This is a genomic window from Promicromonospora soli, assembly GCF_014653785.1.
GTDB classification, from domain to species: domain Bacteria; phylum Actinomycetota; class Actinomycetes; order Actinomycetales; family Cellulomonadaceae; genus Promicromonospora; species Promicromonospora soli.
On the sequence record NZ_BNAS01000002.1, the window covers coordinates 58756 to 174098 of the forward strand.

General features: G+C 70.9%; 97 protein-coding genes (1 of these 97 running past the window's edge). 36 read left to right on the forward strand and 61 right to left on the reverse strand.

Features of this window, described 5'->3' with window-relative positions; all coding sequences use genetic code 11:
- Positions 1 to 29 precede the first annotated feature (29 nt).
- The 4 genes from mmsB to IE250_RS06130 all read right to left on the reverse strand — a co-directional run bounded on the left by mmsB (position 30) and on the right by IE250_RS06130 (position 5950).
- Positions 30 to 1211 carry a multiple monosaccharide ABC transporter permease gene (mmsB, locus tag IE250_RS06115; RefSeq protein ID WP_189668428.1) on the reverse strand — a complete coding sequence of 394 codons (1182 nt, stop codon included), beginning with the start codon at positions 1209 to 1211 and terminating at the stop codon, positions 30 to 32.
- Positions 1208 to 2767, reverse strand: coding sequence for a multiple monosaccharide ABC transporter ATP-binding protein (gene mmsA / locus IE250_RS06120; RefSeq protein ID WP_189668429.1), 1560 nt, complete (start codon positions 2765 to 2767; stop codon positions 1208 to 1210). Before mmsA ends, mmsB begins: the two co-directional genes overlap by 4 nt.
- A gap of 162 nt (positions 2768 to 2929) precedes the next feature.
- Complete coding sequence (gene chvE, locus IE250_RS06125; protein ID WP_189668430.1) at positions 2930 to 4087, reverse strand: multiple monosaccharide ABC transporter substrate-binding protein; 1158 nt, start codon at positions 4085 to 4087, stop codon at positions 2930 to 2932.
- Positions 4088 to 4834: 747 nt separating this feature from the next.
- On the reverse strand, positions 4835 to 5950 hold the full coding sequence (locus IE250_RS06130; RefSeq protein WP_189668431.1) for a LacI family DNA-binding transcriptional regulator: 1116 nt from the start codon (positions 5948 to 5950) through the stop codon (positions 4835 to 4837).
- Positions 5951 to 6062: 112 nt separating this feature from the next.
- Between IE250_RS06130 and arfA (IE250_RS06135) the strand changes: the two genes are divergently transcribed.
- On the forward strand, positions 6063 to 7598 hold the full coding sequence (gene arfA / locus IE250_RS06135; protein WP_189668432.1) for an arabinosylfuranosidase ArfA: 1536 nt from the start codon (positions 6063 to 6065) through the stop codon (positions 7596 to 7598).
- Positions 7599 to 7773: 175 nt separating this feature from the next.
- On the opposite strand, the gene IE250_RS06140 is transcribed toward arfA (IE250_RS06135), so the two are convergent.
- From IE250_RS06140 to arfA (IE250_RS06180), 9 genes are all read right to left on the reverse strand, one after another.
- Positions 7774 to 8553, reverse strand: coding sequence for a GTP pyrophosphokinase (locus IE250_RS06140; RefSeq protein WP_229872197.1), 780 nt, complete (start codon positions 8551 to 8553; stop codon positions 7774 to 7776).
- Positions 8554 to 8684: 131 nt separating this feature from the next.
- Positions 8685 to 12302, reverse strand: a complete 3618-nt coding sequence (locus IE250_RS06145) for an alpha-L-arabinofuranosidase family protein (protein ID WP_229872198.1) — start codon at positions 12300 to 12302, stop codon at positions 8685 to 8687.
- 127 nt (positions 12303 to 12429) lie between these two features.
- The gene (locus IE250_RS06150) at positions 12430 to 13935 is read right to left on the reverse strand and encodes an RICIN domain-containing protein (protein WP_229872199.1); all 1506 of its coding nucleotides are present in this window, start codon (positions 13933 to 13935) and stop codon (positions 12430 to 12432) included.
- A gap of 164 nt (positions 13936 to 14099) precedes the next feature.
- Positions 14100 to 15098: a galactofuranose ABC transporter, permease protein YjfF gene (gene yjfF / locus IE250_RS06155; protein ID WP_189668434.1), complete on the reverse strand. Its 999-nt coding sequence runs from the start codon at positions 15096 to 15098 to the stop codon at positions 14100 to 14102.
- On the reverse strand, positions 15095 to 16159 hold the full coding sequence (locus IE250_RS06160; RefSeq protein ID WP_229872200.1) for an ABC transporter permease: 1065 nt from the start codon (positions 16157 to 16159) through the stop codon (positions 15095 to 15097). The genes yjfF and IE250_RS06160 overlap by 4 nt, the downstream gene beginning before the upstream one ends.
- Positions 16156 to 17682 (reverse strand): sugar ABC transporter ATP-binding protein, encoded by a 1527-nt coding sequence (locus IE250_RS06165; protein WP_189668435.1) that lies wholly within the window; start codon positions 17680 to 17682, stop codon positions 16156 to 16158. Before IE250_RS06165 ends, IE250_RS06160 begins: the two co-directional genes overlap by 4 nt.
- 78 nt (positions 17683 to 17760) lie before the next feature.
- The gene (locus IE250_RS06170) at positions 17761 to 18768 is read right to left on the reverse strand and encodes an ABC transporter substrate-binding protein (RefSeq protein WP_189668436.1); all 1008 of its coding nucleotides are present in this window, start codon (positions 18766 to 18768) and stop codon (positions 17761 to 17763) included.
- Positions 18769 to 18942: 174 nt separating this feature from the next.
- Positions 18943 to 19962, reverse strand: coding sequence for an arabinan endo-1,5-alpha-L-arabinosidase (locus tag IE250_RS06175; protein ID WP_229872201.1), 1020 nt, complete (start codon positions 19960 to 19962; stop codon positions 18943 to 18945).
- 20 nt (positions 19963 to 19982) lie between these two features.
- Entirely contained in the window at positions 19983 to 21494 is a 1512-nt protein-coding gene (gene arfA, locus IE250_RS06180) for an arabinosylfuranosidase ArfA (protein ID WP_189668438.1), read from the reverse strand.
- A gap of 198 nt (positions 21495 to 21692) precedes the next feature.
- Here arfA (IE250_RS06180) and IE250_RS06185 point away from each other — a divergent pair, with 198 nt between their 5' ends.
- The 5 genes from IE250_RS06185 to IE250_RS06205 all read left to right on the forward strand — a co-directional run bounded on the left by IE250_RS06185 (position 21693) and on the right by IE250_RS06205 (position 27047).
- Positions 21693 to 23039 (forward strand): ABC transporter substrate-binding protein, encoded by a 1347-nt coding sequence (locus IE250_RS06185; RefSeq protein ID WP_189668439.1) that lies wholly within the window; start codon positions 21693 to 21695, stop codon positions 23037 to 23039.
- Between the two features lie 95 nt (positions 23040 to 23134).
- The gene (locus tag IE250_RS06190; protein WP_189668440.1) at positions 23135 to 24028 is read left to right on the forward strand and encodes a carbohydrate ABC transporter permease; all 894 of its coding nucleotides are present in this window, start codon (positions 23135 to 23137) and stop codon (positions 24026 to 24028) included.
- An 18-nt stretch (positions 24029 to 24046) separates the two neighbouring features.
- On the forward strand, positions 24047 to 24982 hold the full coding sequence (locus IE250_RS06195) for a carbohydrate ABC transporter permease (RefSeq protein WP_229872202.1): 936 nt from the start codon (positions 24047 to 24049) through the stop codon (positions 24980 to 24982).
- Positions 24979 to 26361, forward strand: a complete 1383-nt coding sequence (locus IE250_RS06200; protein WP_189668441.1) for an arabinan endo-1,5-alpha-L-arabinosidase — start codon at positions 24979 to 24981, stop codon at positions 26359 to 26361. The genes IE250_RS06195 and IE250_RS06200 overlap by 4 nt, the downstream gene beginning before the upstream one ends.
- Positions 26358 to 27047: a YesL family protein gene (locus tag IE250_RS06205; RefSeq protein ID WP_189668442.1), complete on the forward strand. Its 690-nt coding sequence runs from the start codon at positions 26358 to 26360 to the stop codon at positions 27045 to 27047. The genes IE250_RS06200 and IE250_RS06205 overlap by 4 nt, the downstream gene beginning before the upstream one ends.
- Here IE250_RS06205 and IE250_RS06210 read toward each other — a convergent pair.
- On the reverse strand, positions 27025 to 28110 hold the full coding sequence (locus IE250_RS06210; RefSeq protein ID WP_189668443.1) for a LacI family DNA-binding transcriptional regulator: 1086 nt from the start codon (positions 28108 to 28110) through the stop codon (positions 27025 to 27027). The two genes, IE250_RS06205 and IE250_RS06210, sit on opposite strands and share 23 nt — an antisense overlap.
- A gap of 115 nt (positions 28111 to 28225) precedes the next feature.
- Between IE250_RS06210 and IE250_RS06215 the strand changes: the two genes are divergently transcribed.
- Positions 28226 to 29602 (forward strand): glycoside hydrolase family 43 protein, encoded by a 1377-nt coding sequence (locus IE250_RS06215; protein ID WP_189668444.1) that lies wholly within the window; start codon positions 28226 to 28228, stop codon positions 29600 to 29602.
- Positions 29603 to 29673: 71 nt separating this feature from the next.
- Here the strand turns inward: IE250_RS06215 and IE250_RS06220 are convergent, their stop codons facing one another.
- Positions 29674 to 29949 carry an acylphosphatase gene (locus tag IE250_RS06220; protein ID WP_189668445.1) on the reverse strand — a complete coding sequence of 92 codons (276 nt, stop codon included), beginning with the start codon at positions 29947 to 29949 and terminating at the stop codon, positions 29674 to 29676.
- 140 nt (positions 29950 to 30089) lie between these two features.
- Here IE250_RS06220 and IE250_RS06225 point away from each other — a divergent pair, with 140 nt between their 5' ends.
- Positions 30090 to 30776, forward strand: a complete 687-nt coding sequence (locus tag IE250_RS06225) for a GOLPH3/VPS74 family protein (protein WP_189668446.1) — start codon at positions 30090 to 30092, stop codon at positions 30774 to 30776.
- A gap of 172 nt (positions 30777 to 30948) precedes the next feature.
- Here IE250_RS06225 and araA read toward each other — a convergent pair whose 3' ends face one another.
- From araA to IE250_RS06275, 10 genes are all read right to left on the reverse strand, one after another.
- The gene (araA, locus tag IE250_RS06230) at positions 30949 to 32463 is read right to left on the reverse strand and encodes an L-arabinose isomerase (protein ID WP_189668447.1); all 1515 of its coding nucleotides are present in this window, start codon (positions 32461 to 32463) and stop codon (positions 30949 to 30951) included.
- Complete coding sequence (locus IE250_RS06235) at positions 32460 to 33236, reverse strand: L-ribulose-5-phosphate 4-epimerase (RefSeq protein ID WP_229872203.1); 777 nt, start codon at positions 33234 to 33236, stop codon at positions 32460 to 32462. The genes araA and IE250_RS06235 overlap by 4 nt, the downstream gene beginning before the upstream one ends.
- Positions 33233 to 34900 carry a xylulokinase gene (locus IE250_RS06240; RefSeq protein ID WP_189668448.1) on the reverse strand — a complete coding sequence of 556 codons (1668 nt, stop codon included), beginning with the start codon at positions 34898 to 34900 and terminating at the stop codon, positions 33233 to 33235. The genes IE250_RS06235 and IE250_RS06240 overlap by 4 nt, the downstream gene beginning before the upstream one ends.
- A gap of 283 nt (positions 34901 to 35183) precedes the next feature.
- Entirely contained in the window at positions 35184 to 36590 is a 1407-nt protein-coding gene (locus IE250_RS06245; protein ID WP_189668449.1) for an RICIN domain-containing protein, read from the reverse strand.
- 142 nt (positions 36591 to 36732) lie between these two features.
- A complete protein-coding gene (locus IE250_RS06250) occupies positions 36733 to 38079 on the reverse strand; it encodes an ABC transporter substrate-binding protein (RefSeq protein WP_189668450.1) in 1347 nt (448 codons plus the stop codon).
- Between the two features lie 50 nt (positions 38080 to 38129).
- Positions 38130 to 38993: a carbohydrate ABC transporter permease gene (locus tag IE250_RS06255; RefSeq protein WP_189668451.1), complete on the reverse strand. Its 864-nt coding sequence runs from the start codon at positions 38991 to 38993 to the stop codon at positions 38130 to 38132.
- The gene (locus IE250_RS06260; RefSeq protein ID WP_373301605.1) at positions 38993 to 39826 is read right to left on the reverse strand and encodes a carbohydrate ABC transporter permease; all 834 of its coding nucleotides are present in this window, start codon (positions 39824 to 39826) and stop codon (positions 38993 to 38995) included. Before IE250_RS06260 ends, IE250_RS06255 begins: the two co-directional genes overlap by 1 nt.
- Positions 39827 to 40107: 281 nt before the next feature.
- Positions 40108 to 41109, reverse strand: coding sequence for a LacI family DNA-binding transcriptional regulator (locus tag IE250_RS06265; protein ID WP_189669109.1), 1002 nt, complete (start codon positions 41107 to 41109; stop codon positions 40108 to 40110).
- Positions 41110 to 41155: 46 nt separating this feature from the next.
- Positions 41156 to 41959, reverse strand: coding sequence for a pyrroline-5-carboxylate reductase (gene proC / locus IE250_RS06270; RefSeq protein WP_189668453.1), 804 nt, complete (start codon positions 41957 to 41959; stop codon positions 41156 to 41158).
- Between the two features lie 22 nt (positions 41960 to 41981).
- Positions 41982 to 42644: a hypothetical protein gene (locus IE250_RS06275; RefSeq protein WP_189668454.1), complete on the reverse strand. Its 663-nt coding sequence runs from the start codon at positions 42642 to 42644 to the stop codon at positions 41982 to 41984.
- A gap of 211 nt (positions 42645 to 42855) precedes the next feature.
- Between IE250_RS06275 and radA the strand changes: the two genes are divergently transcribed.
- Positions 42856 to 44289, forward strand: a complete 1434-nt coding sequence (gene radA / locus IE250_RS06280; RefSeq protein ID WP_189668455.1) for a DNA repair protein RadA — start codon at positions 42856 to 42858, stop codon at positions 44287 to 44289.
- Positions 44290 to 44342: 53 nt separating this feature from the next.
- Positions 44343 to 45425 (forward strand): DNA integrity scanning diadenylate cyclase DisA, encoded by a 1083-nt coding sequence (gene disA / locus IE250_RS06285; protein ID WP_189668456.1) that lies wholly within the window; start codon positions 44343 to 44345, stop codon positions 45423 to 45425.
- 21 nt (positions 45426 to 45446) lie between these two features.
- Here the strand turns inward: disA and IE250_RS06290 are convergent, their stop codons facing one another.
- A complete protein-coding gene (locus IE250_RS06290; protein WP_189668457.1) occupies positions 45447 to 46304 on the reverse strand; it encodes a hypothetical protein in 858 nt (285 codons plus the stop codon).
- Positions 46305 to 46507: 203 nt separating this feature from the next.
- Here IE250_RS06290 and IE250_RS06295 point away from each other — a divergent pair, with 203 nt between their 5' ends.
- Positions 46508 to 47404: an iron-sulfur binding domain-containing protein gene (locus tag IE250_RS06295; RefSeq protein ID WP_308434111.1), complete on the forward strand. Its 897-nt coding sequence runs from the start codon at positions 46508 to 46510 to the stop codon at positions 47402 to 47404.
- Positions 47405 to 47407: 3 nt separating this feature from the next.
- Here the strand turns inward: IE250_RS06295 and IE250_RS06300 are convergent, their stop codons facing one another.
- Positions 47408 to 47950 carry an amino-acid N-acetyltransferase gene (locus IE250_RS06300; RefSeq protein WP_229872204.1) on the reverse strand — a complete coding sequence of 181 codons (543 nt, stop codon included), beginning with the start codon at positions 47948 to 47950 and terminating at the stop codon, positions 47408 to 47410.
- Positions 47951 to 48147: 197 nt separating this feature from the next.
- Here IE250_RS06300 and IE250_RS06305 point away from each other — a divergent pair, with 197 nt between their 5' ends.
- The 3 genes from IE250_RS06305 (at position 48148) to glpK (ending at position 52310) form a co-directional block, all read left to right on the forward strand.
- On the forward strand, positions 48148 to 49893 hold the full coding sequence (locus IE250_RS06305; RefSeq protein WP_189668458.1) for a glycerol-3-phosphate dehydrogenase/oxidase: 1746 nt from the start codon (positions 48148 to 48150) through the stop codon (positions 49891 to 49893).
- A 131-nt stretch (positions 49894 to 50024) separates the two neighbouring features.
- A complete protein-coding gene (locus tag IE250_RS06310) occupies positions 50025 to 50753 on the forward strand; it encodes an MIP/aquaporin family protein (protein ID WP_189668459.1) in 729 nt (242 codons plus the stop codon).
- A gap of 42 nt (positions 50754 to 50795) precedes the next feature.
- The gene (glpK, locus tag IE250_RS06315; protein WP_189668460.1) at positions 50796 to 52310 is read left to right on the forward strand and encodes a glycerol kinase GlpK; all 1515 of its coding nucleotides are present in this window, start codon (positions 50796 to 50798) and stop codon (positions 52308 to 52310) included.
- Positions 52311 to 52389: 79 nt separating this feature from the next.
- On the opposite strand, the gene IE250_RS06320 is transcribed toward glpK, so the two are convergent.
- Genes IE250_RS06320 through IE250_RS06335 form a run of 4 tightly spaced genes read right to left on the reverse strand, consistent with a single transcriptional unit; the run spans position 52390 to position 53760 of the window.
- Complete coding sequence (locus IE250_RS06320) at positions 52390 to 52629, reverse strand: TetR/AcrR family transcriptional regulator (protein WP_229872205.1); 240 nt, start codon at positions 52627 to 52629, stop codon at positions 52390 to 52392.
- Positions 52613 to 52885 carry a CysS/YqeB C-terminal domain-containing protein gene (locus IE250_RS06325; RefSeq protein WP_189668461.1) on the reverse strand — a complete coding sequence of 91 codons (273 nt, stop codon included), beginning with the start codon at positions 52883 to 52885 and terminating at the stop codon, positions 52613 to 52615. Before IE250_RS06325 ends, IE250_RS06320 begins: the two co-directional genes overlap by 17 nt.
- 45 nt (positions 52886 to 52930) lie before the next feature.
- A complete protein-coding gene (locus tag IE250_RS06330; protein ID WP_189668462.1) occupies positions 52931 to 53308 on the reverse strand; it encodes a HepT-like ribonuclease domain-containing protein in 378 nt (125 codons plus the stop codon).
- The gene (locus IE250_RS06335) at positions 53305 to 53760 is read right to left on the reverse strand and encodes a helix-turn-helix domain-containing protein (protein ID WP_189668463.1); all 456 of its coding nucleotides are present in this window, start codon (positions 53758 to 53760) and stop codon (positions 53305 to 53307) included. The genes IE250_RS06330 and IE250_RS06335 overlap by 4 nt, the downstream gene beginning before the upstream one ends.
- Before the next feature lie 94 nt (positions 53761 to 53854).
- Between IE250_RS06335 and IE250_RS06340 the strand changes: the two genes are divergently transcribed.
- Positions 53855 to 55150, forward strand: a complete 1296-nt coding sequence (locus tag IE250_RS06340) for an alpha/beta fold hydrolase (protein WP_189668464.1) — start codon at positions 53855 to 53857, stop codon at positions 55148 to 55150.
- Between the two features lie 6 nt (positions 55151 to 55156).
- On the opposite strand, the gene IE250_RS06345 is transcribed toward IE250_RS06340, so the two are convergent.
- The 3 genes from IE250_RS06345 to IE250_RS06355 form a co-directional block, all read right to left on the reverse strand.
- Positions 55157 to 55918 (reverse strand): DUF2306 domain-containing protein, encoded by a 762-nt coding sequence (locus IE250_RS06345; RefSeq protein ID WP_189668465.1) that lies wholly within the window; start codon positions 55916 to 55918, stop codon positions 55157 to 55159.
- Between the two features lie 121 nt (positions 55919 to 56039).
- The gene (locus IE250_RS06350) at positions 56040 to 56717 is read right to left on the reverse strand and encodes a hypothetical protein (RefSeq protein ID WP_189668466.1); all 678 of its coding nucleotides are present in this window, start codon (positions 56715 to 56717) and stop codon (positions 56040 to 56042) included.
- Between the two features lie 46 nt (positions 56718 to 56763).
- On the reverse strand, positions 56764 to 58248 hold the full coding sequence (locus tag IE250_RS06355; protein WP_189668467.1) for an XRE family transcriptional regulator: 1485 nt from the start codon (positions 58246 to 58248) through the stop codon (positions 56764 to 56766).
- A 194-nt stretch (positions 58249 to 58442) separates the two neighbouring features.
- On the opposite strand from IE250_RS06355, the gene IE250_RS06360 reads away from it, so the two are divergent.
- Entirely contained in the window at positions 58443 to 60362 is a 1920-nt protein-coding gene (locus IE250_RS06360) for a phosphoenolpyruvate carboxykinase (GTP) (protein WP_189668468.1), read from the forward strand.
- A 126-nt stretch (positions 60363 to 60488) separates the two neighbouring features.
- On the opposite strand, the gene IE250_RS06365 is transcribed toward IE250_RS06360, so the two are convergent.
- Positions 60489 to 60995 (reverse strand): hypothetical protein, encoded by a 507-nt coding sequence (locus IE250_RS06365; protein ID WP_189668469.1) that lies wholly within the window; start codon positions 60993 to 60995, stop codon positions 60489 to 60491.
- 115 nt (positions 60996 to 61110) lie between these two features.
- Positions 61111 to 62244 carry a tryptophan--tRNA ligase gene (gene trpS, locus IE250_RS06370; RefSeq protein WP_189668470.1) on the reverse strand — a complete coding sequence of 378 codons (1134 nt, stop codon included), beginning with the start codon at positions 62242 to 62244 and terminating at the stop codon, positions 61111 to 61113.
- A 321-nt stretch (positions 62245 to 62565) separates the two neighbouring features.
- Between trpS and IE250_RS06375 the strand changes: the two genes are divergently transcribed.
- On the forward strand, positions 62566 to 63045 hold the full coding sequence (locus IE250_RS06375; RefSeq protein ID WP_189669112.1) for a tRNA (cytidine(34)-2'-O)-methyltransferase: 480 nt from the start codon (positions 62566 to 62568) through the stop codon (positions 63043 to 63045).
- A gap of 67 nt (positions 63046 to 63112) precedes the next feature.
- Here the strand turns inward: IE250_RS06375 and IE250_RS06380 are convergent, their stop codons facing one another.
- The 3 genes from IE250_RS06380 to IE250_RS06390 are packed head-to-tail and all read right to left on the reverse strand — an operon-like array spanning position 63113 to position 65293.
- Positions 63113 to 63781 (reverse strand): ThuA domain-containing protein, encoded by a 669-nt coding sequence (locus tag IE250_RS06380; RefSeq protein ID WP_189668471.1) that lies wholly within the window; start codon positions 63779 to 63781, stop codon positions 63113 to 63115.
- 49 nt (positions 63782 to 63830) lie between these two features.
- Positions 63831 to 64802 carry an NAD(P)-dependent alcohol dehydrogenase gene (locus IE250_RS06385; protein WP_189668472.1) on the reverse strand — a complete coding sequence of 324 codons (972 nt, stop codon included), beginning with the start codon at positions 64800 to 64802 and terminating at the stop codon, positions 63831 to 63833.
- Positions 64799 to 65293, reverse strand: coding sequence for a nitroreductase family deazaflavin-dependent oxidoreductase (locus IE250_RS06390; RefSeq protein WP_189668473.1), 495 nt, complete (start codon positions 65291 to 65293; stop codon positions 64799 to 64801). Before IE250_RS06390 ends, IE250_RS06385 begins: the two co-directional genes overlap by 4 nt.
- Before the next feature lie 105 nt (positions 65294 to 65398).
- Between IE250_RS06390 and IE250_RS06395 the strand changes: the two genes are divergently transcribed.
- Positions 65399 to 66151, forward strand: a complete 753-nt coding sequence (locus tag IE250_RS06395) for a TetR/AcrR family transcriptional regulator (RefSeq protein WP_189668474.1) — start codon at positions 65399 to 65401, stop codon at positions 66149 to 66151.
- Between the two features lie 92 nt (positions 66152 to 66243).
- Here the strand turns inward: IE250_RS06395 and IE250_RS06400 are convergent, their stop codons facing one another.
- The 5 genes from IE250_RS06400 to IE250_RS06420 form a co-directional block, all read right to left on the reverse strand.
- Positions 66244 to 67299: an aldo/keto reductase gene (locus IE250_RS06400; protein WP_189668475.1), complete on the reverse strand. Its 1056-nt coding sequence runs from the start codon at positions 67297 to 67299 to the stop codon at positions 66244 to 66246.
- 100 nt (positions 67300 to 67399) lie between these two features.
- Entirely contained in the window at positions 67400 to 68998 is a 1599-nt protein-coding gene (locus IE250_RS06405) for a UxaA family hydrolase (RefSeq protein ID WP_373301606.1), read from the reverse strand.
- 139 nt (positions 68999 to 69137) lie between these two features.
- A complete protein-coding gene (locus IE250_RS06410; RefSeq protein ID WP_189668477.1) occupies positions 69138 to 70484 on the reverse strand; it encodes an ABC transporter substrate-binding protein in 1347 nt (448 codons plus the stop codon).
- 49 nt (positions 70485 to 70533) lie between these two features.
- The gene (locus IE250_RS06415) at positions 70534 to 71487 is read right to left on the reverse strand and encodes a carbohydrate ABC transporter permease (protein ID WP_373301607.1); all 954 of its coding nucleotides are present in this window, start codon (positions 71485 to 71487) and stop codon (positions 70534 to 70536) included.
- Positions 71480 to 72403 (reverse strand): carbohydrate ABC transporter permease, encoded by a 924-nt coding sequence (locus IE250_RS06420; RefSeq protein WP_189668478.1) that lies wholly within the window; start codon positions 72401 to 72403, stop codon positions 71480 to 71482. Before IE250_RS06420 ends, IE250_RS06415 begins: the two co-directional genes overlap by 8 nt.
- A 376-nt stretch (positions 72404 to 72779) precedes the next feature.
- Between IE250_RS06420 and IE250_RS06425 the strand changes: the two genes are divergently transcribed.
- The 4 genes from IE250_RS06425 to IE250_RS06440 all read left to right on the forward strand — a co-directional run bounded on the left by IE250_RS06425 (position 72780) and on the right by IE250_RS06440 (position 78698).
- Positions 72780 to 74723 carry a DUF6807 family protein gene (locus IE250_RS06425; protein ID WP_229872207.1) on the forward strand — a complete coding sequence of 648 codons (1944 nt, stop codon included), beginning with the start codon at positions 72780 to 72782 and terminating at the stop codon, positions 74721 to 74723.
- Positions 74720 to 75904: a Gfo/Idh/MocA family protein gene (locus IE250_RS06430; RefSeq protein ID WP_189668480.1), complete on the forward strand. Its 1185-nt coding sequence runs from the start codon at positions 74720 to 74722 to the stop codon at positions 75902 to 75904. The genes IE250_RS06425 and IE250_RS06430 overlap by 4 nt, the downstream gene beginning before the upstream one ends.
- 27 nt (positions 75905 to 75931) lie before the next feature.
- Positions 75932 to 77023, forward strand: a complete 1092-nt coding sequence (locus IE250_RS06435; protein WP_189668481.1) for an AEC family transporter — start codon at positions 75932 to 75934, stop codon at positions 77021 to 77023.
- A gap of 112 nt (positions 77024 to 77135) precedes the next feature.
- Positions 77136 to 78698, forward strand: a complete 1563-nt coding sequence (locus IE250_RS06440) for a pectate lyase family protein (RefSeq protein WP_189668482.1) — start codon at positions 77136 to 77138, stop codon at positions 78696 to 78698.
- A gap of 74 nt (positions 78699 to 78772) precedes the next feature.
- Here the strand turns inward: IE250_RS06440 and IE250_RS06445 are convergent, their stop codons facing one another.
- From IE250_RS06445 to IE250_RS06460, 4 genes are all read right to left on the reverse strand, one after another.
- Positions 78773 to 80185 carry a Gfo/Idh/MocA family protein gene (locus tag IE250_RS06445; RefSeq protein ID WP_189668483.1) on the reverse strand — a complete coding sequence of 471 codons (1413 nt, stop codon included), beginning with the start codon at positions 80183 to 80185 and terminating at the stop codon, positions 78773 to 78775.
- Between the two features lie 96 nt (positions 80186 to 80281).
- Positions 80282 to 81322: a 3-oxoacyl-[acyl-carrier-protein] synthase III C-terminal domain-containing protein gene (locus IE250_RS06450; protein ID WP_189668484.1), complete on the reverse strand. Its 1041-nt coding sequence runs from the start codon at positions 81320 to 81322 to the stop codon at positions 80282 to 80284.
- A 4-nt stretch (positions 81323 to 81326) separates the two neighbouring features.
- On the reverse strand, positions 81327 to 81941 hold the full coding sequence (locus IE250_RS06455; protein ID WP_189668485.1) for a SprT-like domain-containing protein: 615 nt from the start codon (positions 81939 to 81941) through the stop codon (positions 81327 to 81329).
- Positions 81942 to 82067: 126 nt separating this feature from the next.
- Positions 82068 to 84377 (reverse strand): LLM class flavin-dependent oxidoreductase, encoded by a 2310-nt coding sequence (locus IE250_RS06460; RefSeq protein WP_189668486.1) that lies wholly within the window; start codon positions 84375 to 84377, stop codon positions 82068 to 82070.
- Between the two features lie 118 nt (positions 84378 to 84495).
- Between IE250_RS06460 and IE250_RS06465 the strand changes: the two genes are divergently transcribed.
- Positions 84496 to 84990: a MarR family winged helix-turn-helix transcriptional regulator gene (locus IE250_RS06465; RefSeq protein ID WP_189668487.1), complete on the forward strand. Its 495-nt coding sequence runs from the start codon at positions 84496 to 84498 to the stop codon at positions 84988 to 84990.
- 43 nt (positions 84991 to 85033) lie between these two features.
- Here IE250_RS06465 and IE250_RS06470 read toward each other — a convergent pair whose 3' ends face one another.
- Positions 85034 to 85732 carry a FadR/GntR family transcriptional regulator gene (locus IE250_RS06470; RefSeq protein WP_189668488.1) on the reverse strand — a complete coding sequence of 233 codons (699 nt, stop codon included), beginning with the start codon at positions 85730 to 85732 and terminating at the stop codon, positions 85034 to 85036.
- Between the two features lie 71 nt (positions 85733 to 85803).
- On the opposite strand from IE250_RS06470, the gene IE250_RS06475 reads away from it, so the two are divergent.
- Genes IE250_RS06475 through IE250_RS06485 form a run of 3 tightly spaced genes read left to right on the forward strand, consistent with a single transcriptional unit; the run spans position 85804 to position 88798 of the window.
- Complete coding sequence (locus tag IE250_RS06475; RefSeq protein ID WP_189668489.1) at positions 85804 to 86598, forward strand: (Fe-S)-binding protein; 795 nt, start codon at positions 85804 to 85806, stop codon at positions 86596 to 86598.
- Positions 86595 to 88112, forward strand: coding sequence for a LutB/LldF family L-lactate oxidation iron-sulfur protein (locus IE250_RS06480; protein ID WP_189668490.1), 1518 nt, complete (start codon positions 86595 to 86597; stop codon positions 88110 to 88112). Before IE250_RS06475 ends, IE250_RS06480 begins: the two co-directional genes overlap by 4 nt.
- On the forward strand, positions 88109 to 88798 hold the full coding sequence (locus IE250_RS06485) for a LutC/YkgG family protein (protein ID WP_189668491.1): 690 nt from the start codon (positions 88109 to 88111) through the stop codon (positions 88796 to 88798). Before IE250_RS06480 ends, IE250_RS06485 begins: the two co-directional genes overlap by 4 nt.
- A gap of 36 nt (positions 88799 to 88834) precedes the next feature.
- Here IE250_RS06485 and IE250_RS06490 read toward each other — a convergent pair whose 3' ends face one another.
- Positions 88835 to 89248, reverse strand: coding sequence for a DUF2000 domain-containing protein (locus tag IE250_RS06490; RefSeq protein WP_189668492.1), 414 nt, complete (start codon positions 89246 to 89248; stop codon positions 88835 to 88837).
- 50 nt (positions 89249 to 89298) lie between these two features.
- Between IE250_RS06490 and IE250_RS06495 the strand changes: the two genes are divergently transcribed.
- From IE250_RS06495 to IE250_RS06530, 8 genes are all read left to right on the forward strand, one after another.
- Positions 89299 to 90093 (forward strand): AraC family transcriptional regulator, encoded by a 795-nt coding sequence (locus tag IE250_RS06495; RefSeq protein WP_189668493.1) that lies wholly within the window; start codon positions 89299 to 89301, stop codon positions 90091 to 90093.
- A gap of 118 nt (positions 90094 to 90211) precedes the next feature.
- A complete protein-coding gene (locus tag IE250_RS06500) occupies positions 90212 to 90868 on the forward strand; it encodes a uridine kinase family protein (RefSeq protein ID WP_189668494.1) in 657 nt (218 codons plus the stop codon).
- Between the two features lie 70 nt (positions 90869 to 90938).
- On the forward strand, positions 90939 to 92144 hold the full coding sequence (locus tag IE250_RS06505; protein ID WP_229872208.1) for a glycosyltransferase: 1206 nt from the start codon (positions 90939 to 90941) through the stop codon (positions 92142 to 92144).
- Between the two features lie 40 nt (positions 92145 to 92184).
- Positions 92185 to 93336, forward strand: a complete 1152-nt coding sequence (locus IE250_RS06510; protein WP_189668495.1) for a LacI family DNA-binding transcriptional regulator — start codon at positions 92185 to 92187, stop codon at positions 93334 to 93336.
- A gap of 79 nt (positions 93337 to 93415) precedes the next feature.
- Complete coding sequence (locus tag IE250_RS06515; RefSeq protein ID WP_189668496.1) at positions 93416 to 93853, forward strand: nitroreductase/quinone reductase family protein; 438 nt, start codon at positions 93416 to 93418, stop codon at positions 93851 to 93853.
- Positions 93854 to 93989: 136 nt separating this feature from the next.
- Positions 93990 to 95120 (forward strand): Gfo/Idh/MocA family protein, encoded by a 1131-nt coding sequence (locus IE250_RS06520; RefSeq protein WP_189669115.1) that lies wholly within the window; start codon positions 93990 to 93992, stop codon positions 95118 to 95120.
- Positions 95121 to 95206: 86 nt separating this feature from the next.
- Positions 95207 to 96436, forward strand: coding sequence for a dihydrodipicolinate synthase family protein (locus IE250_RS06525; RefSeq protein WP_189668497.1), 1230 nt, complete (start codon positions 95207 to 95209; stop codon positions 96434 to 96436).
- Complete coding sequence (locus IE250_RS06530; protein WP_189668498.1) at positions 96433 to 97296, forward strand: sugar phosphate isomerase/epimerase family protein; 864 nt, start codon at positions 96433 to 96435, stop codon at positions 97294 to 97296. The genes IE250_RS06525 and IE250_RS06530 overlap by 4 nt, the downstream gene beginning before the upstream one ends.
- A 74-nt stretch (positions 97297 to 97370) precedes the next feature.
- Here IE250_RS06530 and IE250_RS06535 read toward each other — a convergent pair whose 3' ends face one another.
- The 7 genes from IE250_RS06535 to IE250_RS06565 all read right to left on the reverse strand — a co-directional run bounded on the left by IE250_RS06535 (position 97371) and on the right by IE250_RS06565 (position 106767).
- Positions 97371 to 99824, reverse strand: coding sequence for an RICIN domain-containing protein (locus tag IE250_RS06535; RefSeq protein ID WP_189668499.1), 2454 nt, complete (start codon positions 99822 to 99824; stop codon positions 97371 to 97373).
- Between the two features lie 87 nt (positions 99825 to 99911).
- The gene (locus IE250_RS06540; RefSeq protein ID WP_189668500.1) at positions 99912 to 100601 is read right to left on the reverse strand and encodes a DUF624 domain-containing protein; all 690 of its coding nucleotides are present in this window, start codon (positions 100599 to 100601) and stop codon (positions 99912 to 99914) included.
- A 5-nt stretch (positions 100602 to 100606) separates the two neighbouring features.
- Complete coding sequence (locus tag IE250_RS06545; protein ID WP_189668501.1) at positions 100607 to 101446, reverse strand: carbohydrate ABC transporter permease; 840 nt, start codon at positions 101444 to 101446, stop codon at positions 100607 to 100609.
- Positions 101446 to 102399, reverse strand: coding sequence for a carbohydrate ABC transporter permease (locus tag IE250_RS06550; RefSeq protein WP_189668502.1), 954 nt, complete (start codon positions 102397 to 102399; stop codon positions 101446 to 101448). Before IE250_RS06550 ends, IE250_RS06545 begins: the two co-directional genes overlap by 1 nt.
- A gap of 108 nt (positions 102400 to 102507) precedes the next feature.
- A complete protein-coding gene (locus IE250_RS06555; RefSeq protein WP_189668503.1) occupies positions 102508 to 103803 on the reverse strand; it encodes an ABC transporter substrate-binding protein in 1296 nt (431 codons plus the stop codon).
- A gap of 61 nt (positions 103804 to 103864) precedes the next feature.
- Positions 103865 to 105748: a DUF2264 domain-containing protein gene (locus IE250_RS06560; RefSeq protein WP_229872209.1), complete on the reverse strand. Its 1884-nt coding sequence runs from the start codon at positions 105746 to 105748 to the stop codon at positions 103865 to 103867.
- On the reverse strand, positions 105745 to 106767 hold the full coding sequence (locus tag IE250_RS06565) for a hydroxyacid dehydrogenase (RefSeq protein ID WP_308434114.1): 1023 nt from the start codon (positions 106765 to 106767) through the stop codon (positions 105745 to 105747). Before IE250_RS06565 ends, IE250_RS06560 begins: the two co-directional genes overlap by 4 nt.
- A gap of 172 nt (positions 106768 to 106939) precedes the next feature.
- Here IE250_RS06565 and IE250_RS06570 point away from each other — a divergent pair, with 172 nt between their 5' ends.
- A complete protein-coding gene (locus IE250_RS06570) occupies positions 106940 to 108835 on the forward strand; it encodes a heparinase II/III domain-containing protein (RefSeq protein ID WP_189668504.1) in 1896 nt (631 codons plus the stop codon).
- The gene (locus IE250_RS06575) at positions 108832 to 110013 is read left to right on the forward strand and encodes a substrate-binding domain-containing protein (RefSeq protein WP_189668505.1); all 1182 of its coding nucleotides are present in this window, start codon (positions 108832 to 108834) and stop codon (positions 110011 to 110013) included. Before IE250_RS06570 ends, IE250_RS06575 begins: the two co-directional genes overlap by 4 nt.
- Positions 110014 to 110177: 164 nt before the next feature.
- On the opposite strand, the gene IE250_RS06580 is transcribed toward IE250_RS06575, so the two are convergent.
- The 4 genes from IE250_RS06580 to rhaI form a co-directional block, all read right to left on the reverse strand.
- The gene (locus tag IE250_RS06580; protein WP_189668506.1) at positions 110178 to 111704 is read right to left on the reverse strand and encodes a rhamnulokinase; all 1527 of its coding nucleotides are present in this window, start codon (positions 111702 to 111704) and stop codon (positions 110178 to 110180) included.
- Between the two features lie 94 nt (positions 111705 to 111798).
- Positions 111799 to 113886: a bifunctional aldolase/short-chain dehydrogenase gene (locus IE250_RS06585; protein WP_189668507.1), complete on the reverse strand. Its 2088-nt coding sequence runs from the start codon at positions 113884 to 113886 to the stop codon at positions 111799 to 111801.
- Positions 113883 to 114860 (reverse strand): alpha/beta hydrolase fold domain-containing protein, encoded by a 978-nt coding sequence (locus IE250_RS06590; protein WP_189668508.1) that lies wholly within the window; start codon positions 114858 to 114860, stop codon positions 113883 to 113885. Before IE250_RS06590 ends, IE250_RS06585 begins: the two co-directional genes overlap by 4 nt.
- On the reverse strand, positions 114857 to 115343 hold the end of the coding sequence (gene rhaI, locus IE250_RS06595) for an L-rhamnose isomerase (RefSeq protein ID WP_189668509.1). Its footprint extends 689 nt past the window's final position; 487 of the gene's 1176 nt are visible here — the last part of the coding sequence; the start codon falls outside the window, past its right edge; the stop codon is at positions 114857 to 114859. Before rhaI ends, IE250_RS06590 begins: the two co-directional genes overlap by 4 nt.

Below are 115343 nucleotides of genomic sequence, written 5' to 3' on the forward strand. Positions count from 1 at the left end.
TCGATCAACGGGTTCGGCGGACTACTGGATCAGCGGGTGGCGGACGCCCGCTTCTTGTTCCAGACGTCGAACGCGACAGCCAGGAGCAGCACGATGCCCTTGACGACCTGCTGCACGGACTGGTCGATGCCCATGAGCGACATGCCGTTCGACATGACGGCCATGATCAGGCCACCGACCATCGCGCCCGTCACGGTGCCGATGCCACCGGTCACCGCAGCGCCACCGATGAAGCAGGCTGCGATGGCGTCGAGCTCGAGAGCGTTGCCGGCGCCCGGCTGGGCCGCGCTCGACCGGGCCGAGAACACGATGCCCGCGACCGCAGAGAGGAAGCCCATGTTCACGAACATCCAGAAGTTCACGCGCTTCACGCGGACGCCGGAGAGCTGCGCCGCGGCGAGGTTGCCGCCGATGGCGTAGACGTGCCGGCCGAACACGCTGTGCTTGGTGACCATGGTGTACGCCAGCACGAGCACACCGAGGATGATGAGCACCAGCGGCAGGCCGCGCGAGGTGGCGAGCTGCCACGCGAACCACATGACGACGGCGGCGATCACCACGAGCCGGAGCACGAAGAACGGAGCGGCCTCGACAGCCTGGTTGTACGAGATGCGCGCGCGGCGGTTACGCCACGAGTTGTAGGCGAAGCCGAGGATGCCGATACCGAAGATGACCAGCGTGAACACGTCGTAGCCGGCTCCGCCGAGCAGGCCGTTGAAGAAGCCCGAGGCGATCCGCGAGTACTCCGACGGGAACGGCGACAGCGAGATGTTGTTCAGCACCTGCAGCGTCAGCCCGCGGAACAGGAGCATGCCGGCCAGGGTCACGATGAACGCCGGGATGCCTACGTAGGCCACCCAGAAGCCCTGCCAGGCGCCGACCAGCAGGCCGGTGCCGACCGCCGCGAGCACGCCGACCCACCAGGGCATGCCTTCCCGGATGACGACCACCGCCGCGACCGCGCCCGTCAGTGCGACCACCGACCCCACGGACAGGTCGATGTGGCCGCCGATGATGATGATGACCATGCCGATCGCGAGGATCAGGATGTACGAATACTGCAGCACCAGGTTGGTGATATTTGTGGGGCCGAGCAAGGTCCCGCCCGTCAGCACCGTGAACAGCACGATGATTGCGACGAAGGCAATGTAGATGCCGCTCTGGCGCAGGTTCCTCGTGAAGAGGTCCTTGAGGCTTGCGATACCGGTCATGACTGGTTCTCCTGCGTCATGAGTGCCATGAGTCCTTCCTGAGTGGCGGAGTCAACGGAGACCTCGCCAGTGATGCGGCCGAAGGCCAGCGTGTAGATGCGGTCACAGATGCCGAGGAGCTCGGGGAGCTCCGAGGAGATGACCAGCACGGCCTTCCCTTCGGCAACCAGCTTGTTGATGATGGTGTAGATCTCGTACTTCGCACCGACGTCGATGCCGCGGGTCGGCTCGTCGAGGATGAGCACCTCAGGCTTGGTGTTCAGCCACTTCGACAGCACCACCTTCTGCTGGTTGCCGCCGGACAGCTTGTTGACCTCCACCAGCACGCTAGGGGTGCGGATGTTCATCGACTCGCGGTACTCGCCCGCGACCTTGAGCTCCTCGTGCTCGTTGACCCAGCCGTTCTTGGCCAGCTTGCCGAGGCTGGCCGCAGAGATGTTGCGGCGGACGTCCTCGATGAGGTTGAGGCCGTAGTGCTTGCGGTCCTCGGAGACGTACGCGATGCCGGACCGGATCGCGTCCGGCACCGACTTCGGGTCGATCTCCTTGCCGTGCACGTACGCCTTGCCGGAGATGTCGCGGCCGTACGAGCGGCCGAAGAGGGACATCGCGAGCTCGGTGCGCCCGGCGCCCATGAGACCGGCGATGCCGACGACCTCGCCCGCGCGCACGGTCAGGTTCGCCTTGTCGACGATGACCCGCCCCTGCTGGGTCGGGTGGTACACGGTCCAGTCCTCCACGCGGAGCACCTCCTCGCCCGGGTGCGAATCGCGCTCGGGGTAGCGGTGCTCCAGGTCGCGGCCGACCATGCCGCGGATGATCCGGTCCTGCAGGTCCCCCTCCGGGGCCCCGGGGCCGTTCATCTCGATCGTCTCGATGGACTGCCCGTCGCGGATGATCGTGGTGCGGTCCGCGATCTCGGCGATCTCGCCCAGCTTGTGGGAGATCATGATCGAGGTGATCCCCTGCGCCTGGAACTGCCGGAGCAGGTCGAGCAGGTGCTCGGAGTCGTTGTCGTTGAGGGCCGCGGTCGGCTCGTCGAGGATGAGCAGGCTCACATCCTTCGAGATCGCCTTGGCGATCTCGATGAGCTGCTGCTTGCCGACGCCGAGCACGGAGACCGGTACGGTCGGCTCCTCCTTCAGGCCGACGCGCTCCAGCAGCTGGGCCGCCTCCTGGTTGGTGCGGTTCCAGTCGATGGCGCCGCCGCCCCGCCGACGCTCGTTGCCGAGAAAGATGTTCTCGGCGATCGAAAGGTACGGGACCAGCGCGAGCTCCTGGTGGATGATCACCACCCCGCGCGCCTCGGAGTCGTTGATCGACCCGAACTCGGCGTTCTCGCCGTCGAGCACGATGTCGCCCTCGTAGGTGCCGTGCGGGTACACACCCGAGAGCACCTTCATGAGGGTGGACTTACCCGCCCCGTTCTCGCCGCAGATCGCGTGGATCTCGCCGCGGCGGACGGTGAGGTTGACGTCCTGGAGCGCCTTGACCCCAGGGAAGGTCTTGGTAATGCCCCGCATCTCGAGGATGTCGGTCGGCGCCGTTTCGGCCATGCCAGTCCTTGTCGCGTATTGGTCGCGCACGGAGGTTCGCGCTTACTTGAAGATGATGCCCGACGCCGGAGCGTGGGGCCCGGGCGAGCGCCCCACCCCGGCCTGTGGCTGGGGTGGGGCGCCCGTACGGGCTCGGCGTCGGACCGGGCGTGCTAGGGAGGATCAGCCCGCGTCCTGGCCGGAAGCGACCTCTTCCTCGGTCCAGTAGCCGGTCTCCACAAGGGCTTCGTTGATGTTCTCCTTGTAGACGATCACCGAGTCCAGGAGGTACGACGGGACGATGATCTCGCCGTTGTCGTACGACTCGGTGTCGTTCGCCTCGGGCTCCTCACCGTTCAGGTAAGCCTGGGTGGCGATGACGGCCTGCTCGGCGAGCAGACGCGTGTCCTTGAAGATCGTGGCGTACTGCACGCCGTCGGCGATCATCTTGACCGACGCGATCTCGGCGTCCTGGCCGCTGACGACCGGCAGCGGCTTGTCGCCCTCGCCGTACCCGGCGTTCTGCAGGGCGGTGATGATGCCGCGCGACAGGCCGTCGTACGGGGACAGCACGCCGTCCAGGACCTCACCCTGGTTGTACGTCTCGGTCAGCAGGTCCTCCATGCGCTTCTGGGCGGTCTCCTGCTGCCACCGCAGCGTCGCGGCCTGCTCGATGTCCGTCTGTCCGGACGGGACGACGATCGTGCCGTCGTCGAAGTACGGCTGGAGCACATCCATCGCGCCGTCCCAGAAGAAGTGCGCGTTGTTGTCGTCCAGCGAGCCGGCGAACAGCTCGACGTTGAACGGGCCCTTGGGCGCGTCCGCGACCTCTTCGCCCTCCGGGCCGACGAGCCCCAGGCCCGCGAGGACCGACGTGGCCTGCTGCTGCCCGACCTTGAAGTTGTCGAACGACACGTAGAAGTCCACCGTGTCCGAGTCCCGGATCAGGCGGTCGTACGAGATCACCGGGATGTCGGCTGCCTGGGCGGCGTCGAGCTGCGTGCCCAGCGCCGTGCCGTCGATGGCCGCGATGATCAGGGCGTCCGCGCCGCCGGTGATCATGTTGTCAACCTGCTGCTGCTGCGTCGGGATGTCGTCGCCCGCGAACTGCAGGTCGACGTCGTACCCGGCTTCCTTGAGGCCCTTCTCGACGGCGTCGCCGTCGGCGATCCAGCGCTCCGAGGTCTGCGTAGGCATGGCGACGCCCACCATCGGGGTCTCACCCTCGTCGTTGCCTCCGCCGCCACCGGCACCGCCACCACCGCACGCGGCAAGCGACACGGCCATCGCGCCCGTTGCCAGCGCGGCCAGACCGCGTGTGGCCCACAGCTTCCTTGCCATGACTTCTCCTCTTCGAGTTTCTCCGGGCACTTCTCTGCGACCCGGCCGACTACCGATTGTTAACGCTCACACGAGCGTTGGTCAAAATCGTGTCGGGTGAACTCCGCCACGATTGATCGGTGACGCTATCACCGTAGTCGCGGTTGAGGAAAAGTAACGACAGGATCTCGGATGGTTACGGCATCGATACCGTCCGGGTCGTGTCAAGGAAGCCTTGATCCTGGATCCCCCCGGCACACGCCTCCCCGCAGGCCTCCCCGGCGACAGCCCGCCCTGCGAGCACCGCTCGAGGGCAGCAACGCCCCGACCAGCGGAACTACACAGAGGTAAGGTGCGGTGCCCGATCCGCGCACCGGACCTTGCTCGGCTCCGCGCCGTGGTGGAAAGGGCTTACCAACGCGGCTGCTCAGCCCGTTACCGGCGACTCTCCAGAGCCCGCAGCACGGCCAGGATCAGGGAAAAGTGTTTCACGTGGCGAGACGTGACACGCGGCACAGTCACGATCTCGGACCGCAAAAGCGGCAGAACCACCTGAGAAGAACCGGCGGATCTCACCCGCCCCAGCCATGGCGGACGGGGCCGTCGCGTCAACGCCCTAGCGAGATCGTGTCGCTCCGCGGGTTCGCGCGGATTCTCTTCACCGTTGTAAAAGGCCGGATGGCTTTTGTTGCGAGTACTCGTCGACCTGACAAAAGGGTTCAACGTCGATGATGGGTAATACGATAGGCAATCCGTTTTAGATGCCAATTACGTAACATTCTGCCGATCACGCGCGGGCGGCCACGCGGACGCCACCACCTCGGTCCCGCCCTCCTGGACAGCGACCACCCGCTCACGCTCGCCCGGGGCGACGTCGCCCGTCGACTCCCGGCCGATGATCCGCGAGTCGGGCACCACCCTCCGGAACGGCGCCTGGTCGTCGCCGGCCGCGCCGATGCGCTCCACCATCAGGTCCACGGCGGTGCGCGCGATCTGGTCCCGGCCCGGGTCCACGGAGGACAGGGCGGGGACCGAGTACTTAGCGTCGTCGACGTCGTCGAACCCGATGAGAGCGACCTCCCGCGGGACGTCGATCCGGTGCGCGTGCAGGGCGTGGAGCGCACCCAGCGCCAGCGCGTCGTTGAGCGCGAAGACGGCGTCGACCTCCACCCCGTCGTCGAGCATGCGGCTCATCGCCTCGGCGCCCGTGGACCGGTGCCAGAGGCCCGCCTCGCCGATCAGGGCGGGGTCGTGAGGCAGCCCGGCCTCCGCCAGACCCTCCAGGTAGCCGGTCGTGCGGAGCGCCGCCGACCCGACCTGCTCGCCCGCGTGCGCCCCGATCAGGGCGATCCGACGGCGGCCGAGCGAAGCCAGGTGCAGCGTCGCCGCCTTGGCCGCGGCCACGTTGTTCATCGTCACGTGGTCGGCGGGCGCCCCGAACACGCGCTCGCCGAGGATCACCAGCGGGTACTCCACGGTGAACAGGCCGAGGTCGTCGGGCCCAAGGGCCAGCGGCGAGAAGATCAGCCCATCGGTGAGGTGCCGGCGCCGGCCGGAGAGCACCTCGGTCTCCCGCTCGCGGCTGGCGCTGGTCTGCTCGATGAGCACGGTCCACCCGGCGTCGTCGGCGGCGGAGATGACGGCGTCGGCCAGCTCCGCGAAGTACGGGAGCGAGAGCTCCGGCACCGCGAGCGTGATCAGGCCGGTGCGGCGCGTGCGGAGGTTCCGGGCGGACATGTTGACGCGATAGCCCAGGTCGTCGATCGCCGACTCGACCCGCTGCCGGGTCTCCGCTCGGATGTACGGGTAGCCGTTCACCACGTTCGACACGGTCTTGATGGACACACCAGCGCGCTGCGCCACATCGTGCATCGTCACGGCCACGCTGCCAGCCTCCGGTTCCGAGTTTTCCCACAGAGTAGAGGACGGCGTCGCTCCCGCGTCGTCGATCGGATAGTGTGCAACGTTGTAGAGCCCGACCCATCAGCGAGGAACAATGCAGACCTCCCCCGCCCGCGTCCTGTTGCACCCCGACTTCACCGTCGGCACCGTCGACCGCCGCCTGTTCGGCTCCTTCGTGGAGCACCTGGGCCGCGCGGTCTACACGGGCATCCACGAACCCGGCCATCCGACGGCGGACGGCCACGGCTTTCGCCGCGACGTCGCCGACCTGACCCGCGAGCTCGGCGTCACGACGGTCCGGTACCCGGGCGGCAACTTCGTGTCGAACTACCGGTGGGAGGACGCCGTCGGGCCCGTGGAGCAGCGCAAGCCGTTCCTCGATCTCGCCTGGCGCACCGTTGAGCCCAACGTCGTGGGGACCGACGAGTTCCTGCAGTGGGCCGAGCGCGAGGGCATCCAGCCGATGATGGCGGTCAACCTCGGCACCCGCGGCGTCGAGGAGGCCGTGGCCCTGCTCGAGTACTGCAACGGCGAGGCCGGCACCCGCTGGGCCGACCTGCGCATCGCGAACGGCCGCGAGAAGCCGTACGACGTCAAGCTCTGGTGCCTGGGCAACGAGATGGACGGCCCGTGGCAGGTCGGCCGCAAGGACGCGCACGAGTACGGCAAGCTCGCCCGCAACGCCGGGCGCGCGATGAAGCAGGTGGACCCGTCGATCGAGCTGGTGGCGTGCGGATCGTCGTCCATGGAGATGCCGACGTTCGGCGAGTGGGAGCGCACCGTCCTGGAGTACACGTACGACCTCGTGGACCACATCTCGATGCACGCCTACTACCACGAGGTGGACGGCGACCGCGCGTCGTTCCTCGGGTCGGGCACGGCGATGGACCGGTTCATCGAACGGGTGGCGGCGTCGGCCGACGCCGTGGGCGCGCAGAGCCGCTCCGACAAGCGCATCACCATCTCGTTCGACGAGTGGAACGTCTGGTACCAGAGCCGCTTCCCGGGCGAGGACAACCTGCCGATCCAGAAGGACGCGCCGCGCATCATCGAGGACGTCTACTCGGGGCTCGACGCCGTGGTGGTTGGCGACCTCCTGGTCACCCTGCTGAACCACGCCGACCGCGTGCCGGTCGCCTGCCTCGCCCAGCTCGTCAACGTGATCGCGCCGATCATGACCGAGCCCGGCGGCGAGGCCTGGCGCCAGCCCACGTTCCACCCCTTCGCGACGACGGCACGGCTCGCCCAGGGCGACGCGCTCGACCTGCGCGTGTCCGCGCCGACCATCACGACCAAGGCCCACGGCGAGGTGCCTGCAGTGACGGCGGCGGCCACGCTGGCGGACGGCGCCGTGGCCCTGTTCCTGACGAACCGCTCCGCGGAGCCGGTCGAGGTCGAGGTGGCGCACCTGGGTGCGGCGCTCGAGATCGCCGAGGGCTGGTCCATGACCGCTGACCACGAGCCCGCCGTCGTCGGGCCCGAGCACGCCGAGAAGGTGACCGCCGAGCACTGGGGCGAGTTCGACGTCGCCGGGCGCGTGGCCGGCGACGCTGGTGCGTCGAGCACGACGGTGACGCTGCCGCCGGAGTCCTGGACCGCCCTGTCGGGAACCCTCACCTCGCCGAAGTAAAACTCTGGCGAGATAGAACTGTGGCGAGATAGAAGCCCAGCTGGGCTGGGGTATCTATCTCGCCACAGTTCTACTTCGCTGCAGTTCTATCTCGCTGCAGTTCTATCTCGCTGCAGTTCTATCTCGCTGCAGTTCTATCTCGCTGCAGTTCTAATCCGCCCTACTTCGGCACGGGTCAGGTCTTGCTGTCGAAACCGAAGCCGCCGTCCGCCTCGGCGGCGCGCCAGAAGTCGCGCAGCATCTCCTCCGGGGTGTGGAGATTGTGCCGGCTCGCCACCGGCTCCGCGTCGCCCGAGATGGCCTTGACCTCGTCGTGGATGCGTTCCATCGAGGTGTCGAGCGACCAGGCGACGTCCGCCGCGAGCTTGAGCGAGTCCGTGAGGTGCCGGGGCACGTCGCCGTCGTACTTGTAGTAGATCTTGTGCTCGAGGCTGGCCCAGAAGTCCATGGCGATCGTGCGCAGCTGGATCTCGACGATGACGTTCTCGACCCGGTCGGACAGGAACACCGGGATCTGCACGATGAGGTGCAGCGACTTGTACCCGGTCCCCTTCGGGTGCTTGATGTAGTCCCGCTCCTCCAGGAGCGTCATGTCCGACTGCTTCAGGATCATGTCGCGGACCAGGTAGATGTCGTTGACGAAGCTGCAGGTGATCCGCACCCCGGCGATGTCGAACATCTGCGCCCGGACGCCCTCCGGCGTCAGCGGGATGCCCTTGCGCCGGCACTTGGCGACTATCGACTCGAACGACTTGAGCCGCGACCCCACGTGCTCCACGGGGTTGTAGTTCTGCATGTGCCGGAACTCGTCCCGCAGGATCGAGACCTTGGTCATGACCTCGTCGATCCCGAACTTGTAGGTCAGCACCAGCCGGCGCAGCTCGACCACCAGTGTTCGGAGCTCGGCAGGATCGGGTATCGGGTGTTCCCGGACGTCCTCGGGGAGCTTGCTCACAGGACCACCGTACGGGTACGCGGCGGTGCTGGGGGCTGAAAAGGCCCCGCTGGTCGAGCTTGTCGGGACCTGGGTCTCGACAAGCTCGACCAGCGGGGGACAAGCCCGACAGCGGGGCCCGCCACTGGCCATCAGCCTGCGTCTGCCTCCGACAGCCGGAGGAACGTGATCGAGTGGGCCGGGAAGTCGTAGCTGAACCCGGAACCGCCGTCGGACGGCGACACGTCGAGCGTCGTCGGCCCCTCGGCGGGCACCACCCGTTCGGGCTGGGTCTTGGTGTTCATCGCCGACGGCGCCCCGCTCATCTCGATGACCTCAGCCTCAGGAGCGACCGAGTACCCGTCGACCGAGACCGCCGTACGTGCCACGGAGTCGTACGGGTTGACGACCTTGAGCACCAGCTCACCCGTCTCCGCGTCCCGGGTGACCACCTGGTACAGCGACTCGGTGGTCGGCTCGGTGTACGTCATCTGCAGCGCACCGTCGAGGTAGAGCTTTATGGTCCGCCCGGAGACCACGACCTTCACGTGGTAGTCCCGGCCCGTCTCCATACGGTGCCCCTCGACGGCCGCGACCTCGTTGGCGGAGCTGTTGTCAGCCCGCTGCAGCGCCTGCCGGCTGTTGTTCCACCCACCGAGGTTCCACCAGTAGAAGTCGTCCCGGCCGCCGGCGGCGAAGCCGACGAGGAACGCCTCGCTACCGCCCAGCTTCCGGGCGTCGAGCTCCAGGGTGTAGTTGTCCCAGTCCTTGGTGTAGGCGTCCGTGATGATCGAGCGGGCGTCGGTGACGTTCCCGGCCGACTGCACGTACTCGCCGTTCTGGACACCCCACGTCCCGGCCTGCGGCTGCCACTGGCCCGCGTCCCCGAACGAGTCGGAGAAGAGCACCTCGCCGGACTCGTTGTCGGTGACCACCACGTCGTCGTACGCGGCCTGGGTGTTCCAGGTCGAGAGGAAGACGCCACCCGAGATGTTCTCGGGCGCCTCCTCCGGGCCGTCGTGCGTGGACGGGACCACCTGGTCGCCGGTGTTCGTCATGAACATCTTCTGCGTGTAGTACGACGTCGAGCCCCACGACTGGTCGTTGTCGAACCACATCAGGTCTGGGGACCACTGGACGTAGTCCTCGTTGGCGAACATCGGCGCGTAGGAGGCGAGCTCCACCACGTCGGCGTTGCGCTCGATACCGGTCATGTACGCGGCCTCGGACAGCGAGTTGGACCAGGCGTTGCCGCGCGAGGCGTACTCGCCGAGGAACACGTGCGGGCCCTCGCGGTCGTAGGAGTCGTAGCGCTCCGTGTTGCTGAGGAACCACGAGGGGTCGTTGTAGTAGTGCTCGTCGACCATCTCGACGCCCTGCTCGCGGTTGTACTTCCACAGCTCGTCGAACCGGGCGCCGGCGTCGTCGGGGCCGGTGTTGGAGATCACCGTGACCTCCGGGTGCGCCTCCTCGACGGCGTCGCGGAACCGCGGGAAGTTGGCCTCGAACGTGCGGGTGTTCTCCTCGTTGCCCAGGCCGATGTACTTCAGGTCGAACGGCTCCGGGTGCCCCAGCGCTGCGCGCTTCGCGCCCCACTCGGTGTCCACGGACCCGTTGGCGAACTCGATGAGGTCGACGGTGTCCTGCACCCAGCGGTCGATGCGGACGTCGTCCGTCATCTCGGGGATCCTGCTGCCACAGCCGTTGGCACCCACCGACAGCACGGGCAGCGGCGTCGCCCCCAGGTCCTCGGCGAACTCGAAGTACTCGAGGTAGCCCAGGCCGTAGGTCTGGTTGTAGCCCCAGAAGTTCCAGTTGGTCGGGCGCTCCTCGACCGGCCCGATGGTCTCCTTCCACTGGTACGTCCGACGGCGGTCCGCGCCGTCCGACTCCAGGTACGTGTCGAACGTGCCGACGTTGGTGACGCACCCGCCTGGGAACCGCAGGAAGGACGGGTCCAGCTCAGCGACCTTCTCCGCGAGGTCCTTGCGCAGGTCCGACCGCCCGTTGACCGGGCCGACCCACGTGTCGCGCGGGAACAGGGAGACCATGTCGAGGCGCAGCGTGCCGGCCGCGCCGCCCGTCACCACGAGCCGGGCGTCGTTCGCCGTCCCGCGGGCCGTGAGCTTCGCCGTGTGCTTCTTCCACAGGTCCTCGCCGTTCACCCACACCGTGGTGGACGCGTAGGTGGTGCCGCCGTCCGGGGACTCGAGGCTCACCCGGAGCTGCTGTCCCCGGTCGCTGCGCGCGAAGACCGAGAAGTCGTACTTCTCGCCCTCCTCGATCGCGAAGCCCTCGTTGTAGCTCGCGTTGCGCACGCCGACGCCGCGGCCGTCGGCCTGGACGGTCAGGTAGGCCCGGTTGGCGTCGTTGAGCCACTCGCCGCGCTCGGACTGCACCTGGGCGGTGCCCGCGCCTCCGCGCTGCACCACTTCCCAACCCGTCATGCCGGTGAAGTTCCGGTTGTCCGTGGCCGCGAACTCGAAGGACCGGTTGCGGACCAGCTCGGCGTACAGGCCGCCGTCGGCCGCGTAGTTGATGTCCTCGTAGAAGACGCCGTACAGGTCGTCGCTCATCTCCGTGCCGGCGGCCGCCGCATCGACGTCGAGCGTGTGCTCCTGGATCGGGGTCTCGGCCGGCGGGTACGCCGCCAGCAGCGCGGCCTTCTCCTCGGCGGTGATCGGCAGGACCGTCCCGTGCCGGGGGCTGGCCGGCAGGATCGCGTCGAGGTTGGCCGTCCACTTGCCGCTGCTCAGGTCGTCGGACTCGAAGAGCATGTAGCCCTGGCCGCCGTGGTAGCTCGGCTGGTCCTGCAGCAGGAACCAGCGGTCGTCGGTGAGCGACGGGAACAGCGTTGGCCCCTCGCCGCCGGTGAACGTGCCGCCCCAGGGGTTGGGCTGCCCGAATCCGACACGCTCGGCGATGAGGTCCCAGCCGTCGCCCTCGGTCACGCCCTGCGTGCGGCGCAGGTCGGTGGACGACTCCTGCCGCATGCCCATGTACGACTCGTCCTTGGTGAGACGGTAGTAGACGCCGTCCTCCTCCTGGACCGTGGAGTCGATCATGCCGAGCCCGTTGCCCTGCGGCTCGTCGATCCACGGCTGCGGCTCCGAGAACGTCTCGAAGTCCGTGGTGGTCGCGTACAGCATGCGCTGGTACGACGTCCGGATGTCACGCTCCGCGGGCGGGACGTCGGCCGGGTACAGGGCGGAGGCCCAGTACACGACGAACTCGCCGGCCGCCTCGTCCCAGTACGCCTCGGGCGCCCACAGGTTGCCGGCGTTCTCGGGGGCCAGCTCGATCTCGCGCTGTTCGCCCCAGTTCACCAGGTCTGTCGACTCCCAGACCATGAGCGACCGGCTGCCCGTCTCCTGGGCGTCGCCGAAGTTGCCGCCGCCGTAGATCTGCAGGTCCGTCGCGAGCAGGTAGTACGTGCCGTCGCCGCCGCGGATCAGGAACGGGTCGCGCAGGCCCTTCGTGCCAAGGTCGGAGCTGAGCACCGGCTTGCCGCCGTTCAGCGTGGTCCACTCCAGCGGGTCCGGTCCGTCCGAGACCGCGAACGAGATGGTCTCGCCGTCGGCGGTGGACTCGCCCGTGAAGTAGGGGAAGAAGTAGGCGGCGTAGTCGCCGTCCGCAGCGGCGGCCGACGTCGCCCCCACCGCACTGTCGGACGCCGCGACGGAGACCGCCGCGGTCGGGGCCACGAGCCCCAACGTGAGGGCGCCGGCGAGCAACAGCCGCCGTGATCGCCCTGGTGGGTGCATGTACATCGATGTACTCCTTTGTCATCGGAACGCCCGGCGACATTCGCCGGGCTCGGGCTTCGGAGAGCGGTAGTACCCCGCGCCGACCGGTCATCACTGACCGGTCGGCGCGGGGCCTCGTCACGCAGGACGGTTACGACGCCGCGTGCAGGATCCACTTCTGGACGGCGTTACCGTTGTCCGTGTACTGGGAGATGCGCGCGCCGGGTTCCGTGGCGTGGTCGTACAGGTCCAGCGCCTTGCCCGATCTACGGTTCAGGAAAGTCACCGTCCCGTCACTGTTGGTGCGCACCTGGAACTGTTGGTTGGTTCCTCCGGTACGGGTCCATTGAATGACGTCGGCCCCGTTGGCCGTACTCGCACCCGACACGTCCAGCACGAGCCCCGAGTGCCGTGCCTCGATCGTGTAGTAGCCGCCACCCGCGTCGGCGAAGCGGAACTGCTGATTGGTGCCGCCCCAGGAGCCCCACTGGGTCAGCCGCGCGCCCGCCGCGGTGGACCGCCCGGCGATGTCCCACACGAGGCCCGAGTGCGCGGACTCGACCGAGTACCAGGTCCCCGTCTGCAGGGTGTCCGAGCCACCCCACTTCGCGAGCAGCCGGTCGTACTCGGCCTGGGTGACCGGCAGGACGGTGCCATGCCGCGGGTTGGTGGGCATGTCGTAGTCGGACACCGGGGTCCAGACCCCGGAGGCCAGGTTCGTCGTCTGGAACGGCACGTACCCCCGGCCGCCGAACTCGTCGATGAACAGGTACCAGCGATCCTCGGTGTTGGACTTGAAGATCGTGGGACCCTCGCCCGCGCTGACCTGACCCTTTCCGATGCAGTCGGCGATGAAGTCCCAGCTCGTGTCGCGCAGGTCGGTCGCCCGCTCGGCGGTGATGAACTTGCCGCACGGGGAGCTGCCGGAGTTGGAACGCTCGTCCTTGGTGAGGCGGTAGTACGAGCCGTTGTGCTGCGTCACCGTCGAGTCGATCACCGAGTACCCCGGGTCGACCCAGACCTGAGCCTGGCTGAACGTGTTGAAGTCACTGGTGGTCGCGTACATCATGCGGTTGTGCGTCGAGCCGGTGTGGTTCGGGTCGCTCTCCGCGTACAGCTTGGAGGCCCAGAACACGACGAACTCGCCGCGGGCCTCGTCCCAGTACGCCTCGGGCGCCCAGGTGTTACCGGCCGTGGGCGGCGACACCAGCTCCAGCCGCGGCTGCGACCAGGTCACCAGGTCGCTCGACTCCCACACCACGATGTTCCGCGAGCCGTGCCGCTGGGCGCCGTCCCAGTCCCCGTTGCCGTGAATCTTCAGGTCGGTGGCGATCTGGTAGAACCGGCCGGTCTCCGGGTTCCGGATGATGAACGGGTCCCGCACACCGCCGGTCCCGACGTTCGAGGTGAGCACCGGCCGGTTGCCGTTGAGGTCGATGTAGTGCAGCGGGTCGTTGCCGCGGCTCAGGCCGAAGTAGATCTGCTCGCTGTCAGCCGAGCTCTCCCCGGTGAAGTAGGAGAACAGGTAGCCGACGTACGGCTCGTCGGCCGCCGAGGCCGCCGGCGCGGTAGCGGTCGCGGCCCCTGTGGCCGCCGCTCCTACGAGCGCCAGCCCCGCGGCTATCGCCGCCCACCACCGTGTACGTGGCTTTCTCATGGTCATTCCTCCGTCACGTCGTTGTGCCAGCAATTCGGCCCGTCGGGAGCCAACAGGATCGTTCATCGTTGTACTGCGATTCACGTCTTTGTGGAATGGTCGCGGGCGGTATCACGGCCCTGACTCGGCGCACCGAAAACACCGAGTCAGGGCCGTGGGTCCGGTCAGGTCTTGCGGAGGCTCAGCGCGCGCTGGAGCAGCACGAAGATCAGCAGCAGGACGCCGATCACGATCCTGGTCCACCAGGAGCTGAGCGTGCCCTCGAACGTGATGATGGTCTGGATCAGACCGAGCACCAGCACGCCGAGCACGGAGCCGAGCACAAACCCGGTGCCGCCGGTCAGCAGCGTGCCGCCGATGACGACCGCCGCGATGGCGTCGAGCTCCATGCCGACGCCGGTCAGCGAGTAGCCGGACCGCGAGTACATCGCGAACAGCAGGCCGCCGAGCCCGGCGCACGTGCCGCTCACCACGTAGGCGAGCACCTTGGTGCGGGCCACGGGCAGACCCATGAGCAGCGCGGACTGCTCGCCGCCGCCGATCGCGTACACCGTGCGGCCGAACCGCGTGAAGTGCAGGGCCAGGAAGGCGATGCCCACCACGACGAGCGCGATCAGCACGCCGGAGGACATGCGCCACCCCGCGAAGATCTGGACCCAGCCGGCGAGCTCGACGAACGACGCGTTGTCGATGGCTATCGACTCCGGCGCGATGACGAAGCAGAGCCCGCGCGCGAAGAACATCCCCGCGAGCGTTGCCACGAACGGCTGCACCTGGAAGTAGTGGACCATCACGCCGTGCGCCAGGCCGATCACCGTCCCGGCGCCCACGGCGACCGGGAGCACCACGGCCACCGGCAGGCCGGCCTGGAGCAGGGCCGCGGTGATCACCGTGGACAGCGCCAGGACCGACCCGACCGACAGATCGATCCCGCCGGTGAGGATGACGAACGTCAGACCCACCGCGAGCACGATGAGGTGCGCGTTGTTGATGAACAGGTTGGACACCACGGCGGGCGTGAGGAAGTTCTCGTACCGGGTGCCGCCCACGATGAGCATGAGCGCGAGCACCACGAACGTGCCCAATACCGGTAGGTACCGGCGGTCCAGCCGAGTGGGGATCTTCAGCGCGCGGCGCGCGCGGGCGGGGGCCGTCGTCGTCATCGGGCCTTCACCTCCGTGGAGTCGGGGCGCGCAGCGGGCTGCGGCTCGGGCGGTGTCACGGCCTGGCGGCGGGTCGCCGCCGTGAGCCGCTCCCGCATCCTGGGTGACTGCAGCAGCGTCACCACGATGACGACCAGGGCCATGAACAGGGGCGTGACCAGCGGCGAGATGCCGAGGACGGTGACGGTCCGCTCGAGCGTCGCGATGACGAGCGCTCCGACCAGGGTGCCCGACAGGTTGAACTTGCCGCCCGAGAGCGCCGTCCCGCCGATGACTACCGCCAGGATCGCGTCGAGCTCGATGAACACGCCGGCGTTGTTGGCGTCGGCGGCCATGGTGTCGGCGCTGATGAGCAGACCCGCCAGGCCGGCGAACAGGCCCGAAGCCGTGTACACGGTCCAGGTCAGCGTCTTGGACCGCACGCCGGAGAGCCGGCTCGCGGCCGGGTTGATACCCGTCGCCTCCAGGAGCATGCCGAGCGCGGTGCGCCGCACCACGAACGCGACCACTGCGAACACGCCGAACGCGATGACCGCGGCGACGGGCAGGCCGAGCCAGAACCCCGAGCCGAGCACCTTGAACGGCGCGCTGTTGATGGTGGTGATCATGCCGCCCGTGATGAGCATGGCGACGCCGCGGCCCGCCGTCATCAGGATGAGCGTGGCGATGATCGGCTGGATCCCGAGGACCGAGACCAGGAACCCGTTCCAGACGCCCAGCACGAGGCACAGCGCCAGGGCCATGGCGATCGCGGTGAGCACGGTGACCGGTGACTCGGGGTTCGGCGACGACGCGATGTGCGACAGCGCCACCGCCCCAGAGACCGCGACCACAGCGCCGACCGACAGGTCGATGCCGCGCGTCGCGATGACCAGCGTCATGCCGAGGGCGACCAGCAGCAGCGGCGCCGTCGCCCGCAGGATGTCGACCGGGGCGCCGAACAGGTGGCCGTCCCGGATCGTGATCGAGAGGAAGCTGGGCCGGGCCACCGTGTTGGCGACCAGCAGGGCGACCAGGGCGGCCACCGGCCAGAACAGGTGATGGCGAAGTACGTTGTTCACTTTGCCCCACCTCCGGCGATGAGGTCGACCACCTGGTCCATCGTGGCTCCTCCTCCATCGATCTCCGCCACCTTGCGGCGGTCCCGCATCACGGCGATGCGGTGCGATATGCGCAGCACTTCTTCAAGCTCAGCGGAGATGAAGACGACGGACATGCCGTCGGCGGCCAGGTCGGCCACGAGCTTCTGGATCTCCGCCTTGGCGCCCACGTCGATGCCGCGGGTGGGCTCGTCCAGGACGAGCAGCTGGGGTGCGGTGGAGAGCCACCGCGCGAGCAGCACCTTCTGCTGGTTGCCGCCGGACAGGTTGCGCAGCAGCGCCTCCGGGTTCGCGGGCCGGATACCGAGCTGTTCGATGTACTTCGCGACCAGCTCGTCCACCTGCTTGCGGGGCAGGGGGCGCATCCAGCCGCGCTCAGCCTGGAGCGCGAGCACTATGTTCTCCCGCACGGTGAGGCCGTCCACGACACCCTCGCCCTTGCGGTCCTCGGACGTGAACGCGATGCGATGGCGCATCGCCGCGCGCGGTGTGCGCAGGCGAGTCGGCTGCCCGGCCACGCGGGTCTGTCCGACGTCGGCCCGGTCGGCGCCCGTGAGCAGGCGCGCCAGCTCCGAACGACCCGAGCCGAGCAGACCGGCGAGGCCCACGACCTCGCCCTCGTAGAGGTCGAGGTCGAACGGCTGCACCGAACCCTTGCGGCCCAGGCCGACGACCTGCAGCAGCGGCGTCGCGCCGGCGGGCCGCTCGACGTGCTCGACCACCTCCTCGGCGGCCTCCAGCACCTCCATGGAGCGGCCGATCATGTGCTGCACCAGCTCGGCGGCCGGCAGGTCCGCGGTGGCGAACTCCCCCACGAGGCCGCCGTTGCGCAGCACGGTCATGCGGTCGGACACCTCGTACACCTGGTCGAGGAAGTGGCTCACGAACAGGATCGCCACGCCTTCGTCGCGCAGGGCGCGCATGACCTTGAACAGGTGCGCCACCTCGTCGGTGTCCAGGCTGGAGGTGGGCTCGTCGAGGATGAGCACCTTGCAGTCGCCCACCGTGGCGCGGCAGATCGCGACGAGCTGCTGCACCGCCAGGGAGTGGGACCCCAGCGACGACGCCGGGTCGATGCTCAGCCCCATGCGCTTCAGGTGGGTCGCCGCCTGGCTGCGCATCGCTTGCCAGTGCAGGCCGCCCAGCAGGCGCGGCTCCGCGCCGAGCATGATGTTCTCCGCGACCGTGAGGTTCTCGCAGAGATTGACCTCCTGGTACACGGTGCTGACGCCGTGTGCCCGGGCGTCCGCGGGGCCGGTGAACCGGCGCTCGACGCCGTCGACCAGGATCGTGCCCGCCGTAGGCGAGTGGATCCCGGTGAGGGCCTTGATCAGGGTGGACTTACCCGCGCCGTTCTCGCCCATGAGGGCGTGGATCTCGCCGGGGCGAAGGCTGAAATCTACCCCGTCGAGGGCCTTCACCGGAGGAAACTCGACACTGATGCCGGTCATCTCGACGACGGGTGGTGCTGTCTGCTGGGTCATCCTCGACCTTCTGTCTGGCGTGCTGCGGCACCGAGGTGGAGCACCGGCTGGCCGGCGCTCCACCTCAGCGACGATCGGTCAGTACTCGCGCGTGGGCAGCGCTTCCTTGGCCGCGGCCTGGTCGAACGCCTCGTCCTTGACGACGATGCGCTTCTCGACCTCTTCACCGGCGATGACGGCCTTGGCGATCTCCGCCAGGTCCGGCCCGAGGAGCGGGTTGCACTCGACGATGTAGTTGATCTTGCCGTCGGCGAGCGCCTGCATGCCGTCCTTGACGGCGTCGATCGTGACGATCTGGATGTCCTTGCCCGGCACCAGGCCGGCCGCCTCGATGGCCTCGATCGCGCCGAGACCCATGTCGTCGTTGTGGGCGAACACGAGGTCGATGTCGTCGTGCTTGTTGAGGAAGCCCTCCATGACGGTCTTGCCCTCGGCACGCGTGAAGTTACCGGTCTGGCTGTCGATGATCTCGACGTCCGAGCCCTCGATGGCGGACTCGAAGCCTTCCTTGCGGTCGATCGCCGGGGCCGAGCCCGTGGTGCCCTGGAGCTCGACGACCTTGAGGCCCTCGCCGTCGAAGTTCTCGGCGACCCACTGACCGGCCGTCTCGCCCTCCTTGACGAAGTCGGAGCCGATGAACGACTCGTAGAGGGTCTCGTCCTCAGCGTCGACGGCGCGGTCCGTGAGGATCACGGGGATGCCTGCAGCCTTGGCCTCCTGGAGCACGGCGTCCCAGCCGGTCTCGACCACCGGGGAGAACGCGATGACGTCCACGCCCTGCGTGATGTAGGAGCGGATGGCCTGGATCTGGTTCTCCTGCTTCTGCTGGGCGTCGGAGAACTTGAGGTCGAAGCCGTTCTCCGCGGTGAGCGTGTCCTGGATGGACTTGGTGTTCGCTGCTCGCCACCCCGACTCGGCGCCCACCTGGGAGAAGCCGAGCGTGATGACGCCGTCGTCGGCGCCGGCGGCCGGCTCGCCGCCGGCTGCGGGCTCGTTACCTGCGTCCGAGCTGCAGGCGCCGAGTGCAAACAGCGAAGTTGCCGCCACCGCCGCGAGGACGGTGCGGGTGAGGGTAGTGCGTGCCATGTCTCCTCCTTGAGAGCCCGCGCGACGTCGTGCGGGTTACGTGCGGCGAAATTGCCCGCCTCGAATGTTAGCGCTCACATGGCCGAGTCCATAGCCACCCAAGTCACATTCTAGTAACGAGTCAGGCGCGATTCCTCTAATAGAGGAACATTCGGATTTGTGTGACGAAGTGACCTAATTCCTCACCGCCAGGGCGAGCGGCCACCCGTCGTCCGACCACGCCAGCTCCTCGACCGCCAGCCGGAAGTCCCCGCCCGACGTGCCGTCGTAGTAGTGAAAGGCGAGGTGCCCGCGGGAGACCGACTGCCCGCCCGGCCCGACCATGGTCCCCTCTGTGCCGAGCACCGGGGTGCCGCCGCCCAGGACGAGATCCTTCCCGTCCGCGTCCACGTACGGACCCGTGACCTCCCGGGAGCGCCCGACGGCGATGTTGTAGGTCGAGTCGGTGCCACGGCAGCAGAGGTCGCGGGAGAAGAACAGGTAGTACCAGCCGTCCCGCTCGACGACGTACGGCGCCTCGATCGGGTTGTCGGGCACGCCTACCCGGCTCGCGACCGTGACGGGCTCGGCCCCTGCCGGCGGCTTCCCGCTGGGCCACTCCAGCGGGAGCAGCTGGAGGCCGCCCCAGAACGACCCGAAGAACAGCCACGGGTTCCCGTCAGCGTCCTCGACGATCCCGGGGTCGATCGCGTTGAAGTTGTCCTCGCCAGGCACAGACTCGACGACCATGCCCTGGTCGGTCCAGCCGTAGGCGGGGTCGTCCGGGTCGGGCGTGGCGCCCGTCCGCAGGCCGATCGCCGAGCGGTTCGACCCGAACGTCGACGCCGAGTAGTAGAGGTACCAGGTGTCGTCGTGCTCATAGAGCTCGGGCGCCCAGAAGTTCTCGACGCCGTCGATGCTTGCTCGCACCCACTCCGGGTCGGTGTCGGCGTCCCAGGCGGTGCCGGCGTCCGCCCAGGTGGCCCCTCCGTCGTCGGAGCGGCGCACCTGCGGCGCGCCGAACCCGACGTTGACGTCGCCGGTCGAGTACACGAACCACGGCTCGCCCTCGGCCCCGGCGACGAGGGCCGGGTCGTGCACCCGCAGGTCGCCGGCCAGGTCCAGCACCCGGGGCCGCGGCTCCCAGGGCCTGGTCACCGCCAGAGCCGAGACCGTCGCGGCGACCCCGACGGCCACCGCGACGGACGCCGACACGCCTACCGTCCGCCGGCGGCTCACTCCTTCTCCAGGCGCAGCATCGACCAGGAGACCGGAGGCAGCTCGGCCCGGACCCGGTCGTCGGCCACCTTCGCCGACGTGTTCGGCTGCGGCAGCACGCTCGTGTCGTCGTCCGCGGTGGCGTGCCAGGTGTGATCGGGGTTGGACAGCGTCAGGGCCTGGGCCACGCGCATGCCCGGGAACCCACGCAGGTCGACGTCGAGCACCACCTGCTCGGTCAGCGACCGGTTCACGGCGAACAGCACGACGTCGCCGGACTCGGCGTCGTACGTGGCCACGGCGTCGAGCACGGCGACCTCGCCGAACTTGGCGGTCTCGTGCACGGGCGAGTCGACAGCGAGCCGGAGCACCTCGCCGGCGGCGTGCCGGGCGGTGAGCGCGAACGGGTGGAAGATCGTCTGCTTCCAGATGCGCCCGCCGGGTTCGGTCATGATCGGTGCGATGACGTTGACGAGCTGCGCGAGGGACGCCGCGTGCACGCGGTCGGTGTTGCGCAGCAGCGAGATGAGCATGTTGCCCACCAGCACGGCGTCGGCCACGTTGTACCGGTCCTCCAGGAGCACGGGCGCCACGGGCCAGTCGTCGCCCGACGGCGGCCGCGACTCCGCGCGCTTCTGGTACCAGACGTTCCACTCGTCGAACGAGATGTGGATCCGCTTGGTGTGCTTGCCCGCCGCGCGGACGGCGTCAGCCGTAGCGGCCACCGACTCCACGAAGTGGTCCATGTCCACCACGGAGGCCAGGAACGACGCCAGGTCGCCGTCCTCCTCCCAGTAGTAGGCGTGCGCGGAGATGTGGTCGACGTGCTCGTACGCCTCCGTGAGCACCGTGTGCTCCCACTCGCCGAACGTCGGCATGGCCGAGCTCGAGGAGCCGCACACCACGAGCTCGAGACCCTGGTCGATCATGCGCATCGCGCGGGCAGTCTCCGCCGCGAGCCGCCCGTACTCCTGGGCGGTCTTGTGTCCGATCTGCCACGGGCCGTCCATCTCGTTGCCCAGGCACCACATCTTGATCTTGTACGGGTCCTCGGCTCCGTTGGCCCGGCGCTGGTCGGCCCAGTAGGAGCCGGCCGGCACGTTGCAGTACTCGAGCAGGTCGAGCGCCTCCTGCACACCACGCGTGCCCAGGTTGACGGCCATCATGGGCTCGACGCCGGCCTTGGCGGTCCAGCGCATGAACTCGTCGACGCCCACGAGGTTGGGCTCCATCGTGTGCCAGGCCAGGTCCAGGCGCCGGGGACGCTGCTCGACCGGTCCGACCGCGTCCTCCCACCGGTATCCGGAGACGAAGTTGCCGCCCGGGTAGCGCACCGTCGATACGCCGAGCTCGCGCGTGAGCTCGATGACGTCGCCGCGGAAGCCGTCGGCATCGGCGGTGGGATGCCCCGGGTCGTGGATGCCCGTGTAGACGCAGCGCCCGAGGTGTTCGACGAACGAGCCGAAGGTGCGGCGGCGCACGGGCCCGACGACGAAGGCGGGGTCGAGCGAGACGGTGGCGGAGTGCATGGAGTTCCTCATTCCCTGTCGCAGCCGCAGCGGCCGCTGTACATCGTTGTAGACCAGATGCTAGCGTGTGCCGCATCGATTCTCCATCGATGTAACTTCAGAGCCGAAGAGACAACCCGGTACGCTCCGCGACACGCTGCGCCGCCATATCTGGCGGCTCGGCCCGCACCAGCAGCCCGGCTCAAGAGAGGAACCGTGATGAGGAAGTCACGCCTGACCACCGGCATCGTCGCCACCCTGGTCCTGGCCTCCACCGCCGCCTGCGGCAGTGGTTCGGGAACGGACGACGACGGCAAGCTCACCTTCATGTTCCGCGGTGGCGAGGACGAGAAGGCCGCATATCAGGAGGCCATCGACAGGTTCTCCGAGGAGACCGGCGTGGAGGTCGAGGTCATCGTCACCGACGCCGACCAGTACGCCACCAAGCTCCAGGCAGCGATCTCGGGCAACAACGTGCCCGACGTGTTCTACATCGAGCAGGCCAACCTGCAGTCCTACGTCACCTCCGGCGTGCTTCTCGACATCACGGACCACGTCGAGGCCGCTGGCGTCGACCTGGACAACCTGTGGGAGTACGGCGTCAACTCCTACCGCTACGACGGCACGCTCCAGGGCACGCCCGACGGCGCGCTCTACGGCCTGCCGAAGGACGTCGGCCCGTTCGCCATGGGCTACAACAAGACGATGCTCGAGGCCGAGGGCATCGAGCTGCCGAGCCCCGACGAGCCCTACACCTGGGACGAGTGGCTCGACGTGCTGAAGAAGGTCACCAAGGACACGGACGGCAACAACGAGGTCGACCAGTGGGGCACCGGCCTCAACGTCCAGTGGAACATGCAGGGCTTCGCCTGGAGCAACGGCGCCGACTGGACCAACGAGGACCGCACCGAGGTCACCGTGGACACCCCCGAGATGGCCGAGGCGCTGCAGTACATCGCCGACCTGACCACGGTGGACGAGGTCACCCCGAACGCCGAGCAGGCGGCCACGCTGGACACCTACCAGCGTTGGATGGAGGGAGAGCTCGCCTTCTTCCCCGTGGGTCCCTGGGACGTGAGCGTGTACAACGAGCTCGACTTCGACTACGACCTCATCCCGTTCCCCGCGGGCTCCACGGGTGAGCCCGCCACGTGGGTCGGCTCGCTCGGCATCGGCGTCTCGGCCACGACCGCCATGCCGGAGGAGGCGGCCGAGCTGGTCACCTACCTGTCCGCCGACGAGACCGCACAGCAGACCCTGGTCGACGCCGGCATCCAGGTGCCGAACCTCAAGGACATGGCCGCCGAATGGGCGGCCGAGGAGGGCACGAGCCCGGCCAACCGCCAGGAGTTCCTCGACATCGTGGAGGACTACGGCCGCCCGATGCCGGCCGCGATGACCTATGGCGCCGCCTGGTACGACGAGATGTGGACCAACATCCAGCCCGTCCTTGACGGCCAGCAGACGGCCGAGGAGTACCTGGCCGAGGTGGAGCCGCGGATGCAGGCTCTGCTCGACGAGTCCAACGACCAGGCCGAGCAGGCCGCAGCCGCCTCCGCCAACTAGTCCTCTTGGGTTGTGGGCGTGATCGTTGCGCCTAAAGCGGTCATGGGGTCGCAACGATCACGCCCACAACCCAGGCCACTGCAGAGAGGGATCTCATGGCTGGCACGGCTTCGCGCCTCCATCGGTCCGAGAACCGCTGGGCCCTCGCCTTCGTCGCGGCCCCGGTGATCGGCTACCTGCTGTTCACGCTGTATCCGGTGTGCTTCGCCGTGTACGCGTCGCTGACGAACTGGAACGGCCTCGGGGTCATGCGGTTCGTCGGCCTCGACAACTACGTGAAGCTCCTCAGCGACGCGAACTTCCTCGAGTCGTTGTACAACACCTTCTTCTACATGATCGGCATCCCGATCGGCCTGGGTATGTCACTCGCCCTCGCCGTCGCGATGAACCGCAAGATCGTCGGCCTGACCGCCTTCCGCACCATCTACTACGTGCCGGTCATCTCGTCTCTCGCGGCGATCGCGATCCTGTGGCAGTGGGCGTACAACGGCGACTTCGGCCTGGTGAACCAGGCCCTTGCCCTCGTCGGCATCGACGGCCCCAACTGGCTGGCCAGCACGGTCTGGGCCAAGCCGGCGATCATCCTGATGGCCATCTGGAAGGGCCTGGGGTACTCGATGATCCTGTACCTGGCCGCCATCCAGTCGGTGCCGCGCTCGCTCTACGAGGCCGCGCAGCTCGACGGCGCCAACGGCTGGCAGCGGTTTCGCACCATCACCCTGCCCATGGTCCGTCCGGTGACGTTCTTCCTGGTGGTGACCAACGTGATCGGCGGGGCGCAGATCTTCACCGAGATCAACATCATGACGCCCTCAGGCGGACCGGAGTACAGCACCGCGTCAGCGGTCTGGCACATCTGGCGACAGGCGTTCCGGTACCAGCAGATGGGGTACGCGACGGCCATGGCGATCGTGCTCGGCCTGCTGATCCTCATCATCACCCTGATCCAGTTCAGCCTGAACCGGCGCAACAGCTTCGCCATCGACTGAGGCGGAGGCGGAGGAATCATGAGTCTCACCACGGCCCAGAGCCGCGACCCCCTGAACACCAAGACCCGCGGCCTCGCGTCTCCCGGCCGCAAGGCCCCGGGCCGCACCCCGATGAGCCGGACCACGAGCACCCGTATCGGTGACTGGCTGGTCTTCACCCTGCTCTCCGCCGGCGCGATCGTGATGGTCGCACCGCTGGTCTGGATGGTCTCCACGTCGCTGAAGACCAAGACGGAGGTCTTCGCCCTGCCACCCGTGTGGATCCCCGAGGTGCCACAGTGGGACACCTACGTCCGGATGTGGCAGGACTCCAGCATCCTCACCGGGTTCCAGAACAGCTTCATCGTGGCCGCCACCGTCACCGTGCTCGGCACGATCACCTGCTCGATGGCGGCGTTCGCCATCGCGAAGATGCGGCTACCGTTCAGCAACCTCATCTTCGTCGGCCTGCTGACCGGGATCATGATCCCGTACCCCACCCTGATGATCCCGCAGTTCGTGATGTTCTCCCGGATCGGTTGGGTGGACACGCTCCTGCCGCTGATCGTCCCGGCGATCTTCGGCAACATCCTCGTGATCTTCTTCCTGCGGCAGTACCTGGAGAACGTGCCGAACTCGATCATCGAGGCGGCCAAGATCGACGGCGCGAGCTTCTGGCAGATCTTCTGGCGGCTGATCTTCCCGATCATCCGGCCGGCGGTGGCCGCCCAGTTCATCCTCTGGTTCATGGCCATCTGGAACGACTACCTGGCGCCGATCCTGTACCTGAACACACCGGGGCGGCAGACCCTCCAGGTGGTCATCGCCAACATGAACGTGCAGTACGCGACCCAGCGGGACTACCCGCTGATCATGGGCGCGTCCTTCATCGCTCTGCTGCCCATCCTCGCGATCTTCCTGATCTTCCAGCGGCAGATCATCGAGTCGGTCGCCCTCTCCGGCACGAAGGGATGACCACAGCCGCGTGGGGTGGCCGGCACGTCCACGACCCCACCGTCGTCCGCGACGACGACGGCACCTACTGGATGTTCTCCACCGACGCCCGCTCGGACGGGCCCGTACGCGCCGGTGTCCAGGTGCGCACCTCGCGCGACCTGGTGGGCTGGACGTTCCACGGCTGGGCGCTCGACGGCGTCCCCGGCCCGGCGTGCGACTGGTCCACGGCAGCCGGCCTGTGGGCCCCCGACGTCGTCCGCGTGGGCGATCCGGGCTCCGGAAGGGCCGAGTGGCGCATGTACTACTCCGCGTCGACGTTCGGGTCGCGGCGGTCGGCGATCGGCCTCGCGACCGCGCCGCACCCATCCGGGCCCTGGAGCGACCGCGGCATCGTGATCGCGAGCGACCACGTGGACGGGCCGGCCGGGCTCGGGCACCCCAACGCGATCGACGCGAACCTGGTCACCGAAGCCGGTGGGCGGCAGTGGCTCGTCTACGGCTCGTTCTTCGGCGGCATCTACGCGCTGCCGGTCGACCCGGCAACGGGGTTCGTGGTCGACGCGCACCCACCCGAGGCGCTGCGCAGGTTTCCGGGCAAGCTGCTGGCGCGCCGCTCGCGTCTCGCCGATGGCGCGGTCGAGGGCGCGTTCGTCCTCCCCCGGCCCGGCGGCGGCTGGGCCCTCCTGGTCTCGTACGACTCCTTGGCCGGGACGTACCACCTGCGTGCCGCCGTCGGGGACGACGTCGGCGGTCCGTTCCAGGACCGCGCCGGGCGGCTGATGACCGACGGCGCGCCAGGCGCCCCGGGCGGCGCGTCCGGCGTCGACCCCTGGCAGGTCGGCGTGCCGGTCCTGGCGAGCCACCGCCTGGCCCGCGGCCCCGGCATCCTCGCGCCGGGTCACGCGTCGGTCCTCACCGAACCAGGGCGACAGCTCGTGGTGCACCACGTGCGCGACGCCGACGCTCCGACCGAGCACCGCGTCCAGGTACGGCGGCTGGTGTGGACGCACGACGGCTGGCCCCTGGTCTCGCCGCAGCCCTGGGCCGGTCCGGACCGCGAGAACGACGACTCCGCCACCTGGCCCACCGGCCCGGACGTGCTCGACGGGACGTGGGAGGTGCTCGACGTCGGCGCCGCGCCCGCCAAGGTGGTCGACGGCCAGGCCGGAGCGCTCGGCGACGTGCTCGACGGCGCGCTCACCGGCGTCGGCCGAGCGCGCCCGCTCGGCGAAGGGCGGTTCGTCTGGGAGGGCGCTGCCGGCGACGGGACGTCCCGGACGTGGGCCGCCGTCGTCCATCCCGGCTGGGACGCTGTCCGCGACCGTGCCACGCTGTGCCTGGCAGCGGTGGACGACGCCGGTCGCGTGGTGACCGGCACGAAGGTGAGCGACGAGTGACCGAACCCGGGCCGGACAAGGCGGTGCGCGACACCTCGGCCGAGGACGAGATCGGCTGGAGCGGCGGCATCATGCGGGTGCTCCGGCATGTCACGCGGCTGGTCGAGGTCAACATCCTGTTCCTGCTCGGGACGCTCGCCGGCGGCGTGATGCTGGGTGTGTGGCCGGCGTTCCGCGCCGCCAGCGCCGTGCTGCTCGACGGCGATCCCGCCGAGTCCCCGTGGCGCCCGTTCTGGCGGGCCTGGCGGGACGGCTGGCGACGCGCCAACCTGCTCGGCATCCCGTTGTGGGTAGTGGGCGCGGCGCTGCTGTTCGACTCCCTCGTGCTCGCGCAGATGGATGGTCCGGCGCGGGCCGCCCTGCAGCTGGGGCTCGTCCTGGTGGGTGCCTGGATCGCCGTCGTGCTGGCCTATTGGCCTCGGGTGGTGCTGCGCTACGACCGGCCCCCGCTCGACACCTGGCGCTTCCTGCTCCTGAGCCCCGCACTCGGCCCCGGTGTCGCCCTCGGTGCCTTGGTGGTGCTCGCGGTGTGCGGCCTGGTGTCGTACGTGATCCCGCTGCTCGGGCTGCTCGCCGGGGTCGCGGTGCCGCTGTGGCTCAGCGGGCGGATGGTCGACGAGCGCCTGCACCGCATCGACGAGGCCAGCGGTCCGGCCGACGAGGTCAGCCGGCCTCCAGAGGGCTGACCTCGATGCCCTCCACCCGGCCGGGCAGCACGGCCACGGCCTTCTCGCCGTCCCCCGGTGCGCCGCCGGTCGACTCCCGGCCGACGATCCGCGTGCCGGGCACGATGCGGCGGAACGGCTTCTCCGTGCCGCCGATCCGCTCGACCAGCAGCTCGACGGCGGTGCGGGCGATGTCGTCGCGGCCCGGGTCCACCGACGAGATGGTCGGCACGGAGTAGCGGACGTCGTCGACGTCGTCGAACCCGATGAGGGCGACGTCGCCGGGCACGTCGATGCGCCGCGCATGCAGTGCGTGCAGGGCGCCGAGCGCCATGGCGTCGTTCAGGGCGAAGACCGCGTCGATCTCGACCCCGGAGTCGAGCATGCGGCCCATCGTCTCCGCGCCTGTCGAGCGGTGCCAGAGGCCCGCCTCGCCCACGAGCGCGGGGTCGAGCGGGATACCGGCGTCGGCCAGCGCCCGCTCGTAGCCGGTCAGCCGCAGCGCCGCCGAGCCGATGACCTCGCCCGCGTGCGCGCCGACGACCGCGATGCGCCGTCGGCCCGTAGCGATGAGGTGCGCCGTCGCGGCCCGGGCCGCCTCCACGTTGTTCATGGTCACGTGGTCGGCCCGCGCCCCGAAGACACGCTCGCCGAGGACGACGAGCGGGAAGTCGACGTCGAAGCGGCCCAGGTCGTCGGGGCCCAGGGCGAGGGGTGAGAAGAGCACGCCGTCGGTAAGGTGCCGACGGCCGCCCGCGAGCACCTCGAGCTCACGCGCGCGCTCGGCCCCGGTCTGCTCGATGAGCACAGTCCAGCCGCGCTCGTCGGCGGCGCGGATGACGGAGTCGGCGAGCTCCGCGAAGTACGGCAGCGAGAGCTCGGGCACGTTGAGGGTGATCATCCCGGTGCGGCGGATGCGCAGGTTCCGCGCCGAGACGTTCAGCCGGTAGCCGAGGTGGTCGATCGCCTCCTCGACACGCTGCCGGGTCTCGGCGCGGATGTGCGGGTACCGGTTCACGACGTTCGAGACGGTCTTGACCGAGACTCCGGCGCGCTGCGCGACGTCGTGCATCGTCACCGGCATGGGTGCACGTCCTTCCGAGGGGGTCGTGGTCAGGGCATCCGGACGCATATACTCTACATCGTTGTAGAACCACTCGGCGCAGCCGCCGACGATCCGACCACTACGGAGGACAACGATGTCACCACGCAAGCCACTCGCGGCGCTCGGGGCGTTCGCGATCAGTGCCGCCCTGGCCGTCGCGGCGCCGGCGTCCGGGGCGGTTGCCGGACCGCCCGGCGGGACGACGGCCGGTGCGCCGGGCGGGATCAGCGTCGTCGGCGACACCTCGCCGGTCCACGACCCCGCCCTCACCATCGACGACGACGGCACCTGGTGGGTCTACTCGACCGGCCTCCTGAACCGCGAGAACGGCGGGACCGTCCAGATGTGGTCGTCCCACGACGACGGCACCACCTGGGCCTACGAGGGCACGGTCTGGGACGAGATCCCCGCCTGGATCGACGAGCACTTCTCGGACGGCGCGCTGCCGGACAACCTCTGGGCTCCCGAGATCTACGAGCACGACGGCACCTACTACCTGTACTACTCGGCGTCCCGCTTCGGTACCAACAACTCCCTGACGGCGCTCGCCACGAACACCACCCTCGACCCGGACGACCCCGACTACGAGTGGGTCGACCAGGGACCGGTCATCACGTCCCCCGCCCCGATCGAGGACGGCAAGACCTTCAACGCGATCGACGCCGGCATCGTCACCGGTGACGACGGCACGCCGTACATGGCGATCGGCTCGCACTGGTACGGCATCTTCCTGGTGGAGATCTCCTGGCCCAGCGGCAAGCCCGTCGAGGGCGCGCTCGAGAACGCCGTCCACCTGGTCGACCGGTTCGCCCCCGGCAACCGTGTCGAGGCCCCGTACATCTACGAGCGCGGCGGCTGGTACTACCTGTTCGCCTCGTTCGACGCCTGCTGCGCCGGAGCGGACAGCACCTACAAGGTCGTCGTCGGACGGTCCCGCTCGGTCACCGGCCCGTACCTCGACAAGGAGGGCCGCAACATGGTCGGCGGCGGGGGCACGGTGCTCCTGGAGTCGAACGGCCCGGTGGCCGGCCCGGGCGGCCAGTCCGTGCACGACGGCGTCCTGGCCTTCCACTACTACGACGGCGCCAACGAGGAGATCCCGTACTTCCCGACCCTTGGCCTGCACCGGATGGCGTGGGAGGACGGCTGGCCCGTGGTGGACCAGACCCTGGCCGTGCCCTCGATCAGCGCGGAGCCCGATGACGTCGAGGTGGCAGCCGGCGGCCGCGCGGTCTTCCGCACCCAGGCAGCGGGCACGCCCCGCCCGGTGATCACCTGGGAGGTGTCGGACGACGGCGGTGCCACCTGGCGCGCGCCATCCGGCGGGCAGCCGGCCACGCGAGGCGACGGCAGCTCGGTGCTGACGCTGCGGGGGGTCACACCGGACCTCGACGGCCTGCGGGTGCGTGCCACGGCGCAGAACGCCGCCGGCCGCACAACCACCGAGGAGGCGACCCTGACGGTCCGCTGACCTGTGTTGTGGGCGCGATCGTTGCGCCTAAAGCGGGCAGGAGGTAGCAACGATCGCGCCCACAACAGGCCTCACCGGATCATGAAGCCGGTGAGGCCTCGCGGCGCCACCTCGGTCACGTCGACCGAGACGACGACGGCGCCGCGGGGGCCGCGCCGCATCCACCCGAGAACGTCTTCGACCCCCGAGGGCGGCCCTTCGAGGACCGCCTCGACCGTGCCCTCGGCGGTGTTGCGGGTCCAGCCGGCCACACCGGCGACCGTGGCCTCCCGCTCGAGGAGGTATCGGAAGCCGACGCCCTGCACCCGTCCGCTCACCACGACGTGCCGTGCAACCAACGTGACCATGACGCCATCCTCACCCGACGATCCCGGCGTCGCCTCCGTCGTGCGGGGGGTGGCCCGTCATCCCTGCGGCGGATCACGCGGCGAGGCCCGCCGTGATGTGCTGGACCTGACAGGCCAGCCGACGTTCCAAGGAGACCGCGATGGACCTCAGCCTCGCCGAGGAGTACCTGCTCCTCGCGCTCGACGACACGTCGGGCAAGCCGCTGCTCAGCTCGCAGTACCTGCAGTTCGCCCTGGCCGGAGCGTCGGTCGCCGACCTCACCCTGCACGGTGCGCTCGAGGTGTCCGACGGCGCCGACGGCGGACGGAAGGGCCGGTTCCACGTGACCGGCCGCGCGACGCCGTCGGACCCGCTGCAGCGCGAGGTGCTCGACCTGATGCACGACCGCAAGCCCAAGGACGCGATCCGGAAGGTGGGGCAGGGCAGCTTTGCCAGGAGGCTTCGCGACTCGCTGCAACAGGGCCTGGCCGCCCGGGGTGTGCTGCGCGAGGAGCAGGTCAAGATCCTGGGGCTCTTCCCCAGCACCACATGGACGGCGCACGACCCGGCGCCGGAGGCCGCCGTCCGCAAGCGCGTGCTGGCCGCCCTGACCGGGCGCGCGGACGCGGACGAGCGGACGGCGGCCCTGGTCTCGCTCCTGCTCGCGACCGACCTGACCCGCAAGATCTATCCCGACCAGGACCGTCGTGCGCTGAAGCGCCGCGCGAAGGAGATCGCCGAGTCCGAGTGGGCAGGCGCCGCGGTGAAGCGCGCGATCGACGACGTCAACGCGGCGATGATCGCGGCAACCGTGGCGGCGACGGGCGCAGCCACAGCAGGCAGCTGACCCGACCCTGCTCTGCCGAGGTAGAACCAGGGCGAGATAGAACCAGGCCGAGATAGAACCAGGCCGATAGAACCGCAGCGAAGTAGGGCTGGAGCGCACCCTTCAGGGGTTCGCTCCAGCCCTACTTCGCTGCGGTTCTATCTCGCCACGGTTCTACCTCGGCAGAGCAGGGTCAGAGGCCCTGGGCCAGGCGGTAGTACGCCTGGTTGTGGCGGACCTGGTCGGCGAAGCCGCGACGCGTCGTGTCCTCGTCGATGACGAGGAGCTCGGTGCGCGCGATGTTCGCGAAGACCTCGAACGCCTCGATGCCCGCTGCGGTCGACATGACCGTGTGGTGGGCGCCGCCCGCCGTGAGCCACGACTCGGCGGAGATCTCGAACGACGGCCGCGGCTTCCACATCGCGCGGGCGACCGGCAGCTTCGGCAGGTCGCGCGGCGGGGTGACGACGTCGACCACGTTGGCGGTCAGGCGGAACCGGTCCCGCATGTCCGCGAGCGAGACGACGACGGCGCCCTCCACGGCGTCGGCCGAGAACACCATGCGCACCGGGTCCTCCTTGCCGCCGATGCCGAGCGGGTGGATCTCGATCCGCGGCTTCGAGGTGGTCAGCGAGGGGCAGACCTCCAGCATGTGCGCGCCGAGGATCAGCTCGGAGCCCGGGGTGAGGTCGTAGGTGTAGTCCTCCATGAGGCTCGCGCCCCCGGGGAGGCCGAGCCCCATCACCTTGGCCGCCCGCACGAGCACCGCCGTCTTCCAGTCGCCCTCGGCGCCGAAGCCGTAGCCCTTCTCCATGAGGCGCTGGACCGCCAGGCCGGGGAGCTGGCGCAGGGCGCCCAGGTCCTCGAAGTTGGTGGTGAACGCCTTGGCGCCGGCCGCCTCCAGGAACCCGAGCAGCGCGATCTCCTGGCGCGCGGCGTAGCGCAGGGAGTCGTGCCGGTCGCCGCCGTCCCGCAGCTCGGGAGCGACGTCGTACTTCTCCTCGTACTCCGCGACCACCTTGTCGATGGCGGCCTCCTCGACGGCGTCCACCGCCGCGACCAGGTCGTTCACGCCGTGCGTGTTCACCGAGACGCCGAACCGCAGCTCGGCCTCCGTCTTGTCGCCCTCGGTGACTGCCACGTTGCGCATGTTGTCGCCGAACCGCACCAGCTTGAGCTCGTGCGTCGCCGCCCAGCCGGCCGCGCCGCGCACCCAGGTGCCCACCCGGCGCGTGACAGCCGGGTTGGAGACGTGCCCCACCACCGTCGTCCGCGCGACGCCGAGCCGCGTGGCGATGTACGCGTACTCGCGGTCGCCGTGCGCGGCCTGGTTGAGGTTCATGAAGTCCATGTCGATGTCGTCCCAGGGGAGCTCGACATTCGCCTGCGTGTGCAGGTGCAGCAGCGGCTTGCGCAGCGCGTCCAGGCCCGCGATCCACATCTTCGCGGGGCTGAAGGTGTGCATCCACGTGACGACACCCAGCACCTTGTCGTCGCCGTTCGCGTCCAGCATGGCGCGGCGGATCGCAGGCGAGTCCTTGAGGACGGGCTTCCACACCACCTTGACCGGCACGTCCGACGACGCGTCCAGCGCGCGGGCGACCTCCTGGGACTGCTCCGCGACCTGGGCCAGGGTCTCCTCGCCGTAGAGGTCCTGGCTCCCGGTGAGGAACCAGACCTCACGGTCCGCGTAGGGCTTGGTGCTCATGCCTGTCCTTCCATGTTCTGTTCGGCAGTGGCCGACGACGTCGTCGCGGGCTGGCCGTAGACGTTCTGATAGCGGTCGTAGAGGGAGTCGATGTGCTGCTGCTCGATCGGCACGGGCTCGCCGAGCTGGCGGGAGATGTGCACGGTGCGGGCAACCTCCTCGACCATCACGGCGGCCTTCACGGCTGCCCGTGCGTCCTTGCCGATGGTGAACGGGCCGTGGTTGCGCATCAGGACCGCGGGGCTGCGGTGGCCGCTCAGGGTCTCGACGATGCCCCGGCCGATCGAGTCGTCGCCGATGATCGCGAACGGACCCACCGGGACGGGCCCGCCGAACTCGTCGGCCATCATCGTGAGCACGCACGGCACCTCTTCGCCGCGTGCGGCCCAGGCCGTCGCGTACGTGGAGTGCGTGTGCACCACGCCGCCCACCTCGGGCATGTGCCGGTACACGTAGGCGTGCGCAGCGGTGTCCGACGACGGCGAGCGCGTGCCGTCCACGAGGTTGCCGTCGAGGTCGCACACCACCATGCCCGCGGGGGTGAGGTCGTCGTAGGAGACGCCAGAGGGCTTGATGACGAACAGGTCGGCGCTGCCGTCCGGAGCAGCCGGGTTCGGCACACGCTGCGACACGTTGCCCGCGGTCCAGACCACCAGGTCCCAGCGGGGCAGCTCGGCGTGCAGGTCCGAGACGACGGCGCGGACGCGCTCGACCTCGTCCTGGAGCGCCTGCGGGTAGTCGGTCAGGGCCTTCATCTCGGTTCTCGCGTTCATCGGTCGTTCTCCTGCGTCGTGTCTCGGGTCCGGAGCGCGGCGACGGCGGCGTGCTCGATGGCGAGCCCCGCGCTGTAGCGCTCCAGGAAGGCGGAGAAGCCCGCCACGTCGTCGGCGTCGGGCTCGACGACGTCGAGCGCGGCGTCCGCGAACACCTCGGCGCCGAGGTAGGCGCCCAGGTCCTGCTCAGGGGCGGCCGCGCCCCGCGCGGACGCCCGGTACGCGGCGAGCACGGCGATGCCCCAGGCGCCGCCCTCGCCCGCCGTCCGGCCCACGGCCACGGGGGCGCCGAGTGCGGCGGCGAGCAGGCGCTGGGCCACGCCCTCAGTCCTGAACATGCCGCCGTGCGCGAACATCGCGTCCAGCTCGACCTGCTCCTCGGCCAGCACGCGCATGCCGAGGCTCAGGGTGCCGAACGCGCTGTAGATCTGGGTGCGCGCGAAGTTCGCCAGCGTGAGGCGGCTGTCGGGGGTGCGGGTGAACAGCGGGCGCCCGGCCTCCAGGCCGGTGATGGGCTCGCCGGACAGGTAGTTGTAGGCGAGCAGGCCACCGCCGTCGGCGTCGCCGTCCAGCGCGGACCGCAGGAGCGCCCCGAAGACGGCGTCGGGGCCGGCCGGCTGTCCCAGCGCCGTGGCGAACTGGCCGAACATCTCGGCCCAGGCGCCCAGCTCGCTGGCGCCGTTGTTGCAGTGCACCATCGCGACGAGATCGCCGGCCGGGGTGGTGACCAGGTCCAGCTCCGGGTGCACCCGCTCGAGCGCCTTCTCCAGGACGACCATCGCGAAGATGCTGGTGCCGGCGCTGACGTTGCCGGTGCGCGGCGCCACGGAGTTGGTGGCGACCATGCCGGTCCCGGCGTCGCCCTCGGGCGGGCACAGCGGGATGCCCGGTCGCAGCGTGCCGGTCGGGTCCAGGAGCGCGGCGCCCTCCTCGGTGAGAGCGCCGGCGTCGGCGCCGGCCGGCAGGGCGCGCGGCAGCAGGTCGGCGATGCCCCGGCCGGGACCGCGGTCGGCCACGACCTCGTCGAACTGGGCCAGCATCTGCCGGTCGTAGTCCTTCGTCACCGGGTCGATCGGGAACATGCCGGAGGCGTCGCCGACGCCGAGCACCTGCTGGCCGGTCAGGCGCCAGTGCACGTACCCCGCCAGCGTGGTGATGTGCCGCACCTGCGGCACATGCGGTTCAGCGGAGAGGATCGCCTGGTAGAGGTGGGCGACCGACCAGCGCAGCGGGATGTTGTGCCCGAACAGGCCGGAGAGCTCGGTCGAGGCCTGCTCGGTGGTGGTGTTGCGCCAGGTGCGGAACGGCACGAGCAGCTCGTCCGCCTCGTCGAACGCCAGGTACCCGTGCATCATCGCCGAGACACCGATCGCGCCGACGGCGGTGAGCCGCACGCCGTACTGCCGCTCGACGTCGGCCAGCAGGGCGGCGACGGACTCCTGCAGGCCGGACCAGACGGCGTCCAGCGAGTAGGTCCACGTGCCATCGACGAGCTGGTTCTCCCAGTCGTGGCTGCCGCTGGCGAGCGGTGCGTTGTCCGGACCGACGAGACACGCCTTGATCCGGGTGGAGCCGAGCTCGATACCGAGGGCCGTCCGACCCTGCTCGATCGCCTCCCGGAGGCCGGTGAGCCGCCCCACTGCTTCGTCTTGCCGCTCCACCATGGTGGACCGCTCCGTCCTGCCCGCATCGTCGCGAGGCGTTGCTCGTGTAAAAAGTCGTTCGACCGTCCCGGTAAGCCGTTCACCGTCTACGGCGATGTTAACGCTCACACGATACCTAACGACAACTCGGTACCCAACCCCCCGGCCGGGCGGGACGTGCCGCCCGCCCGCCGAGGCGGACGCCGAGGCAGTCGTCCGGCGAGGTGTTCACCCAGCGCATGCTGGATGGCTACCTCGCCGGACGACTACCTCGGCAGGCTCCCGCAGGTCGAGGCCCGGCTCGTCAGCCTCGGGTCCACTGCTGATTGGTCGCTCCGCTGCACGCGTAGGTGATCACCGCGGCCCCGTTGGCCGTCGAACCGCCGTTGACGTCCAGGCACTCGCCCGTCGCGCGCGACCGGATGGTCACGTAGCTGCCCGACGCGGCGACCACCGACCACTGCTGGTTGCTGCCAGTCCCGCAGCTCTGCTGGGTCACGGTCGTGGCGTTCTCCTGCACGCACAGCGCGCTGTGCCGGGCCACGAGGTTGTAGTAGCCACCGCCGGCGTTCCGGAACCAGAACCGCTGGTTCCCGCCGCCGTTGCAGTCCCACTGCTTGATCTGGGCTCCGGCGGCGTAGGACTGGCTGGTCACGTCGGCGCACCTGCCGGAGTGCCGCGCGGTGAGCGACTCGAACGGCCCGCCCTGCCCGGTGACGGTGCCCGCAGCCGCGTCGATCACGAGCTCCGGGTAGTAGCCGAACGACATCGACGTCGAGGTGGGGAACGTGATCGGCGCCCACACATAGCGGGAGCCGTTCACGTTGGTCCCGATGGAGTTGCCCCAGCGGTCGCCCATGTACAGGTAGGACGTGCCCGAGGTGCCCTGCACCGGTAGGACGAACGTGGTCTGCGAGCCGTAGCCGGTTGAGTCGCCGGCGTTCTGCATGGCCGACCAGCCCGACGCCAGGTTGCTGGTGGTCGCGTACTTCTGCTGGTTCGGGTTCCAGCCCGTGGCACCGGAGGTCAGCATGAAGTACGTGCTGCCCCGCTTGAACAGGGCGGGCGCCTCGCGGTGGCCGCCCGGCCACGGGTTGGCGACGAGCGACTGGATGTCGGTGTAGTCGCTGTTCAGACGGTAGATGTGCAGGTCGTGGTTCTCGTTCGCGGCCGAGTACATGTAGCCGGTGCCGTCGGTGTCGACGAACACGCCGATGTCTCGGGACATGTGCCCGAGCGGCCGGAAGCTGCGCTGGTAGGTGTAGTTGCCGTCCACCGTGTCGCTCACGGCCACCGCGGCGCGCGCCTCGGAGTAGTCGCTGCCGTTCTCCTTGTGCATCCACATCACGAACTTGCCCGTGGCCTGGTTGTACATGACCTTGGGCCGCTCGATGTTGGCCACCGCCAGCTCGGGGTGGCTGGCCTCGGTGAGCACGTGGTTGCGGAACTCCCAGTGCACCAGGTCTGTGGACCGGTAGGCCGACACGTACCGGAACGTGTTGTCAGCGTTCCGGTTCTCGCCGAACCAGTAGTAGTACGAACCCACCTTGACCACCCCGCCGCCGTGCGCGTGCAGGGGGTTGCCCGACGTATCGGTGAACTGGGTGCCGTTCACCACTGTCTCGGGCGAAGCTTGGGCGGAAACCGCGCCGGTGGCTGTCGCCAGGACGCAGGCAAGAGCAGCGAGGGCAGCAAAAAGTCGTCGCCTCACGGGACCACACTCCTTCTTCGCAGTGCAGGACTCGGTGCAGTACAGGTAGCTCTGTTCGGTGCAGGTAACGCGGGGCAGTGCAGACAGGAGCGGGGACCCCGGAGCCCGGGATCCCCGCTCTTGATGGGGATCGACTACGGCATCAGCCGTTGACCGTGAACCCCTGGTCCGTGCCGTACTTGACGTTCTCTTCCTGCCACGCCGCGAGGCCGTCCAGGAGGGACGACTTGTCGAGGTACGCCTGGCCGACCGTGTCCGCGTAGATGCTGTTCGCGTACGACTGCCACGGCAGGTACTGCCAGCCCTCGTTGACGTCGGCGCCGGCCGCGCCGAGCACCTCGTTGATCTTCTGACCGCCGAAGTACTCGGACTCGTAGCTGAGGAACTCCTCCGACTCGAGCTCCTTGACGGTGGCCGGGAAGCCGCCGGTCTCCATGAAGGCCTTGATCGACTCGTCGCTACCGTTGAGCCACTTCAGGAACCCTGCCGCGAGCAGCTTGTTCTCCGACGCCTCCGGGATGGACTCCGTGCTGCCGCCGTTCTCCGCGTTCGCTGGGGTGCCGTCGTACGTCGGCGTCGGAGCCACGCGCCACTTGCCCTTGCCGTCGGGAACGCCGTCCTCGAAGACGCCGGGCGCCCACGCGCCGAGCACCACCGACGCGATGGTGCCGTCGCCCAGGGCCTGGTACCACTCGTCGCTCCAGCCCGGGAGCTGGCAGAGCAGCTCGTCGTCGATGAGGGGCTGGTACATCTCGGCCCACTTCGTGCTGCCCTCGTCAGCCAGGTCGATCGTGACCGCCTCGCCGTCGGTCTGGAACGGGGTGCCGCCGGCCTGCCAGATCATGCTGGTGGTGAAGCCCGGGTCGCCCGAGTCGTTGCCGATGCACGTGTCGGGGTCGTGCTCCTTGATGGTGCGCGCCGCCTCGACGTACTCCTCCCAGGTCGTGGGCACCTCGACACCCGCGGCGTCGAACACCTCCGAGTTGTAGAAGAACGCCATCGGGCCGGAGTCCTGAGGCAGGCCCCAGATGCCGCCGTTCTGCGTCACCGCACCCCAGGTGGACGGGGTGTACAGGCTCTCGAGCTCGTCGAACCCGTACTCGGTGAGGTCGGTCAGCTGGCCCGGCAGCTGGAACTGCGGGACGGACTGGTACTCGATCTGCACCACGTCGGGCACGCCCTTGCCGGAGGCGAGGGTGTTCTGCAGCTTGGTGTTGGCGTCGCCGGCGCCCGTGGTGTCCACGAGCGTGACGTCCACGTTCGGGTACGCCTTCTCGAAAGCGGCGACCTGCGTCTCGGCCTGGGGGGTCCAGGTCCAGTAGGTGATGCTGCCGCCCTCCTGGAGCGCGGCCTCGATGTCCTCGGCGGTCGCGCCCTCGGCTGCGCCGCCACCGCCGCCTTCCCCGCCGCCGGAGCAGGCGGTGAGAGAGGCGGCCAGCAGTGTGGCCAGGGCCCCGATCGCAACACGTCGGTTTCGGGTGATGGTCATGGTCTTTCCTTCTTCCACGTCGTCGTAGTTCAGGTCTTCCGGCATTTCGGTTATGCCTTCACGCTGCCCGCGCTCAGGCCGGACTGCCAGTACCGCTGGAGCACCAGGAACGCGATCACGATCGGCACGACCGTCAGGAACGAACCGGTGATGACCAGGTTGAACACCGGCTGGGCCCCGATGCCGGATGCGTCCGCCAGCCACTGGTACAGGCCCAGCGTCAGGGGGTACAGATCCTGGTCGTTGAGCATGATCAGCGGTAGGAAGTAGTTGTTCCACGTGGCGACGATCGCGAACAGCGCCACGGTTACGATCCCCGGCGCCAGCAGGCGCAGCGAGATGGTGAAGAAGGTGCGCCACTCACCTGCGCCGTCGACCCGCGCCGCCTCCAGGAGCTCAGTGGGCACGGCCTCTGCCGAGAACACCCACATGAGGTACAGGCCGAACGGCGACACCAGCGACGGCAGGATGATCGCCCACATGGTGTTGGTCAGGCCCACCTGGCTGAACAGGAGGAACGTAGGAACGGCCAGCGCGGTGCCGGGCACCGCGATCGCCCCGAGGATGGAGGCGAACACCACGTTGCGGCCGCGGAACCGGTACTTGGCCAGCCCGTACCCGGCGGCGGTCGCGAGGATCGTGGCGCCACCGGCACCCACCACCACGTAGATCAGCGTGTTGGCGAACCACCGCAGGAAGATGCCGTCGTCGTGCGTGACGACTTGACCCAGGTTGTCGAACAGCGCGAACGGGCCGGAGAACCACAGGCCGAACGAGCTGAGCAGCTCTGGCTGCGTCTTGGTGATGCTGAAGAGCATCCAGGTCAGCGGCAGGACCGAGTAGACGATCAGTGCGCCCAGCAGGACGGTCAGCGTGACCGACTTGCGCGGCCGGAGATAGGAGTAGCCCGCCATCACGCGTCCTTCCGGGTCCCACGAAGCTGCACCACGTACGCGATGATCGCCGTCACGAGGCCCATCACGATCGCGACTGTGGCCGCATAGCTCACTTGGTTGCCCTCAAAGCTCAGGTTGTACGCGTAGATGTTGGGCGTGTAGAACGACGAGATCAGCGCCGGCTGGATCTCCTTGAGGATGTTCGGCTCGTTGAAGAGCTGGAAGCTACCCAGGATCGAGAAGATCGTCGCGATCACCAGGGCTCCTCGCACGGCGGGCAGCTTGATGGACCGCACGATGCGGAACTGGTTGGCGCCGTCGATGGACGCGGCCTCGTAGATCTCGACCGGCACCGTCTTGAGCGCCGAGTACAGGATCAGCATGTTGTAGCCCACGAACTCCCAGGTCACGATGTTGCCGATCGCCGTGAGGATCCACTGTTTCGTGTACGGGTCGACCAGCGGGAAGCCGACCAGGTCGTTGAGGCTCCCGGTGAGGCCCAGGCGGTCGTCGTACATGAAGCCCCACATCAGGACGGCGACGACGCCGGGCACGGCGTACGGCAGGAACAGCGCCACACGGAAGAACTCCTTGCCGTGCAGGCGGCCGCTGTCGATCGCTAGCGCGGCGATCAGCGACAGCCCCAGCATGATCGGGACCTGCACCAGCAGGAACAGCCCGACGCGGCCCGCTCCGTCCCACAGCTTGGGGTCGGTGAAGGCGGTCACGTAGTTGTCGAGCCCGGCGAAGGTCGTCCCGCCCATGAGCTGGTTGCGAAACAGGCTCAGGTACATCGAGTAGACCAGCGGGGTCACGATGAACAACGCGAACACCACGAGGAAGGGTGTCACGAAGCTCCAGCCTGCCGCGGAGACGCGGAGGCTCGGTGGACGTCGGCCTACCACGGGTACGCGGAGGCTCGGTGGGCGGCGGCCTGGCACGGGCGGCACCCCTTTCCCCGGACTACAGCGTCCGGAATTGCCTGGACGTCTTGTCCTTGAACACGTCGGACAGCGCTGCCCGGCGACGGAATGTGAACGTAAACATCCTCGTGCGCGGTGACTCTGCCACCGCCTCGCGGACGTGTCAACGCTCGCCACTTGACCGTTCTGTGACTGTTACTTGTGGACTGTCACTTATGCGGCGAGGTCGCGCTCCTTCGTACCACCAGCTCGGGCGCGATCAGCTCCGCCGCCGGGTTCCCGCCGGCGACCGCCGCCAGGAGCAGCGCCACGCTGCGCCGGCCCAGGTCGACGAAGGGCTGCCGGACGGTGGTCAGCGGCGGGATGAAGTGGCCGGAGCCGTCGACGTCGTCGAAGCCGACCACCGACACGTCGTCGGGCACCGAGACTCCGCACTCCCAGAAGGCGCGCAGGAGGCCGAGGGCCAGCTGGTCGTTGGCGGCGAAGACCGCGGTAGGACCGTCGCCGGCCTTGATTCGCTGCGCCAGGTCGAGGCCAACCATGTAGCCCCGGTCCGCGGTCCAGCCCGCCACCACCACCTCCGGGACGGGGAGGCCGTGCTCGGTGAGGACCGTGCGCCACGCGTCCTCACGCTCGACGGCGTCCAGCCAGTCCGGCGGGCCCGCGACGTGCAGGATCCGCCGGTGCCCCAGCTCGATCAGATGCTCGACGGCGAGCCGCGTACCCGCCCGCTGGTCGACGGCGAGCGGGATGGTCGGCACGTCGGGCTGGATCGCGCGCGCCGCGATCAGAACCACGGGTACGGGAGCCCGGAACGAGTCCACGGCGTCGGCGACGTCGGTGTGCGGCGCGATCACCACGATGCCCTCGACCGCCTGGTCCATGAAGTGCTCCAGGGCGTTGTGCAGGGTGGCGGCGTCGTACTGCCGCAGCGTGGCGACGCTGACGTACCAGCCCTGCTCGCGCGCGGCCTCCTCGACGGCGATCAGGGTGCTCGACGGGCCGAACAGCGGAGACCCGGTGGTCACCACGCCTACCGTCGTCGACCGCGCGGTGACCAGGGCGCGCGCTGCGCTGTTGCGCCGGTACCCGAGCTGGGCGATCGCCTCCAGCACCTTCTCCCGCGTCGCCGGCCGCACGCTCCGATGCCCGTTGAGAACGCGCGAGACAGTCTGGTGGGACACGCCGGCGAGCGCGGCTACGTCGGCCATGGCGGGCGGCCGAGTCACTGCGGGTCGAGAGATGGTCACGGAGGAATCATCCACCCAGCGCGGCGGCGCGGTCACGTGCAGCGGTCGCGGCGGTCAGGAACGCGGCCCGCACGCCGCCGTCGTCCAGGGCCCGCAGGGCGGCCGCCGTGGTGCCCCCGGGGGAGGTGACCTTCTCCCGCAGGAGGACCGGATGCTCCCCGGACTCGTCCATGAGACGGGACGCCCCGAGCAGGGTCTGGGCAGCGAGCCGGCGTGCGACATCGCGCGTCAGGCCGAGCAGCACGCCGGCCTCGGCGAGCGCGTCGGCGACGTAGAAGACGTAGGCAGGGCCGGATCCGGAGATCGCGGTGACGGCGTCGAGGTCCTTCTCCGCCGTGCGCACCACCGCGCCCGTGCCCGCGAACAGGTGCTCGACCGCCTCGAGGTGAGCCTGCGTCGCGGCAGCGCCCGGCGCGATCGCCGTGATACCGGCCCCGATCGAAGCGGGCGTGTTGGGAACGCTCCGCACGACGGCGACGCCGGCCGGCAGCCGCTGCTCGTAGAACGCCGCGGGGTGGCCGGCCGCGACGGTGACGACCACGGCAGCGGGGTCGATCGCGGGCGCGATCTCGTCGAGCAGGGCGCCGACGTCCTTCGGCTTGACCCCCACGAGGACGAGGCCCGCACCTCGGACCGCGGCCACGTTGTCGCTGGTGGTGGCCACCTGGTAGGTCTCCCGCAGGTGCTGGGCCTTGGCCTCGGTCCGCACGGTGGCCACGACGTCGGACGCCGCCCAGCCTGCCGAGAGGGCGCCCGCGAGCACCGCCTCGCCCATGTTCCCGGCCCCGAGTACTGCAAGTCGCTGGTTCACTAGCCCATTCTCCCCCGTGCCCTCATAGGGGGAACGCCGCGTAGAAGTCCTCCATCGCGTCGGCCGGGCCGGTCGCCCGCAAGACGGCGGTCCCGTTCTGCCACACGACGACGGCCTTCCCGCCCTTGGCCGGCACTATCGCGTACTGCCCGACCACCTTCTTGCCGACCTTGACGTCGCCCTCACGCTCCGCCTCGCCGGCGGCCGAGGTCCAGGCCGCTGCGGCTTCGCCCGCCTCGTCCTCCGTCGCCCACTGGCCCGCCACGAGAGCGACCTCGCCGGACCCGCCGTCGGTGTACTCCGCGTTCCAGGCCTCGAGCGCGCCCTGCCCCTTGGGCTCCTTCGCCTCGGCGAGCGAGCCGAGCGCGAACTGCAGCACCGCCGACGGGAGAGCCTTCTGGAAGGCGCTCTCGTCGCCGCTGCGGTCCACCGCCTTGACCGTTGGCGTCGGCACCGGGGCCGTGACGGTCACCGTGGGGACCGGCTGCGGCTGCGGCGGCGGCGCCTCGGAGCGCCAGAAACCGGGCCAGGCGAAGCCCCCGACGAGAAGCACGGCGAGCACGATCACGAGCGTGCCCACGATCACCACGAGCCGACGACGTCGGTACACGGCGGGCGACGGCTTCTTCGCCGCAACCGACGCCGTTGCGCCGCTGCGCGGCGAGCTCGCGCGCTGGTCGGTCATGTTCCTGGCTCCCCCGTGCTCTGTCCACCGGGTACGCCACGGCGGCTCAAGCGGCACCTTATGTCCCGCCACCGACATTCGGGCGCAGGCACGCCCGGCGGGGCGGCCTTGCCGGTCCGCGTTGCCGGGTCCGCGTTGCCGGGTCTGCGTTGCCGGGTCCGCGTTGCCGGGTCCGCGTCTCGTGTCAGTGGTGCCACGTACGGTGGCGCCCGTGACCTCATCGACCTCCAAGCGGGCCCGGCCCGCGTACCGCTGTACCGAGTGCGGCTGGACCACCGTCAAGTGGGTCGGCCGCTGCGGCGAGTGCCAGGCGTGGGGCACCGTGACCGAGGACGGACCGGTGCAGTCCGGCCCACGCACGGCCGCCGTATCCCCTGCGCGCGAGCCGGCCCGGCCCATCGCCGACATCGACGTGGAGTCGGCGCGCGCCAACCCGACCGGTATCGGCGAGTTCGACCGGGTGCTCGGCGGCGGACTGGTCCCCGGGGCCGTGATCCTGCTCGCGGGCGAGCCGGGTGTGGGCAAGTCGACCCTGCTGCTCGCGGTCGCGAGCAACGTGGCCGACGGCGCGCTGGGCCCCGACGGGTTCGAGTCGCCCCGCACCGTGCTGTACGTGACCGGTGAGGAGTCCGCCGGGCAGGTGCGGCTGCGGGCCGAGCGGATAGGGGCGCTGTCGCCGACGCTGCTGCTCGCCGCGGAGACCGACCTGGGGACCGTGCTCGGCCACCTCGAGGTGAACCAGCCGGACATGCTCATCGTGGACTCGGTGCAGACCATCGCGTCCGGCCAGGTGGACGGCGCGCCGGGCGGCGTCTCGCAGGTGCGGGAGGTCGCCGCGGCGCTGATCGCGGTGGCCAAGGAGCGGCAGATCCCCACGATTCTCGTGGGGCACGTCACCAAGGACGGCTCGGTCGCCGGCCCCCGCACGCTCGAGCACCTGGTCGACGTGGTCTGCCAGTTCGAGGGCGACCGGCACTCCCGCCTCCGCATGATCCGCGCGGTGAAGAACCGGTACGGACCCACTGACGAGGTGGGCTGCTTCGACCTGTCGGAGGACGGCATCGTCGGGCTGCCCGACCCGTCGGGCCTGTTCCTGTCGCACGCCGGCTCAGGAGTCGCCGGGTCGTGCATCACGGTGACGCTGGAGGGGCGGCGTCCGCTCGCCGTCGAGGTGCAGGGCCTCGTGGCGCCGAGCCCGCTGACCAACCCGCGCCGCGCGACCAGCGGCGTCGACTCCAGCCGGCTCGCGATGATCCTTGCGGTGCTGCAGCGGCACGGCGGGCTACGCCTGGCCGACCAGGACGTCTACGCCTCGACCGTGGGCGGCGCCCGGATCACCGAACCGGCGTCGGACCTTGCGGCCGCGCTCGCCCTCGTGTCCGCCCGCACGGGCAGGCCGCTGCCGGGGGCCACCGTCGCCATCGGCGAGGTGGGCCTGGCCGGAGACCTGCGCCCGGTCGCGGGCCTGGATCGCCGCCTCGGCGAGGCCGCGCGCCTGGGGTTCGCCCACGCAGTCGTGCCGCACGGGACAGGCGTCAAAGCGCCGGACGGGCTCCTGCTGGTCGAGGCGGCCCACATCCGCGACGCCGTGGAATGGGCCCAGTCCGCAGGCCATGGAGCCAACGGCGACACGGACGGCAGGTGACCGGTTCGTGAAACGAACTGCTTATAACCCGGTGCGCAGCGTAGGATTTCTTCGTGGCCACGACCTCCTCGCATCCTGACGAGCTGCTCCGTGAGACCCTGGCCGCCGTGGCGCCCGGGACCGAACTCCGCGACGGGCTCGAACGCATCCTGCGTGGCCGTACCGGCGCGCTCATCGTGCTCGGCCTCGATCCGACCGTGGAACAGATCTGCTCCGGCGGTTTCTCCCTCGACGTCGACTTCTCGGCCACACGCTTGCGCGAGCTGTCCAAGATGGACGGCGCAGTGGTGCTCGACCGGCTCGCCACGCGCATCCGGAAGGCCGCCGTGCAGCTGCTGCCCGACCCGACCATCGAGACCACCGAGTCGGGCACGCGCCACCGCACGGCCGAGCGCGTCGCCAAGCAGACCGGGTTCCCGATCATCTCGGTGAGCCAGTCGATGCGGATCGTCGCCCTCTACGTGGGCGGCCAGCGGCACGTGCTGGAGGACTCGGACACGATCCTCGGCCGCGCCAACCAGGCGCTCGCGACGCTCGAGCGCTACCGTGCCCGCCTCGACGAGGTGTCGGGCACGCTGTCCGCGCTGGAGATCGAGGACCTGGTCACGGTGCGGGACGTGTGCTCAGTGGTGCAGCGCCTCGAGATGGTCGGCCGCATCTCCGACGAGATCGCGGGCTACGTGATCGAGCTCGGTGTGGACGGCCGCCTGCTGGCGCTGCAGCTCGACGAGCTGATCGGCGACGTCGGCGCGGACCGCGAGTTCGTGATCCGCGACTACGTGCTGAACCGCAAGGACCGCACGCTCGCCGACGTGCAGGCCGAGCTGTCGGCTCTCACGTCGCAGCAGCTGCTCGACATGAGCCAGATCGGCCGGATCCTCGACCTGCCCGGCGGCGGGGACGCGCTCGACGCCGCCGTCGCGCCGCACGGCTACCGGCTCCTGTCCAAGGTGCCGCGGCTGCCGAACAGCACCATCGAGCAGCTCGTGGGGCACTTCAGCAGCCTGCAGAAGCTCCTCGCCGCGAGCGTGGACGACCTCATGTCGGTCGACGGCGTCGGCGAGCAGCGCGCCCGGACGATCCGCGAGGGCCTGTCCCGGCTGGCGGAGTCGAGCATCCTCGAGCGGTACGTCTGAGACGCACCTGAACCGAGGAGGCTAGGGCGCCGGACGCCGAGCCGGTTGCACTGCGGCCGTCGGATCCGCGACCAACGCGGCGTTCGACGACTGGTGCTCCGCACGAGCGCTCTCGCCTCGGGGCTTCTCGCTCGCGCCTGTGCTCGGGGCCGCACCCGGACCGTCGCTCGGGTCGGGCGAAGGGCTCGCGGACGGACTCCCGGACGGGCTTCCCGAAGGCGACGGTGACGGCGACCTCGTCGGCTCCGGCACCGTGTACGTCAGCCGGACCACGTCGCTGGACGCCCCGTCGACGTCGGCAAGCGTTACCTGTGCGGAGTACTCGCCCGCGGCCGGCTTGGGCTGGCCGGGCTCGCAGCCGGGCACCGACCGGGAGTCGGACCACCTGGCACTCGTGACGTCGACATCGCCGGGCCCCAGGAGCAGCAGCCGCTCCTCGTCCGGGTCGGCACAGTCCGCGGACGACCAGGCCCGCTCCGCCGTCGGCTCGCCCACCTCGCCCTGGTACAGGGTCACGGCCAGGCTGCGCCTGGGGGCGTCGACCAGGCACTGCACCGGGCCTTCGTTCCGTACAGAGACCGTGAACCGGACCGGCACGCCCGGTGTGACCGCCGTGCGGTCGGCGGCGAGCCCGATGTCGAGATCCTCGGGCGCGCACGGCGCTGCGGCGGCGTTCGGGTCCACCGGGTCCGGTGGACTCACCTTGTCCGACACGATCGGCGGGTCCGCAGCGGGCCACGTCACCGCCACTCCTATGCCGCCGAGCCCCAGCACGACCAGCACCGCGATCGACCGGCCCAGCCGTCGCGGGCGCCCGGCGGGAGCGCGCTTCGCGACTCGACCCGGGGGCCGTCCGGCCCGCTCCGGCGCACTGATCACCTGCTCGACCCCTTCACTGAAAGCTGCCGCCCGAACCAGGCGCGATAAGTCCCGCGTGACGTGCGGTGACGCCAGCGGCACCAAAGTACGACGCCGCACCGGGCCGGTGCGGCAGCCGCGCCGCCGAATCGGTCACATGCCCTGCTTCACTTCACACCGCGCCGGCCTCGGTGGGGCACGGCGGTGCGGCAGGATGAGTTCCCGTGACAGCACGGGAGGCGACTCGACGCACCGAGGTGCGCTCCGGCGTCGTGCAGTGGTTCGACGGCGCCGCGCGCGACCTGCCCTGGCGCGCGCCGGACCGCACGCCGTGGGGCGTTCTCGTCAGCGAGGTCATGCTGCAGCAGACCCCGGTGGTGCGGGTCGAGCCCGCCTGGCGTGCGTGGCTGGAGCAGTGGCCCACACCCGCCGACCTGGCGCGGGCCCCGACCGCCGACGTGTTGCGCGCGTGGGGCCGCCTCGGCTACCCGCGCCGCGCGCTGCGCCTGCAGGAGTGCGCCAGGGCGATCGTCGAACTGCACGACGGCGTGGTGCCGCGCACCGAGCCAGAGCTGCGCGATCTGCCCGGCATCGGCGAGTACACGGCCGCGGCCGTGCTGGCGTTCGCGTACGGGAAGCGGTCGGTCGTGGTCGATACGAACGTGCGCCGGGTGCTGGCCCGGGCGGTCGGCGGGGCGGCGCTGCCGGCGCCGTCGTACACGGCCGCCGAGCGCGCGCTGGCGACGGCTCTCGCCCCGGACGGCGACGTCGAGGCCGCCCGCTGGGCTGCGGCCTCGATGGAGCTGGGCGCGCTGGTCTGCACGGCGAAGGCACCGAAGTGCGGCGCGTGCCCCGTGGCCGGGCTGTGCGCGTGGCGCAGGGCCGGCTCACCCCCGGACGCCCACGCCGCCCGACGCCGGACCCAGGCCTGGGCGGGCACCGACCGGCAGGCCCGCGGACGGGTCATGGCGGAGCTCCGGCATGCCGCCGAGCCGGTGGACCGTGCCCTGCTGGTGAGCCTGTGGCACGACCCGCAGCAGCTCGACCGCGCGATAGCCGGCCTGGTCGAGGACGGCCTGGCCGAACAGGACGAGGCGAACCGCCTCCACCTGCCGAGGTAGTGGTCAGAGCTCCAGCAGCATCCGCGAGTTGCCCAGGGTGTTGGGCTTCACCCGTGCCAGGTCGAGGAACTCGGCCACACCCTCGTCGTAGGAGCGCAGCAGCTCGGTGTACACCTCAGGGGTCACGGGCGTGCCGTCGATCTCCCGGAACCCGTGCGCGGCGAAGAAGTCCACCTCGAAGGTGAGGCAGAACACGCGGCGCAGCCCCAGCGTCCGCGCCCGCTCGACCAGCGCCTCGAGCAGCGCGTGCCCCACCCTGCGGCCGCGCCAGTCGCGGTGCACGGCGAGCGTGCGCACCTCGGCGAGGTCGTCCCACATCACGTGGAGCGCCCCGCAGCCGACGGCGGTCCCGCCGGCCGAGCCCGCGGGATCGGCGGGATCGATGGCGACCAGGAACTCCTGGACCGCCTCGTAGTACCCGACCATCTCGTACGGCCGGAGGATGCGCTCCTGGCTGAGCGGCTCGACCAGGTCACGAATGGTGCGCACGTCGGCGGGGAGCGCGGGTCGGATCACGGGCGCGACCGGCGCCTCGGATGTCGTCACGGCGACACACTACGGCCGGGTGCCGATGCCGCGCCCCCGGCGCACATCAGATGGGCACGTCAGACGGGCACATCAGGCGATCGCACGCGGCGAAACTGATGGCGAGTCAAGAACGTGAGGCGGGGAACCTTCAACCACACCCCCGCCCGCAGGGCAAAGGTCTTGCCAAGTCAGGGAATGCGTGGTGAGTTTGGCGCATGGCATCCACACGCCTGACCGCAGAAGCGAGGACGCAAGCGCTGGCAGTGCTCGAGGCCAGCGTCAGCCCCTCCGCAGAGCTCGACGTACTGGTGATTGGAGGCGGCGTTACCGGCGCCGGTATCGCCCTGGACGCGGTCACGCGCGGGTTGTCGACCGCCGTCGTCGAGGCGCAGGACTGGGCGCAGGGCACCTCCAGCCGGAGCAGCAAGCTGGTCCACGGCGGTCTGCGCTACCTACAGATGCTCGACTTCGAGCTGGTACACGAGGCGCTCACCGAGCGCGACCTCCTCCTACGGGACCTCGCACCCCACCTGGTGCGGCCGGTCCCGTTCCTGTATCCGCTGGAGCACCGGGTCTGGGAGCGCGCCTACGTCGGCGCCGGCATCGCTATGTACGACATCCTGGCGACGCTCACGCCCGGCCGCCGCCCCATGCCGTTCCACCGGCACCTGAGCAAGAACCAGATGGAGGCCAAGTTCCCGGACCTGGCGCACGACGCCGCCGTCGGCGCCGTCCAGTACTGGGACGCGTCCGTCGACGACGCCCGCCTGGTCGCGACCCTCATCCGGACCGCCGCCAGCTACGGCGCGCACGCCGCGAGCCGCACCCAGGTGGTCAGCCTGACGCAGGGCGCCACGGGAGCGGTGAACGGCGCGGTCCTGGTCGACCTGGAGACCGGCAAGGAGATCACCGTCCGGGCGCGGTCGGTCGTGAACGCGACCGGCGTGTGGACCGAGGAGACCGAGGCTCTGGCAGGTTCGGAGGGCGGGCTGCGTGTGCTCGCCAGCAAGGGCGTGCACCTCGTCGTCCCGCGCGAGCGCATCCGGGGCCACGCGGGGCTGATCCTGCAGACGGAGAAGTCGGTGCTGTTCGTCATCCCGTGGAGCCGGTACTGGATCATCGGGACCACCGACACGCCGTGGAGCCTCGACCCCACGCACCCCGTGGCCACCAGCACCGACATCGACTACGTCCTGGACCACGCCAACGCCGTGCTCGCGCACCCCCTGACGAGGGAAGACATCATCGGCACCTATGCGGGCCTGCGCCCGCTGCTCCAGCCGGGCACCAAGGCCGGCACGAGCAGCGCGAAGGTCAGCCGCGAGCACACCGTCGCCTCGCCGACGCCGGGCCTCACCGTCATCGCGGGTGGCAAGCTCACGACCTACCGGATCATGGCCAAGGACGCCGTCGATTTCGCGATCGGGCAGCGCTCCGCCGCGCTCCCGTCGATCACGCACCAGATCCCGCTCACGGGCGCCGTCGGGCTGCGCGCCGTACAGCGCCAGGCGCGCACGTGGGGCAAGCGGTACGGCTGGGCTCCCCCGCTGCTGGACCACCTGCTGCACCGGTACGGTGCGAACCTCGCCGAGATCGTCGAGCTGTGCGACGCCGATCCCACGCTCGCCCAGCCGCTCGAGCACGCCGCCGCCTACCTGCGTGCCGAGGTGCACTACGCGGTGAGCCACGAGGGCGCCCTCCACCTGGAGGACGTGCTGGCGCACCGCACGCGGCTGGTCTACGAGGTCGCGGACCGCGGCACGGAGGCGGCCGAGGAGGTCGCCGCCGTCGTCGGCCCGCTGCTCGGCTGGGACGCATCGGACGCGGAGCGCGAGATCCGCGCATGGCAGTCGCGGATCGAGGCGGAACGCCACGCCGAGGAAGCGCCGGACGACGAGGCCGCCGAGCGGGCCCGGCTCACCACCCAGGACGTGGCGGCCATGCAGCCGCTCCGAAACTAACCCTCCGAAACCAACGCTCCGAGCCTAAAGGAAACCGCCAACCGAACTACCAGACCGCCGACGGGCCACCCACGAGCCGCCGGGTTCACCTCCGTACGCCGACAGAGTGGTCGGCAGAGAGCGAGTCAGCGATGAACGCATTCACGGACATCATGGTGCCGGAGTTCCTCGGCACCATGATCCTGATCCTCGGCGGTGCCGGGGTCGTGGCCAACGCCATCCTTCCCCGGAACAAGGGCTTCGGCGGCGGCTGGCTGATGATCAACTTCGGGTGGGGTCTGGCGGTCTTCGCCGGCGTGTTCGTGTCGCTGAAGTCCGGCGCGCACATCAACCCGGCCGTAACGCTCGGCATCCTGTCCAGCGGGGCCGAGGAGTTCGCCGAAGGCGTCCCGGCCAACTTCGTCAACATGCTCCTCTACTGGGTCGCGCAGCTTCTCGGTGCCTTCGTGGGCGCCGTCCTCGCGTACCTGACGTACAAGCAGCACTTCGACCTGGAGGCCGAACCGGCCGTCAAGCTCGGCGTCTTCTCCACGGGCCCGGAGATCCGTTCGTACACGTGGAACTTCGTCACCGAGGTCATCGGCACGTTCTTCCTGGTCTTCGTCATCCTGTCGTTCGGTAACTGGCCCGGAGACATGGGGCCTCTCGCCGCGGCGCTCCTCGTGCTCGGTATCGGCGCGAGCCTCGGTGGCCCCACGGGATACGCCATCAACCCGGCCCGTGACTTCGGCCCCCGCATCGCCCACTTCCTCCTGCCCATCCCAGGCAAGGGATCGAGCGACTGGGGCTACTCATGGGTCCCGGTGGTCGGGCCGCTGGTCGGCGGCGCACTGGGCGGCCTGCTGGCCGCGGCCGTCTGAGCCGGCCCGATCCTCAACACACAGACAAGGGAGTCAACACCGATGGCTGACTACGTACTCGCGATCGACCAGGGCACCACGAGCACCAGGGCGATCGTCTTCAACCACTCCGGGACCATCGTGTCCAGCGGCCAGATCGAGCACGACCAGATCTTCCCGAGGGCCGGCTGGGTGGAGCACAAGCCAGAACAGATCTGGGACAACACCCGCGAGGTGGTCGGCCTCGCGCTGACCAGGGCGAACATCAACTACACCGACCTCGCCGCCGTCGGCATCACCAACCAGCGCGAGACCACGGTGGTGTGGGACAAGACGACCGGCAAGCCGGTCTACAACGCGATCGTCTGGCAGGACACGCGCACGCAGGCGATCGTCGACGAGCTCGGCGGCTCCGAGGGCGCGGACAAGTACAAGGCGATCGTGGGCCTCCCGCTCGCCACCTACTTCTCAGGCCCCAAGGTGAAGTGGATCCTCGACAACGTCGAAGGGGCGCGGGAGAAGGCCGAGCGGGGCGACCTCCTGTTCGGCAACACGGACGCATGGGTGCTGTGGAACATGACCGGCGGCCCTGATGGCGGCGTGCACGTCACCGATGTCACCAACGCGTCCCGCACCATGCTCATGGACCTCGACACCCTGTCCTGGCGCGAGGACATCGCCGCGGACATGGGCATCCCGCTGTCGATGCTCCCCGAGATCCGCTCCTCGTCGGAGGTGTACGGAGAGGGGCGCACCAAGGGCATGGTGCCCGGCGTGCCCATCGCGGGCATCCTCGGCGACCAGCAGGCGGCGACGTTCGGCCAGGCGTGCTTCGAGGTCGGTACCGCGAAGAACACTTACGGCACCGGTAACTTCATGCTGCTCAACACGGGCACGGAGAAGGTGCCGTCCGAGCACGGCCTGCTCACCACCGTCTGCTACAAGATCGGCGACGCCGCCCCCATCTACGCGCTCGAGGGTTCGATCGCCGTCACCGGGTCGCTGGTCCAGTGGCTCCGCGACAACCTGGGCCTGTTCACGGACTCGCCCGACGTCGAGTGGCTGGCCCGCAAGGTCGAGGACAACGGCGGCGCGTACTTCGTGCCCGCCTTCTCGGGGCTGTTCGCACCGTACTGGCGACCGGACGCCCGCGGCGCCCTCGTCGGCCTCACCCGGTTCGTCAACCGGAACCACATCGCGCGGGCCGCGCTGGAGGCGACGGCGTACCAGACCCGCGAGGTCATGGACGCCATGCGCGCCGACTCCGGTGTGGAGCTCACCGAGCTCAAGGTCGACGGCGGCATGATCTCCAACGAGCTGCTGATGCAGTTCCAGGCCGACCAGCTCGGTGTTCCCGTCGTCCGCCCCGTCGTCGCGGAGACCACTGCGCTCGGCGCCGCGTACGCGGCGGGCATCGCCGTCGGGTTCTGGAAGGGCGAGTCCGACGTCACCGCGAACTGGGCGGAGGACCGACGGTGGGAGCCGGTCGCCGAGGAGGTCGAGCGGGAGCGGCTGTACCGGAGCTGGAAGAAGGCAGTGACCAAGACGTTCGACTGGGTCGACGAGGACGTGCACTGACCTACCGCTGGCGCAAGGACGCCTCGCTGGTCGAGCTCCTTCGCTGGTCGTGGGTGCGACCAGCGACGGAGCTATGGGGCTAGGAAGCGCCTCGCCGTGTCAACCGCACCTCGGCCGTGCCGAGCTCCAGGATCGCGAGCAGGAGCGCCAGCTTGGTCGGGAAGTAGTGGAAGAACGTGCCCGACCCGATGCCCGCCTGCCGGCAGATCGCAGCAGTCGTGGCGCCGTCGTACCCGTGCTCGGCGAAGACGGTGAGGGCGGCGTCGATGATGACGAGCCTGCGCGCCTCGTGGCGCGCAGGATCAACGGTCCGCGCCACGCACGCCCTCGTCCGCCGACGCCGTCCGGCGCACCTGGATCCGGTCGTCCCGGATGCGCGCCACCAGTCTGAACGCGGCCAGGTCCGCATCGGTGCGGGCGGCGGCGTCCTTCCGTTTTTCGAGCCGACGCCGGAGCACCTCGTGCTCGGCGGCCGTGAAGCCGGGGCGGCCGTCGACCCAGCGCTCGAACTGCTGCTCGTGCAGGTCCGCGTCCCGCCACTTGTAGCGGTGCTGCTCCAGAGCGTCCCGGACCACGGCCTGCGACAGGGTGTCGAAGAGCCGATTAGAGCAACTACTCCACTAATGCAACAGCTCCTCAACCATCCACGGCACACGCTTCTCCAGCGCGCGCCACACCAGCTCGTCGTCCACACCGTCGTAGACGTGGGCTATCAGGTTGCGCATGCCCTTGAGCGCCGGCCATCCGATGTCAGGATGTTGCTCCTTGAACCACTCCGGGAGACGCTCAGCAACCGTCGCGATGTTCAGGACGATGTGCTCACCGAAACCCCTGCTCCGCTCTCCGTCGAACGTCTGGGCCATATAGGCCTCGTGCCCTTCCGAGACCAGCCGGCGCGCCTGCTCCCCGAAACGGGCCAGGTCCGCCAGGTACCGGGCTACCTTCTCGCGGTCGGCCGCACCGTCCCCGCCGGTCGACCCCGCAACGCCGCCCGTCATAGCGGCACCGCCTCGGCCGCCGCACGCGCAGCAGCGGGTCCGCGCGCGTCGTCCGGAACCACGTCCACCTGCACGCCGAGCGCTTCCTCGAGGGCCTCGGTCAGCATCGCCTTGTCGAAGATGTCGAAATCCGGCGGGGTCGTGACCAGCAGGTCGATGTCCGACGCCTCGGTGTCCTCGCCGCGCGCCACGGAGCCGAAGACGCGCGGGTTGGTCACGTGGTACCGACCGAGCACCACTCGGACCTGCTCGAGCGCGTTCTCCAGCAAGATCGAAGGCCGTACCCGGAGGGCAGCATCGATTCGAGCGCGGGTCTCCAGCGCAGGGCTGCGGACGCCCTTCTCGATTGCCGCTATCGCCGGCTGCGAGGTTCCGGATCTCGCCGCCAGCTCACGCTGCGTCATCCCGGCACGCAAGCGCCGGGCGCGCAGATCCCTCCCGTAGCCGCCCATGAACCACAGTATATCGACTTGTGATCAGCCTGCGCGGAGGTCGATGGCCGGAGCACGCCCGGCCGCGCCGGCCGAGCACCGATAGCGTGAGCCTGTGCCTATCAGCTACACCCTTCCCGGCGTCCACATCACCGACCACTCCGTCGACGTCCCGCTCGACTGGTCCCAGCCCGACGGCTCCCCCACGATCTCGGTGTTCGCCCGCGAGCTCGTTGATCCCACCCGCCGTACCGAGGACCTGCCGCTCCTCGTGTTCCTGCAGGGCGGCCCGGGCGGCAAGGGACCGCGACCGACCGGACCCGAGGGCTGGGTCGGCACGGCGCTGAAGCGTTTCCGCGTGGTGCTGCTGGACCAGCGCGGCACCGGGCGGTCCAGCGCCATCCGGGCGGGTGCGCTCACCGCCGTCGGAACGCCCGAGCAGCAGGCCGAGTACCTCACGCACTTCCGCGCCGACAACATCGTGCACGACGCCGAACACGTCCGGAAGACGCTCTTCGGCGGACGGCGCTGGACGTCGCTGGGCCAGTCGTACGGCGGATTCATCACCATGACGTACCTGTCGTTCGCTCCAGAGGGGCTGAACGCGAGCATCGTCACCGGCGGCCTGCCGGGTCTCACGGCGTCGGCCCGGGAGGTGTACGAGCGCACGCAGCCGCGCGTGGTGGCAAAGAACGAGCGGTTCCGCGCGCGCTACCCGCACGTCACGAAGGCCCTCGGGCGCATCGCCGACCGCCTCTCGGACGGCGGGGTGACGGAGCCCGGCGGCGACACGCTCACGACCCGCCGGTTCCAGACGCTCGGCATGGACTTCGGCATGCAGCCCGGCTTCGACCGCGTGCACTGGATCATCGACGAGGCGTTCGACTCCCCGCACGGCGGGCCGCTCAGCGACACGTTCCTCGCCACGGTCGCGGCCGAGACGTCGTTCGCGACGAACCCGATGTACGCGCTGCTGCACGAGTCGATCTACGCCCAGCCCCATACCGGCCCGACGGCTTGGGCGGCCCAGTCCGTGCGCGAGGCCGACCCGGCGTTCAGCGAGGGTGCCCGGCCACTGCTGATGACCGGCGAGATGATCTACCCCTGGATGTTCTCCGAGATCAGCGCCCTGCGGCCGTTCAAGGCCGCGGCGAACGCCCTCGCGGAGCGGCAGCACTGGGGCGACCTGTACGACCTGCACCGCCTCGCGGAGAACGAGGTCCCGGTCGAGGCGGCCGTGTACTTCGACGACATGTTCGTCGACTCGTCCCTCTCGCTCGAGACCGCCCAGCACGTAGGCAACGTCGCGGCGTGGGTCACCAACGAGTTCGAGCACGACGGCCTGCGCCTCGGCGACGTCCTGCCCCGCCTGCTGGAGCGCCTGGACGCCCGGGGCGGCCCGCTCCTCTGAGAGGGGTCAAAGCCCTGTTCCGACCAAGCGTCCGGCTCGGCTGCGATGGTGCCTCGGACGCCGGCGCATCAGCAACGCCTCCGCTACGACCAGCGGAACCGTCCAGCCGAGCCAGTTCGTCAGGGCCATCTCGGTCTGCAGCATCGCGAGCTCGCTGCCCTGGAACCACGTGTCCACCCGGGGCCCGAGGACCGGCATCCACACGAGATGCCACAGGCGGTTCGTGATGATCGACGTCGTGAGCACGTAGCTGCGGACCATCCACTCGCGGTGGTCGTCGAACCGGCGCTGTCGGGCGGCCCGGAACCCGGCCACCGTGCACGACAGCCAGAGCACGGCCAGGAACACGTGGCTCACGGCCGTCATCGGCCCGAACGGCGATGCCGAACCGATGATGCCCGCGAGGATCGACGACGGGATCACACCGCCGAGCACATACACGCGCCCGAGGCGCCGGTGGACCGTCCGGAACCGGCGACGGAACCACGGCCACACCTGGAAGAACCCGGTGGTCATCGCGATCGTCGCGAAGCCGATGTGCGCCACGAGCAGCGCGTAGTGCCCGGGAAAGGTCGAAGGCACCAGGCTCTGCTGGGGGTCCAGGCCCAGGTACCGCGGCAGCGAGAAGGCTAGGAAGGCGAGGATGAGCACGCCCAGCGGGGCGATCCAGGGCCGGCGCCACCACGGGCGACGTCGCCCGGCGGAAGGGCTGGCGGGGCGAGCCGCGGAGCGAGCTACGACAGCGTCTTTGCGCAGGTCAGGAGCCATATGCCGACCATATGGATGAGACTCGGTCGGGCCCAGCCTGCATACCCACTGCCATGAGGTAGGGCCTGCCCTACCCAGGCTTCCGGTGCGGCCGAGCCGGCACCGCCGTCGAACGCAGGATTCAGCGTCGCAGGGCCGGCAGCGACGCCACCACGTACCCCTCGACATCCACCACGTCGCCGCTGGCCAGCTGCGGGTCCCCCGCCGGGACACAAAGAGTGACCTGGAAGCCGTCGGTCTGCACGCGCGCGGCGGTGAAGGCCTGGCCCGTGCTGGAGACGGCGCGCTGCTCCACCGCCAGCACGACTCCGGTCAGGTGGGCGACGGCGTCGGTCGACGCGGCGTACGCCCCGGTGGGCTCGAAGACCAGGCCGGGAACGGCGCCGTCGGCCCGTCCGGTCACCTGTACGGAGTTGCCCAGCACGACGACCGACGCCGGGCCGGTTACCGGCTGCTCCGCGCCCGCGAGCAGCGACAGCTCCTCGAGCTGGCACGCGATCTCGGTGATGACCTCGTCGTGCTGGTTCACGAGCTCGGCCAGCACAAGCCCGCCGTCGATCGCCTGCGGCTCGGAGATGATGGCGCCCGGCGCGGCGTAGAACGTGGGCGTGACCACCCGCACGAGGTCGCCCTCGGTGGTGAGGATCAGGCGGGCACCGGACTCGTCGGTCCAGATGTGCACGCCGACCTCGCCGTCCTTGGCGATGGTCTCCGCCCCGGAGCGGGCAGCCGCGACCATGTCGCGAAAGTCGCTGCGTCGCCAGACGTCCAGTCCGATGCAAGCCAGGTTCGATGCCACGGTTGCCTACGCTAACCCGGCTACGCGCGATGGACCCGACGGAGCGTTATTCGGGCGCGTGCTTGTCCAGGAACGCGTACACCTCGGCGTCGTCCACGCCGGGGAACGCGCCGCGCGGCAGGGCCGCGAGGATCTGCTGGTGCATGCGTCCGGACGGCCAGGCCTCGCCGGACCAGCGCTCGGTGAGCTCGGGAGCCGGGCGCTGGCAGCACGCCGGGTCCGGGCAGGTGGAGACGCGCCGCACCTGTGTGTCCCGCCCGCGGAACCACTTGGCGTGCGCGTACGGCACGCCGACCGTGATGGAGAACGCGCCCGACCCGCCGTCGGGCCCGCCGGCCGGCGACATCGAACCCGTCTGGGTGGAGCACCAGAACGTCCCGGCCGGGGTGTCCGTGTACTGGTAGAACTCGGTGGCGCGGTCGCGCCGTTCGAACGCCTCGCGCGCCGCCCACCGCCGGCAGATCAGCTGTCCCTCGATGGCCCCCGTGACGTCCTGCGGGAACGGCAGGCCGTCGTTCGCGTAGCCGCGGAACAGGGCGCCGTCGGCCCCGACGCGCAGGAAGTGCAGCGGGATGCCGAGGTGGTGCGTTGCGAGGTTGGTGAGCCGCATCGCGGCGGCCTCGTGGGTGATGCCGAAGGCGTCGCGGAAATCCTCGACCGCGAGGTCGCGCTCCCGCTTGCGTGCCTCCAGGAACGGCACGGCCACGAACTGCGGCGCGAGGCAGGCCGCGGCGAAGTACGTGATCTCGACGCGCTGGCGCAGGAACTCGCCGTAGGAGCGCGGCCGGTCGTGCTCGAGCACACGGTGGGCGAGCGCCTGGAGCGCGAGCGACCGCAGCCCGTGGCCGCCCGGGGTCGACGCCGGGGGCAGGTAGATGCGGCCGTTGCGCAGGTCGGTCACGCTGCGGGCGGACCGGGGCAGGTCGTCCACGTGCAGCAGCGTGAAACCCATCTGTTCCGCCATCCGGGCCACCGTCCGGTGCGTCAGCGCGCCGCCCGTGTACCCGGCGGCCTTGACCAGCTGCTCCGCCACCGCCTCGAACTGCGGGTAGTGGTTGTTCCGGGCTTCGCGCTCCAGGCGCAGCTCGGTGTTGGCGCGCCGTGCCTCCTCGGGCGTGGCGATAGCCATCTGCTCGCGCCGCGCCAGCTCCTCGTGCAGGCCCACGAGCTGCTCCAGCACGGGCGTCGGCAGCTTCTGGCTGGGTTTGACGGCAGGCACGCCCAGGGTGGTGAACAGCGGACCGCGCTGCGCCCGGTCGAGCGCGATCTCCAGGGCCGCGCGGCGCGACGGCGGCTCCGCGCTGAGCAGCTCGCTCATCGGCACGCCGAGCGCCTCCGCGATCGACCGGAGGAGCCCGAGCCGCGGTTCGCGCCGCCCGTTCTCCACGAGCGACAGGAGGCTCGGGGCCGAGCCGACCTTCTCGCCGAGCGCGTCCAGCGTGAGTCCCTGCGCGGTGCGCAGGTGCCGGATGCGGCGGCCCAGGGTGATCAGGTCGGTCTCGCCGCCGGTCGTCTCGCTCGAGCTCGGCACGTCCCCCCTCCGTTCTTTCGTGTGATGGCCGTCACCCGGAGGGACCCGGGACAGACCAGTAGGAACCCGCTCCTTCACACTACGTGAAGATCGGCGATTCTTGACAGGCCTAGGACTGGAATTCCGGGCGATCCGCACATGAGAGTGGAAACAAGCCCGCCACCGTGGCCCGCCGCATGACGATCGGAGCGCATATGTCCGTCCTCGCGAACCCCCGCCGAACCCGGCTCGTCGCCGAGCTCGTCTCCGACGTGACCACCGACCAGGGCTCCACCTCCTCGTCCGAGGCGAGCGCGAACGCCGTGCCGGCCGTCGGAGAGCAGGACGTCCGCGCCTGGGTGGCGAGCGTCGCCGAGCTCACGCAGCCCGACGAGATCGTCTGGTGCGACGGCTCCGCCGAGGAGAAGCAGAGCCTGATCGACCAGATGCTGGCCGCGGGCACGCTCGTCGAGCTGAATCAGGAGAAGCGACCCGGCTCGTACCTGGCCCGCTCCAACCCGGCCGACGTCGCCCGCGTCGAGTCGCGCACGTTCATCTGCTCGGAGGCCGAGGAGGACGCCGGCCCCACCAACAACTGGGTGGCCCCGGCCGACATGCGCGCCGAGCTGAAGGACGTCTTCGCGGGCTCGATGAAGGGCCGCACCATGTACGTGGTGCCGTTCTCGATGGGCCCCGTCGGCGGCCCGATCTCGCAGGTGGGCATCGAGATCACCGACTCGCCGTACGTGGTCGTCTCGATGCACGTCATGACGCGCGTCTCGGGCGAGATCGTGAAGCTGATCGACGCCGGGCAGCAGTGGGTCCCGGCGGTGCACTCGGTGGGCGCGCCCCTCGCCGAGGGCGAGGCCGACGTCGCCTGGCCGTGCAGCGACACCAAATACATCGTGCAGTTCCCGGAGACCCGTGAGATCTGGTCGTACGGCTCCGGCTACGGCGGCAACGCCCTGCTCGGCAAGAAGTGCTTCGCGCTGCGCATCGCCTCCGCGATGGCGCGCGACGAGGGCTGGCTCGCCGAGCACATGCTGCTCATCCGCATCACGTCGCCCGAGCAGCGCCAGTACCATCTGGCCGCCGCCTTCCCGAGCGCCTGCGGCAAGACGAACCTCGCGATGCTGCAGCCCACCATCCCGGGCTGGAAGGTCGAGACCCTCGGCGACGACATCGTGTGGATGCGCCCAGGCCCTGACGGCACGCTGCGCGCCATCAACCCCGAGGCGGGCTTCTTCGGCGTCGCGCCGGGCACCGGCATCGACACCAACCCGACCGCCGTGGCGACGTTCGACCGCGACACCATCTTCACCAACGTCGCCCTGACCGACGACGGCGACGTCTGGTGGGAGGGCCTCACCCCCGAGGCGCCGGAGCACCTGATCGACTGGCAGGGCAACGACTGGACGCCCGCCGACGCCGACGAGCGCCCCGCCGCCCACCCCAACTCGCGGTTCACCGTGGCCGCGGCCCAGTGCCCCACGATCGCGGACACCTGGGAGGACCCGGCCGGCGTGCCGGTCGACGCGATCGTGTTCGGCGGCCGCCGCGCCACCAACGTGCCGCTCGTGGCGCAGTCGTTCGGCTGGGAGCACGGCGTGTTCATGGGTGCCACCATCTCCTCGGAGCGCACCGCCGCCGCCGAGGGCGCGCTCGGTGAGCTGCGCCGCGACCCCTTCGCGATGCTCCCGTTCTGCGGCTACAACATGGCCGACCACTGGGCGCACTGGCTGAAGGTCGGTGCGGGCATCGAGGAGTCGAAGCGCCCGAAGATCTTCCAGGTCAACTGGTTCCGCCGGGGCGAGGACGGCCGCTTCCTGTGGCCCGGGTTCGGGGAGAACTCGCGCGTCATCGAGTGGATCGTGGGCCAGGTCGAGGCCGGCCGCGGGCTCCGCGCCGACGCCTCCGTGGCCTCCCCGGTGGGCGGCCTGCCCGCCCCGGGCACGCTGAACCTGGATGGCATCGACGTGTCCGACGCCGATGTGGCGGCCCTCTTCGACGTCCCCGCGGAGCCGTGGCTGGCCGAGGCCGAGCTGACCGAAGAGTTCTTCGCCCAGTTCGGCGACCACACGCCCGCCGCCCTGCACGCCCAGCTGGGCGCCCTCCGGGAGCGCCTGGCCCAGTAGCTTCGGTCGGCCGACGGCGCGACTCTTTCGGGTGGCTACCCGTCGCGCCGTCGGCCGTCCGAACAGGTTTCCCCGGCCGGGTTATTGAGGCATCCCGGCCGGGGGATCTCTTTTTGTGTCCGCGGATCAGCCGCAGAGCCCGTGGACCGTGGTCGTTCGCGTCTGGCCACGCCAGTCGATCGAACCCCGCGCGGAGACGCAGACCCCGCGGACGCCGCCGACCGAGGCCGGGCCGGTCCGGTAGCGATAGTCGCCGCCCACGGAGGACGAGCTGCTCGAGCTCCAGACGCGCACCTGCGTGTAGGCCCACCTCCCCCAGGTCGAGCCGGTGTGCGCCGTCACGGCGCACTTGGTGCCGGTGCTGCGGTTGTAGAACACGTTCAGCCAAGCGATCTTGTAGCCGTTCAGCTTGATGGGCTTGTGCACGATGCGGTTCCCGGGACACGGGGCGGCCATCGGCGCGGCCGGTGCTTCCGGCGCCGCGACTACCGTCGGGGTCGCCGGTGCTGCCACGGTCGCCGGTGCTGCCCCCGCCGGCACCGCCGCTGCCGCGCTGACCGGCAGCACCAGCGTGAATGCCGTAGCCAGCGCCATCGCCCGCTTGCCCCACGGCCTCCGAAGTGCGGTGATCATGTCTGCCTCCTTCGATCGACACGCGTGCCGATCGCACGCGCGGCTCACCGTAGTGACGGCGTCCCGGGACCCCTCCCGGGCCGGCGCGCTGACGCGACCGCGCGAGGCCGCCGAGTCAGTACCGCATCCCCATCAGCCCGCGGACGTCGTCCAGCGTGCGGTCCGCAATCTCGTTCGCCCGCGCGTTGCCGCGGGCGAGCAGCTCGTCAAGGTGGCGCGGACCCGCGGAGGCCAGCTCCCGCCGTCGGGCACGGATGGGGGAAAGGCCCTCCACCACCGTCTCCGTGACCACTGCCTTGAGCCGTCCCGCGCCTGCCGGGCCCACCTCTTCCGCGAGCGCCTCGGGCGACGTCCCGGCGAAGTACGCGCCGATCTGCAGCAGGTTCGCGATCTCGGGCCGCCGCTGCGGCTCGTAGGTGATCACGCGCTCGGCGTCGGTCTTCGCGCGCCGGAAGAACGCCGCGGTCTCGTCGTCGGAGGCGCGCAGCTCCAGCGCGTTCCCCCGCGACTTGGACATCTTGGCGCCGTCATCGCCGAGGATGGTGGTCGACGGTGTGACGAGCGCGTCCGGCTCGGGGAAGTACGGCTGCGCCGCCGCGTACCTCTGGTTGAAGCGGCGAGCGACGGTGCGGGTCATCTCCAGGTGCGGCAGCTGGTCGGCGCCGACGGGCACGAGGTTGCCGTGGCAGAACAGGATGTCGGCGGCCTGGTGCACGGGGTAGGTGAGGAGCAGGCCGGAGATGCCGCGCTGCTGCCGCCGCAGGGCGGCCTCCGCCTCGGCCTTCACCGTGGGGTTGCGTTCCAGCTCGGCGACCGTGACCAGCGACAGGAACGGCAGCAGCAGCTGGTTCAGCGCGGGCACCGCCGAGTGCGTGAAGACGGTGCTGCGCTCGGGGTCCAGCCCGGCCGCGAGATAGTCGAGCAGCACCTCGCGGACGGTGGCGGGCAGGTTCCCGGTTTCGTCCCGGTCGGTGATGACCTGGTAGTCGGCGACGATGAGGAACACCTCGACGCCCAGGTCCTGCAGTCGCACGCGGTTCGCGACGGTCGCGAGCAGGTGCCCCAGATGCAGGGCGCCGGTGGGACGGTCCCCGGTCAGGACGCGGTACTCCCCAGGTTTCTGGGCGATCAGGCCCTCCAGGACGGCGCTGCGTTCGCGCGCCGCCGTGGCGGAGCGGGTGATGGTGCCCGCCTCGCGTGGCTCGGCCGACGTCGGCGGAGTGGCGTCGGGCTTCGTGGTCACGGACATGTGGGTCTCCTTGGGTTTGGAGCAGCCCGCGCACGGCGTCGGGCACAGAAAAGTCCCGGGCTGCGGCGAGCAGCTCGGGACTTCTGTGCGGTGGGCGCGTCAGGTCACGGCTGCGAGTGCAGCCGCCACCAGCTCAGCCCGTGCGTCATGGGGCGACCGTAGCACCGAGCCCAGGCCTGGGTGAACGCTGCCGTGCGAGATGACAGCCCAGGCCATCGACATCCCGGTCCTGGTCGCCCACGGCGACGAACGACCAGATCGTCCCGATCGCCGAACTGTGGCGAGAATGGACCCGTGCCGCACCAGCCTGACGCCTCCGCGCTGCCCGAGTCCCCGCTCGTCCACGTCGTGTACTTCGAGCCCCGCATCCCCGGCAACACCGGTTCCGCGATCCGGCTAGCGGCCGTCACGGGCGCCCGGCTGCACCTGGTGGAGCCGCTCGGCTTCGACCTGTCGGAGGCCAAGCTGAAGCGCGCGGGCCTCGACTACCACGACCTCGCCGTCATGGACGTGCACCCGTCGCTCGACGCGGCGCTCGACGCACTGCCGGAGGCGCGGGTCTTCGCGTTCACCACCCGCGCGACCACCCGCTACACCGACGTCGAGTATCTGCCGGGCGACATCCTGCTGTTCGGGCCAGAACCGACCGGCCTGCCACCCGAGGCGCTCGCCCACCTGCGCGTCACCGAGGAGCTGCGGATCCCCATGCTGCCCGGGCGCCGGTCGCTCAACCTGACGAACGCGGCGTCGATAGCGGTCTACGAGGTGTGGCGCCAGATTGGCTTCGCCGAGGGGGCGTAACGGAGCGACGATCGCAGCCGACGCTACCTCTGGCACCGTATCCGGGCCTGGCAGAGCACCACGCGCGTCACGACAGAAGCCAGGACGCCGACCGGCGCAGGAGCTCCTGGTGCCCCGCCGAGGCGAACGAGCGGGCGTCGTGGCCAAGCGCCGAGTACACGCTGCGGCCGCCGTGCGCCTCGTTGACCCACAGCACGGGCTGCGCGGCGCCGTCGTCGTCCGGCGTGGTGCCGAGGACTCGCGCTCCCGGGGTCACCCGGAGGCGGCAGTACCGCTCGTCGAACGCCTCGACGTCGGGCAGGCCGTCAGTGACCGGATGGCCCTCGGTCACCTCGAACCGCGCCGGACCGATCGGCGGATGCATCGACTCGCCGGGCACCCACCGCCCGCCGAGCACGGCCGGCCACTCCGGCGCGTCGTAGAAGGTGTTCGCGGCCTGGTGCAGGCCGAGCACCGCACCCCCGGCCCGCGCCCACTGCGCCAGCCGGGTGTGGAAGCTGAGCCAGTCGTCGTCGGACCCGTCGAAGTCCGCGTCCCGGCGGCCCGAGCCGCCGTTGACCACCAGGAGGCCGACGGAGTCCAGGTCGTCCAGCGCGTCGCGGAACAGCCCTCGCACCTCGACGGCGCCCAGGTCGCCGAGGATGCCCGCCACCAGGTGCGACGTCGCCGCGTGGTCGTGCCAGGGGTCCTCGTAGCGCCCGCGGCCGGAAAGAATGAGGATGCGACGCTGCGTCATGCGCCCGATCCTGCCACGGCGCCTGCCCGGGCAGCCAAGCGCCCCATCCCTAAGGGACCACCAGCACCTTTCCCCGCGCCTCGCCGGACTCCAGCCGGCGGAACGCCTCTATCGCGTCGTCGAGCCGGTAGCGCCGGTCGATCCGCGGGCGTACCGATCCGGACGCGATGAGCCCGCTCAGCTCGTCCAGGTCGGGCCGCTGGTTCGGCCGCCAGAAGAAGGCCCCCATCCTCGTCCCGGTCAGCCTGCCAACCACGGGCCCGAGCAGCGCCTTCTCCGCGAAGGAGCCGATCCCCCGCACGATCGGCACGTACCGACCGCCCCGGGCGAGGCACCGGGGGAATGCCAGCACGGACCGCGTGTCGGCGATGTCCAGGACGACGTCGAACCGCCGCCCGCCGCGCGTCACGTCCTCCCGGGTGTAGTCGATCACGTGGTCCGCGCCCAGCTCCCGGAGAAGATCGAGCTTGTCGCCGTGGTCGACGGCCGTCACCTCGGCTCCCCGGGCCTTCGCCATCTGCACCGCGAACGGCCCCACGCAGCCACCAGCCCCGTTGATCAGCACTCGCTCGCCCGGCCGGATCGGACCGGCGAAACGCAGGCCCTGCAGGGCGAGCGACCCGGAGTGTGGCGCGGTGGCGGCGTCGTCGAACGACACGGCCTCGGGAAGCGGGGACAGGGCCGAGGCCGGGGCGCACACCAGGTCGGCGAGCGAGCCGTGTCCCAGGTCGAACAGGTCCGCCCAGACGCGGTCGCCCGGCCGAAGACCGGTCACCCCTGGGCCGACCTCCTCGACGGTCCCGGCGACGTCGACCCCTACCCGGCGGTTGGCCGGCCGCACCAGTCCGGTTGCGATGCGGGAAAGGCGCGGGCGGCCCAGCAGGTGATCGAGGTCCGCCATGTTCAGCGAGGCGGCCGCGACCCGGACCACCACCTCGCCCGCGCCCGGGACGGGCGGCTCGACCGTGGCGACCCGCAGGACGTCGACCGGACCGTACTCGTCCCGGACCACCGCCCTCACGTGGTGCCACCTGATACGACGGGAGCGCGCTCCAGCACGAGGAAGTCGGTGACACCGAAGAGGCGCGCGACCAGGCGGTCCCGAGCGGAAAGGTGAGGCAGCGCCTCGTCCGGGCCCACGATCTGCGGGGCAACGTGATGCGTCTGCCCGGCGACCCGCAGCTCAGCCGAGCCCGCCGCACGCACGTTCCGCAGCCAGTCCACGGCGGGTCCGTAGGGGAGGTAGACGAGGAAGTCGTCACCCTTGGGGTAGACCCCGATCGGGGTGGAGTACGGCGTCCCCGACTTGCGCCCCACGTGCCGGATCACCGCAGTGGAGGAGCCGGACTCCCCGGCGTCCCGCATCGCCGCGCGATTGGTGACCCGGTTGAAGCGACGGATGATGGCAAGCCCCCGCTGGTTCTTGGTGCGCATCGTCACCACGAGCGCCCCGAACCAGACGAGTCCCAGGGCCACGAGCCCCGCGACTACCCACAGAATCCAGACCCACATGACGTCCCGCCTTCCGAAGGAGGCTTACAACGTAAGCCTTACGCCGTAAGGTAGGCCCGTGAGCCGGGCCCGTCAAGGGTTCGGCCGACGTAGGATCGCGACATCATGACTTCCTCGCAGACAGCAGGCACGGCACCACGGAGCGCCCTGACCCGCGCCCGGGTGCTCGAGTCGGCGGTCGTGCTGGCCGACCGGGACGGCCTCGGGGCGCTCACGATGCGCAGCCTGGCCCGCGAGCTGGGGATCGAGGCGATGTCGCTCTATCACCACGTCGCCAACAAGGAAGACCTGCTGGACGGAGTGGTCGACGTCGTCGCGGCGGAGATCCAGGACGCCGTCGGCCGGCTGGATACCCAGGCCGACGACGCACCCAAGTCCGCCTGGAAGCCCGCTATGCGCCGGCAGATCCTCACGTCGCGCGCGGTGCTGCTCCGCCATCCCTGGGCGTCGACCGTGCTGGAGAGCCGGACCTCATTCAGCCTGCACATCGTCCGGTACTTCGACTCGCTCATCGGGCTGATGCGGCGCGGCGGCTTCTCGTACGACCTGGTCCACCACGCCCTGCACGCCCTGGGCAGCCGCGCGCTCGGGTTCTCGCAGGAGCTCTTCGAGCCGGACGGCGCGGCGGCGGGTTCGGCGGCCGGCGGCGGCGCCGAGGAGGGTGCCGACGACGCCGCTACCGCGATGCTCATGCAGATGGCCGAGCAGGTGCCCCACATGATCGAGATGCTCGCGGAGATCAGCCACGAGGGCCCGGAGTCCACCCTGGGCTGGTGCGACGACCAGACCGAGTTCGAGTTCGGCCTCGACATCATCCTCGACGGGCTCGACCGGCTGGCCGAGCGCGAGCAGCACTGACCGGGCCGCCGTTTCGCGCTCGAGGCGGGCGGCGTGGGCGAGCGCCTCGCTCCTCAGCGCTCACCGTGCGCTGCACTTCCGGCGCAGCTGGCTCAGCCGAGCTGCTGCGCCAGGGGCTCGATCGCCGCGATCTCGTCCTCGGTGAGGGGGCCCGCCGCGAGCGCCGCGACGTTGTCCTCGAGCTGCGCGACCGACGACGCACCGATCAGCGCGGAGGTCACGCGCGCGTCCCGCAGCACCCAGGCGAGCGCGAGCTGCGCGAGCGTCTGGCCCCTGCCGGCGGCGATCTCGTTGAGCGCCTTGGCGCGGCTCAGGTAGTCCTCGGTGAGCGCGCCGGAGGAGAGGAACGGCGAGTCGGTGCGGGCGGCCCTGGAGCCCGCTGGCGCCGCACCCGTGAGGTACTTGCTGGTCAGCAGGCCCTGCTGCAGCGGGGAGAACACGATGGTGCCGACCCCGAGCTCGCCGACGACGTCGAGCAGCGACTCGGTCTGCTCGCCGTCGTACGCGTCCTGGTGAGCAGGGTTCTCGATGTGCCGGTTCAGCATCGAGTAGGACGGCTGGTGGATGAGCAGCGGGACGCCCAGGTCGCCGAGGATGCGCGCGGCCTCGCGCGTCCGCTCCGCTGAGTAGTTGGAGACGCCCACGTACAGCGCCTTGCCCTGCTGGACCGCCGACGCGAGGGCGCCCATGGTCTCCTCGAGCGGAGTCGAGGGGTCCGGCCGGTGGTGGTAGAAGACGTCGACGTAGTCGACCCCCATCCGGGTGAGCGACTGGTTCAGGGACGCGATGAGGTACTTGCGTGACCCGTGGTCGCCGTACGGACCGGGCCACATGTCGTAGCCGGCCTTCGTCGAGAGGATGAGCTCGTCGCGGTAGGGCTTCAGGTCGGCGGCGAGGTGCCGCCCGAAGTTCTCCTCCGCCGACCCGTACGGCGGGCCGTAGTTGTTCGCCAGGTCGAAGTGCGTCACGCCAAGGTCGAACGCGCGGCGCAGCACCGCGCGCTGGGTCTCGAACGAGTCGGTACCGCCGAAGTTGTGCCACAGGCCCAGCGACAGCGCAGGGAGGTCAAGGCCGGAACGGCCGGTGCGGCGGTAGGTCATGGTGTCGTAACGGTCCTCGGCTGCGAGGTACCGGGATGCGAGAGGCATGCGGCAATCGTGGCACGGGCTCGACGGCTCTTGGTTGTGGGCGTGATCGTTGCGCCTAAAGCGGGCGCGAAGTCGCAACGATCGCGCCCACAACCAGAAGTCAGGTGACCGCGCCCATGTGCCAGGGGATGAACTCCTCGGCGCCGATCTCCAGCTCCTCGCTGACCGTCTGCTCGCCGGAGGCGACGGCGAGGATCCGGTCGAAGATCTGCCGGCCCACCTCGGCGACCGTCGCGGTGCCGTCGACGACGACGCCCGCGTTGATGTCCATGTCCTCCGACATCACCGAGTACATCGGGGTGTTCGTCGCCACCTTGATGGACGGCGTCGGGCGGCACCCGAAGACCGAGCCGCGGCCGGTCGTGAACACGACGACGTTCGCGCCGCCCGCCACCAGGCCCGTCACCGACACCGGGTCGTAGCCCGGGGTGTCCATGAACCCGAAGCCGCGTTCCGTGATGGGCTCGGCGTACTCGTAGACCGCGGCGAGGTCGGCCTGGCCGCCCTTGGCGACTGCCCCGAGCGACTTCTCCAGGATCGTCGTGAGCCCGCCGGCCTTGTTGCCCGGCGACGGGTTGTTGTCCAGCGTGCCGCCGCCCGCCGCGACGTAGCCGCGCCACCAGTCGATGCGGTCCAGCAGGCGCTGTGCCACCTCCGGCTTCACCGCACGGGCGGTCAGCAGGTGCTCGGCGCCGTACACCTCGGGGGTCTCCGCCAGCACGGACGTGCCCCCGTAGGCGACCAGGCGGTCCGAGGCCCAGCCCAGCGCCGGGTTGGCGGTGATCCCGGAGTAGCCGTCCGACCCGCCGCAGTTCAGCGCGAGCACCAGCTCGGACACGTCGCACTCGACGCGCTCGCGGGCGTTCACCTGCGGCAGCATCTCGCGGACGTCGGCGACGCCGGCCCGCACCGAGGCGCGCACGCCACCGGCTTCCTGGATGGTCAGCGAGCGGACCACCGTGTCATCCGGGATGGCAGCCAGCAGCCCGGACCGAGTGCTGTCGGGAGCGCCGACCGTGGGCATGCCCAGGTCGGCGACCCGGCCGGAGCGGGCCGACAGCGCCGCACCCGGCACCATCTCGCAGCCCAGGCCCAGCACCAGCAGCCCGGCGACGTTCGGGTGGGCCGCATACCCGCGCAGGGTGCGCAGCAGGATCTGGCCGCCCTCGGAGTCCGGGACCAGGCCGCAGCCCGACGTATGGGTGAGGGCGATGACGCCGTCTACGTTCTGGAACTCGTCCAGGGCAGCGCCGCGGAACTGGTCGGCGATCATCTTCGCCGTCGAGGCCGAGCAGTTCACGCTCGTCAGGATCGCGATGAAGTTGCGGGTGCCGACCCGCCCGTCGGCCCGGCGGTAACCGCGGAAGGTGGGGCGGGCGCCGTCGGGCAGCGGGAGCTCCGTGTGTGCGCCGCCGAGGGGCGCGTCGCGCGCGCCCTCCTCGAACCCGAGGTTGTGGGCGTGCACGTGGTCGCCGGGCGCGATGTCGGCGGTGGCCACCCCGATGACCTGCCCGTACTTGTGGACCTCCGCGCCCGCGGGTACGGCCCGGAGCGCGATCTTGTGCCCCCGCGGCACGGGCTGCCCGACGGCGACCGGGCCGGCCCCGGAGGCCGAGGCGGTATCGCCCGGGCTCAGGTCACGGGTAGCGACGGCGACGTCGTCACCCTCCCGAAGCACGAGCAGACCGACCTCTGACACCGCGGCACCTCTTCCTGTGAAGCGTTTCATCCTCCTGATGCGCCGAGGTAGAACTGTGGCGAGATAGAACTCCAGCCTGCCGGAGTTCTATCTCGCCCGGGTTCTATCTCGCCACAGTTCTACTTCGGCAGCCCGGGCGTCAGCCCGCTGTGGCCGCGTTCACCTCTTCGATGAACTGGGTCGCGGCCTCCTCCGGGGTGATGCGGTCGAAGAGCACCTCGGTGTTGACGCGCTCCATGATGTCGGCGAGCTCGGCGGAACCGTGCGGCGGCACCGGCGGGTTGTCGACGATCTCGCCCTCGATCTCCGCCATGAAGTCGGCCACCTTCTGGTCGGTCGGCGACAGGCCGTCCAGGATCGCCTCGCGCACCTCGGTGTTCGCCGGCAGCCCGCGGTCGGTCAGCATGATGTCCGCCGCCTCCTGCGAGTTCAGCATGAAGTCCACGAACTTCGCGGAGGCCTGGGGGTATGCCGTGTCCGCCGAGACCGAGTAGAACATCGCCGGCTTGTAGTACGTGCCGGTGCGCTCGCCGGCGGACTCGCCCGGCATCCGCAGCAGCTCGAGGTCGTGGCCGGACGCTTCCGACAGCGCACCGAGCTGGTTGGTCCACCAGGCGCCCATGGCGCCCTGGTTGGTGCCGAGCAGGCTGCCCTCAGGGCCGGCCGCCTGGTACTCCACGGTGCGTGCGGCGTCCGGCTGCCCGCCGCCCTCCAGCAGGTCGAGGGAGACCTGGAAGAAGTCGGCCACGGTCTCCGCGGAGACGCCGAGCTCACCCTCCGGCGTGAACAGGACCTCGCCGCGCTGGCGGGCCATCACGCTGAGGCCGGCCTCGTTGAAGCCGTAGTCCTGCGTGCCCCAGGTGCCCTCTCCGGCGCCCTCCGACACGGCGTTCGCCGTGGTGACGTAGTCCTCCCACGTCCACGTGGTGTCGTCCGGCAGCTCGACGCCGGCGTCGGCGAAGATCTCCGGGTCGGCGACGATCGCATAGGCGTTGATGCCGGTCGGGATGCCGTACTGCGTCCCGTCGATCTGGCCGCCGGCCAGCACGCCGTCGTCCACCTTCGACGTGTCGATCTCGAGCGTGCCCAGGTCGGCGAGCACGTTCTTGGTCGAGTAGTCGGAGATGTAGCGCTCCTCCTGGGTGATGACGTCCGGGGTGTCGCCGGCCGCCACCGAGGTGGCGAGCTTGTCCCAGTAGCCGTCCCAGTCGGTGAAGTCGGGGACCACCGTGATGTCGGGGTTCTCGGCCTCGAACGCCTCGATGATCTTCTGCGTGGACTCGTGGCGGCTGTCGGAGCCCCACCACGCGAACCGGATCTCGCAGGGGCACTCCTCGGCGGCAGCCGGCGACTCGTCGCCGCCGCCCCCGCCGATGCCCGAGTCGCCGCTCCCGCAGGCCGCGAGGGTCAGCGCCACGGCAGCGATGCCCGCGGCCGAGGCGGCGAGCCGCTTGCCGTGCCTCGTCCGTAGTCCGTTGGTGCTCATGTGTTTCTCCTTCGGTGACGTTGACGTCGTTGTCGCATCGCGGGCGGAGCTACTTGATTCCGGTGGTCGCAATGCCCTTGACCAGGTACTTCTGTCCGAACAGGAAGGCGATGAAAACGGGTATCAGCGACACGATCGACATCGCGAAGAGCGATCCCCACGAGCTCTCGCCCGTGGAGTCGACGAACGTGCGCAGTGCGATCGGCACGGTGTACATCTCGGGCCGGGTCAGGAAGATCAGCTGGCTGAAGAAGTCGTTCCAGGTCCAGATGAACGTGAAGATCGCCGTGGTGGCGAGGGCCGGCAGGGACAGCGGCAGCATGATCTGCAGGTAGATGCGCAGGTGGTTGGCGCCGTCGATGGTCGCCGCCTCGTCCAGCTCGCGGGGGATCCCCCGGAAGAACTGGACCATCAGGAAGATGAAGAAGGCGTCGGTGGCAAGGAGCTTCGGCACGATCAACGGCAGGAACGTGTTGATCCACTCGAGCTGGGAGAACAGCACGTACTGCGGCACGATCACCACGTGGATCGGCAGCATGATCGACATCAGCATGACGGCGAACCACAGCCGCTTTCCCCGGAACTCGAGCCGCGCGAACGCGTAGGCCGCCAGGGAGCACGACAGCAGGTTGCCGAGCAGCGACCCGAGCACCACGATCGCCGAGTTGATCAGGTAGTGGCTGAACGGGTGCAGCAGGGCGTTCCACCCGTCCGTGTAGTTGGACAGGTCGATGTCGGTGGGGATGAGGCCAGGCTCGCGGAAGATCAGCGCGTTCGGCTTGAACGAGCTCGCGACCATCCAGAGCAGCGGATACAGCATCACGAAGCCGAAGGCGATGAGGCCGGCGTGCTTGAGCACGCTGCCGATCCTGGCTCGCAGGTGCCGGCCGCGTGGCCGGACGGTTGGGCGGCGGTCCTCGGTACCGGGTCGGCTGTCACCGTCCGACAGCGGTCGCACCGCCGTCGTCGTCCCGGTCCGTGTGGGCGTGGAGGCGTCAGTCATCGTAGAAGACCCAGTACTTGGAGGCGAGGAAGTTGACGACCGTCATGCCGCCGATGATCAGCAGGAGGAACCAGGCCATCGCCGAGGCGTAGCCCATGTCCAGGGAGCCGAACCCCTTGAGGTAGAGGTACAGCGTGTACAGCAGCGTCGAGTCGGACGGGCCGCCGTTGCCGCCGCTCACCACGAACGCTCTGGTGAAGGACTGGAACGCCTCGATGAGCTGCAGCACCAGGTTGAAGAAGATGATCGGCGTCAGCAGCGGGAGCGTGATGGACCGGAACTGCCGGAACCTGCTCGCGCCGTCGATCGAGGCCGCCTCGTAGTACATCTGCGGGATCTGCCGCAGGCCGGCCAGGAAGATCACCATCGGTGCGCCGAACGTCCAGACGTTGAGCGCCATGAGCGTGCCGAGCGCGTAGTCCGGGTGCGAGACCCAGCCCTGACCCTGCACCCCGAAGAGCGCCAGGACCTGGTTGACCAGGCCGTCCGCGCCGAAGATCTGGCGCCACAGGATCGCGATGGCCACCGAACCGCCGAGCAGCGACGGCAGGTAGTACACGGACCGGTAGAGGGCCAGCCCTCGCATGCCCTTGTCGAGCAGCAGCGCCAGGCCGAGGGCCGCGGCGAGCTGCAGCGGCACCGACACGAACACGTAGGTGAACGTGACGGCGAGGGAGTTGAGAAACCGCGGGTCGTCGAACATCCGCGTGTAGTTCTCGAGGCCCACCCACTGCGCCGGCGAGAGCAGGTCGTAGTCCGTGAAGGACAGGTACAGCGACGCACCCATCGGCCCGGCCGTGATGAGGGCGAGCCCCACGAACCACGGGGCGAGGAAGAACAGCGCCCAGCGTCCGTCGCCCTTCCTGCGCGGGCTGACGTTCTGCTTGCTGCGGGAGATCTCCTGGATCACTGACACGGGTTCACCCCCGCGCGGCTGGGCGGGGGCTCGGACCGCCAAGGTCCGGGCTCGCGGTTCGGGTGGTGCATCGGGTTGTCCTCCCGGATCGTCGTCGATCCCCGGTGTCATCGGTGAGAAACCGGTCTCTGGTGGAGGAACGTACCACATGAGCAACCGGTTTCCCATGGTGTACCGTCACATCGGGAAACCGGCGGCGAGGGGGCAGTGCCGAGAATGGCTCGGGACGCCCCGCACGTCGGTCGGACAGGTGACGGACGGAGAGCAGATGGTCAGCGGCAGCGCTCGAGGCGGCGCAGGTCAACGCCGTGTCACGGCCACGATCGGGGATGTCGCCACGGCGGCCGGGGTATCACGGGCCACCGTGTCACGCGTCATGAACGGCCGAAGCACGGTCGACGCCGCGATCGCGGAGCGGGTGCGGGACGCCGCTGCGGGCCTGAGCTATCGGCCCAGCAACGCGGCGCGCAGCCTGGCGCTCGGCCGCACGCAGACCGTGGCCCTGGTGGTGCCGGACCTCGGGAACCCCGTGTTCCAGCAGATCCTGCGCGGCGTCATGGACGGCGCGGCCGAGGACGGCTACCGCGTGCTCGTGGCGGACACGGTCGAGGACGACCAGCAGGAGGGCGCCATCGCGCTCGAGGCCCGCATGCGCTGCGACGCCCTCGTGCTGGTGTCGCCCCGCATCGGGGACGCAGAGCTCAGCGCGCTCATCGCCGACGTCGAGCCGGTGGTGCTGGTCAACCGGGAGACCGGCGGCAACGCGCCCAGCCTGGTCGTCGACTACGAGGACGGGGCGATCCAGGTGGTAGAGCACCTCGTGGCGCTCGGCCACCGGCGCATCGTCTACCTCGGCGGGCCCGTCCGGGCCGCCTCCGACGAGCTGCGTCGCGCCGGCCTGGACCGCGCCCGCAAGCAGCACCCGGACCTCGAGATCCTCGACCTGCCCGCCGGGCCGGACATCCAGGCGGGGCACGCCGCCGCTCCAGCCGTCCTCGCCACCCGCGCCACCGCGGCCGTGGCCTTCAACGACCTGGTTGCGTTCGGCCTGCTCGCAGGCCTGAACGAAGCCGGGGTGGCCGTGCCCGCCGACATCTCGGTGGCCGGCTTCGACGACATCGAACTGTCCCGCTACGCCACACCCGCGCTGACGACGGTCGCGGTGCCGCAGGCCGAGCTCGGCCGCCACGCCTGGAGGGAGCTGCACGCCGTGATAGACGACGACGCCCACCCCGCAAGCTCTGCCCGATTCACGCCCAGCCTTGAGGTGCGCGGAAGCACCGGGCCCGTACCGCAGGGTCCGGAACGCGTGCACATCACGGACGACACCGCCGTCGTCCGGCGGGAAGAGATTCCCGTCGTGCCGCCCACGGCTCCGCCCGCCTGGGCGTTGCCCGCAGATCCCGACGCCGACGCCGTCGTGCTGACCTGCGGCGACGGCCTGGAGCTGGTGCGCCGCGACGCCGGCGACCGCATGCCGAAGGTGCATGCCCGGCGCCCCTACCTGCATCCCGTGCACACCCTGGCGGGCGTCCCGCTCACCGACGTGAGCCCGGTCGACCACCGGCACCACTACGGCGTCGGCATAGCGGTGCCCGACGTGAACGGCACGAGCCACTGGGGCGGCCGCACGTTCATCGAGGACGTGGGCCCGACCCTGCTGAAGAACCACGGCCGGCAGACGTCGGACGGCATCCGCGTCGAGGCGGCGCCCGCCGCTGCGAGCGGGGTCACGGCCGGGGCCACCACCGGCGAGACGCTGGTCGAGGACGTGCTCTGGTCCGACGAGCACGGCGCGCCGCAGCTCCGCGAGGAGCGCCGCATCTCGGCCCGCCTGCTCCCCCAGGCGCCGGGGTCCGACGCCGCGCCCGGCTGGGTCCTCGACTGGCGCTCCACGCTGCACGCCGACCACGGCCCGCTCGAGATCCGCTCGCCCGCCACCAACGGCCGGCCGGGCGCCGGTTACGGCGGCCTGTTCTGGCGCCTGCCGATCGCCGAGAGCACCACCGTCCGGTCGGCGGCGGGCGTCGGCGAGACCCGGGCGCACGGCAGCACGTCGCCGTGGGTGGCGTTCGTGCAGCACCAGGGCGGCCGGTCCACGACGCTCCTGCTGGTGCAGCCCGGCCAGGTCCGGCCGTGGTTCTTACGCAGTGCCGAGTACCCCGGCGCCTGCCCCGCGCTCGCCTGGGACTCGCCGCTGCTCGTGCCCGACGGCGGCTCCGTGCAGCTCGACCTCGTCGCCGTGCTGCTCGACACCGAGCTCACGGCCGACGCCGCCGAGGCGCTCGCCGCCGACCTGACCGACGGCGGCCGGCGATGAGCGTGCCGAAGGTGGCGGTGGTCGGCGTCCACGGCCACGGCGGTTCCCACCTGCGCACGGTCGCGGACCTCGAGACCAGGGGGCTGGCGCGGCTGAGCGCCGTCGTCGACCCGCGCGAGCCGGAGGACGCCCCGGCGCCGTGGTTCGCGAACCTGGGCGACCTGCTGTCCGCGGGCGCCGACGCGCTGCCCGACGTCGTGGTGCTCGCCACCCCCATCCACACCCACCTGCCCCTCGCGCGCGCGGCGATGGAGGCGGGCATCGACGTGCTCCTCGAGAAGCCGACCACCGCCTCCCTGGCCGAGCACACCGAGCTCGTCGCGGCCGCCGAGCGGACCGGGCGGCTCTGCCAGGTCGGGTTCCAGACGTTCGGGTCGCATGCGCTGCCGGCCGTCGCCGACATGATCGCGCGCGGCGAGATCGGGCAGGTGACCGGGATCGGCGCCGTCGGGACCTGGGTGCGGACCGCCGCGTACTGGGCGCGCTCGCCCTGGGCGGGGAGGCGGCGCATGGGCGACCGCGCCGTGGTCGACGGCGTGGTCACGAACCCGCTCGCCCACGCCGTAGCGACCGCCCTGTGGGTCGGCGGCGCCCGCGCCGGCACCGACATCGCCTACGTGAACACCGACCTGTGGCGGGCCAACCCGATCGAGGCCGACGACACCTCGTCGCTGCGGGCCGTCGGCACCGACGGGACGCGATACGGGTTCGGCCTCACGCTGTGCGCCGCCGAACGCACGCCGGCGCGGGTGATCGTGCAGGGGACCGACGGCGAGATCGAGCTCGAGTACGAGCACGACCTGGTGCGGCTGCGCACCGGCCGGGTCGTCGCGGAGAAGCAGTACGAACGGACGGGGCTGCTGGAGAACCTGCTGCAGGCCCGGGCTGCGGCTGGTTCCGTGGCGCGGGCCGCGATGGTGGCCGGCGACGGCGTGACGGGCGGCCGGTCCGGGCACCGGCTCCTGTGCGACGTCCGGGACACCGGCGCGTTCATGCAGGTGCTGGAAGCCGTGCGCACAGCGCCCGACCCGGCGCCGATCGGGAACGCGTTCGTGGACTGGGTGGACAGCGACGACGCCCGGCACCCGGTGGTGCACGACGTCGACGCGTGGTGCGAGCGGGCTGCCCGCGAGCAGCGCACGTTCACCGAGCTGGGCGCCCCCTGGACGACCCTGAAATAGAGCGCCCGCCCGTGGGAGGGTGCTCGTGTGCTGTCCGTTCTGACTGCCATCGGTTCCATGGCCTGCGTCGTCGCGCTCGGCTGGGTGATCCAGCGGCGCGGCCTGCTCACCGGCCGCATGCTCCCCCGCGGCGCGGCGCCGGACGGCGCCGGAGGAGCCGGAGCCCGCCAGATCCTCGCGACGCTGTCCTTCACGATCTGCGCGCCCGCGCTCATGTTCAGCACGCTGGCCGCGACCGACCTCGCGCACGTCCTCTCGCGCGGCGCCGCCGTCACGTGGGCGACAACGGCGGCACTCGCCCTGGTCGCGGCCGCGGTGGCCCGGTGGGTGCTGCGCCTGCCCGCCGGTCCGGCTGCCGTGACGACGCTCGCCGCCGTCTACGTCAACGGCGGGAACATCGGCATCCCGCTCGCGGTCTACCTGTTCGACGATGCGCTCGCCGTGGTGCCGACCCTGCTCTTCCAGCTGCTCGTGCTGGCGCCGCTGACGCTGGCCGTGCTCGACCGGTCCGGCGCGGCGTCGGCCGACGGCGGCCCGCGAGCCCGGGGCGCGCGGTCGGGCTGGACGTCGGTGGTCCACGTCCTGCTCGCGGCGATCCGGAACCCGATCACGCTCGGCACGCTCGCGGGCCTGCTCGTCGCGGTGGTGAGCGAGCTCACGGGCGCGCGGCTGCCCGACGTCGTCCTGATCCCCTTCGACCTGATCGGCGCCGCCGCACCTCCGCTGGGCCTGCTGACGTTCGGGATGACGCTCGCCGTCCCGATGCCCGCGCCCACCCCGCCGACGCCGGACGAGCTCCGGCCTCCCGGCCGCAGGCCGGCGTCGGCGCCGTGGTGGGTGGGCCGGGACCGCCTGCTCGTGCGGGCGGTGGTCGCGCTCGCCGTCCTGGTGCGCAACGTGCTGCACCCGCTGGCGGCCTGGGCCGTCGGCGCCGCGGTGGGGCTCGACGCGTCGGCCCTCGCGCTGGTGGTCACGATGGCGGCGCTGCCGACCGCCGTGAACGTCACCACGTACGCGACCAGGTACGGCGTGTTCGACGGCGTCGCGGCCCGCGCGACCGTCTGGACGACGGCGCTCTGCGTCCCGGTCCTGGTGGCGGTCGGCGCACTCCTGGGGTGATCTCCGGCGCTCGCACAGCGCAGGGGCTTGTGGTGGAGCGGCCGGGCTGGCATCGTACGAGAAACCGGTTTCCCATCGTCGGGACTGCCGGTGTCGTGGACAAAGGAGTCACATGCGAACACCACCATCTCCCCGGCCGCGCGGCGCCGTCAGGCCGACGTCGGGCCGCGCCCTCGCGGTCCCTGTCGGCGTGCCCCTCGCCCTGCGTCTCGCGCTGCCCCTCACGCTGGCCGTCGGCGCGGCGGGTGCGCTGGTCGCCGTCGGGCAGCCGGCCGCGGCAAGCCCTGCCCACGGTGCGGCAGCCGCCGCCGTCGGCCAGACGCAGGGCGGGTACCAATGGGGCGGGGACCGCGCCGACCTGGGGCGCGAGACCATCGCGCCCGGGGACGGGTGGGCCGCCTGGTCCGGGCCGACGTTCCCCGAGCGCGTGGAGCGGCAGGCGGAGCCCACCACGGGCGGCGCCGCGGCCGAGCCCGCCGAGGTCTACGAGGTCGACACCTGGCAGGAGCTGCGCGACGCGCTCTCCGGCCGCGCGGGTGGAAGCCAGAACGACGCCCGGTTCAACCAGACCCCGCGGATCGTGTACGTCACGGGCTCGATCGACGCCTTCACCGCGGCGGACGGAACCCGGCTCACCTGCGAAGACTTCGCCTCGCAGGTCACGGTCGGGGACACGGGCGAGCCGTTCTCGATGGACGACTACATCGCGCACTACGACCCGGCAGGCCCGTGGGGCTGGACCGATCCGTCGGGCCCGCTGGAGGAGGCGCGCGTCAGGGCCGCGAGCCTCCAGGCCGCCCGGACCCAGCAGCACGTCGGCTCGAACGTGACGATCGTGGGCGTGGGCGACGACGCCCAGATCTCCGGCGCGAACATCCGCGTCCGGGACGCGCACAACGTCATCCTCCGGAACCTGACCTTCTCCGACGCCTACGACTGCTTCCCGCAGTGGGACCCGGGCGACAGCGCCACGGGCAACTGGAACTCCGCCTACGACAACGTGTCGCTGTGGACGTCCACGAGCGTCTGGGTGGACCACTCGACGTTCGACGACGGCGCCCACCCCGCCGACTCGCTGCCCGTCGTCTTCGGGCGGCCGTACGAGATCCACGACGGCCTGCTCGACATCACGCACGGCTCTGACCTGGTGACGGCGTCGTACAACAAGTTCCTCAGCCACGACAAGACGATGCTGATCGGCTCGTCCGACTCGCGGACCCAGGACCGCGGGCAGCACCGCGTGACCCTGCACCACAACTACTGGCAGGACATCGGCCAGCGCGCGCCGCGCGTCCGGTTCGGCAACGTGCACGCCTACAACAACTACTACCGGCAGACCGAGGCGGGCGCGTTCCAGTACTACTGGGGCTCCGGCAAGGAGTCGAGCCTCGTGGTCGAGAACAACGCGGTCTCGCTGGCGAACGGGGTCGATCCGGCGCACGTGGTCGGTGCGTTCGGCGGCACGATGCTCAGCGAGTCCGGCACCTGGCTGAACGGCCGGCCGGTGGACCTCCTGGCGGTGTACAACGCGACGGCGTCGACCCCGCTGGCCGACGAGGCCCGCTGGACCCCGTCCGATGCGTACCGGTACGAGATGCAGCCCACGATCGCGGTGCCGTGGGTGGTCAAGGCCCGCGCGGGCGCGGGCGTCCTGGACTCGACCCTGCCGAGGTAGTCACCCATTGGTTGTGGGCGTGATCGTTGCGGCTACGTGCCCGTTTTAGGCGCAACGATCACGCCCACAACCAACTAGATGCCTAGGTTCAGGTCCTTGATGCGGACCGGGTCGCCCGTCTCCAGCGAGCGGTTGCCCGCGTAGCCCACCGACGACGCCCGGACGCCGTCGACATAGCCGGCCGCACGGCCTAGCGGGTCCGGCTCGGCGGATGGTGCGAACACGCTGGCCAGCAGCAGCGCGTCGCCGCCGCCGTGCCCGCCCCCGCCGCGCACGATCGGCCGCTCCTCGGCCCGCTCCCAGTGCCGCTGCACCACCAGCCGCTCCCCGATGGGGCGCACCGGGTCCTTGGCGAAGACCTCGGTAGCGCTCGGGTCGAGGATCGCCGCGCCGTCGGCGCTGAACTCGACCGAGCCGCGCTCCACCACCTCGAGCTCCGCCCGGCCGCGCGTGCCGTTCACCACCACGCGGTAGCCCTCCCATGGCGAGTGCGCGGTGAGCGAGTACGTCAGCAGCGCGCCGCCCTCGTACTCGACGACGAGCCCGAGGGTGTCCTCGGTGGTGATGCCCGCATCGAACACCGACCGGTTGCGTACGTAGCCGTCCACCGCCTGAGCCTGCGGCCCGTACAGCCGGGACAGCCACTCGTTCTTGTCAACGGAGAGCTGCCACGGGTCGACGCCTCGCTCGTGGAGCGCAAGCTCCGCGTCGGTGGCCTCGTAGCCTGACTCGTGTGCGCCGTCGTCGCCGTAGAAGCGGCGTCCGCCCGTGGCGAAGACGCGCTGCGGCACGCTGTCGATCCACCAGTTGACCAGGTCGAAGTGGTGGCTGGACTTGTGCACCAGCAGGCCGCCGTTGTTCACCTTCTCGCGGTGCCAGCGGCGGAAGTAGTCGGCGCCGTGGACGGTGTCGAGGGCCCAGTCGAAGTGGACCGACAGCACGCGGCCGATCTCGCCGCTCGCGATCACCTCGCGCAGCGCGCTGTTGCGCGGCGAGTAGCGGTAGTTGAACGTCGTCACCAGGTCGCGGCCCGTCTCGGCCACCGCGTCCACGATCTGCCGGGCCTGGTCGGCGTGCGCCGCGATCGGCTTCTCCACGACGACGTCGACACCCGCCCGCAGCGCGCGCGTGACCAGGTCGCCGTGGGTGCGGTCGATCGACGTGACGATCACGCGATCCACGGACTGCTCCGCTATCGCCTTCTCCAGGTCGTCCGGCTCGTACACCGGCCGGACCCCGCCGAGCGCAGCCGCCACCCGCGCCTCGTAGACCGCCGCGCGCACGGGATTGGGCTCGACCCACGCGACGATCTCGCCGTCGGGCGCGTGCGTGCCGATCAGAGCGTTGATGTACATGGAGGCACGGTGTCCCGTTCCAACCACCGCGTAGCGGCGGCGTCCCTCGGGCAGGGGGCCCGACGGCGGCTCGGGCTCGCGGGTCGGACCGGTGATCGGCTCGGTGGTCGGCTCTGTGGTCGGCTCGGGCATCGGTGGAGAGCTCCTTCGGTCGTCGTCGACGTCGGGTGGGTGGGATGGGATTGAAACGATACGACGCCGGGAAAGCGCTGTCCACGACCTGCGAGCTCACCGCTCGGGCGTCAGCACCACCTGGCCGGCCCACGCGAACCCGCCGCCGAACCCGAACAGCAGCGCCGGCACGCCCGCCGGGATCTTGCCGGCGTGCCACCACTTGGACAGCCCCAGGGGGATCGACGCCGCGGACGTGTTACCCGACTCCGTGATGTCCGTGACAACTACCTTGCCGTCCAGGCCGAGCGCCTTGGCCAGCGGCTCGATGATCCGCAGGTTCGCCTGGTGCGCCACCAGCACCTCGATGTCGTCCAGGCTCAGCCCGGCCCTCGCCACGACGTCCCGCGCGCGGTCAGCGGCCCGCGTGATGGCCCACTTGAACACCGTCCGGCCGTCCTGCTGGAACTTCACTTCCGGCGCCTCGATCCGAACCGCCGGCGTGAGCTCCGGCTCCGTGCCCCACACCACCGGCCCGACGGCGGGCGTGTCGGTCGCCTGCAGCACCACCGCCCCCGCGCCGTCGGCCGTGAGGATGGCCGTCGAGCGGTCGGTCCAGTCCGTGTACGCCGCGAGCTTCTCCGCGCCGATCACCAGCGCCGTGCGCGCCGAGCCGGTCCGGATCGCCTGGTCGGCCAGCCCGACCGCGTGCGCGAAGCCGGAGCACGCCACGTTGAGGTCCATCGCCGCCGGACCCACGACGTTGCGCAGGTCCGGCGCCTCCTCGCCCTCGGGCGTCGAAGCGCCCGGCTGGACGCCGGTGCGCAGCGCGTACGCGACCCGGCCCGCGATGTTCGGCGTGCGGTCGTCGGCGGTAGCGGTCGCGACGATCACCAGGTCGACGGAGTCCTCGGACACCCCGGCGTCGGCGAGCGCGTGCTCGGCCGCGGCGGTCGCCATGTCGGCGACCGTGACGTCGTCGGCCGCCACGTGCCGCGTGACGATGCCCGTTCGGGACCGGATCCACTCGTCGTTGGTCTCGACGAGCTCGGCGATGTCATCGTTCGTAAGCGTCTTCGGTGGCTGATGGTGACCCAGGCCGATGATGCGGGAGCCGGCAGCGCCGGGGGGAAGTGTCAGTGCGGGCGACGTAGCCATGGTTTCAACGTAGCGCGCTCAGGTCGAACGGCTCCACGAGCAGTCCGGGAACCCGCTCCCGTGCGGCTCGCACTATGCGCTCCTCCGCCCCCGGCCCGGTGTCCGGCACCTCGCCCACCTCGCGAAAGGCCCCACGCACCTGAGCGTCGTACCGCTCCCCCATAGCCGCGTTGCGGCCTTTGTAGGTCCAGGCGATGAGGTTGCCCAGGTCGAACCGCGGCCCGCACGAGCGGCAGGACATGATGCCGGGCGGCCGCCGGAACCGGGTGGTCCGGTGACCGCCCGGGCACGACCCGACCCACGGTCCGTCGATCGACGGCGCGGACGGGTCCACGCACCGCCGGCCCGAGCACCCGATCCGCACCGCCACCTCGCGCCACACCGGCCCGTGCTTGGCCTTGGACCCGGCGAGCGCGTGCGCCACCTCGTGCAGGATCGTGTCCCGCACCTCCCGCTCGTCGTGGATGCGGGTCAGCGGCGCGGACAGGCTGATGCGGCGCTTGGCGTAGCTGCACATCCCGGCGCGCCGTACGGCGTCGTCGAACTCGAAGGTCCAGGCCTTCAGCCCGTGCTGGTCCATCAGCTCGCGCGCCAGGCGCGAGGCGGCGACAAGGTTCATGGGTACCCCTGCGTTGTTCGTGGGTGGATCGAGAGCGTCCGGCCGTTCCGGACGCGATCGAACCTACGGGCCCCCACTGACACCCACGCGAAGTTATCCACAACCCCGGGTCAGACTGCAGACCGGTCAGGCTTCGGCCCCCGATGAGCCCGCCGACGGGTCGGCCGGCGGGATCGGGAAGTTCGTCCGGAACACGTTCGACGGATCGTAGACCGCCTTCACCGTCCGCAGCCTGGCGAGCGTCGGCTCCGGGAACGCCTCCAGCAGCCGCTCGGGCCGGCGGTCGGTGTCGAACGACAGGTACGAGCCGTCCATCACGGGCCCGATCTCCGCGTCCCACGCCTGGTTGAGCCGGTCCTGGCCGGAGGCGAGCGCGGAGAGCTGGAAGTTCTGGTGCCGGTGCGCGTACGCGGTCGCATCCGGTGCCACGTCGTTCCCGGCGCCGCCCGTCGCGCGGATCGACGTGAAGTACGACTCCCCGGAGCTCAGCAGCCGCTCGATCGCCCGGCTCGTGCCCTGGTCCAGGTGGGCAAGCAGCCCCGACCGCGCCGACGGGTCGCCGCCGCCGGAGTGGTGGGCGTCCTCCTCCCGCACCACCCCCGAGTAGGGCAGGAGCTGCGCCTGGTGGCCCAGCAGCGGCCCGGCGTCGGCCAGCAGCTCGAGCTGGGCGATGGCCTCGTCCGGGTCCGCGTCGGCGCCCTCCGCCGCGAACACGGTCATGAGCTGCGCCATCGGCGTCTGGCCGCGGCGGCCCGGGGCAAGGATCATGAACGACGTGAGCCCGCGCGGGGCCGCCTCGACGGTGGCACCCCACCGCTCCAGGAGGCCGGCCGTGTCGGTCGCGTCGAGCGTCATCTGGGAGAAGACCACGTCCCCGACGGCGCCGGCCTCGACCTCCAGCCAGGTCACCACACCCATGTTCCCGCCGGCGCCGCGCAGCGCCCAGAACAGGTCCGGGTGCTCGTCGCGGGAGGCGTGCAGCACCCGCCCGTCTGCCGTGACGACCTCGGCGGCGACCACGTGGTCGATCGTCAGGCCCTGGAGCCGGCCCAGGAACCCGATACCCCCTGTGGTGGCAAGACCGCCGACGCCCACGCCGCCGTAGTCCCCGGACGTGATCGCCCAGCCGCGCGGCGCCAGCTTCGCCGCCACCTCCCCCCAGGTCGCGCCAGCGCCGATCCGCACGCGGCGCGTCGCCTCGTCGACCACCTCGACGGAGCGCATGCCGATGAGGCTGAGCACCACGCCGCCGTCGTTCGTGGACCGGCCGGAGATCCCGTGCCCGGCCGAGCGGACGGCGAACTCCGTGTCCTGCTTCTGCACCCACGCCAGCCCGGACGCGACCTCCTCGGCACCCTGCGGCCGCAGCACCAGGCCGGGCGCCCCGGACCGCAGGTAGTTGTGCCGCACGGACTCGTACTCGCGGTCCCCGGGCTCCACGGCCCGGGCCGCGAGCTCCGGCGGGAGCGAGTCGTAGTCGATTCCCGGCCGCCGCGCGGCCAGTGCTGCCGTGCCCCGGTGGGCCGACGCCGGCGCCGTGCCCGCGGACCGCCGCTCGGACGCCACCGCCTCACGCACGGCGGGCGCCACCTCCTGCGCGAACGACCGGATCTGGTCCGGGGCGTCGCCGGCGAGGATGAAGGCGCTGACGCCGTCCTCGACGGCCAGCTGCGTGAGCTCCTCGACCCACTGGTCGGCGGGGCCCTGCAGCGGACCCGACGAGCGGTCGGTGATCGCCCCGCCCACGTTGAGCAGGCGACGGATCTCACTCGGCGAGCGCCCGCCCTCCAGCGCCGCCTCGTCGATGGTCGCGTTGCCGCGTGCCAGGTCGCCGTCCTTCATGTAGCCCAGGGACGGCAGCCAGCCGTCGGCCTTCGCGCCGGTGAGCCGGAGCATCCGCTTCTTGTACGCGCCGAGCCAGATCGGGATGTCGTGCGCGGGGGCGGGGCCGCGCTTGGCGCCGTCGACCCGGTGGAACTCACCCGGCACGCGCAGCGGCGTGCGGTTGGTGGAGTCCCAGATGCCACGCATGATCTCGATCGCCTCTTCGAGGGCGCCGACGCTCTCGGCCGGCGTGCGGCGCGTGGCGCCCATCGCCGCCATCGCGTCCCAGAAACCTCCGGCGCCCGCGCCCATCTCGAACCGGCCGCCGCTGAGCAGATCGAGGCTCGCGGCCGAACGTGCCGTGAGGGCGGGCTGGCGCATGCCCAGGTTGAGCACGTTGGCGGAGATGTGGATGCGCTCGGTCTGCGCGGCCACCCACGACATCAGCGTCCACGTGTCCAGGAACGACGGCTGGTACGGGTGGTCCTGGAACGTGACGAGGTCGAGGCCTACCCGCTCCGAGAGCTGCGCGAGCTGGATGGGGCTCTGCGGGTCGCTGTTGGTCGGGGTGATGAAGGTGCCGAAGAGCAGGTCGTGCCCGTAGTCGGTCATGCGTGCGGTCGTCCCTCGTGTCGCGTCGTCTGCCGCGCGTCACGGCAGATCGTCTGTCTAGCAGACGATATTATCCACAACTCTTCTTGTGTGCCGCACATTCCCGTAGGATGGGCGCATGAGCACCACGCCCACCGAGACCCGCGCCGGCCGGCACTCCCTCTTCGGCTGGTCCCTCGCCGCGCTCCTGCGCGAGTGGAGCGCCCGGGTCGACGCCGCGGCGGACGACCTGCCGCAGGGCACGCGGGGCTACCAGCTTCTGACGGCGGTGGTGCACGGCAACCTGCCGAGCCAGGCGGCGCTGGCCGCCTCGCTCGGCATCGACCGAACGGTCATGACCTATCTGCTCGACGCGTTCGAGGACTGCGGGCTCGTGGAGCGGCAGCGGGACCCGGCCGACAGGCGCGCGCGGCGCATCGTGGCCACGGACCGCGGCCAGGAGGTGCTCGCCGCGATGGACGCACGCGTCACCGCCGCGGAGGAGGAGCTGCTAGCCGGGCTCGAGCCGGCGCAGCGCGTGCTGCTCCGCGAGCTGCTGGAGCGCGCCGCCACCGGCACGGGCCCGGACGACGACCCGTGCCGCACGGTGGTCCAGGCGATCAAGCCGGCTTGAGGTCAGACGTGAAGATCACGCAGGTGACCCGCACACTTCCGGGTCAGCGCTCGCCCAGCCCCGTCTCCCGGTAGAACCCCTCGATGTGCTCGCGCACGAGGCGCGCCGCCCCGGCGCCGTCGTGCCGCGCCACGGCGTCCACGATCGCGCGGTGCTCCGCGCAGAGCCGCGCCGCGGTCCTGGGCCACTCCTCGACGGCCTCCGCACCCGCCGTCACGTACGAGGCGACGGCGGCCCGCATGCCGCTCAGGATGGCCTCGACGAGCTGGTTGCCGCTCAGGCGGGCCAGCTCGATGTGGAAGTCCTGGTCGTGCTCCAGAAAGGCGGCGACGTCCAGGTCGGGGTCGGCCATCGCCTCGACGTGCTCGCGCACCCGGTCGAGCGCGGCGTCGTCGGACGTTCGCTCGGCGGCGTCGCGCACGGCACCGGTCTCGAGCAGCACGCGCGTGCGTACGACGTCGGACACGGGCAGGGTGCCGGACGCGACGTGCAGACGCACCGCCGCACCCAGGCCGGCCGCAGGCCGGTCGATCACGGTGGCGCCCGCGCTGGGGCCGGAGCCGACGGCGGTGCGCACGATGCCCATCGCCTCGAGGATGCGGATGGCCTCGCGCACCGACGGGCGGGACACACCCAGCTCCTCTGCGAGCGCCCGCTCGGCCGGCAGCCGCTCGCCGATCGGCCACTTGCCCGCGGTGAGGCCGGTCTCGATCTGGGCCAGGACGCGCTCGTGGGTTCTCACCGGGCCAGTGTACTTCTGTGGTCTGTCCACAGTGGGCTATGGTGAGGACAGACCTCGAAGGAGAGTGCCCCATGCGTATAGCCCTGGCTTCCACCTGCATCGCCGACGCCATGTTCCCGCAGGCCCCGAGGGCCGTCGTCACGCTTCTGGAGCGCCTGGGCCACGAGGTGGTGTTTCCCGCCGGGCAGGCATGCTGCGGCCAGATGCACGTCAACACCGGCTACCTCGCCGAGGCCGTCCCCGTGGTCCGGAACCACGTGCGGACGTTCGCCCCTGTCGCCGACGGCGAGTGGGACGCAGTGGTGGTGCCGTCCGGCTCGTGCACAGGCTCGATCCGGCACCAGCAGGCGATGGTCCTGGAGCGCGCCGGCCTGCCGGACGAAGCACGCGCCGCGACCGCCGTCGCCGAGCACACCTACGAGCTGTCCGAGCTGCTGGTCGACGTGCTCGGTGTGACCGACGTCGGCGCCTGGTTCCCGCACCGCGTCACCTACCACCCCACGTGCCACTCGCTGCGGATGCTCGGCGTGGGCGACAAGCCCGAGCGGCTCCTGCGGGCCGTCGACGGGCTGGAGCTCGTCCCGCTCGCGGAGGCCGAGGGCTGCTGCGGGTTCGGCGGGACGTTCGCCCTGAAGAACGCCGACACGTCCGCGGCGATGCTCGCGGACAAGGTGGCCACCGTCGTCGACACCGGGGCCGAGGTGCTCACCGCCGGCGACTGGTCGTGCCTGATGCACATCGGCGGCGGCCTCTCGCGCGGCGGCACGGGCGTGCGGCCCATGCACCTGGCGGAGATCCTCGCCTCGACGCGGGAGTCGCCGGTTGTCCCGGGCCGACCCGGCGCCGACCGGGAGGTGGCCCGATGAGTACGTTCCTCGGCATGCCCGCCGCCCGCGACGGCCGCGGGCCGAGCCCGCAGGCCGCGCCCGGAACCCTGAGCGGGATCGGCCGTCCGGAGGACCCGCTGCACTGGGGCGCCTCGTTCCCCGACGCCGCGAGGGCCGCGCTCGACAACGGCCAGCTACGGCGCAACCTGGGGAAGGCGACGTCGACGATCCGGGCCAAGCGGGCAAGCGTGGTGGGCGAGGTACCGGACTGGGAGGCGCTGCGCGACGCCGGCTCGGCGCTGAAGACCGACGTGATGGCCCGGCTCCCGGAGCTGCTGGAGACCTTGGAGCGCAACGTGACCGCGCGCGGCGGGGTGGTGCACTGGGCGCGCGACGCCGCCGAGGCGAACCGGATAGTCGCCGGCCTGGTGCGCGCCAAGGAGGCCGACGAGGTAGTCAAGGTCAAGTCCATGGCGACGCAGGAGATCGGGCTCAACGAGGCGCTGGCCGAGGAGGGCATCGCGGCGGTCGAGACCGATCTCGCGGAGCTGATCGTGCAGCTGGCCGACGACATGCCGTCGCACATCCTGGTGCCCGCCATCCACCGCAACCGCACCGAGATCCGCGACATCTTCCTGGAGCGGATGGCCGACGCCCCGCCCGACCTGACGGACGTCCCGCGCGAGCTCGCGATGGCGGCCCGCGCGCACCTACGGCGCAAGTTCCTCTCCGCGAAGGTGGCGATCAGCGGAGCCAACTTCGCCGTCGCGGACACCGGGACGCTCGCCGTGGTGGAGTCCGAGGGCAACGGCCGCATGTGCCTCACGCTGCCGGAGACCCTGATCACCGTGATGGGGATCGAGAAGCTGATCCCCACGTTCGACGACCTCGAGGTTTTCCTGCAGCTGCTGCCGCGGTCCTCGACGGGGGAGCGGATGAACCCGTACACCTCGATGTGGACGGGTGTGACGCCCGGGGACGGGCCGTCCGAGTTCCACCTGGTGCTGCTCGACAACGGCCGGACCAAGGTGCTCGCCGACGAGGCGGGGCGCTCGGCACTGCACTGCATCCGCTGCTCGGCGTGCCTCAACGTCTGCCCCGTGTACGAGCGGGTGGGTGGCCACGCCTACGGCTCGGTCTACCCCGGCCCGATCGGCGCGATCCTCACGCCGCAGCTCACCGGCGAGAAGTCGGACCTCCCGTACGCGTCCACCCTCTGCGGCGCGTGCTACGAGGTGTGCCCCGTCAAGATCGACATCCCGTCGATCCTCGTGGAGCTGCGGGCCCGCGAGGTGGCCCTGGCGGGTTCCTCGCCTGACACCGCGGATCGGGTCTGGAAGGCGGCCATGAAGGCCGCGTCCTACGCGATGGCCGACGGCGGACGCTTCCGCCGTGCTGCCCGGGTTCCGCGTCTACTTCGCGCGATCTCGCGGAACGGCGTGATCAGGCGGCTGCCGTTCCCCGGCTCGCTGTGGACGCGTTCGCGCGACCTGATGGAGCCGCCGAAGCAGACGTTCCGCGACTGGTGGGCCGAGCGAGAGGACGGACGATGACCGACACGAAGGCCGAGATCCTGGCCCGCATCCGCGCCGCCCTGGGCACGGACGGCGGTTCCGCCGCCCCGGCGGGCGCGACGGCGGCGGCCGGGACCGTGCCCCGGGAGTACCGGTCGGCCGGTGAGCACGCCCCGGGGTCCGACGTGGTGCTGGACCTGCTGATCGACCGGCTCGTGGACTACAAGGCGCACGTGCACCGGGTGCCTGTCGCCGAGCTCCCGGCCCTGCTCGCGCGGCTGGTCGCGCCGACCACCAGGGAGGCTCCACGTGGAAGCGTTGTCGTGCCCCACGGGCTCGACGGCGACTGGCTCTCCGCGCTGGGTGATGACGTTGATGTGCGCACCGACTCTCGCGACGCGCCGCTGTCGGCCGCCGACCTGGACGAGATCGACGCCGTCGTGACGGCCGCCCGGGTCGCCGTCGCCGAGACCGGCACGATAGTGCTGGACGGCGAGCCCGACCAGGGCCGGCGCGCGATCTCGCTGGTCCCCGACGTGCACGTGTGCGTGGTCCGGGCCGACCAGGTGGTGCAGACCGTCCCGGAGGCGGTGCGCCTGCTCGGCAGGGACCCCGCCCGGCCGCTGACCTGGATCAGCGGGCCGAGCGCTACGAGCGACATCGAGCTCGACCGTGTGGAGGGCGTGCACGGCCCCCGGACGCTGCACGTGGTGCTGGTGTCCTGACACATCGGGTCTCGACAGGCTCGACCACCGGTTGAGTCAGGGGTGCAGCTTCGCGCCCTTCACCACCTTGTCCACGATCCGCCGCTCGCCGGCCACCGCTATCCCGACCAGGTCGAGCTTCTCGGTCGCGACGCCCGCGACGGCCGCCCGGTTGTCGACGTCGTTTCCTGTGGCGAACAGGTCCGCCGTGTAGACGCCGATGCGCAGCCCCCGCTCGTCGGCGCGGCCGCGGATCGTGGCGAGCCGGTCGCCGTCGGCCACCAGGACCATCACCGGGGTGCCGAGCATCGCGAGGTACTCGCGGCCGTCGGCGTCCCGGTAGGGCTCACCGACCAGCTCCGGACAGGCAGCGGTCACGGCGCTGGCCAGGAAGGCGGTGACGTTGTTCTCCTGCCAGGCGAGCAGGTCGTCCCGCAGCACGATCACGATCTTGGCTTGTTCGAAGGTCATGACGCCCAGGGTGCGGTCGGGCGGCGGCGCGGATCTTGTACGTTCTTGACATGGGCCTGCCTGATTCGGACGTCGTACGCGCCTGGCGCCCAGGGGTACCCGGTGTCGCCGAGGTGCTGCACGCCGCCTGGCACGAGCACGCCTACCCGGCCCACACGCACGACACCTGGGCAGTGCTGATCGTCGACCACGGCCTGATCGGCTACGGCCTGGACGGCCACGAGCACGCTGCGCAGCGCACCGGGGTCACCGTGCTGCCGCCGGGCGTGGTGCACGACGGGCGGTCCGTGACCGCCACGGGCTTCCGCAAGCGCGTGGTCTACCTGGAACCCGCCGTGCTCGACGACGGCCTGGTCGGCCGGGCCGTCGACGCGCCGCTTGTCCTGGACGACACCCTCCGCGCGCGGTTCGCCGGCCTCGACCGGGCGCTCACCATGCGCGAGGACCTCGCCGCCGAGGGCCTGCTCGCCCTGGTCACCGAGGGCCTGGCCTGGCACCTGTCCGGCCGCCCGACGCCGCCGCGCAAGCCGCCCGCCGCCTCGACCGCGCGCCGCGCCCGCGACCTGCTCGACGCCGACCCCGCACAACCTATCCGGCTCGCGGAGGTTGCCACCGAGCTCGGCGTCACGGTGCCGCACCTGGTGCGCGCGTTCACCCGCGAGCTCGGCCTCCCGCCCCACCGGTACCTCGTCGGGCGGCGCCTCGACATGGCGCGACGTCGGCTGCTGGCCGGGGAGCCCGCCGCCGACGTCGCCGCCGCCACCGGGTTCCACGACCAGGCGCACCTGACCCGGCACTTCCGCCGCCTCCTGCGCACAACCCCGGCCCGCTACCAGCGCGGCTGACCTTTGGTTGTGGGCGCGATCGTTGCGCCTAAAACGGGCGCGTAGTCGCAACGATCACGCCCACAACCAAGGGGTCTGCGGTGCGCGCCGTGGCAGCTGTGCGGGAGAATGGCATCTCGTGACCGACCCAGTGCCCGAGCCCACCCTCTTCGACCTCCCCCCGGGCGCCCGCCGCCCCCGGGCGCGGGTCGTGCTGCTGACCGGGCCGTCGGGATCGGGCAAGACGTCGCTGACGCGGCGCCTCGGCCTGCCGGTGGTGCAGCTCGACGACTTCTACCTCGACATCGACCACCCGGGCCTGCCGCAGCGCTACGGCAGCGTCGACTGGGACAGCCCGGCGACCTGGGACGGCAAGGGTGCGCTGGCCGCGCTGCAGGAGCTGGCGACGGAGGGCCGCGTCGACGTACCCGTCTACGACATCCCGACGTCGCGCCGCACAGGCATGCGCAGGCTCGACATCGGCGACGCGCCGCTCGTCCTGGCGGAGGGAATCTTCGCGGCGCACCTCGTCGAGGAGTGCCGGGCCGAGGGGCTGCTCGCGGATGCGATCTGCCTGTCTCGTCCGCGTCTGGTCACCTTCTGGTTCCGGTTCCTCCGGGACGTCGCGGAGGCGCGGAAGCCGATCGGCACACTGCTTCGTCGCGGGACCTCGCTCCTGAGGGCGGAGCCTGCCATGATCGACCAGTGGGTTGCGCTGGGCTGCCGCGAGACCTCACCTGCACAGGCGGAGAGGGACATCCGCAACCTGCTTGTCCAAAAATCCTCCAACACGTAATCAACGTGTAACCGAACTGCCACGTATTTCACATCCGTAGGCCTCACTCTGGTCACAGGAGGTGGTGTCTGTGATCCAGCGCAATGGCTTGCGTGTGCTCTCGCTGTACGAGGGCTTTTTTAGTGGCGGGGCTCGTGTACTGCACTCGACTGTGGTCGCCGGTCTGCATCAGGGCGGTCGCCAGCAGCATTCCGTGCTGAGCCTGCACCACGAGGTCCGACGCGAGGCCACCCTCCAGCGGATGGAGGACGACCCCCGCTACCGCGCCCTGCGCGCCGCGGGCGTCCGCATCGGCTCCCTCGGCCGGAGCACCGATGGCAACCACGACCCGCGCGTGTTCAGCGAGGCCGAGCTCCGGGCGGCGGCTCGCCAGGCCGAGAGCTCGCACGTCGTGCTTTCCCTCAAGGAGCAGCCGCTCCGGCTCGTGAACCAGGACTCGTTCCCGCAGCGGCCGGTCATCGCCTGCCTGCACCGGTCCGACCCGGAGCACCAGGGCGACGCCCTCGGCGACCTGCTGACCGCCGCCGAGCGAGGCCGGCTCGCCGCCGTCGTCTGCTGCGCCGAGTCCACGCGCGACGCGTACCGCGACGCGGGCGTGCCCGCCGAGCTGCTGCGCGTGGTGCCGAACGGCATCAACCTCGCCCGGTTCCGCCCGGTCCAGGGCGCCCGCAGGCTCGCCCTGCGGGGCGCGGCCGGGGTGCCCAGCGATGCGACGGTGGTCGTCTACGCCGCGCGGTACGACGAGATGAAGAATCCCGAGCTCTTCCTCCAGTCGGCCGCCACGTTCCTCGCGCTCGAGCCCAAGGGCCACGTGCTGATGTGCGGTGCGGGCATGACCGCCGCCAACCCGGACCTGAAGGACGACCTCGCCCGCATCTTCGGCGACCGCAAGGACCTGCTGGACCGCCTGGACCTGCTGGGCGTCCGGCACGACATGGAGCTGGTCTACGCGACGGCCGACGTCGTGGCGCTCACCTCGACGTTCGGCGAGGCCGCGCCGCTGTGCCTCATCGAGGGCTCGATGTGCGGGGCCGTGCCGGTCACGACCCCGGTCGGCGACGCACCGTCGATAGTGGACCGCATCGGGTTCGTGACGTCGTTCGACCCGACCGAGATCGCGTCCACCTGGATCGAGGCGGCGGCCCGGCGCCAGGAGCTGGAGTCGGCCCGGACCTCCGTCCGCCCCCGGTTCAGCCACGTCCGGATGATCGCCGGGTACTCGAGCATCATCGAGCGCGCGCACCGCGACGCGGGGTTACGCATGGCGAGGGTCTGATCGGGAGCGCGGGGGCCGTCGGACACGGCAGGATGACCTCATGTCCGACGCCCCCGTCACCCTGAGCCAGGTCGCCCGCGAGGCCGGCGTCTCGCTCGCCACGGCGTCGCGCGCCATCAACGGGAGCGCGACGCGCAGCGTCCGCGAGGACCTGCGCGCACGCGTCCTGGAGACGGCGCGCCGCCTCGACTACTCGCCCGACCCCAGCGCGCAGGCCATGGCCCGCGGCCGCACCACAGCGCTCGGGCTCGTGGTCCATGACATCGCCGACCCATACTTCTCCACCATCGCCGCCGGCGTCGCACGCGCCGCCGAACGCGAGGGGCTCATCGTCACGCTCGCCTCGACGGAGCACAGCCCCGACCGCGAGCTCGCCTTCGTCGAGCTCGCCCGGCGCCAGCGGTCGCGCGCGATCATCCTGGCGGGCAGCAGGACGACGCCGCCCGATGCCGGGGCCGGGTCGGCCCCCGCGGAGACCGCCGCCCTGGCGGAGGGCCGGTCCCGGGAGGGCCGACCCCGGGCGCTGGAGTCGACCCTCACCGCCTTCCAGGCGGCCGGGGGCGGCGTAGCTGTGATCGGGCAGGCCGTCGGCGACCTGCCCGTGGTGGAGATCGACAACGTCGGCGGCGCGGACTCCCTCGCGCGAGCGCTGCACGGGATCGGGTACCGCCGGTTCGGGGTGCTCGCCGGGCCGCCTCGTCTGCGCACCGCCGCCGACCGGACCAGCGGGTTCCTGGACACGCTCGCCGAGCTGGGCTGCCCGGCGCCCGACCGGGACGTCGTGCACGGCGCCTTCACGCGAGACGGGGGCTACGAGGCGATGAGGGAGCTGGTTTCCCGCTCGCACATCGGCACGGCAAGTGGTGCGCGGGCCGACGCCCCGGAGGTCGTGTTCGCCGTCAACGACGTCATGGCGGTGGGTGCGATGGCCGCCGTCCGCGACGCCGGCCTGAGCGTGCCCGACGACGTGGCCGTGGCCGGTTTCGACGACATCCACACGTTGCGCGACGTGACCCCAGCCCTCACGACGGTGCGCGTGCCGCTGGAGGAGGTCGGTGAGATCGCCACCCGCATGGCGCTGGGCGTCGAGCTGGAGAACGTGCTCGTGCACACCGAGGTGGTGCTCCGGGAGTCGACCCGGCGCGACCCGCCAGGGCGGCACCCGACGTACGGGATGCGAGCGACGTCGTGATGCCCGTACGCGAGCTGCGCACCGCGTAGAGCACACTGGGAACAACGGTTGGCACTCGAGCCACGAGGAGGCGGCCGGCATGAGTGGACGCAGGATGACGCGCGCCGGGAACCGGATCGGTACGTGGATGTACCGCACGCTGAACGGCAGGCTGGCCAGCGGCAGCAAGGACGTGCACGTCCTGATGATCACGACCCCGGGCCGCCGGACGGGCATCCCGCGCTCGACCTGCGTCCGCTACCTCGACGTGGACGACGGATATCTGGTGTGGGGCACCGGCTCCGGCTCGCCGCGCGACCCGGACTGGTTCCGCAACCTCCGCCGCTCGCTCGTGGCGGACGTCCAGGTGGGCTCCAGGCACCTGCGCGCCCGCCCGCACGAGCTGACCGGCTCCGAGCGCGACAAGGTCTGGACCGAGGTCATCATCGCCGAGGCCCCCGGAGTAGTCAGGTTCGCCCGGAAAGCCAACCGGCCCATCCCGGTGGCCATCCTCGAACCGGTCGACGGCGGAGAGTAGTCAACCGCGCGCCGGTGCTGAGCTCAGCACCGGCCAGGACATGTACTCAGCACGTCCGGGTGCGCTACGCTCCTCGGGAAAGCGCATTCCCAGTTACGACGATGGAGTCCCGCCCGTGACCACACTTCGCATCGCCATGAACGGCGTCACCGGCCGCATGGGTTACCGCCAGCACCTCGTGCGCTCGATCCTGCCGATCCGCGACCAGGGCGGCGTCACGCTCCCCGACGGTTCCCGGGTCCAGGTCGAGCCGGTGCTGGTGGGCCGCAACGCGGACAAGCTCAAGGAGCTCGCGGCGCTGCACGACGTCGAGCACTGGACCACCGATCTCGACGCCGCCATCGCGGACGCCGACATCGTGTTCGACGCCGCGATGACCAACCTGCGCCCCGCGACGCTCTCGAAGGCGATGCGCCAGGGCAAGCACGTCTACACCGAGAAGCCGACCGCGGAGACGCTCACCGAGGCGATCGAGCTCGCGCGGCTCCAGGCGGAGACAGGCGTGACCGTCGGCGTCGTGCACGACAAGCTGTACCTGCCGGGCCTCGTGAAGCTGCGCCGCCTCGTGGACGAGGGCTTCTTCGGCCGCATCCTGTCGCTGCGCGGCGAGTTCGGCTACTGGGTGTTCGAGGGCGACACGCAGGCCGCCCAGCGCCCCTCGTGGAACTACCGCAAGGAAGACGGCGGCGGCATGACCACGGACATGTTCTGCCACTGGAACTACGTGCTGGAGGGCATCCTCGGGCAGGTCAAGACCGTGACGGCCAGGACCGTCACGCACATCCCGACCCGCTGGGACGAGTCGGGCAAGGAGTATGCCGCCACGGCCGACGACGCCGCGTACGGCATCTTCGACATCACCACCCCCGGCGGGGACGACGTCGTGGCGCAGATCAACTCGTCCTGGGCGGTGCGCGTGTTCCGCGACGAGCTCGTCGAGTTCCAGGTGGACGGCACCCACGGCTCCGCGGTCGCGGGCCTGCGCGAGTGCCGCGCCCAGCACCGCTCGCACACTCCCAAGCCCGTCTGGAACCCGGACCTGCCGGTCACCGAGCCGTTCCGTGACCAGTGGCTCGACGTCCCCGCGAACGCCGACCTCGACAACGGGTTCAAGCTGCAGTGGGAAGAGTTCCTGCGCGACGTGGTCGCCGGGCGCCCGCACCGCTACGACCTGCTGTCGGCGGCGCGCGGCGTGCAGCTCGCCGAGCTGGGGCTGCTGTCGTCCGCCGAGGGCCGCCGCGTCGACATCCCGGAGATTGTGCTGTGACGACGGGTGCAGCGCAGGGTGCGGGGCGAGGAACGAGCCACGCGCCCGAAGCGGAACACAAGGAACAGCACACGAAAGGACAGCCTGTGAGCGGCGCGGTCATCGCCCTCCCGGTGTTCGACGCCGACGGCCGGGTCACGGGGACGGAGAACGTCGAGCTCGGTGCGCCGGGCCCCTGGACCACACCGTCGCGCCCCATCACCTCCCGCGTCGCCTTCGCGGCAGCTCACGTGGTGCCGCACGTCGGGGCCGAGAACGTGCCGGGCGCGCCCGCCGTCGTCGACTGGGACTCGACGCTCTCCTACCGGCACCGCATCTGGGAGCACGGGCTCGGCGTCGCCGACGCGATGGACACCGCGCAGCGCGGCATGGGGCTGGACTGGGCGGCGACGCAGGAGCTCGTGCGGCGCTCGGCGGCCGAGGCCTCCTCCGTGAACGCACGGATAGCCTGCGGTGCGGGGACCGACCAGCTCGCCCCCGAGGTCGTCGCCGGGCTGGAGCCGGGCAACGCCGGTCTGGCCACGGTGGCGGACGCGTACCGCGAGCAGGTTCACGTGGTGCAGGACGCCGGGGCGCAGGTCATCGTCATGGCCTCCCGTGCGCTCGCGCGGGTCGCCCGCGGGCCCGAGGACTACGCCCGCGTGTACGACGCCGTCCTTGCCGACGCCGACCAGCCGGTGATCCTGCACTGGCTGGGCACGATGTTCGACCCGGCCCTGGCCGGCTACTGGGGTTCCGACTCCGTGGACGACGCCACGGCGACGTTCCTCGACCTGGTCCGGGCGCACCAGCCCCGGATCGACGGCGTCAAGGTATCGCTGCTCGACGCCGCCCACGAGGTGGGTCTGCGCCGGTCGCTGGCGGCGCTGTCGCCGTCGGACGCGGGGACGAAGCCCCGCCTGTACACGGGCGACGACTTCAACTACCCCGAGCTCATCGCGGGCGACGAGGAGGGCCACTCGGACGCGCTGCTCGGCATCTTCGCCGCGATCTACCCGGCCGCCTCCACGGCACTGCAGGCGTTCGACGCCGGCGACGCCGCCGGCGGGCACAAGATCCTGGCCTCGACCGAGGCGCTGGGGCGGCACATCTTCGCCGCCCCCACGTACTACTACAAGACCGGGATCGCGTTCCTGTCCTGGCTCAACGGGTTCCAGCCCGGTTTCGCGCTGGTGGGTGGCCTGCACTCCGGGCGGTCGCTGCGGCACCTCGTCGAGCTGGCCCGGCTGGCCGGCGACTGCGGCATGCTGCTCGACCCGCCCCTGGCCGCCGCGCGGCTTCGGGCGTTCCTGACGACGAACGGGGTGACCGCATGAGCAGGGCTTCGCTGAACACCGCCACGGTCAAGCACGCCGGCCTGGCCGAGGCGTGCGAGGCGGCGGCGACCGCCGGTTTCGGCGCCGTTGGCCCGTGGCGAGACGTCGTGCAGGCGGTCGGCGCACCGAAGGCGGCGCGCATCATCGCCGACGCCGGGCTGCGCGCGTCGTCCCTGTGCCGCGGCGGGTTCCTGACCGCGGCCGACCCGGACGGCATCCGCGCCGCACTCGACGACAACAAGCTGGCCATCGAGGAGGCCGCCACGATCGGCACCACCGAGCTGGTCTTCGTCGTCGGCGGTCTGGTCGGGTCGACGCCGGGTGGCGCTCCGACGTCGGACGTGGACCGCGACCTCGTCGCCACGCGCGGCCGGGTCGCCGACCGCATCGCCGACCTCGTGCCCTTCGCCGCCGAGCACGGCGTGCGGATAGTGCTCGAGCCGTTGCACCCGATCTTCGCGGCCGACCGGGCGGTGATCTCGACGCTCGCGCAGGCGCTGGACCTGGCGGCGCCGTTCGCTCCGTCCCAGGTGGGGGTAGTCGTCGACACCTACCACGTGTGGTGGGACCCCGCCTTGAGGAAGTCCATCGCGCGGGCCGGACGCGAGGACCGCATCGCGTCGTACCAGGTGTGCGACTGGGTGCTGCCGCTCGCGGCGGAACCGCTGAACTCGCGCGGCCACGTGGGCGACGGGTACATCGACTTCGCGACAGTCACGGGCTGGGTGCGCGACGCCGGCTACGTCGGCGACGTCGAGACCGAGATCTTCAACGAGGAGATCTGGGCCCGACCGACGGCGGAGACCGCGGCAACGGTGCTGGACCGGTACAGGGACTACGTGGAGCCCTTCCTGCGGTAGCTCCCCTGTCGCTGTGGGTATGGCAACGGCGTGGGCTCCGTCCGGAGCCCACGCCGTTGCCATACCCACAGCCGTCACGGCTGGGCGTGGACCTCCAGCTCGCCCGCCGTCACGTACCCGTTCGCGAACGGGGTGAGCACCACCCGGACGGCGTCCGTGGTGGTCGCCGCGATCGGCACCTCGACCACCGGGTTCCCGGATGACCCGGCGGTCACGGTGACCTCACCGCTCGCCGCCACCCAGGTCCCTGCCGAGTTCCGCGTCTCCACCCGGACCGTCTGCGCCCAGCTCGTGTTGGCCCCGTCGCGCCAGAAGTGCAGCTTCACGCCCGTCACGGCCCGCGACGCCGGCAGCGTCACGGTGAGCGTCTCGCTGGTGTTCTTGGTGCCGGACCTCCAGTTCGACCACGCCTTCTCGGCCGCCACCCCGTTGCGCAGCGCGGCCGCCGAGTACCCGCTCTCGGTGTAGGTCGCGGTGACGGACGCCCCGGAGAGGGTCGCCACGTTCGCCGACGTCCCGACGTCCACGAGCGTCCACCGCTGGTTGTTCCCGGACGTGGGTTTGTACTCGTCGACGGCGGCGCCGTCCGCCGTGCTCGCGCTCACCACGTCCACGAGCGTCGAGGTCGCCGCGTTGACCAGCGTGTACGTGCCGTCGCCGGTGGTCGAGGGGATCCACCGGGCGGCCGCGTCGGCGGAACCCGACACCGTCTCCAGGACCAGCGCCCCGCTCCGGATCGCCAGCCTCTTCCCGGAGCCGACGTTCGTCACCGTGTACTGCGACCGGTTCGACCCGGCCGACCCTGGCGTGCCGGAGACCCGGTCGACCGACCACCGCTGCGCGGCGGCAGCGGTGTCGACGGTCCGCAGGACGGCGGAGGACCCGGAGGCCGCCGGGGCCAGCGCCCGCGACGAGCCCACCCCGACGAGCCGGTACTCGTGGGAGTCCTGCAGCGCAGACGCCGCGGCCGCCACCCCGGACACCCCGTCCACCACGAACGTCGTGACCGAGCGGGCCGGGACGGACTGGTCCACCGTGGTGCCGGAGAACGACACCGGCGCCGACTCCACGAGCCGCCCCGCCGACGACGTGCGCACCGCCGTCACGGACGCACCGGACACCGCGCCGAACCGCGACAGGTCGAGCCGCACGGTCTGCGCCGACGTGGACGAGTTCACGTACACGACCTTGAGCTGCGTCCCCGCCGCGTTCACCGCGGCGGTCGTGGAGGCGTCGTTCGTCCCGATCAGCCGGTCGCCCGGCCGGATGTAGTGCGTGAAGTTCCGGATGGTGTCGAACTTCGAGTTGGTCTTGATCGGGCAGGTCGTCAGCGTCGCGTTCGACGGGCAGGAGAACGGGACGTGGATCGACCCCCAGTTCGAGGTCGCGACGTCGACGTCCTCGATGGGCTGCCAGAGCACCCACGCCGTCGGCTCGAGCTCGCGCAGGTCGCTCGTTATCCGCTCGGCGATGCCGATGCCCGGGTCCATCGTGGTGTAGTCGAGCCCGCTGCCCCAGGTGCCCTCGACCTCGCTCATCCACAGCGGCTTGGCCTCGCCCTTGGCGAGGTCGCGCACCGACGTGCGCTGCCCGGTGCCGTAGGTGTGGACGTTCATCTGCGCGACGGCGGCCTGGGTCGCCTCGGAGTACGACGTCCAGTTGGTCGTGAAGAGGCCCGGGTTCGTCTCGTCCATCGCGGAGATGACGGCGTCCGTCGTCGTCCCGGACTTCGCGAGCTCGGCCGCCAGGGCCGAGATGACCTGCGACTGCAGCGCCGGCCCGGCGTGCGCGCCCTCCTGCCGCCCGCCGGTCGGGTTGCCGTCCGACCCGATCGTCGTCGCCCAGTAGCCGGTGTTGGGCTCGTTGAGCGGGTCGATCGTGTCGAACGTGATCCCGTGCGCGTCCTCCAGGCGCTCGGTGACGCGCGCGAGGTAGGTGGCGAAGTCGTCGAGGGTGTCGGTGCGGATCTGGTCGGTCGTTCCGCTGGTGCCGCCGGACACGTACCCGGACACGGTCTGGAAGTACGGCGGCGAGTTGGAGAACGCCTCCCAGTGCGTGACGTACGGCTTGATCTCGTCGATCCACCACCGCTGCCGGGGGTCCGCGTCCCAGTTCCAGTGGCCGGCGTTCGCCGGGTCCCACCAGTCCTTGTCGGTGCGGGTGGTGCCGGCGGGCGCCTTCCACCAGCCCGGCACGGCGGCGCCGTTGCGCATGTAGGACGGCACGTCGGGGGCGTTGCCGCCGCCGATGTTGTACCGGGCGATGTTGAGGTTGAGCCCGTCGGGCCCGTAGAGCATCGCGGCCAGCCGCTCGCGGACGACGTCGGGGTAGCCGCCCGTCGCGTTCGCCGACCAGACCAGGCTGGAGCCCCAGCCCTCCCAGACGTCTCCCGCATAGGTCGGGTCCGGCCGGACGACGATCTCTCCCGCTGCGGTCGCCGCCGGTGCGAGGCTCAGGGCCCCGGCCGGCAGCGCCACCGCGCAGGCCACGGCAGCCGCCATCGCGGTCCGCCTCACGTTCGTTCTCATGGTGCACTCCTGTTTCGCGTCGTTGCGGTACGAAGTGCCGGGTGGTGGTATCACCCGGGGGCGCCCCCGGCAGCGCCCCCGTGAATCTCAGGCGGCGCGCGGCGCCGGGCGGAGGACAAACCGGCAGGCGCCCCACACCGCGTACAGCAAGGGCGCCGCGGCGAAGCCGAGGCCCACCACCGGGCGCGCCGCCACGACCGACGCCAGCAACCCGAGCACCAGCAGGGCCCCCACAGAGAGGTACCAGCGGCGCGCGCCGAGCACGACGGCGGCGAGGAGCACGTCGCGCAGGCGAGCACCCGGCATCTCTGGCACAGCGACCAGGGCGAGGACCGCGGTCACCACCGTCCCGGCAGCGAGGGCGACCAGCACCGGGATCGCGACCGCCCCCGCGGTGCGGCCCCAGAAGAAGGCGACGTCGACGGCAGCCACGACGACTGCGCCCGTCGCGAGCGCCCCGATCGCCAGGCCACGGCGCACGTGCCGGCGCCAGGCACGCACGAAGGTGTGTACGACCGCCGTCGACCCGTCGGTGCCGAAGGCGGCGAACACCGCGAAGGCCGCGGCCAGGGCCGGCCCCAGCAACGGCGCCGCCAGTGCGGCCAGCGGCCAGGCCTCCGCTAGGTCCGTCGCCGCGACCAGCACCAGCAGGGGCAGGCACGCAACAGCCAGGAGCAGGTTCGTCATCAGCCCCGTGTAGACAGTGCCGAACACCATCTCGTACGTCTCGGGCCCGATCAGCGGCCGACGCCGCGGGGCGGCACCTGCGGCATCCATCGTGCTCACCCCTTGACGCCCGTCGTCGCGATGCCCTCGACGAAGTACCGCTGGCCGAGGAAGAAGATGAGCGCGATCGGCAGCACTGACAGCACGGAGCCCGTCATGATCAGCGCGTGCTCGGCGTTGTACTCCCCGATGAACGACTGCAGGCCGAGCTGGATGGTCCACAGCTCGCGGTCGCGCAGGTAGATGAGGGGACCGAGGTAGTCGTTCCAGGTCTGCACGAACGTGATGATCGTCAGCGACGCCAGAGCCGGCACCGACAGCGGCATGATGATCCGCCACCAGATCCCGTACTCGGAGAGCCCGTCGATGCGAGCCGCCTCCGACAGGGAGTCAGGGATGGACTCGTAGTACTGCTTCATCAGGAACACGCCGAAGGCGCCGAACGCCTGCAGCAGCATGATCGCCCACAGGGTGTTGTTGAGCCCCCAGCCGGAGAGCATCTGGAACTGCGGGATCATGTACGACTGCCAGGGAACCGCGATCGTCCCGACGTACAGCAGGAACAGCGCGTCACGCCCGGGGAAGCGCATCTTGGCGAAGCCGTAGGCGGCGAAGCTGCCGGTCAGGACCTGCAGGAAGGTCACGGCGACGGACAGGACGAGGGTGTTGCGTACCCACGTGACCATGTCGGCCTTGGCCCAGATGTCGAGGTAGTTGCGCCACTGCACAGGGTCCGGGATCCACTGCACCGGTGCGGTGAACACCTGGTTGTTGAGCTTCAGTGACGAGATGACCATCCAGGCGAAGGGCAGCATGATCCCCGCCGCGGCAGCGATCATCACCACGTAGAGGAGCACCCGGCCGGACCTCCGGAGCGCGGACGTACGGGCGGTCATCACGCCTCCTTCCGCTTGTTGTACAGGAACTGCACCACGGTCACGAGGATGCAGATGAGGAACAGGACGACGGCGACGGCGGAGGCGTACCCGAACTCGAACTGCTCGAATCCCTTTTGGTAGATGTACTGGGAGAGCACGAGGGTCGCCTGGCCCGGACCGCCGTCGGTCATGACGAGGATCAGGTCGAAGACCTTGAAGCTCTGGATGGTGACCATGACCGTCACGAAGAACATCGTGGGCCGCAGGCAGGGCAGCGTGACGTTCCAGAACCGCTGCCAGGCGTTGGCGCCGTCGATCCGGGCGGCCTCGTGCAGCTCACCGGGCACGGTCTGCAGACCGGCCAGGAACAGGAGCATGTAGTAGCCCATGTCCTTCCAGGTGCCCACGATGATCACCGCGGGCATCGCCCAGTCCTTGGAGACGGTCCAGCCGGGAAGGTCGCCGTCGACGAACAGGCCAAGGAACTGGTTGATCGGCCCGAACTCAGGGCTGAAGAGCATGTTCCACACCACGGCGACCGCGACGATCGACGTGATGTAGGGGAAGAACGCCACGGTGCGGAAGAACGCGGCGCCGCGCAGCTTCTGGTTGAGCAGCAGCGCGAGGCTCAGGGACACGACGATGGTGATCGGGATGTGCAGTGCGGCGTAGTAGAACGTGTTGCCGAGCGCGATGTGGAAGCTCTTGTCTCCGAGCAGCCGCGTGAAGTTGTCGAGGCCGACCCACTCGGCCGTACCGAAGATGTTCCAGCTCGTCAGAGAGAGATAGAACAGCGTGAACACCGGCACGAGGGTGAGCACCGCGAAGCCGAGGAAGTTCGGCAGGATGAACGTCCAGCCGACGAGTGCGTTGCGCAGCTTGAGCGACGCGCGTGGGTTCCTGAGCGGCGGCGGGAGCTCTGGCCGCGAGAACCCGAGGGTCCGCTGGTCGCCGACGACGGGTGTCGTCATGGTGTGTATCTCCTCTTGGAACGGGATGGTGCGTGGCCGCGAGCTCTCCCTGCCGAGGTAGTCGTCCGGCGAGCCGGACGACTACCTCGGCAGCGCGAGCTCAGGTGCTCAGCCGACCTCGTTGGCGACGCGCTCCTCGGCCTCGGTGATCGCCTCGTCCACCGGCGTGGACTCCGACATGATCGCCGAGTGGGTCTCACCCAGGATCGTCTGGATGGCCGCCGTGTTCTGACCCACCGGGTTCTCCGGCAGCGTCTCGTGCGTGGTGTAGGAGAACCGGGACAGGTCGTCCTGCGGCACACCCTCCAGCCCGAAGATCGCGTCGGCCACGGCGTCGTCGATCAGGGCCGGCGTGATACCGATCTCCGCGAGCGCGGCGGCGCCCTCGGGGCCGGCGGCGAACTTCAGGAAGTCCTTCGCGGCGTCGATCTTCGACTCGTCGATACCCGCGTTGATGCCCATCGTCGTCGGGTCACCGAAGCTGACCGGAGTGTTCTCCGTGCCGGTCGTCGACTCGTCGAGCTGCGGGATCGGCGCGATGCCCCACTCGAACGTGTCCGCGGCGCCCGACGCCTGCTCCGCCACCAGGGTGCCGATGTACCACGAGCCCATCGGGAGCATCGCTGCCTTCTGGGTGCCGAACTGCGCCTGGTAGGTCAGCTCGTTCGTGGTGACCGTCGCGTAGGACGGCTGCGAACCGTTGTCCTGCATCGCGAGCTCACGCTCGTAGAACGGCGCGAGGTACGAGAAGTCGCCGCCGTCCAGCGAGGCGCCCTCGGTCTGCGCGAGCGCGAAGCCCTGCACGGTGGACTGCCAGCTGTGCAGGTAGGTGCCCGTGACCTGCTTCTCGCCGATGTCCTTGGTCAGCGTCTCCGCGGCGTCGGCGTAGTCGTCCCAGGTCCAGGACCCGTCGGGCAGGTCCACGCCGGCCTTCTCGAACAGCGCCTTGTTGTAGTACAGCAGCCACGTGTCCTGTCGGTAGGGCACCGCGTAGGTCTTGCCGTCGACCGCCATCGGCTCCAGGCCGCCGGTCGCCGGGTCGAGCTCGGCCGCCACGTCCGAGATGTCGAGCAGCGTGCCGCCCTCCTGGAACGTGACGTAGTTCTTCAGGTTCTTCACGATGAAGACGTCCGGCGCCGTGCCGGCGGCCAGGTCGGCGGTGAGGGCGGTGTCGTAGTCCTCGCCTGCCGGGTACTCCTTGAGCTCGATGGTGACGTCCGGGTTCGCCTCGGTGTAGGCGTCCGCGAGCGTCTGGAACTCCGGCGTGGACGCGAAGTCCCAGCCGGCCAGGGTGATGTTCACGGGGCCTTCGGCGGCCTCGGGCGCGGTTTCTCCGCCGCACCCCGTCAGGGCCAGCGACGCGGCGGCAGCCACGCCGACCGCGCTCATGATCTTGCGGTTCATCTCTACTCTCCTTCGAGTGATTTCTTTCCCACGACGCCCCGCGTATCGGGAGCGTGGGTGGTCAGGGCAGGGTTGCCGTGGTCCGTCTTCCGTCCGGCCAGGTCACGGTGGCCTGTCCGGCGGTGAGCTCGAGACGCGGATGCCCGATGTCCGGCGTCCGTGCCAGGTGAACGCCGACGCCGACCCAGCCGACCGGGACCGGCGCGTACCGGATCCACGGCGTCGTGGTCGCACCGAGCGGAGTGGCGTCGTCGTGGTGCGCCGCACCGGGTTCCCCGACGCCGACGAGCTGGACGATCCGGGAGTCGAGGTCCGAGCCGGCGGCCCAGCCGCCGATCCGCAGCGCGACGGCTTCGCCGGCCGAGCCCGTCGAGACCCGCGCCAGGCGGACCTCCCACGGGCCGCGGACCAGCGAGACCGTCGTGATCCGGCCCGCCGGCGTGGACTCGCCGGGACGGCCGGAGCCGTGGTCCGGGGCTGAGGTGTCGGGCTCGATCCAGTGCGTGTCGGCGACGGAGGCGAGCACGGCGGCGGCGATGCCGTCGGTCTCGACCAGCTCGACCAGCGCGGTCTCGAAGCCCGCCCGGTGCGTCGCCCGGCCGTCGGCGTCGAGCAGCACCACCGACTGGTCCAGGGGCGAGCGCCAGGCGTCGGCGTCGAGCAGGGGCGACGTCGCGGTCGAGTAGCCGAGCCGCGCGTACAGCGGCGAGTCGCCAGGATCCGACCCCGGCAGCGTGTGGTCGGTGCCGTGGTTGATCACGCGCACGATCCCGTCGCCGCGCGTGGCGCTGATCGCCCAGCCGGGCGCGGCGGCGACGGTGAGCACGTCGCCGTCGTCCACCGGGAGCGGCTCCGGGGCCGCGGTCCATACCTCGTGCGACGGCGGGAGCGCGAGCCCGAGCAGGCCCTTGCTCGCCCAGTAGGGCGAGCCGGTGCCGCTGTACCGCTGCGCGATGGGGCGCCACGGGTGGTGCCAGCCGAGGGTGAGGAGCCCGTCCGGGCCCGGCACCCCGTGGTCGGCGAAGTGCCGCACGATGCGTGTCGCCGCCTCGCGGAGCTGCCCCGGCCGGCCGACACCCGCGAAGGCGCCCGCCCAGAACGGCGCGGCGGCCGCGAAGCGGTACGTGAGGCTGCGGCCCTGGAGGAGCGGGGCGCCGTCGGACCCGACGAGGGCCAGCGCGTCTGCGAGGTAGCGCTCCAGGTGCTCTCGGTCGGTGGCCGACCGGACGGCCAGGTCGTCGCCCGCCGCCTCGGCGACCGACGCCGCCCCGGACATCCGCGCCCACAGCGCCGGGTACAGGTGCAGAGCCCAGCCCGCGTAGTGGTCGAAGCTCCGCTCGGGACCGTCGGCGAACCAGCCACCGGGACGGCGGAACCGGTCGTGGGCGGCGAGGTCGCGCGCGACGTCGGCGGCGGAGAACGGGCCGCCGACCGACCGGAGGAACGTCTCGACCACTATCCGGAACCAGACCCAGTTGTTGTCCGGGTAGCCGCTGTCGCCCACCACCGACCCGAGGTACTCGACAGTGCGTTCCTGCACGTCGGGGGCGAGTCGGTCCCAGATCCAGGGCCGCGTCATGTCGAGGATCAGCGCGAGCGAGGCTGCCTCCACCTTGGCCTGGCCGTGCTCCTCGGGCCGGGTCCAGCGCTCGGGGTGGGACGGGTCCGTGCCGGCGGCGAGCCCGGCCGCGTACCGCTCTGCGAGGTGGTGCAGGTCCGCGCCGTCCTCCCCCGCGAGCCGGAAGCCGGCCAGCAGGAATGTTCGCGCGAAACCCTCCAGGCCGTCGACGGCGGTGCCGTACCCGCCGGGCTTGCCCGGCAGCGTGATGAGCGAACCACTCGGCGACGCGTACGGCTGGACCGCGGCCAGCAGCCGGTCGGCGTAGGCGGCGAGCCACGCGCGGGCCTCGGCCCCGGTCTGCATCTCGGGGGCGTGGCCGGTCATGCGACGAACTCCATGTCCGCGCGGGTCACTGCGCTCCGGGGCGCGTCACCCCGCGCGTACCGCTCCAGCTCGTCGAGCGCGGCGGCGGTCATGCGCCGCGTCTCCGTCCCGAGCGACCCCGCGATGTGCGGCGTGATCATGACGTTCGGCAGGTCGTACAGCACCGACGACGCGGGCAGCGGCTCCGGATCGGTGACGTCGAGCATTGCGTAGATGCGGCCGGTGACGCACTCGCGCTCCAGCGCGGCGGTATCAACCACGGCGCCGCGCGCGGTGTTGATGAGGGTGGCGCCGTCGGGCAGGAGGGCCAGCTCGCGCGCGCCGATCAGCTTCCGCGTCGAGGGCAGCTCGGGTGCGTGCAGGGAGACGATGTCGGACGCCGCCAGCAGCTCGTCGAGCGGCACCAGCCGCGCGCCGGCCGCCGCCACGACGGCGGGGTCCACCAGCGGGTCCGCCACGAGGATCTCACGCGCCTCGGGGCCGGAACCCGGAACGGTAAGCCGCGCCACGACCTGCCGCCCGGTCCGGGAGAAGCCGATGATCCCGATGCTCCGGTCCCGGTTGGAGAGCACCCCGTGCTCGCCCAGGTAGGACCAGTCGTCGCGCCGCTTGCGGGCGATGTTCGCGAGGAAGGGCGCCTTCTTGCCGGCCATGACGATCGCGGCAACCGTGAACTCCGCGACGGGCAGCGCGTTCTCGGCCACCGCGTTGGTGACGAGCAGCCCGCGGTCCCAGACGGCGTCGGACACGAGCGGCCGGACCGACCCCGCGCAGTGCAGCACGGCGCGCAGGTTCGGGGCGAGGTCCAGCACCTCGGCGGTGATCCGGGGTGCGCCCCACGAGGTGACGAGCACCTCGACGTCGGCCAGACGGGCCTTGGCCTCGGGAGTGTCGTAGGCGGTCACGCGGACCGGCTCGCCAAGCCTCGCGAGCGCACGCAGCCGGGTGTCCTCTTCGGGACCGAACTGCATACGCCGTGCCCGGTCGTCCATGACCAGCAGGGCCTCGGGTTGCCGCACGACCGCGCTCCTCTCCTTCGAGTGTCGTGTCCGTCCGATCAACAAGACGAACAATTCCGATCACCTACGATCGGACGATGGCCATTGAAGCCCACGCGGTGGGCAGTTGGCAAGCCCTGGCTTCGAGCAAAGAGTTCCTATATGATCATTTTCGATCATTGGAGGAGTGCACATGACAGCACCGCCGCTGCCTGCGCCCGACGTCACCGTCCGGAGCTTCTGGGGTTCCCATCACGTGACAGGCGCCCTCGCGCCCACGCTCGCGGTGGCTGACGCCGAGCGCGGCACCCCCTGGCCGCAGACCCTCGCCTCGCAGTACGCCCGGTTCTTCCGCGACGGCGACCGCACGGTCTACGAGGGGCACGTCGCCGCCCGGCACGCGCGCCTGACCCGCGCCACGCTGGCGGCACTGCACGACCCGCGCCCCGACCGCGTCGACGAGGTGGTCGACGGCATCCTGCTGTTGTGCGAGCAGTCGACCTGGTGCTGGGCCGCGCACGACGACACGTTCGAGCGCTTCGGCCGCGTCACGCCCACCGTCACCGAGCCCTACCTCGACCTGGGCGCGGGCGAGGTCGCCGCGCAGCTCGCCTGGATCGACCATCTGCTCGGCCCGGCGCTCGACGACCGCGCGCCCGGCGTGCGCTGGCGCATCCGGCTGGAGGCGCAGGCCCGGGTGCTCCGGCCGTTCACCGAACGGCGCGACTGGTGGTGGCTCGGCGTCGACCACCCGATCATGAACTGGAGCCCCTGGATCCAGGGCAACGTGCTCGCCGCCAACCTCGCGCTGGAGGAGGACCCGGACCGCCGTCGGGCCGTGTCCGCGCTCGTCGCGGAGGGGATCGCCGCCTACTGGGCGTCGCTGCCCGCCGACGGCGGGGTGGACGAGGGCTACAACTACTGGTGGCAGGGCGCCGCCCGCGCGCTCGAGGCGCAGGACCTGCTCGGGTTCGCGGGCCTCGAACCGGGGGCGGAGGCGCTCGGCCGCATCCGCGCGACACTCGCCTTCCCGCACGCCATGCACCTCGGCGGCGACTGGTACGTCAACGTCGCCGACGGCGCCGCGCGGCCACTCGCGACCTGGCCCTGGAACGTCGTGTACACGTGGGCCCTGCGGGTGGGTGACGACGACGCGGCCCGGCACGCGGCGTCGTGCCGCGGCCGGCCGGGCGGCCTGTTCGACGAGCGATCCTCCCTCCCGCGCGCGGTCCGGATGCTGTCCGACGCCGCCTGGGCCGACGCCCCCGCCGCCGCTCCGCCGCTGGTGGGGCACGCCTTCTTCCCGTCGACCGGGCTGGCCGTCGCGCGTTCGGAGGCCGGGTCGGCGCGGGGGCTCGCGGTATCGGTCAAGGGCGGGCACAACGGCGAGAACCACAACCACGTGGACGTGGGCTCGGTCATCGTGGCGCTCGACGGCGTGCCTGTCGTCGTCGACGCCGGCAAGCCCACCTACCGCGCCGGGACGTTCGGGCCGGACCGGTACGACCTGTGGGTGGTCCGCGGCGACTGGCACAACGTGCCCCGTGTGCGCGGTGTGGAGCAGGCGCCGGGCGAGCAGTACGCGGCGCGCGACTTCGAGACGTCCGATGGCGACGTAGCCACCGGGCAGGGCTGGCGAGCCCGGCTCGACCTCGCCGGGGGCTATCCGGTGGACGGGCTCGAGCGCTGGTGGCGCGAGGTTGCCCTGGACCGGGACGCCGAGGCCGTGACCGTCGAGGACTCCTGGTCCTTCTCAGACGTGGGCAGGGCACGGGGCAGGACGCCGGAAGGGCGGACCGCGTGGCACTGGCTGCTCGCCGGCGACGTCACTCTCGCGCACGGCAGGGCGCTTGCCCGGTTCGCGCCGGACGGCGTCGACCCGGCGTATGCGCGCGCGCTGGCGATCGCATGGGACCCTGACGCAGTCGAGGCCGAGCTCGACGTGCGTGACCTGGACGACCCCGAGCTGACTGCCGTCTGGGGTGAACATCTGACGCGGCTGCGACTGACGGCGCGCGCAGAGACACCGTCGGGCACGTTCCGGGTGACGATGAGACCCACCGGGTCCAGACCGCAGGAGGCTGAATGACCGAGGAAGCGCCGCTCCCGAGCGAGCGTCGGGCGCGACTGATCGCGCGGGTGCGGGAGACGGGGTCGGCGCGGGTGAGCGACCTGTCGCGCGTGCTCGGCGTGACGCCCGTCACCGTGCGGCGCGACCTCGCTCTGCTCGTCGCCGACGGCACGCTGGAGAAGGTCCACGGCGGCGCCCGGATCCCTGCCCGCGCCAGCGGTATCGGTGCGCACACCGGCGCCAGCACCGGCATCGCCCTGCCCGACGCGACGTCCGCCGGCGGCGTCGACCAGCCGACGATCGGCATGGTCGTGCCGTCGCTCGACTACTACTGGCCGGAGGTGATCCGCGGCGCCCGGGGTGCCGCGCAGGGGGCGGCGCGGCTGATCCTGCGCGGCGCGTCCTACGACGTCGACCAGGTGCGACGCCAGGTCGCGGCGCTCGTCGGGGACGACGGCGGCCCAGGCGTCGACGGCCTGCTCGTGGCGCCACCCGTCGAGGGGCCCGAGGCCACGGAGCTGGGCGAGTGGCTCGCCGGCCTGAGCCTGCCGGTGGTGCTCATGGAGCGGCATCTGGCGGCGGGGCCGTACCGCGAGCCGCTGGAGTCGGTCGCCACCGACCACGCGCTCGGTGCGGGGACCGCTGTGCGGCACCTCGCGGAGCGCGGGCACCGGCGGGTCGGGCTCGTGGCGTCACGGACCAGCCCACACACGACCGCCGTAAGGCGCGGGTTCCTCGCGGTCGCCGACGAGCTGGGGCTCGACGTCGCGCTGGACCTGGGAACGCTGCCGGTGTCCGACGCCGGCTGGGCCGGCGAGGCCGCTTCCGTCCTGGACCAGTGCACGGCTGCCGGTGCGACGGCGCTCCTCGTGCACTCCGACCGGGAGGCGATCTCATTGGTGGAGCAGGCGCAGGAGCGCGGCGTGCGGATTCCGGCGGACCTCGCCGTCGTCGCCTACGACGACGAGGTGGCCGGGCTGGCCGATCCCCCGCTCACCGCTGTACGACCGCCAAGGGCTGCTATCGGCGCTGGCGCGGTGGAGCTGCTGACGCGGCGCCTGGGGATTGCCGGAGCCGAGGCCGACGGCGGCAACGGCGGCGACCTGGCGACGGGCGCGGGCGCCGACCGCCCGGTGCACCGCATCGAGCTGAGCCCCCGGCTGATCGTGCGCGCGTCGAGCGCCTTCCGCGGCTGATCGTGCGGTCTTGTCCGGGGGCGAGCACTACTCCTCGGAGAGGGTTACGGAGCGGGAGCAATGTTCGCTCAGCGTTACCTCCCCAGCGGAGTAGTGCTCGCCCCGGGGCTCACCGGGGACTGCGGCTCTGCGTACCGGCACATCGAGTCAGGGGCACGGCCCGGCTACCGCACGGGCTCGGGGTCGTAGCGGCGCAGCGCGACGCTCGAGCGCACCACGTCGCGGAGCGCCGCCAGGTCGCCCGACACCACACCCACGGCCCGCGCCTGCACCAGCACGTTGCCGAGCGCGGTCGCCTCGACCGGTCCCGCGATCACGGGCAGCCCGGCCGCCTTGCTCGTGAGCCGGCACAGCAGCTCGTTCTGCGACCCGCCGCCCACCACGTGCACGGCGCTCACCACCACGCCCGCCAGGGAAGACGCGTCCGAGATCGCCCGCGCGGAGGAGGCCGCGAGGCTGTCGAGGATGACCCGCACGAGGGCAGGCCGCGTGCCCGGGAGGTCGACGCCGAGGCGAGCGACGGCGTCGGACACCCGGCGCGGCATGTCGCCCGGGGCCAGGAACTCGTCGCCGTCCACGTCGACGAGGCAGCGGCCGCCCGGCTCTGCGGCGGCCGCGTCGAGCAGGCCGGGCAGGTCGACGGGCGCGCCGTCGTCGGCGGACCAGGCCCGGACGCACTCGTCGAGCACCCACAGGCCCATGACGTTGCGCAGGTACCGCACGGTCCCGTCGAGGCCGAGCTCGTTGGTGAAGTTCGCCGCGCGGCTCGCCTTTGTGAGCACGGGAGCGGGCAGCTCCAGCCCGACGAGCGACCACGTTCCCGACGAGATGTACGCCGCGCCGTCCCGCAGGGGGGTCGCCGCCACGGCGGACGCCGTGTCGTGGGAGGCGATCGCGAGCACCGGCACATCACCGAGCCCGGTCGCCTCTTGCACCTCGGGCAGGAGGTGTCCGACGGCGGCGCCCGGCTCCACCAGCTCCGGCAGCCGGTCCCGGAGCCCGGCAAGCTCGGGATACTCCGCCGCGAGCCGGCCCAGCAGCTCGGCCGACCAGGTGCGCGTACGAGCGTCGAGCAGCCCCGTGGTGGACGCGTTCGTCACCTCCGCGACGCGGCGGCCCGTGAGCCAGTACCCGATCAGGTCGGGGATCAGCAGGAGCTGCTCGGCGCGAGCCCACTCGCCCCCGCTGGCCGAGCCCGTCTTCTCGGTGGTCGAGCCTGTCGAGACCCCCGCGACCAGCTGGAACTCCGTGGTGAACGGCAGGTGCTGCAGCCCGTTGACCGCGTAGTGGTCGGCGAAGGGGATCCGCCGGTACACCTCGTCGGCGACCCCGTCTGTGCGCGGGTCGCGGTAGCAGAACGGGTCCGCCACCAGGTCGCCGGACGCGTCCAGGAACGCGTGGTCGATGGCCCACGAGTCCACGCCGACCCCGCGGATCTCGACGCCCCGCTCGCTCGCAACGCGGCCCGCGGACCGCAGCCCGTCGAGGATCCCGCCCCACAGCGCGCGCACGTCCCACCGGAGCGCGCCGTCGTCGTCCGCCCTGGGTCCGTTCGCGAACCGGCCGCACTCGACCAGCTCTACCTTCGACGGTGGCCCCTCGGACTCGGACTCGGACCCCATGATGCCGAGCATCACCCGGCCGCTGGTCGCCCCGAGGTCGACGGCGACAAACCCCGGCCGCCTCACCATGACTGGTCCTGGTGACCATGCGCTTGCTGCTGGATCAGCGCGGTCTTTCCGTAGCAACCGCATGGTCGGCCGGAGCGCCGCTGCGTTGAAGCACTCACCGCAGGAACGCCGCTGCCACGCCCGCGTCGACGGGTACATGCAGACCGGTCGTGTGCGAGAAGTCCGAGCTGCACAGCGCGAACACGGCCGCCGCCACGTTCTCGGGCAGCACCTCCCGCTTGAGCAGGGTGCGCTGCGCGTAGAACTCACCGAGCTTCTCCTCCGGCACCCCGTACACCGCTGCCCTGTTGGCACCCCAGCCGGACGCGAAGATGCCCGAACCGCGCACGACGCCGTCGGGGTTGACGCCGTTCACGCGGATCCCGTGCTCGCCTAGCTCGGCGGCCAGCAGCCGCACCTGGTGCGCCTGGTCGGCCTTGGTCGCGGAGTAGGCGATGTTGTTCGGCCCCGCGAACACGGAGTTCTTCGAGGAGATGTAGACGATGTCGCCGCCCAGGCCCTGGTCCACGAGCACGCGCGCCGCTTCACGTGAAACCAGGAACGAGCCCTTGGCCATGACGTTGTGCTGCAGGTCCCAGTCGGCCTCGGTGGTCTCGAACAGGGACCGCGACAGGGACAGCCCGGCGTTGTTCACCACCAGGTCGACGCCGCCGAACGCCAGCACAGCCTCCCGCAGGCCGGCCTGCACGGCCGCCTCGGACGAGACGTCCATCGCGATGCCGATCGCGACGTCCGCCGAGCCGAGCTCTGCCGCCGCCGCGGTGGCCTTCGCGAGGTCCAGGTCCGCGACCACCACGCACGCGCCTTCGGCGGCGAGCCGCGTAGCAATCGCCTTGCCGATGCCCGACGCCGCCCCGGTGACCAGTGCTACGCGCATCGCCAGCGGCTTGGGCGCCGGCATGCGCTGCAGCTTCGCCTCCTCGAGGGCCCAGTACTCGATGCGGAACTTCTCGTCCTCCGCGATCGGGGCGTACGTCGAGATCGTCTCCGCGCCGCGCATCACGTTGATCGCGTTGACGTAGAACTCGCCGGCCACCCGCGCCGTCTGCTTGTTCCGCCCGTACGAGAACATGCCCACGCCCGGGACCAGCACGATCGTCGGGTCGGCGCCCCGCATCGCGGGCGGCTCCTCGCCGCGCGCCCGTGCGGCCGCGGCACCCCGCTCGTAGTACGCGGCGTAGTCCGCGCGGTATGCCGCATGCGCCGCGCGCAGCGCGGTCACGGTCTCCTCCACCGTCGCCGACGTCGGAACGTCCACCACCAGCGGCTTGACCTTGGTCCGGAGGAAGTGGTCGGGGCACGAGGTGCCCAGCTCGGCCAGCGGCAGCAGCCGCTCGCGTGCCAGGAAGTCCAGCACGACCGAGGAGTCGGTGAAGTGGCCGACCTGCGGGGCGTCGAAGCTCGCCAGCCCGCGGATCACGGGTGCGAGCGCCGCCGCGCGAGCCCGCCGCTCGTCGTCGGGCAGCGGCTCGTAACCCGGCCGCTGCGGCCCGAACGGGTGCGCGTCCCGCGACGCGGCCCGGGACACGATGAAGTCCTCGGCCCGCCGGATGATGTCAAGCGACCGCTCCTCGCACTCCTCGCTGGTGTCACCCCAGGCTGTGATGCCGTGGCCGCCCAGGATGCACCCGATGGCCTGCGGGTTCTTCGCCTTGATCGCCGCGATGTCCAGGCCGAGCTGGAACCCCGGCCGGCGCCACGGTACCCACACGACCTGGTCGCCGAAGATCTCGCGGGTGAGCGCCTCACCGTCGGCCGCGGTGGCCAGGGCGATGCCCGAGTCCGGGTGCAGGTGGTCCACGTGCGGGGCGTCGACCAGGCCGTGCATCGCCGTGTCGATCGACGGCGCCGCACCGCCCTTGCCATGCAGGCAGTAGTCGAACGCGGCGACCATCTCGTCCTCGCGGTCCAGGCCGGGGTACACGTCGGCGAGCGCCCGCATCCGGTCCAAACGCAGCACGGCCAGGCCCTTGGGCTGCAGCGTCCCGAGGTCGCCGCCGGAGCCCTTGACCCAGAGCAGCTCGATGTCCTGGCCGGTCACCGGGTCCGGCGCGGTGCCCTTGGCGGACGTGTTGCCGCCGGCGTAGTTCGTGTTCCTCGGGTCGCCGCCCAGCCGGTTCGAGCGGGCGACGAGCGCGGCGACCGTCGGGTGGTCTGTGGCGTCGGCAGTCTGGTGGGTCATCGGGCTGCTGCTTCCGTTTCGGTTGGGTCCTCCTCGCTGGTCGAGCTTGTCGAGACCCAGGTCCCGGCAAGCTCGGCCGGCGGAGGCGTTGAGCTTCTGTGGTGCGGTGCTTCGTGGGGCGTGCCGACGAGCCCGTCGGTGGTGAGCCAGGCCGCGATACGCATGATGCTGCGTGCCGCGCCGGCGGTGTCGGGCTCGTTGAGGTGGCCGTGATACGTGCTGTCCTCGCGGACGAGCAGCACGTCGACGCCGGCCGCGGCCAGCTCGGCGCAGTACGCCTCACCGGACGATCGCAGCGCGTCGTGGTCGGACGTGACGACGAACGTGGGCGGCAGCCCGCGCAGGTCCTGTCCTCCGGGATGCGCGTACGGGGAGATCGGCAGGTCGCTGCGGCCGAGGTAGTTGGCACCCATCGCGCGCATCGCCTCGGGCGGGAAGTCCCGTTCGGGCGGCAGGGCCGCGATCTTCGCCGCGAGCTCCGGGCTGGGCGCCGGGAGCTCGTAGTGCGCCACGGGGTAGGCGAGCACGACGCTGCGCGGCTGCGCTCCGCCCGCGTCGCGCAGGCGCAGCGACGCGCCGGCCGCCAGGTTCCCGCCGGCGCTCGCCCCGCCCAGCGACCAGCGCCCCGGCCCGACGCCGAGGCCGGCGTCCCGTGCCCAGCGGTAGGCGAAGGTGACCTCCTCGGACGCGACCGGGAACCGAGCGCCGCCGGGTGCCTGGGCGACGGCCGGGTCCCGGTAGTCGAGCTCGGGGGCGAGCCGGTACTCGACGCTCACGACGACGACGCCCGCGGCCGCGAGGCTCCGGGCGACCCAGTCGGCCTCGGGCATGTCCAGGTCGCCGTGCATGAACGCACCCCCGTGCGCCCACACCAGGCCGGCCACTCGTTCGGCGTCGGCCGCGGGCTCGTAGAGCCGCACCCGCAGGTCACCGTGCGGGCCGTCGAGCACGCGGTCGCCCACGAGCACGCTCACGCACCCCAGCCCGCCTGCGCGCCACCGACGCGCTCGCTCGCGATCTTCTCGGCGTAGCCCGACGCCGCGAAGGCTGCGGTCGGGTTCGGGTCCAGGCCCATCTCCGCGCGCACCTCGGCGACGAGCGGCCGGACATCTGTGTCGTACGCGTCCATGAGAACACCGTGCGCGCCGAGCACGTCACCGGACAGCTGGGCCGCCGTGAGCGCCTCGACGTCGACGAGCAGCGCCTTGGCCGTCGCCTCCTGGACGTTCATGACCGACCGGATCTGGGCCGGGATCTTCGGCTCGATGTTGTGGCACTGGTCGAGCATGAAGTTGACCCCGCTGTCGGGTGCGTGCGCCCCGGCGGAGACGATCTCGTGCATGATCCGGAACAGCTGGAACGGGTCCGCGGCACCGACCATGAGGTCGTCGTCGGCGTAGAAGCGGCTGTTGAAGTCGAAGGCACCGAGGCGGCCCTGGCGCAACAGCTGCGCCACG

Excerpts from the sequence above, each read along its gene's own strand:
- IE250_RS06165 (WP_189668435.1), bottom strand. The coding sequence starts at position 17,682 with ATGACCCAGCAGACAGCACCACCCGTCGTCGAGATGACCGGCATCAGT.
- IE250_RS06395 (WP_189668474.1), top strand. The coding sequence starts at position 65,399 with ATGACTTCCTCGCAGACAGCAGGCACGGCACCACGGAGCGCCCTGACC.
- araA (WP_189668447.1), bottom strand. The coding sequence starts at position 32,463 with ATGAGCACCAAGCCCTACGCGGACCGTGAGGTCTGGTTCCTCACCGGG.
- IE250_RS06585 (WP_189668507.1), bottom strand. The coding sequence starts at position 113,886 with ATGACCCACCAGACTGCCGACGCCACAGACCACCCGACGGTCGCCGCG.
- IE250_RS06485 (WP_189668491.1), top strand. The coding sequence starts at position 88,109 with ATGACCGACACGAAGGCCGAGATCCTGGCCCGCATCCGCGCCGCCCTG.
- IE250_RS06235 (WP_229872203.1), bottom strand. The coding sequence starts at position 33,236 with ATGAACGCGAGAACCGAGATGAAGGCCCTGACCGACTACCCGCAGGCG.
- IE250_RS06555 (WP_189668503.1), bottom strand. The coding sequence starts at position 103,803 with ATGAACCGCAAGATCATGAGCGCGGTCGGCGTGGCTGCCGCCGCGTCG.
- IE250_RS06550 (WP_189668502.1), bottom strand. The coding sequence starts at position 102,399 with ATGACGACACCCGTCGTCGGCGACCAGCGGACCCTCGGGTTCTCGCGG.
- IE250_RS06390 (WP_189668473.1), bottom strand. The coding sequence starts at position 65,293 with ATGTGGGTCTGGATTCTGTGGGTAGTCGCGGGGCTCGTGGCCCTGGGA.
- IE250_RS06240 (WP_189668448.1), bottom strand. The coding sequence starts at position 34,900 with ATGGTGGAGCGGCAAGACGAAGCAGTGGGGCGGCTCACCGGCCTCCGG.
- IE250_RS06455 (WP_189668485.1), bottom strand. The coding sequence starts at position 81,941 with ATGAACCTTGTCGCCGCCTCGCGCCTGGCGCGCGAGCTGATGGACCAG.
- mmsA (WP_189668429.1), bottom strand. The coding sequence starts at position 2,767 with ATGGCCGAAACGGCGCCGACCGACATCCTCGAGATGCGGGGCATTACC.
- IE250_RS06210 (WP_189668443.1), bottom strand. The coding sequence starts at position 28,110 with ATGCCGGTGACGATGCACGACGTCGCGCAGCGCGCCGGAGTCTCGGTC.
- IE250_RS06360 (WP_189668468.1), top strand. The coding sequence starts at position 58,443 with ATGTCCGTCCTCGCGAACCCCCGCCGAACCCGGCTCGTCGCCGAGCTC.
- glpK (WP_189668460.1), top strand. The coding sequence starts at position 50,796 with ATGGCTGACTACGTACTCGCGATCGACCAGGGCACCACGAGCACCAGG.
- IE250_RS06570 (WP_189668504.1), top strand. The coding sequence starts at position 106,940 with ATGACAGCACCGCCGCTGCCTGCGCCCGACGTCACCGTCCGGAGCTTC.
- IE250_RS06545 (WP_189668501.1), bottom strand. The coding sequence starts at position 101,446 with ATGACCGCCCGTACGTCCGCGCTCCGGAGGTCCGGCCGGGTGCTCCTC.
- IE250_RS06530 (WP_189668498.1), top strand. The coding sequence starts at position 96,433 with ATGAGCAGGGCTTCGCTGAACACCGCCACGGTCAAGCACGCCGGCCTG.
- IE250_RS06425 (WP_229872207.1), top strand. The coding sequence starts at position 72,780 with ATGAACGGCCGAAGCACGGTCGACGCCGCGATCGCGGAGCGGGTGCGG.
- IE250_RS06345 (WP_189668465.1), bottom strand. The coding sequence starts at position 55,918 with ATGGCTCCTGACCTGCGCAAAGACGCTGTCGTAGCTCGCTCCGCGGCT.
- yjfF (WP_189668434.1), bottom strand. The coding sequence starts at position 15,098 with ATGACGACGACGGCCCCCGCCCGCGCGCGCCGCGCGCTGAAGATCCCC.
- trpS (WP_189668470.1), bottom strand. The coding sequence starts at position 62,244 with ATGTCCGTGACCACGAAGCCCGACGCCACTCCGCCGACGTCGGCCGAG.
- IE250_RS06365 (WP_189668469.1), bottom strand. The coding sequence starts at position 60,995 with ATGATCACCGCACTTCGGAGGCCGTGGGGCAAGCGGGCGATGGCGCTG.
- IE250_RS06475 (WP_189668489.1), top strand. The coding sequence starts at position 85,804 with ATGCGTATAGCCCTGGCTTCCACCTGCATCGCCGACGCCATGTTCCCG.
- IE250_RS06185 (WP_189668439.1), top strand. The coding sequence starts at position 21,693 with ATGAGGAAGTCACGCCTGACCACCGGCATCGTCGCCACCCTGGTCCTG.
- chvE (WP_189668430.1), bottom strand. The coding sequence starts at position 4,087 with ATGGCAAGGAAGCTGTGGGCCACACGCGGTCTGGCCGCGCTGGCAACG.
- IE250_RS06400 (WP_189668475.1), bottom strand. The coding sequence starts at position 67,299 with ATGCCTCTCGCATCCCGGTACCTCGCAGCCGAGGACCGTTACGACACC.
- IE250_RS06515 (WP_189668496.1), top strand. The coding sequence starts at position 93,416 with ATGAGTGGACGCAGGATGACGCGCGCCGGGAACCGGATCGGTACGTGG.
- IE250_RS06450 (WP_189668484.1), bottom strand. The coding sequence starts at position 81,322 with ATGGCTACGTCGCCCGCACTGACACTTCCCCCCGGCGCTGCCGGCTCC.
- IE250_RS06460 (WP_189668486.1), bottom strand. The coding sequence starts at position 84,377 with ATGACCGACTACGGGCACGACCTGCTCTTCGGCACCTTCATCACCCCG.
- IE250_RS06170 (WP_189668436.1), bottom strand. The coding sequence starts at position 18,768 with ATGGCACGCACTACCCTCACCCGCACCGTCCTCGCGGCGGTGGCGGCA.
- IE250_RS06445 (WP_189668483.1), bottom strand. The coding sequence starts at position 80,185 with ATGCCCGAGCCGACCACAGAGCCGACCACCGAGCCGATCACCGGTCCG.
- IE250_RS06580 (WP_189668506.1), bottom strand. The coding sequence starts at position 111,704 with ATGGTGAGGCGGCCGGGGTTTGTCGCCGTCGACCTCGGGGCGACCAGC.
- IE250_RS06200 (WP_189668441.1), top strand. The coding sequence starts at position 24,979 with ATGACCACAGCCGCGTGGGGTGGCCGGCACGTCCACGACCCCACCGTC.
- IE250_RS06190 (WP_189668440.1), top strand. The coding sequence starts at position 23,135 with ATGGCTGGCACGGCTTCGCGCCTCCATCGGTCCGAGAACCGCTGGGCC.
- IE250_RS06275 (WP_189668454.1), bottom strand. The coding sequence starts at position 42,644 with ATGACCGACCAGCGCGCGAGCTCGCCGCGCAGCGGCGCAACGGCGTCG.
- IE250_RS06255 (WP_189668451.1), bottom strand. The coding sequence starts at position 38,993 with ATGGCGGGCTACTCCTATCTCCGGCCGCGCAAGTCGGTCACGCTGACC.
- IE250_RS06520 (WP_189669115.1), top strand. The coding sequence starts at position 93,990 with ATGAACGGCGTCACCGGCCGCATGGGTTACCGCCAGCACCTCGTGCGC.
- IE250_RS06560 (WP_229872209.1), bottom strand. The coding sequence starts at position 105,748 with ATGACCGGCCACGCCCCCGAGATGCAGACCGGGGCCGAGGCCCGCGCG.
- IE250_RS06335 (WP_189668463.1), bottom strand. The coding sequence starts at position 53,760 with ATGGGCGGCTACGGGAGGGATCTGCGCGCCCGGCGCTTGCGTGCCGGG.
- IE250_RS06145 (WP_229872198.1), bottom strand. The coding sequence starts at position 12,302 with ATGTACATGCACCCACCAGGGCGATCACGGCGGCTGTTGCTCGCCGGC.
- IE250_RS06330 (WP_189668462.1), bottom strand. The coding sequence starts at position 53,308 with ATGACGGGCGGCGTTGCGGGGTCGACCGGCGGGGACGGTGCGGCCGAC.
- IE250_RS06510 (WP_189668495.1), top strand. The coding sequence starts at position 92,185 with ATGTCCGACGCCCCCGTCACCCTGAGCCAGGTCGCCCGCGAGGCCGGC.
- IE250_RS06380 (WP_189668471.1), bottom strand. The coding sequence starts at position 63,781 with ATGACGCAGCGTCGCATCCTCATTCTTTCCGGCCGCGGGCGCTACGAG.
- IE250_RS06440 (WP_189668482.1), top strand. The coding sequence starts at position 77,136 with ATGCGAACACCACCATCTCCCCGGCCGCGCGGCGCCGTCAGGCCGACG.
- IE250_RS06490 (WP_189668492.1), bottom strand. The coding sequence starts at position 89,248 with ATGACCTTCGAACAAGCCAAGATCGTGATCGTGCTGCGGGACGACCTG.
- IE250_RS06415 (WP_373301607.1), bottom strand. The coding sequence starts at position 71,487 with ATGACTGACGCCTCCACGCCCACACGGACCGGGACGACGACGGCGGTG.
- IE250_RS06150 (WP_229872199.1), bottom strand. The coding sequence starts at position 13,935 with ATGAGAAAGCCACGTACACGGTGGTGGGCGGCGATAGCCGCGGGGCTG.
- IE250_RS06265 (WP_189669109.1), bottom strand. The coding sequence starts at position 41,109 with ATGGCCGACGTAGCCGCGCTCGCCGGCGTGTCCCACCAGACTGTCTCG.
- mmsB (WP_189668428.1), bottom strand. The coding sequence starts at position 1,211 with ATGACCGGTATCGCAAGCCTCAAGGACCTCTTCACGAGGAACCTGCGC.
- IE250_RS06465 (WP_189668487.1), top strand. The coding sequence starts at position 84,496 with ATGAGCACCACGCCCACCGAGACCCGCGCCGGCCGGCACTCCCTCTTC.
- IE250_RS06430 (WP_189668480.1), top strand. The coding sequence starts at position 74,720 with ATGAGCGTGCCGAAGGTGGCGGTGGTCGGCGTCCACGGCCACGGCGGT.
- IE250_RS06250 (WP_189668450.1), bottom strand. The coding sequence starts at position 38,079 with ATGACCATCACCCGAAACCGACGTGTTGCGATCGGGGCCCTGGCCACA.
- IE250_RS06305 (WP_189668458.1), top strand. The coding sequence starts at position 48,148 with ATGGCATCCACACGCCTGACCGCAGAAGCGAGGACGCAAGCGCTGGCA.
- IE250_RS06220 (WP_189668445.1), bottom strand. The coding sequence starts at position 29,949 with ATGGTCACGTTGGTTGCACGGCACGTCGTGGTGAGCGGACGGGTGCAG.
- IE250_RS06410 (WP_189668477.1), bottom strand. The coding sequence starts at position 70,484 with ATGAGCACCAACGGACTACGGACGAGGCACGGCAAGCGGCTCGCCGCC.
- IE250_RS06215 (WP_189668444.1), top strand. The coding sequence starts at position 28,226 with ATGTCACCACGCAAGCCACTCGCGGCGCTCGGGGCGTTCGCGATCAGT.
- IE250_RS06495 (WP_189668493.1), top strand. The coding sequence starts at position 89,299 with ATGGGCCTGCCTGATTCGGACGTCGTACGCGCCTGGCGCCCAGGGGTA.
- IE250_RS06480 (WP_189668490.1), top strand. The coding sequence starts at position 86,595 with ATGAGTACGTTCCTCGGCATGCCCGCCGCCCGCGACGGCCGCGGGCCG.
- IE250_RS06195 (WP_229872202.1), top strand. The coding sequence starts at position 24,047 with ATGAGTCTCACCACGGCCCAGAGCCGCGACCCCCTGAACACCAAGACC.
- IE250_RS06540 (WP_189668500.1), bottom strand. The coding sequence starts at position 100,601 with ATGGATGCCGCAGGTGCCGCCCCGCGGCGTCGGCCGCTGATCGGGCCC.
- IE250_RS06535 (WP_189668499.1), bottom strand. The coding sequence starts at position 99,824 with ATGAGAACGAACGTGAGGCGGACCGCGATGGCGGCTGCCGTGGCCTGC.
- IE250_RS06225 (WP_189668446.1), top strand. The coding sequence starts at position 30,090 with ATGGACCTCAGCCTCGCCGAGGAGTACCTGCTCCTCGCGCTCGACGAC.
- arfA (WP_189668432.1), top strand. The coding sequence starts at position 6,063 with ATGCAGACCTCCCCCGCCCGCGTCCTGTTGCACCCCGACTTCACCGTC.
- arfA (WP_189668438.1), bottom strand. The coding sequence starts at position 21,494 with ATGCACTCCGCCACCGTCTCGCTCGACCCCGCCTTCGTCGTCGGGCCC.
- IE250_RS06310 (WP_189668459.1), top strand. The coding sequence starts at position 50,025 with ATGAACGCATTCACGGACATCATGGTGCCGGAGTTCCTCGGCACCATG.
- IE250_RS06575 (WP_189668505.1), top strand. The coding sequence starts at position 108,832 with ATGACCGAGGAAGCGCCGCTCCCGAGCGAGCGTCGGGCGCGACTGATC.